Raw genomic sequence first — 115,343 nt, 5'->3', positions numbered from 1 at the left:
TTTCGAAACGGCGCAGGCGGAACACACCGTTCTCGCGTTCGACCCAGATGGCCGGGACGCCGAGATGGCGCGATGTTTCATAGGCCGGGATGATGCCGCCGATGGCTGGTCCGACCACGTAGTCGATCGGGCCAAGACCGGCATTCCTGATCTTGTCGGCCAGCGCACGGCACACGCGCTCGGTCTTGTCCGCATGCATGAACACGCGGGCCTTTTGCAGGAATGTCGGGCTGCGCAAGCCCGATGTCAGGATAAAATGCCCTTCGAGGACTGCCCCTGCTTCGCGAAATACCTGCAGAACTTCATCCGTATTCATGTGTGCCCCTCTATCCGTTCACGCGCTGTGCGTCGCTGACGCACTTGCTTTCCTTGAGTTTCGACAGGATCCGGTTGAGATGTTTCAGATCCCAGACCTCCAGGTCGACGATCATCTGCGTAAAGTCAGGCGCCGTGCGGACCATGGAGAGATTGTGAATATTGGTTTCGTTGGCCGCGATGATCTGGGCGATCTCCGCCAGGGAACCCGGCGCATTGATCGCCGAAATGTTGATGCGGGCCGGGAACCGGTCGCGCCTACTCTCGTCGATATCCCAGCGCACGTCGATCCAGCGCTCCGGCTGATCGTCATAGGCCATCAGCGCCGATGACTGGATCGGGTAGATGGTCATGCCCGAACCGGGCTGGAGAATGCCGACGATGCGGTCGCCCGGCACCGCGCCCTCCGGCGAGAAGTGTACGGGCATGTCGGGGCTTGCCCCGCGGATCGGCAGGGCATGCGGGCCGCCCGGCTCCCATCCCGTCGCGCCGTCGCTGCCTTCCGGCATCTTGAAGATCATGCCCGACGTGTTGCGGAAATTGACCCAGCCTTCCTCGCGTTCGCTCTGCGTCGGCTTGGGCTTGGAGTCCTGATATTCCGGATAGACCGCCTTCATGACATCGGAGGACGGCAACTCCCCGCGGCCGACGGCGGCCAGAACATCGTCGATCTCCTTGCGCGCCAGGCGCGGCAGGCCCTTCTTCAGTTCATCGCGCGAATAGACTTTCCCGGCCCGCTCGAAAGCCCGCTCGAGAATCTGCGTGCCGAGGCCGGAATACTGCTTGCGCACCGCAATGCGCGTGGCACGGCGGATGGCAGCGCGCGCCTTGCCGGTGACGACCACCGATTCCCAGGCGGCCGGCGGTGTCTGCGCCTTGGAGCGGATGATCTCGACCTCATCGCCATTATGCAATTCGGTCATCAGCGGCATGATGCGGCCATTGACCTTGGCGCCGACGCAGCTGTCGCCAATATTGGTATGCACCGCATAGGCGAAATCGATCGGCGTTGCCCCGCGCGGCAGGGCGATGAGCCGGCCCTTCGGCGTGAAGCAGAAAACCTGGTCCTGAAACAGCTCCAGCTTGGTGTGTTCGAGAAACTCTTCCGGATTGTCGCCTTCCGCCAGGGCTTCGATGGTCTGGCGCAACCAGGCATAGGCGTTGGTTTCCGTCGAAATGACATGCGGGTTCTGCGCGCTGCCGCGATCCTTGTAGATCGAGTGGGCGGCCACGCCGTATTCGGCAATGTCGTTCATTTCGCGGGTGCGGATCTGCAGTTCGACACGCTGGCGCGACGGACCGACGATGGTGGTGTGGATCGACCGGTAGTCGTTCTGCTTGGGGGTCGAGATATAATCCTTGAAGCGGCCGGGCACCATCGACCACGTGGTATGGATGATGCCAAGCGCGTTGTAGCAATCGGCGACGGTATCGACGACGACGCGGAAGCCGAAGATGTCGGAGAGCTGTTCGAAGGAGAGTCCCTTGCTTTCCATCTTGCGGAACACCGACCAGGCCTTCTTCTGCCGGCTTTTGACACTGGCCTTGATGCCGCGCTTTTCGAACAGGCTGGAAAGATCGGTTTCGATCTGCGTCAGCGTGCTGCGGTTCTTTTCCATCAGCTCGGCGAGCCGGTTGGTCACGGCATTGAAAGCTTCGGGATTGATGTAGCGGAAGGCCAGCCCTTCCAGTTCCTCGCGCATATCCTGCATGCCCATGCGCCCGGCGAGCGGCGCATAGATATCCATGGTTTCCTCGGAAATGCGCAAACGCTTGTCCGGCGGCACGTGATGCAGCGTGCGCATATTGTGCAGGCGGTCGGCGAGCTTGACCAGCAGTACCCGCACATCGTCGGAAATGGCGAGAAGCAACTTGCGCAGGTTTTCCGCCTGCACGGCCTTTTTCGAGACGAGGTCCAGCTTTTTCAGCTTGGTCAGGCCCTCGACAAGCTTGCCGATGTCGGGCCCGAACAGCGTGTCGATTTCCTGCCGGGTCGCCGAGGTGTCCTCGATGGTGTCATGCAGCAGGGCAATGGCGATCGTCGCCTCGTCCAGATGCATGTCGGTGAGGATCGCGGCCACTTCGAGCGGATGGGAAAAATACGGATCGCCCGATGCACGTTTCTGGTGACCATGCTTCTGCATGGCATAGACATAGGCTTTGTTGAGAAGCGCCTCATTGACGTCAGGCTTGTAACGCTGAACACGCTCGACAAGCTCATACTGACGCATCATGGACGGAAGCCTCCAAACCCAAAACTCTAAATTATCGAGCGATATATGGTAATTGCGTTACCAAGACGCAAAAATAATGCGCCGCAGAAAGACTGCGACGCATCACGATAGCCTGAACCGGCAATCAGTCGCGCTGAAAGCGCGACATTTGATTAATAGTCGTCGCTTTTTTCCGGAGCTACCAGACCTTCGATACCGGCCAGCAATTCCTCTTCCGACATGCTGTCGAAGGAAACATTGTCGTCTGCCTCGATCTCGGCAATCTCGTTGCCTTCGCTGTCGCCGGAGGTGACCTGCGGTACCACAGCAACGGCTTCCGGCTCATCGACTTCCACATGCTTCTGCAGCGAATGGATCAGATCTTCCTTGAGGTCGCCCGGCGAAAGCGTTTCCTCTGCGATTTCGCGCAGGGCAACAACCGGATTCTTATCATTGTCGCGATCGATGGTGATCGCTGCACCCTGTGAAATCAGGCGCGCGCGGTGACTGGCGAGCAAAACCAGTTCAAACCGGTTTTCGACCTTGTCAACGCAATCTTCAACAGTGACGCGGGCCATGAACTGCCCCTTTCATTTTTAACTGAATTAGCGGATTAAGCGGGACATAACGCGGTTACACGGAAAAAACAAGCAAAAGCCGTCAACAGGTTCGACGCGGGCTGTTTAACAGTAAAAAACAATCACCATAGATTGAGCGGCTCCATCCAAAATTCGGACAAATTTTCCGCCCAGCTATTGGCTTTTCACCGAACCCGACGTAGTAAATATGCTACTTTCGTATAAGATCAGATCGAGCTTTATTACCTTCTAGCTGATTTGAAATTGAAGCTCACCTTTTTGAAATGGAACCTTATTATGTTTGATCCACGTGAAAAGATCGTTTTGTTTATCGATGGTGCAAATCTCTACGCAGCCTCAAAGGTACTGGGATTTGATATTGACTATCGCAAACTTCTTACAGCTTTCCAGAAAAGAGGCTATTTGCTTCGCGCGTATTACTATACAGCGCTTGTAGAAGATCAGGAATACTCATCGATACGCCCACTGATCGATTGGCTGGACTACAACGGATATAAGGTTGTTACGAAACCTGCAAAAGAATTTACCGATTCTGCCGGCCGCCGTAAGATCAAGGGCAATATGGACATTGAACTTGCTGTCGACGCCATGCAGTTGACGGACACGGTGGACCATTTTGTTATCTTCTCCGGCGATGGCGATTTCCGCTCCCTGGTGGAAGCCTTGCAGCGCAAGGGCCGCAAGGTCAGCGTCGTCTCGACACTTTCGACCCAGCCGCCAATGATATCGGACGAATTGCGCCGTCAGGCGGATCATTTCATCGACCTGACATCGCTGCGCACCGAAATCGGCCGCGAGGCATCCGAGCGCGCACCGCGCCGTGTCGAAGAAGAACAGGTCGACTACTGATTTGCCGACAAATTCGGAAATGCCGCATGGAAAACCATGCGGCATTGTGCTTTTTAGCGCCCTATGAGTGTCGAACCTTCCCCCGATTGCCCGATCTGCCCGCGACTGCATGACTTCATCGCCGGATGGCGCGTGAAAGAACCGGCGTGGCACAACGCGCCGGTGCCCGCCTTCCTGCCTGCGGGTGGGATTGAGTCGGTTCAGCTGCTCATTATCGGGCTCGCACCCGGCCTGCGCGGCGCCAACAGGACGGGCCGCCCGTTCACCGGCGACTATGCGGGGGATTTGCTTTACGGCACGCTGGCAGAATTCGGCTTTTCCCGCGGCACATTCGCCGCCCGGCCGGATGACGGCCTGGAACTGCTCGATGCGGCGATCGTCAACGCCGTTCGCTGTGTTCCGCCGGAAAACAAGCCAGTCGGCGGCGAGATCAACAATTGCCGGCGGTTTCTGACGCCGACCATCCAGCAGTTCCGCAACCTGCGCGCCATCGTGACCCTTGGCACCATCGCGCACCAGTCAACGATACGGTCGCTGAAGCAGCCGGTGGCGAAATTTCCGTTCAGCCATGGCGGACAGTCCGATATCGGCGATATCCGCATTTTTTCCAGCTATCATTGTTCGCGCTACAACACGAACACCGGACGCCTGACCGAACCCATGTTCAAGAGCGTCTTCGCCGCCGTGCGCGGCCATCTGGATGCTTCGCCTTAAGGGTACAAAGTACCCAAAGCAATCAGCCGCGGTCGCGCAGCAGCCGTGACTTCTCACGGTTCCAGTCGCGCTGCTTTTCCGTCTCGCGCTTGTCGTGCAGTTTCTTGCCGCGGGCAACGGCAAGTTCGAGCTTCGCCCTGCCCTGATCGTTGAAATAGAGTTTCAGCGGCACGACGGTCATGCCTTCGCGGTCCACCGATTGCGCCAGCCGTGCCATTTCACGCTTGCTGACCAGCAGCTTGCGGTGGCGGCGTGGCGCGTGGTTGAAGCGGTTGGCCTGCAGATATTCCGGAATATAGGAATTGATCAGCCAGAACTCACCGTTCTCGAGGCTCGCATAGCTTTCGGCAATGTTGGACTGGTTGTTGCGCAGGGATTTGACTTCCGTGCCCTGCAACACAATGCCAGCCTCCATCGTGTCGAGAATCTCGAAATTGAAACGCGCTCTGCGGTTCTCGGCAATGACCTTGCGAACCGTAATGGGTTTTTTGGCAGCTTTGGGCTTGTTCATGAGGCCTATATAATGCTTTGCAACTGAATTGTCAGTTGATCAAACCCGCATGTTTCATCGCCTGATCGATACGTTCGGCGGTAGCCGCTTCAATCGGGACGAGCGGGGAACGCACCGAATTGTTCATCTTGCCGAGCTTGGCCAGGGCATATTTCGGGCCCGTCGGGTTTGGTTCGATAAACAGCGCCTTGTGCAGCGGCATCAGGCGGTCCTGAATGGCGAGCGCCGCGGTGAAGTCGCCCCGCAGGGTCGCAGCCTGGAATTCGGCACACAGGCGCGGCGCGATATTCGAGGTGACGGAAATGCAGCCGACACCGCCATGGGCGTTGAAGCCGAGCGCCGTCGCGTCCTCGCCGGACAGCTGGATGAAATCCAGACCGCAGGTGATGCGCTGTTCCGAAACGCGCTCGATCTTGCCTGTCGCATCCTTCACGCCGGCAATGTTCTTGAAGTCATGCGCCAGCTGACCCATCGTCTCCGGGGTCATGTCGATGATCGACCGGCCGGGAATGTTGTAGATGATGATCGGCAGCGAGACGGATTCGGCCACGGCCTTGTAATGGGCATAGAGGCCGCGCTGGTTCGGCTTGTTGTAATAGGGCGTGACGACGAGAATCGCGTCCGCCCCGGCCTTTTCGGCATGCTGCGCCAGCTCGATGGCTTCGCGTGTGTTGTTGGAGCCCGCACCGGCAATCACCGGCACCTTGCCCTTGGCTTCCTCAATGCAGACTTCGACCACGCGCTTGTGCTCGGCATGGGACAGCGTCGGCGATTCGCCCGTCGTGCCGACAGGCACGAAACCATTGGTGCCCTCGGCGAGCTGCCAGGCCAGGAATGCGCGAAAGGCTTTCTCGTCAAACGACCCGTTTTGGTCGAATGGCGTGACGAGAGCGGTGATTGAGCCTTTCAGCATGGTGAACTCCAAGAAAACAACGTTAGATCAAGGCCGGGCCAGCATGGCGCCAACCAGGAGGTGGCGCACCATAGTCGTGCAACCTTCGCCGGGCAAGATGATTTCCTTGATGAAAAACAGCAATACAATTGATGTTTTGCGTAGAACCAACGGACCATGCTAACCTTTCGTTAAGATTGCCTTCACACGTCCGCCACTATTATCTGATCCAACAGTTCTGGATCCGGGGCTGCGCGTGATCCTTTCGATTAAATTGGTTGCCTGAATGCTGAGAACTTCTGTTTTGCGTCATGTTCTTCTCGCGTCATCGCTGCTGGTGACGACGGCTTCGTTTGCGCAAAATTCAACGCCGCCCATTCCAACTCTCAAACCGTTTGCCCCCACCCAGACACGGACCAGCCCCGCAGCACAGATCATGGCCAAGCCCGATCCGGTGACCACGGCGGGAATCGCCCAGCCGTCGAAACCGTCGGCCATTGCAGGCAGCCTCAAAAGCGGCCTCGATGCCCTGTCGGGCGGCGACGTGCAGCAGGCTCTCGGCATCCGCAACGGACTGCCGGCCGACGCGCTGGACCGTCATATCCTGACCTGGGCCATCGGCCTGTCGAATGCGCCGGGTGTTCCCAGCTCGGAAATCGCCCATGCGGCAGCGGAACTGCCGGGCTGGCCTGGCATGGCGACCTTCCGCAACAATTCGGAACGGGCGCTGTTCAAGGAGAACCCGCCGGCGGCAACGGTGATCAATGCCTTTGGCGGCACCCCGCCACAGACGGCCGAAGGCACCATCATCCTGGCCCGCGCGTTTGTGGCCACCGGCAACACCGCCCGTGCCCGTCAGGTTCTCGGCCCCTTCTGGCGCACCAAGAAGCTGGACGATGCGCAGGAAACGGCGATCCTGAAGGAATTTGCGCAGGTCATTCCGCGCGAAGACCATCTGGTGCGCATGCTGACCATGCTTTACGAAGGCAAGGCAAAATCCGCCGGCCGCGTCGCCAAGCTTGCCAATGCCGACGTGCTCTATGAGGCCTTTGCCGCGGTTCTGCAGAAATCGCCGGATGCGGCGCAGAAACTGGCGGCCGTCACCGGCTCCTGGCAATCGAACCCGGCCTATATCTTTGCCAAGGCGCAGTATCTGCGCCGCCAGGAACGCTTCAAGGAAGCGGCCGATGTGCTGGCCACCGCGCCGCGCGATGCGGCATCGCTGATTGACCCGGACGCCTGGTGGGTGGAACGGCGCGTGCTGTCACGTGAACTGCTGGATATCGGCGATGCCACGCGCGCCTACAAGATCGCGGCCATGCACAGCGCCGAAACCCCGTCCGTCGCCGCCGAGGCGGAATTCCATGCGGGCTGGTATGCCCTGCGGGCGCTCAAGGACCCGCAGACGGCGCAGCGCCATTTCGCCCGTATCGCCGAGATTTCATCGCGGCCCATGTCCGCCTCGCGCGCCTATTACTGGCTGGGCCGTTCCGCCGAAGCGGGCGCGGGCGGCAATGCGCGTGACTATTACAGCCGTGCGGCGCGGTTCGGCACGACATTCTACGGCCAGCTGGCCGCCGCCAAGCTCGGACAGGCGAGCCTGCAACTGCCCTATCCGCGCCCGAGCGATGCGGATCGCGCCCGTTTTGCCCAGCGCGAAGCCGTGCGCGCCATCCAGCGCCTGGAAGACACCGGCTATGCGCAGCGCGCCGCCATTCTGTACGCCAGCCTGAGCCAGGAACTCGACAGTCCCGGCGAACTGGCATTGCTGGCGGTCATGGCGGAACGCACGAGCAATCACTTCGTCGCCCTGCGTGTGGGCAAGATTGCGGCGCAGCGCGGCATCGATGTCGGCGCCCTGTCGCATCCCATCGGCGCCATCCCCGGCAATGCCAATATTTCCGGTTCCGGGGCTGCCCTTGCCTATGCCATCGCCCGGCAGGAGAGCGAGTTCAACGCCAGCGCCGTTTCGAACGCGGGCGCGCGCGGCCTGCTGCAGTTGCTGCCCGGCACAGCCAAGGACGTCGCCAAGCGCGCCGGAATTTCCTATTCCAAGGACCGGCTTACCGGCGATGCCGCCTATAACGCCACCCTGGGTGCACGCTTCCTCGGCGAACAGATCGCCAAATTCGACGGTTCCTACGTCCTGACCTTTGCCGGATACAATGCCGGGCCCAACCGTGCCAATGAGTGGGTTTCGCGCTACGGCGATCCGCGCGGCAAATCCGTCGACGAGGTCGTCGACTGGATCGAGCGCATTCCCTACACGGAAACCCGCAATTACGTACAGCGCGTCATGGAGAACTACGAGGTCTACAAATCGCGGCTCTATGGCAAGGCCCAGATCGAGAGCGATCTGACCGCAGGACGGCTGCAGCGTTAGCCGGGCTCTACACTCAACAACAGGATTGCGGATTGGCCGATTTATTTCGCGACATTCATTTCGACGCCCCCGATGGCCTGCATCTCCATATGAGGCTTTACCAGCCCGAGCACAAAAGCGACAACCTGCCGGTCGTCTGCCTGCCCGGGCTGACCCGCAACAGCCGCGACTTTCACGATCTCGCATTGTCATTGTCGCAGCACCCGCAGACGCCGCGCCCGGTGGTCAGCGTCGATTACCGCGGACGCGGATTGTCGGCCTATGATCCGGACTGGTCGCACTACAATATCGGGATGGAAGCGGGCGATGTCATCGCCGGCCTTGCCCATCTGCAGATCGACCGGGCGATTTTCCTTGGCACATCCCGCGGCGGGCTGATCACGCATATTCTGGCAGCCATCGCGCCACAGCTTCTCGCCGGCGTCATTCTCAATGATATCGGGCCGGAGATAACGGTCGAAGGCCTGCAGCAGATCAGCGCGTACCTCAATGGTGCGCGCCAGCCCGGCGACTGGAATGACGCGGCAGAGTTGCAGCAGTCAGTGCACGGAGCAGCCTTCCCTGCCCTGACCCAGGACGACTGGCAGCGTTTTGCCCGGATGATCTACCGCGAAGACAACGGCGCGATCCGCCCGGATTACGACCCCAATCTCCGCAAGACGATGGAGAACATCGACTACTCGCAAAAACTGCCGGATTTGTGGGCCCAGTTCGAGCTGATGAAAGACCTGCCGCTGCTGCTGATCCGGGGCGAAAACACCACTTTGCTGGCGCAGGAAACCGTTGACGAGATGGCGCGGCGGCATAGCGCGCTGCAGGTGTTCAACGTCGCGGGTCAGGGCCATGCGCCGCTGCTGGAGACAGGCCGCATGCCAGAGCTGATCGCCGCGTTTTGCGCAGGCGTTGATTTGCGCGCGGACTAGCCGCTCTTTGCAGGCTTCTTGGGTGCCGCCTTGGGCTTGGCCTTGGCCGCAGTCTTTGCCTTGGCGGGGACGTCCCCTGCCTGCCTGATCATATCGGCAGCCTGTTTCATCCAGTTTTCACGATGGGCACGGCCGGGGAAGCCAATCGCACGGCTCACCCACGCAGCCTGATCCACATCCCAACCCGCAATCTGGTCAAAGTGAAACACGCCGAGCGTATGCAGCTCCGACTGGATCACAGTGCCGATCCCCTCGATGTCCGACAGGCGATCCGGCTTGCCCCGCCGCGCGTTTTTCAACAACGCAGGGCGGTGCGTGTCGTCTTGAGATACCCTGACCGCCCGGCTGCCTGCAGTCTTTGCCACGGTCTTTTGGGCCGGAGCCTTCGTCTTTGATCGCTGGGCCACGGGGGATGCCATCGCCGGGACCGGCTCGGCCGGCGGCGCCATTGCCGGACCGGACAGCGGTTTGCTCACATCGTCATTGGCAGGCGTGACCGGCACATGCGTTGCGGCGGCGAGACGGGCATCAGCGGCGCGCGTCGACTCCTGAGAAACAGAATCGGTTTTCGGAGAGAACCTTTTGAAAAGATGCCCCAAAATGGCGCCGATAATGAACGCGGCTGAAATGAGCAAAAGCGCCTGAAGAAGAAAAATGACCACAGCTCGTTACCCCAGTTTCAACACAGATCAGTTGCGCTTGCCGCCCTGGGTCGACGAGCCGACATAGAAACCGACAAGAGCGGCCACCAACAGAAAGAGCCATAGCTTCGTGATGAGATACATGATTGTCCGCGCTCCCGTTGATTGCATTGGATCAGCATTCCCGCCGGGAAATCACCCGTTATTGCCGGCCGGCGGCGGCGCCAGCTTCACCTCGCCCACCCTACCATTACCCGGAAGTTGTGTCTTCAATGCGTTGGTGACGGACTCATAATCCGCAGCATTTGCGGCTATTCCGGTGATGCTGTAGGTCTCCCCGGCAAGCCGGACCTCACCGCTGATCAGCTGCGATGCCTGTTTCAGCGCGAAATTGGCAAGCTCGACAAATCCCTGCGGCGCGCCGCGCGCGACGGCCATTTCATCCAGGATTTCAATGCCCGGCATGGCATTTTCAGCCGCAGCCAGAAGCTTGGCACGCGTATCGCCATAGGGGACATTGCCCGACAAGAGGATGCCCTGATCCGACTTGGTCACCACGAAACTGAAGGGATCGACCAGGGGTAAAAGCGTTGCTGCGTTCTCGACCACGCGAATGCCATCGGTGGTTTCAGCGATTTTCAGCGCCGATGCGAGGGCTTCGGCCGACGGCGCCACCCCCTTGAGGGTCAGATCGCGCCCGTCCACCTCGATGCTGGCCCAGCTGTTATCCGTTTCCAATGCGGCAGTGACGGTCTCCGTCAGTTGGCGGTCCATCGGCTCGGCAAGGAACCAGCCGGCAAGCGTTGTCAAACACGCAACGGTAATCAGACCAGGCCAGAACCAGCTTTTCACAATGTGCATGGATGGCATTTTCCCCTTACGGCAATCGAACAGAATGCTGTCTTGCCCGATGTCGGTGGGAATATCAACACGGCGCCCCGCGGCAAACGGCGAACGCCGGAAAACTGGCCGCGCGCGCCACAAAGAAAAACCCGGCAGCTTGCGCTGCCGGGTCTTATGAACTCAATCCTGTTAAGGATTAGAAGTTGCGCTGGAAGCGGATCATGCCACCGAATGCATCGTCGTTGCCGCCGTTGGCAATCGATGCATCCTTACGATGACCATCGAACTTGGTGTAGCTGATTTCTGGCGTGATCGTGAAGCCAGGAACGAGCTCGTAAGCAACGTTCAAAGTACCAGCAACGGTGCCTTCGGATTCGTATGCAACCTGTGCATTGACAGTTGCCTTATCCGAAACCTTGGCGGACAGACCACCCCAAACAGCCCAGTCGCCTTCCCAGCGGCCGAACCAGTTCAGGCTGCGCGTGTGACCGGTCGTGTAGTTGTCGTCGAAGTTGGACTGATAGCCACCCATGACGAATGCCTTGACAGCATCGGTGATCTTGACGTCCAAACGAACCTTACCGGCCCATTCTTCGATAACCGAGTCATAACCAGCAACAGCCGAGATACCGCCCCAACCCTGCTCGTACTTCACACCACCAATTACGTGTGGCATGTAGTCATTGATGCGGTAGTCGTGCGACAAGCCATCGTTGTCGGATTCGGATTCGCCCTGTTCAGCAGCGATGATCGCCGAGAAACCGTTACCAGCTGTGAATGTGTAGCTGATCTGGTTGGACGTGCCGGACTGATAGTTGATCACGTCGTCGTTGATGACGTCGCCGGCATAACCGGTCCACGAACCGAACAGTTCGTCAGCAACACCAACGCGGAAACCACCGAGTTCGATGAATGCCTGAGGAATGGAGCTGGCGTTGGAACCGTTCCTATAGTTGAAACGTGTTTCAATGTACGAACGCAGTGTGCCGAGTTCGGTTTCCGAACGGGCGTCAAAGCGGATCGTTGCACGTGTCAGCTTGTCGTATGTGCCGTCGCCGTTAGGATCGCTGCCCTGGTTGACGTGGCCGCCGGTGTATACGTTGTCGCCGCCCTTGGCGTCGTAACGCAGATAGCCGCCGATCTTCAGGCAGGTCTCGGTTCCGGGAATGTAGAAGAAGCCCTTGCCGTATGCATCGCAAACGCGAACATATTCGACAGCTTCTGGCTCAGCGACGACAACTGCATCGGCAGCGCGTGCGCCAGTTACTGCAACGAGGGCTGCAGCGGAGCCGAGTAGAAGGCTCTTGATGTTCATTTCTGACCTCCAGTCAAAGTTAAAAATGGGTCTGGGCATTCCAATTTGGCTGAAGGACAACCTTGTCCCCATCCCCTAAGTCCTAGAAGAAATGCGATCAACGCCGTTCCTCTGCGACCGAACATACTCGCCCTCTCGGGGGTTTCAACCATGAATGTCGGCATCCACACCTCGCGGCCCCTCTATGCCTTATCCCTGTTGCACAAATGACACGAAAACGTCGCGACCCCGGCGAAATCTTTACCACTCATTAATATAGGTAACCGGATTTTCATCAATTTCTCTGCATCGATGGCGGAAACGGAACGGTGTTTTGACTCGAAATCGGGCATGCATCACCGGCATATTTGCAGTGTATGCATCGAATCAAATGCGGCACGTACTGATTCTGACGGGTGGTTTGCCATGACTTATTTCTATCTCTTTGTAGCCATAATTTTCGAGGTGGCGGCCACGTCGGCGCTCAAGCAAGCGGATGGTTTTACAAAGCTTTGGCCGTCGCTGATCTGTTTGGCCGGTTATGCGGCGGCTTTCTATTTCCTGTCCATACTGGTCAAGACGATGCCCGTCGGGATCGTTTATGCCATCTGGTCCGGCGCCGGGATCGTGCTCATCGCGGCCATCGGCTGGTTCTGGTTCAAGCAGCCGCTCGACATGCCGGCAATCATCGGCCTTTCGCTGATTATCGCCGGTGTTCTCATCGTCAACCTGTTCTCGGGAACCGTGGGACACTAGAGCCTTTCCCGCCGGCAAAAACCCGTTGAATCGCCTGGCCTTCCGTCAAACTTTGACTGGAGGTCAGAAATGAACATCAAGAGCCTTCTACTCGGCTCCGCTGCAGCCCTCGTTGCAGTCACTGGCGCACGCGCTGCCGATGCAGTTGTCGTCGCCGAACCGGAAGCTGTCGAATATGTTCGCGTTTGCGACGCATACGGCAAGGGCTTCTTCTACATCCCCGGCACCGAGACATGCCTGAAAGTCAGCGGCTATGTCCGCAACACGCTGCAGGGCGGTGATGATGCCTACAAAGGCGTGAAGCGCGGCGAATGGGACGACGGCAGCCGTGCGGATTTGCGTTTCGATGCCCGTTCGGACACGGAACTCGGAACCCTGAAGTCCTATGCGGAACTTCGTTTCAACTACAGGAACGGTGCAAATGCTGAGACAGTTGATCTGAATGAAGCCACGATATCGCTCGGCGGCTTTCTCGCCGGGATAGCGGATTCCCAGTTCACATCCTGGACTGATTATCTTGGCGACATCATCAGCGACGACGTGGTGGCTAACGGTTCGTACAGCACCAACCAGATCAGCTACACCTTCGCCGGGGGCAACGGCTTCTCGGCCACTCTTGGCCTTGAGCAGGGAGCCGGCGACTTCGCAATCGGTGATTACACACCACACATCGTTGCGGGCGCGAAGATCGCCCAAGGATGGGGCAGTGTTTCTGTGGTCGGCGGATATGATTCGGTCATCGAAGAATGGGCTGGTAAGGTTCGTTTGGACGTCAAATTCACCGACACCCTCTCTGCATGGGTGATGGGTGGCTACAAATCTGACGGCACGAAACCGGGTTATTTCGGCACGTGGAAAGGTGACTATGCCGTTTGGGGTGGCGCCGCTTACCAAGCTTCAGACAAAGCAAAGCTCAACGTCCAAATCGCCTACGAAGACGGCGGCAAATATGCGGCGGCTCTGAATGTCGGCTATGAGCTGGTGCCGGGCTTCAAGATTACACCTGAAGTCAACTACACGCATTTCACGGAAGATTATAAGGACGCCAAGAAGAGCGATGCGTTCCAGGGTATCCTGCGTTTCCAGCGTAATTTCTAAGCAATCGTCAAGTTGAGATCACGACCCAGCGCCGGAATTTACCGGCGCTGGATTTTCCCAAATTCATTTTCACCAATCCATTTTCAGCGCCCGTCAGCACGGCGCACAGACATTTAGCAGGAAAGGAAAGCAAAGCGGTCGCGGACCGAGGAGATTTGGAAATGTCGAGGCAATATCGCTGGGAACGGACTGTTGAGGGTGCTGTGCAAGGCTTCCTCGAACGGGATAGTATTATCCTAAAGTGCTATTCCCCACCCGATTGTGCTTTTCAGAAAGACGATTACAACTCGTTGCATATTTCATTTATGCATATTTTTCTGATTTAGAGCGTGATCCCTATGACAATTTCATCGATGGGTGCCAAACAGGCAGACACGGACTTCCCGGTTCGATTTCAGTACAACGTCACCTACGCGGCGGCGGACCGTACCGGCAATCGCGTTGTCAGGGACCATTCACTGGATGAGCTGACAGCGCGCTATATCGGGATTCTCTGGGACGACGGTTCGCACAAGGGCAATGTCAAATCCTTCCTGGGCGAGACCAGCGAGATTCTGGCCGGCAACCGGTTCAGTGTCTTCACCCAGGACATGCTCGATTCGGTGATCGGCACGCTCCGCGAGCGCGGCAACAGCAATGCAACCATCAACCGCAAAATGGCTGCTTTGAGCAAATTGCTTCGGAAAGCTTACAAGATGGGCGATATTTACAGCCTGCCCGAGTTTCGGCGGCAAAAGGAAAGACAGGGCCGGATTCGCTTTCTCGAACTGGAGGAAGAGGCCCGCCTGTTCTCGGCCATTCGCGCCAAATGCGAAGACAGCTATCGTTTGAGCATCTTTCTCGTCGATACGGGGTGCCGGCTCGGCGAGGCGATCGGGTTGAACTGGAACGATCTGCAGGGAAGCCGCGCGACATTCTGGCTGACAAAATCCGGGCGCAGCCGGACGGTGCCTTTGACCCGGCGCGCTCATGACGTCACCCAGATTCCACGCGGGCGCTTGAAGGGTCCGTTTGCCATGCACGATCAGCCGCGCTTCCGTGCCATCTGGAATGAAGCCAAGGCCGAGGTCGGATTGGGGACAGACGATCAGGTCGTGCCGCATATTTTGCGCCATACCTGCGCATCGCGGCTGGTGCGCGGCGGCATCGATATCAGGCGCGTGCAGATCTGGCTCGGCCACCAGACGTTGCAGATGACCATGCGGTACGCGCATCTGGCAACGCATGATCTCGATCCCTGCGTTGTCGTGCTGGAGCAGAATTGACGACCGGCGCGGAAAAGCCGGATATCACTGCCGGTCCCAAGCGCTGGAAAGCTAGAGTGCTTGCACCCTGCACCGCGCCCGATCGGCGAACGGCCTCAGAAGCGATAACGGATACCGATCGTATTGGCGTTTGAACCTTCCCCCATATTGCCGAAGGTTTCGCCGGCACCGGAACGGTGATGCAATTGCCACGTCACTTCAAGGTTGGGCGCCCCGCCCCAGCGAAATGAAAGTTCCGGCCCGAGAAAGCCAAGGAAGGAAGCATCGCCATTATAGCGCAGTTCGCGTTCCTTCTCGATCTGGGTCTCGCCGGTCACCGCGCTGAAGCCGGCCGTGAATGCCGGGGAGATCACGACATTGCCGATAACGAGACCCTGGTGGCGCAGCCGGACGCCGGTCCAGATCTCGCCCGATGTGTCGTCGTCCTCACCGAACCGCAACGCGACGCCGACAACGCCGCCAAGTTGAAATCCTGATCCGAGATTGTAGACATCGCGCCCATAGGTGACGCCGACCAGATAATTCTTGGTGTAGTCCACATTGAAGAGATGGATGGCGCTGCCCGCGGTATCGCGTGCGAACGGTCCGCCCAGCAGCGTGACATCATTGCGCGTCGGCGCCTCTCCGGGCTGCAGGAAAGGATCCGTGGTGGCAAAATATATGAAGGGATGGGCCCTGCTGGCGGCCATTGCCTGACCGGAAGAAAACCCGAGAACTGCCGCGCTGACCAGCGCTCCAACACCAACCGAACGCCAAGATTTCATCTCTGCCCTCATGGTTCCTGAATAAGACGAGTCTGGCGCACACGATACAAAAAACGCGGGAAGAAGAAACACAAAATTAAACATAGGCATTTTGTTCTTGAAAATGCGTGGGGCTTGAATGGTTTGGCCGTGTCTGCCGCCCCGGAAACAGCCTCAACCCGGCGCATGGCGCCGGGTTGAGGCCTTTTGACTCATCGCTGTGATTCCCTCAGTTTCGCCTCAGGTTGGGATAATCTCCCCCTCAGCTTCTGATGGTATCAAGCGCACGTTGTCACCTTCGGGCAACGTGAGGCTCGGCAATTCATCCCCCGATGATCCCCCCCTGCCGGGCCTCATTTCCGGCTTTGTAACAGCGTCGGTCAAGTATACCCAACCTCGACATGTTCAAAATCACCGTGAATCAGCGTATATATTACGTCTCTCAAAAAAAATCACAAGACAAGAGGGCAAAACAAGATACAGGCAAGAATTGCGTGCCTGTGTCCGTAAAACTGCCAAGAAAAAATTATTCCACACGTCCGATAATACATGGGCTGTGCTGCGCCGCACTGTACCCATCAGGCATCGAAAAGACGCGCAGGCACTGACGCAGCCAGTGGCTGGCCGTCAACGGACAAAGCGGTTTCCGCCGGTGCATCGGCAGAGCGACGGTGCCGACCGCCGGCAGCAAAACTCCAGGTCTTGATTTCTCCATATCACGTAACATATAAAGTATCATGAAATTTGCAAACCGGTTGTCGGGCACAGTCCCTGCCCGGCGGATGTTCAAACCGATGCCATACCCGCTGGAGGCGCAAGCGCGATGACCCCATTTTCCGATCCGCAGGCCGTGGCGCGCTATGCCGAAGGCCCGACCCGTTTCGTGCCCGGCTTTGATGCCATGCAGCGCATGACCACGCTTCTGCTGGCCGAACGTGCCCCTGACGATGCCCGGGTGCTGGTTCTTGGCGCTGGCGGCGGGCTGGAATTGAAGATGTTCGCGCAGGCCCATCCGGGCTGGATCTTTGACGGCATCGATCCGTCCGCCGAGATGCTCCATCTGGCCGAACGGACACTGGGGCCGCTGGCAGCGCGGGCGCGGCTGCAGCAGGGCTATATCGGCGATGCGCCTGACGGCCCCTACGATGCGGCGACGTGCCTGCTGACCCAGCATTTCATGGATATGGATGAGCGGCGGCGTGCGGCAGCCGAAGTCAGGCGCCGCCTCAAGCCCGGCGCGCCTTTTGTCACCGCCCATCTCAGCATCCCGCAAGGCGATGGCGCGCGTGCAACCTGGCTGTCGCGCTACGCCGCCTTTGCGGTCGCGGCCGGGCTTGATCCTGAAAAGGCTGCGAACATGCAGCGGGCTGTCGACACGAAAACCCACATTCTTGCGCCCGAGCAGGACGAAGCGATCCTGATCGAGGCCGGTTTTGCGCGCGTCGAGCTGTTTTATGCGGCTTTCAGCTTTCGGGGCTGGGTCGCCCATGCCTGATGCCCGATCCGTATCGCGCATGGCGCGCCATTCCCGGATCGGATAGGCTGCACCGGGATGCGGGAGAACAAAGGGCGAGGGATGAAGTACCTGACTATTGCTGCTTGTACCCTGCTTGTCGCCGAAGGCGCTTTTTATGCGGCGACGTACAACGCCGTATACACGCAGCAGAAAGAACAAACGCAGCCAATGCGGGATGCCGAGAACGCATTTTATGACGCCGCCGGAGCAAAAGAGGGAGAAACCGAGAAGGTTCGCACCGTCTGCGAGAATTTTGCACGTGACCCGGCAATGAACGCCGAGCCGGTGAAAAGTTTTCTCAGCAAGTGCCGGCAGTTTGGCTTTCTGTAAAAACCTTCCAGACCCTCTTGTTGCCCCCTGCTCCGGCGAAAGCTCGCGGCGTGTCTGGCGTCAGTTTCGCGGCGTGTCTTCCAAGGTCCCATCCGCATGGAAGAAATGCTTTAGAGGATGAGAAAAACTTTGACGGCTCCCCGGACCCAGAACATAAATGAACGACGGTTAAATTCTCAATGAAGATCAACAGGAACTGGAAACGCTATATTGAGAATTCTACTATTCCTAGCTCTTCTCTTGCTGGCTGGTTGTGATGATCGCCCTGCCGGGTGGTCTGCCATTGTTTACCCGGATCGAACCGACCGAACAAAATTTGTCGTAACGCCGCATTTCACGTCTGTGTCGTACTGCCTGGATTCTGCGAAAGAGAAGATGAACGAAATCCAAGTCAATGGCCGTGGCGATTATCAGTGCGGCTATAATTGTGAGGAATACGGAGATCCTCATAGGAAGAATATCTGCGAGAAATACAGCAAGTAGGTCGCGGTCCTGTCTGGTTACGAGATCACTGAGCCGCATTCGATGGCCGATCTTGCCAGCATCAGTGATCGACATCCGCGTCTCGTGTTTGGGTATGCCAGCAGGCATTCGATTGCGAAGCCGCATAACAAAGCCATCAAGGATTCGGGCCGCCAAAACTGACCAGCCACGAATTTGGGCGGCTCCAAAAGCCGGAGGCTGCTTCTCGACACCTATGTCCAAGGAGATGCCGACCGGGAGGTGGTAAACCGGGTATTTTCCGGCAATACCCGCAAGAACAAACGGTGATTTGCTTGTGCCAATTTTGTGCCGTTTGTGTCGAACCATTACCGCTTCGTTCCGTTTTCCACGGCTCGGAACTGCAAAATAGAAAAATCAGAAAACTTACACAAAGGCCTTGCCAACAAAGGGTTTCCTCTTTAGTCAGCGTCCTTGGAGAGGTGGCCGAGTGGTCGAAGGCGCTCCCCTGCTAAGGGAGTAGGCCCGTTAAACGGTCTCGAGGGTTCGAATCCCTTCCTCTCCGCCATTTACAAAAAAATCATATAATTTTCAAATAGTTATGACGGTACCCACCCCAGAACCACCAATACGGGTGAGCATTGTTTGCATGTGGTCTATCGTCGTTTACCACCCTCGTCGACCACGAAGGTGGCCCTCGATTCGTTATCATCTGAGAAGTAACATGATCGGCCCCTCGAAATTGGTCATTTTTGAATCATCGATTTGAAGCGACAAAGGGTGCTAAGATGCCAAACAAGAGACACTAACCCAAAGAGATTGCCCTGAAGCTAAGATGGCCGTTCTGAGTTCACGGTTAAAATCGAAGACCAAAACCACTCCATCGAGAGGCGTAAAGATGTGATGCTCGGTTTGGAAAGATCACATTCCTTCTCATTTAGACAATGAGTATCGGTGACGGGAGAAAAAGCCGATATATATTGAGATTAAGGTGATCAAATATCAATACTCAGGAAACGGGAACTTTGAGGAGGTGTTGGTATGCCAACCAAGACTAATTCTAAGCTTGAAAGCTTGCAGCCAAACAGCCACGGTAGTCAGCCAGTATCGGAGATGTTGACGCCCGCTGAACTCGCGTCATTGCGCCGCACGACGAAGGAACAACTCGATTACGGGCTTCGTGCATTTGCACATCTTAGACCGTTGAAGGACAAGCCCAAGTCTTAAAAATCGGAGGTGACCTGCTTTAATGCACCCTCGCGAACAGTATGTGGGGCGCTATCACATTGTTTTTGGTTTAATGAACCGTCGATATTGCTCATGGCATGAGCCAGCCCATCGCCAAATACAAGAACCATCGTTTCCCGCCAGAGATCATCGCCCGTGCGGTGTGGCTGTACTACCGGTTTCCGCTCAGCCTGCGGCACGTTGAGGAAATGCTGCTTGAGCGCGGGATCGCTGTCTCCTATGAGACCATCCGCCGATGGAGCAGAAAACATGGCCCCGACTATACCCGGCGCATTTGCCGAAAGCCACCTTCCGGCAGCGATGTCTGGTACCTCGACGAGTTTGCAGTTCGGGTCAATGGCAGGCGATGCTGGTTGTGGCGAGCAGTTGACCAAGATGGCTATGTCCTTGACGAAATCGTGCAGAACCGCAGGAATACCAAGGCGGCCAGACGTTTGCTGATGCGCCTGCTAAAGAAGCAGGGCATGGTGCCGAGGCGTATGATCACTGACAAGCTCCGTTCCTATGGAGCGGCAAAGCGTCAGGTCATGCCGGATGTCGAGCATCGCTCACACAAGGGCTTAAACAACCGGGCGGAGAACTCGCATGTACCGTTTCGAAAACGGGAACGAATGCGCCGAGGCTTTCGTTCAATCGGAAGCTTGCAGCATTTCGTTTCGCTGTTTTCCGCCGTTCGCAATCTCTTCGTTCCAGATCACACAAAACCTTCTGCCAACCAAATTCGCAATCACAGTCTGCAAGCCATGGCTCGGTGGAGAACCGTCAGCGGCCAGATCATCTGAAACTGTCAGCACGGACCTAAACGCGCCTGTCCTTCAAACAAGGTGACAGCGCCTGGAGGTTCTTAAAAAGCGAAGCACTGGGGCTACTAGAAATTGGCAACCGAAGGTTTTCGCAAGTAGGCCCGGTCGGCCCGAAGCAAACCATCAACCGAGCAGCAATAGGAACCAAAACACCTAGCTGTGGGCTTTCAGCAGGTTGTTGATTCGAGGCAGATCGAGGAGACTGGAGTTACCACACTTCAAGTCACGTGGATCGCCCCGAATGAACACTCACAAGAATGCCCGTTTGACGCGGAGGGAACGTAACGTTTGCCACTAGTCCGGCGCGTCGAGATAGGCGTTGGCAATCATGTGCATACGTTCGCGCGACATTGGCGCGCCGTGGCCGCCATAGGCGAGGCAAACATCGAGTTCCCGCAGCCGGCGCATAGTCGTCCAATAGGCAGATTTGTCGCAGCCTGGCAGATCGTCAACCAATGTACCGTCATAGATCGCGTCGCCAGTGAACAAGATGCCCGATGCCTCGTCGAGCAATCCGACCGATCCGGGCGAATGCCCCGGCAGGTGCAAGACTCGGTAAGATGGACCTCCGATATCTATCGTGTCGTTTTCGGCAAGAATCCTGCCGAGCGGCGCAGGCAGGATCGTGTAACCATCCTGTTCGAAAGACGGTTCCGGCCTTTCTTCCACACCCTGCGGCAGATTGCGAAACAGATGTGCCAGCGTGACAGCATCCTCCATCCCCGCGAAGCCGTCAGCTTCGGCGACATGTCCCAACCGATGTTCGAATTCGTGGAACGAGCCAATATGGTCAGCGTGGGCGTGCGTCGCCAGTGCAATGACCGGCTTCCCGATCTCGATATTCAGGAAGGGACGCAGCGGAGCGAGACCCATGCCGAAGTCGATGACCAGATCAGCATCCTTGCCGATGACATGGAAGATGTTGGCCCTGAAAAACCGATGCACATGAGGCTCCCAGATCCGCCGGATCGTGTCAGTGAGTTGTTCTGCACAAAACCATTTCGTTTGTTCAGTCATATTGTCCCGATCAATGAAGAAGATTGCTGAGAAAGCGTTTTGTTCGTTCATGCGAAGGCGAACCGAACAATGTGTCGGGCGCTCCCTTTTCAATGATCCTGCCGTCGTCCATGAAGACGACTTTGTTAGCGACTTGCCGCGCAAATCCCATCTCATGGGTGACGCAGATCATCGTCATCCCGTCTTCGGCAAGCCGAACCATCGTATCCAGCACTTCCTTGACCATTTCCGGGTCGAGTGCGGATGTGGGTTCATCGAATAACATGATGCCTGGCGTCATACAAAGCGCGCGAGCAATGGCAACGCGTTGCTGCTGGCCACCCGAAAGCTCGCCCGGATAACGATGGGCCTTTTCGGGAATGCGCACGCGCTCTAGAAAAGCCATAGCAATGTCCACTGCTTCCGATTTCGGGCGCTTGCGAACCCAACGCTGTGCCAGGGTACAATTTTGAAGAACGGTCAGATGGGGGAAGAGATTGAAGTGCTGAAACACCATGCCGACATCCCTCCGCACATGGTCTATCCTCGAAATGTCGTCTGTCAGTTCGACGCCGTTGACGATGATCCGTCCGCTCTGGTGGGTCTCCAGACGGTTGATACACCGGATCAGCGTCGATTTTCCCGACCCGGAGGGGCCACATATCACCACGCGTTCCCCCTGCCCGACCGCCAGTGAGACATCGTGCAGGACATGATAGGTGCCATAGGATTTGTTGACGTCCGACAGTTCGACGGCAGATGGCCGTTGCACATCGGGCGACGGAAGTGTCGCAATCATGAGTTTTCCTCGTTAGGCGTAAAGGGAATGACGAAGGGGTTCTAGCGATGCCCTTTCGAGAGCGCGCGCTCGATACGGGACTGGAGAATAGTCAGAACAGAGACCATTGCCATATAGTAGACGAGTGCCGCGCCATACCATTCGAGGAAGCGGAAGCTCGTTGCGATGGCGAACTGCGTGATCGTCATCAGCTCCTTTAAAGAGATCACGGTCGCAAGGGACGTTGCCTTCAAAAGCGATATGAATTCGTTGACCAATGCAGGCATGGCAATCCGCAGAGCCTGGGGCAACGTAACCAGCATGAAGATTTGCCATCTATGCAAGCCGAGTGCAGCAGCACCTTCCTTTTGGCCTTTCCCCACTGCGTCAAAAGCGCTCCGCAGGATTTCAGAAAGATACGCGATCTGGATCAGTGTCAGGGCAAGAAAGGCCGCGAAGAAAGGCGTGAACCAGCTCGCGCGGAAAACCGACGAGATCTGCGGCAACCCGTTCCAGATGAAAAGCAGGATTAGAAGGGCCGGAGCGCCGCGGAACAACCAGACGTAGACGCCAACAAAAAAGCGCAACGGCTTGTTCTTGGAACCGGCGGCGGAACCGAACGCCATCGCCAGCACCAGCGAAACGCCCATGACTAGAACGGATAGCACGAGGGTCAGCATAGCCCCTTTTGCAAGGGGCCAGCCGAAGAGTGCGGAAAGGAAGAGGTTAAAGTCGAACATCGCTCCTCGCCCCACTCAGTCGTGAGCAACGTCGGTCGATGTTTCCGGCAAGCCCCATTTGGCAAGCAAGGTCTTCATTTCCCCGCTTGCCTGCAACGCCTCGATTGCTTCCTTGACGAGCTTGCGGTTGCCGATGCTCTTGCGCATGTAGATGCCGTATGTCTCGCTCTCGTCATATGTATAGGCGATCTTCAGCTTGTCGGGCACCTGCAGCATGCGAAATGCGGCCGTGGTGTCCTGTGTGATGGTGCCCGCAGACCGTCCGACGAGGATCTGTTCGATTACGCCCGATGCGGACGGATAGGTCTGGATGACCGCCTCCGCCTTGCCGTCCTTGACGAACTTGGCATTGAGATCGGCCATTGTTTGTTCATAGGTCGTGCCGGCCTCAATCGCCATGACCTTGCCGTTCATATCTTCCGGCGTCTTCGAGCTTTCGTCGTTCTTTGGCACGAGCAGAACGACATGCGACCCGAAATATGGCACGCCGTCGTACTTCTCCAGCCGGGCCGGCGTGATCATGATACCGCTTGCGACCAGATCGCAACGGCTGCTATCGAGAGAGGGAAGCAGTCCCTTGAAATCGCCGACAACAAATTCGGCCTTCGCGCCCCAGTGCTTGGCGATTGCATCGACGACATCGATCTCAAAGCCGACGAGATTGGTGTCACCGGGATTTTTGTAATATTGCATCGGCGGGAAGTCGCCGGCTGTGCAGACCTTGAGGGTTCCGCTCGAAGCAAAGTCCGGCTTAGCGCCATCCGCCTGGGCGTGTCCTGCCGCTCCCCAAGCGACAAGGCCGCAGGAAAACAATCTTCCTGCCCATTTCAATCGTTCGTTCATACGCAAGTTCCCTATTTTTTTGGAGTCTCTTTTGAGGCCCTGTGTTTATTGCACCACGGAACATTTCGACAGACAAACTAAATTTTCTGCCATAATACCAACAGAATAACTAAACGAATGTTTGCGCAGGAGCACACTCAATGCCGCCGAAGGAAACAGGCTCATGTCGTTACCACCATTGAACGCATTGCGCGTTTTTGAAAGCGTCGCACGGCTCGGACACCTTGGCGCAGCGGCGGCTGAATTGCATGTGACACCAGGCGCAATCAGCCAGCAGCTTCGCACCCTTCAGGATGTCCTTGATGTGCCCCTCTTCGAAAAACGCGGCCGCCAACTCGTGCTCACTGAGTATGGCGCTATCCTCCAGCGCTCTGCCCGACAGGCGATGAATGCCCTGACGACCGGCGTACAGGAGGTCGCCACGCAAAAATCGAATGACGCTGGCAGGAGCACACTGACGATCTCCATTCCGCAAGTGCACGGTGTAGCCTGGCTGGCCACCCGGTTGTTTGGGTTCATGGCGGAGAACAGAAACATCACCTTGAACGTGATAACCGCCAGTCGCGCCAGCGACGTGAACTGGCGCAAGGCTGATATTGCGGTTGTCTACGGGGCACCGCCATGGTCGGGTTTCTGGTGGCACCTGCTTCACGGCATCCACATGACGCCAGTGTGCAGCCCGCAATTACTGCGCGGCCCGCACGCAATCCGGCAAATTGGGGATCTTGCCCATCATCGCCTTCTTCACGAGGACGACGGCTCGCAATGGAAGAGATATCAGTCAACAGCAGGCGTTACCCAGATTGGTCATTCCGAGGTGTATTTCGACGACTTCGGGATCGTGCTGCAGGCGGCACGCGACGGATACGGCGTTGCCCTGAGCGACGAGATCATATCCGCGCGCGATCTCGACGAAGGGCGGCTGGTCCAACCTTTGGCCCTCACAGTGCCCGCGCTTCAAAATTATTACTGCCTGTGCACGGAGTCGAAACGTGAGCGTCAGAACGTGAGCCACTTTATCGACTGGCTCATCGCAGAATCCGGGAAAGCCACTGACTTGAACAAGCGGCGAGGTTTCTTGCCCTAGATGACCCCTTCGAGAAGTGGCGCCGGTAGCGTAACCCGACTGAGGTTATAGGCCTTGTCAATGGCTCGATGCTGAAACTGGACAGAGGATACTTTCAACATGACTGCAACAGTTTTCAACTCAGCGAGAAAACGGATAACTGTACAAACACGAAAGTCATGAGAAAATGATCGGTTGTACGCGCCACATACGCCTTGGAAATCTTCATTTTTAAATGCCGATAATAAGCAATTTCCCGGCATTTCGATTGTAGCCTAGATGTCTACAATTCCGATAAAAAGCCCGTTCTGTCTTGCCTATGTACGTGCAAGCGCCAAACGGACGAACTACGCGACTTTATCTTCGTGGTCGGGCAGACGTTCCAAATTCATCATCTGCAAGGTATCATTCGGAGGCGCATTGGGCGCGATGCTCAGACTTGTAAACGTCTGAGCGAGAACACAGGAAGTCGGTCGATGACGAGCACACGAAACTCACAAGGCTTCTGATATGGGCGCGACCGCTCGACCTGGACCTACCGGCCTGCGGCAATTCCTTGATCTTGAGCAGCAGCGCGATTGGATAGAGGGCGAGATCGACTTGCCGGACACGAGCGACCGCTTGGAGTCCCTGGAACAGCGCTTCAAATATGTGGCTCGTTTTGAGAAGCTGCTTGGTCGCCCGCAAGCAGGGGAAGTCCTGGAGATTCTCGGGCTGTATGGTCCAAGCTGTATTCCGATCCCGCGCAAGACCGAGCGCTACTACTGGTCTGTTTCCTGCCTGCCGTCGACCTCGGACAAGCCGCTCGTCCGCGTCAATGCGAGCTGGATGGAACTTTTTACGCTCTATGCCCAGGACGAAGACATCCGTGCCAGATTCATCGTGCATCTTTCGGATTTCACGACAGATCGTTCGGCCACGCCGAGCCGGGTCGACGAACCCTTGCTCGAGCAAAGTGTCGCGATGCCAGAGCACGTCAGTTATTTCTTCCCGCGTGGTGCCGACAATTTCGGCATCAATGTGCGTGGCTCCGTCTCGATCCGCAAATTCCTCACGAGCCGCCCCGTGGTGCGCGCCATTCGGACGTTCAACCTGACACACATGAACCGGGGGCGGAACGCCTATCAGGCGAGCCATTGCTACAGCTTAGCCGATTACATGCAGGCAGGTGGGGGGCTTTAATGCGCGCCATCCCGGCCCCTTTGCGCCCCATACCTGTCGTATAGGTAACTGTGCCATCGCCCGGAAGCCGACATTGCGGTGACTGCCTAGAGCTCATAGTCGCACCACAACCGGCCATTGCCGCAAGTTCTGTGTGGGTCACGCTCGGCTCGCCCGAACGCTCAGCCACCGATCATGGGGCTTTCCAACGCACCGACGTACCTCGCTGACGATCCAGCCGGCGTCTGTGAGTGCAGACCGCAGGGCAGACTCGCGCCAGTACGTCTCGACGTAGCGCCGAGGCGCTGCAGCACTGCCGTGTGTGGACACATCCTCGCCTTCGCCCTCTCTAACGGAGGCGTGCAATCGGCCTCCGGTCCGGGTCGCCTCGGCAAGCCGCCCAAGCACCGTGCCGAGATCCTCGCGCGCAACATGAATCAGGCAGGCACAGGCCCAGATTCCGTCGTAAGGCGTGCCGGGACGCTGCGGGTCAGCCAAGTCTTCGGTCAGCGGGTCCAACAGGTCGGCCTCGAAGCCACGTTCGCAAAGCAGTTCGACGAAACCCTTTGAAATGTCGGTGCGCCGGACGCTAATTCCCCGCTTCTCAAGCTCAAATGCATCGCGCCCGCCACCGCTTCCAATCTCCAGCACCCTGCCCGAGCCACCCAGCGCGGTCACGAACACATCGATCTCTGTCGCTACCCATTCGGGCATCGCCGCGGCCTCTGAAGCGTACTCCGCCGCGACCGCATCGTAGGACCGCACGGTATCCAGGTCGGTGCTCATCTTAGCGCTCCTCCTTCAAGACAAAAGGTTCGATGAGCGACAGGCCCATCAGCCCATTGCGCCTTTCACACTTCGGCAGTTGGTGACTTCGCTGGCGATTTGCTTCCCAGCTTTAGCAGAAATGAGGTCAGAGACAACACCGACCGATTGCCAATGCTGCCGGGCGACAATGCGCCGTCATTACGGACCTTTATCAACGCGGTTCAAAGACCATTAAGCTGCCGTTAACATCAAGCTGCGCGGAGTGCTATTAGCGCGGCACCAATGGAATTTTTGTAACTGAGCCTAACAACGTGACATCTCCTTATCAGAAGCTGTTTCATTACCCTTGACCTCGGTTCGCCAAGAAGCAAATATCCAGATTTAGCTGACCCAGGCGGTAGCCAGACCGTCATATTAATCACGCCAGAGCGCCGTGCTCGAGGCGGGGAACTCAGCTAGACAAGGTCTTGATCGAAATGCGTATTCGATGGTTCCGAACGGCGATGATCGCCGCCGTCGTCGCTACAGGCTGCGTTGATTTGTCTGCAAATGCTCAAACTCTCACGTTGCCTCCGGCCCACGGTAAATTCGACTACCAGATTGGAGGCGATTACAACCCGCAAAGCAGTGTTAAGATTGTTGTCCGGGACAGAACGGTTGCCCCTGCAAAAGGTAAATACAATATCTGTTACGTGAATGCCTTCCAGACGCAACCGAAGCAGAAGGAGTGGTGGACAAAAAACCATCCGAATCTGCTGATCAAGAAAGATGGTGAGTATGTTACCGATCCAAAATGGCCAGGAGAGTATATATTAGACACATCCTTAGACACAAAACGAAAGGATCTGATGAAAATAATCGGTCCCTGGATCGACAAATGTGCGGCTGACGGCTTCAAGGCCCTCGAACCCGACAATCTCGATTCATGGAACAGATCCAAAGGCGTTTTGTCACCAGAAACCAATACAGAGTTTGCCAAGCTGCTGGTCAAACGGGCTCATGATGCCAATCTCGCTGTCGCCCAGAAAAACGCCTCGGAACTTGCACCCAAGGGCCCAAAGATAATCCGCTTTAATTTTGCGATTGTCGAAGAATGCGAATACGAGAAGGAATGCAGCGAGTACACCAAAGTGTATGGCAATCAGGTTTACGAGATCGAATACAATGACAACAACAAGGATACCAATGGCAATCCCGTTGATCCCGTAAGTTTTTTCAATGCCGCGTGCGACGCACGCGGTGACAAGATTTCTATCATCTACCGTGACCGCAAAGTCGTTCGGGACACTTCGCCCGATTACGAATACGAAGTGTGCGACTAATCAGATTGACATACGGTCTTGCTTATTTTGCCAACAAAATTTCTAGAAGTAGAGGCTGCATCGCTGCAATCGACTGGATGATGGATGGGCCAATTTCCGTAACTCTTTCGATACGATGTTCTCCCATACGCATCGATTACGCCAGCGCCTGGAAGACAATCGATTGGCGCGATTTGCAGCGGATCATCGTCGGGACCATGAGGAATTGTGGTGTTGATTTCCACGCGGAACTGAGCCTGTTGGAAAGACCAACAGCGAGGTCATCGCCTATCAAAAACGCGCACGCAAACCGTCGCGGCGCAACAGCTGGGTCGAGGAACGAAGGGAGCGCAGACTACGGGAGCAGGCTGCCACAGATCTATTCACTGTCGCGGGGCAGAGCTGCGAGATTGAGGTCTCCGCCCTGCTCGTCGATGAGCCTCGGCATCTGTCAGGATGACATTTTAACTTTGCACAACAAGCGACATTTCTAATGGGCGGCCACACTTGGCAAGCGGATGATGACTTCAAGTCCACCATGACTGGAACGTTCAAACGCAATCGTTCCGTTATTGAGGGAGACAATCTCGGAAGCAATCGCCAGGCCAAGGCCAGTGCCTGTGACTGTCTCGTCCAACCGCCTGTCACGTAGACCAATCGTACTGTGATCTGAGAACTGTATGCCCGGACCATCGTCGGATATTCGCCATTCGACGAACGCGCCATCCTGCTTAGCCATGATGTGGATTTCCTTGTTCGCCCATTGCGCTGCGTTCTCCAATATCACACCGACAAGCTCGACAAGGTCGTTTACGTCGATGTCGACGTTCAGACCATCCTTGACATTAACGACCCAGACCAGTTGTTCGCCTTTGGGTGTTCTTTTCAACACCGCAATCGTGCGGGGAACAACGCTGCTTAATGACGCGCTGAGGGCGTGCATCCGAACACGTTGACGCAGTCGGACCAGCCTTAACTGATAATCTATCCGGTCACGCATCTCGTTCGTCAGATCGACGATTGATACTGCGCTGCGAGTGTTGCCGCCTTTTTCCAGCTCATAGGCGATCGTGCCCAACACTGTCAGCGGGGTTTTAAGCCCGTGAGCAAGATCGGATGCACGGGATCGCGCAAAATCCATCGATTTCTGTTGCATAGCAAGGAGGGCATTTACTTCGCCGACCACAGCAACAACTTCCAGCGGGTAGATGGCATCGATTGAAGACGCAACGCCGTTGCGGATACTTTCAATATCCTTACGCAATTTCTTAAACGGAGAAAGACCGAACTGTACCTGCAGGATGACGGCAACGACAAGGACAAAGCCGAGGACCAGGAGTGCTAAGGCCAGTTCCCTCCCAAAGCGGGTGATCGCCTCATCGAGGATAGACCTGTCTTGAGCGACGATGATCTGAAAACGCCGTTCACCTTTGGTTTCTGCAAAGCGTGCCGTCAGAGACAATGCAAGCAATGATTGGCCCACCGGCCCTTGAACGGTCGACAGCTGTCCGCCTTCATTTGAGGGGCTAACCTTGAGAACATAATCCCAGAGCGATCGCGAGCGGATGTTTTCCTGGGTACCAAGATCTGTGATCTGCCAATAGAGGCCGCTGACCGGTGTCTGATAGCGTGGATCAGGCAAAGCGCCAGTAAGCAAAGGTGCGGCACTGAGGGCGTCCGGATTGATCAAGGCGACAAGGCGCGACATTGTCGCCGATAAATCTGCGGACGCGCCGCGTTCCACGTTGTTGGTGAATAGATATCCGATGGTTACACCCGCCAAGACGAGGGCAATGGCAATCCAAATACCAGCTCCCAGTATAAGACGAACCCGTAAGGACTGGATTCTCAAGGGGCATCCCCACCGAGGATATACCCAAAACCTCGACGTGTTGCGATGATATCGGCACCCAATCTCTTGCGCAGGCGACCGACCAAGACTTCAACGGCGTTCGAACCGCCCTCGAAGTCCTGCGTATAGAGATGTTCGGTAATCTCGACCTGTGAAACGACACGTCCGCCCTGATGCGCCATGAAAGCGAGCAGCCGGTATTCTTGTGGTGTCAATACGATTGGAACGCCCGCGCGCGAGACCTGTCTCATCCGTGTGTCGAGAACCAGTTCGCCAATTTCAATCTGAGATGATGCAAAGCCACCTGCCCGACGCACGATCGCACGTATGCGTGCCACGACCTCCTCCATCCGGAAAGGCTTTACAACGTAATCGTCGGCGCCGGACTCGATTCCTTCCACTCTTTCGTCCCATTGTCCGCGCGCAGTAAGAATCAATACGGGAACGTTACGTCCTGCGCGGCGCCAGCGCTTCAGGATCGTCAAGCCATCCAGCGTTGGAAGGCCCAGGTCAAGGATCACGGCATCGAATGTCTCGGTGTCACCACGGAACCAAGCGTCTTCTCCATCTCTGGCATATTCCGCAAGGAAACCGGCGGCCGATAGCGCTATGCCAAGCGACTCGGCTATACGGCGGTCATCTTCGGCAACAAGTATCCGCATGTTTATCTCACTCTTATGAGTTTGCCTGTGCGGGCATTGAAAGAATAACGGCTGACTTCGCTGTTGGTCTCGAGCACCTTCAACTCATATTGGAGAATACCCCTCACGGGGCGCAACCGCGCGTCAATGATCTGGCCGTTGGTAAGGTGGCGGGCAATGGTTACAATTTCGTCTAGTGGGAGGGCTCTGTTGGCTTGGACCGCTCTTAAAGCGCCATTTGGTCCTTCAAATTTCTCGTCGGGTCGGTTGCCCCCAGGACCGTCGGGGTAAGATTGCTGATCGCTTTCGGAATCATCCGAATCGGAGACGCCATCGCCCGAGTCCGATCCACTCGTAGAGCCACCGTCGCTCGAAGAGCCATCCGAACCGCCGTCGTCGGAGATTTGGATGTAATGAACACCCTCTACGTCACTTGTCCATTCGTGTGCCTGCACAGCCTTGGGAAGGTGTAGTGCCAGGACAACGACCGCAAACCGCAGCAAGGCTCTCAAGGGCCGAAAACGCACTCGGATCCTCCTAAAACCATCTAAGCCCTTCAAGGGGATAGCTTAGATCAACGAAGCTGACAATTCGCTGACAACGCACTCACGCGTTTTTCAGGCATCATAAAGTATACCCACCACCGTAGAAGCAAAACAAGTGAATTGGCAACGAGGTCAAAACCATGCAACCGAGCAGACATTAGACGATCGCACACGATGGTATGTCTCTTCGAGATTCGAGCAAAAACCTGGAGCTGCAACATGAGAGTGCTGTTTCGCTTTGTACCGGTCGTCATTTATGTGACTGCGCTATCCGGAATGTTTTTTACGATATTAGTTGCCTGGCCCGACATGCCTGCAGGACATTTCAGATTTTCATACAGTATCGGGCAAACCGGCGGCCCTTATGTCAAAACAATAGACTGGTGACGAGTCTTCACCAGTCTTCGATATGCCCGACCGTCACGAATTCCCAATATCCTAAATCGCAGCGTCCCAACCTTCAGAATCGCACTGAATAAAGTCTCCAAGGTCACATATCTTCGACGTTTGATAGCACCAAAAGGAATACAAAATGCAGACGCTATTTCGCTTTATGCCAGCCGCAATCTATATGGTCGCTCTATTTGCAATCATTTCGTCGATATTGATCGTTCGGCCATCGCATGTCAGCAGACCGTTCAACTTACATTGCCAGTATGAAAAATACTCCGATTGCAAAATGGTGCGTTGAGATTGAATGCACGGTGTAGAAGGCCCCTTCTTTATGGTGCATCCACCCCTACTGGGTAACGGGGCTGTCACCTCCACAGGTTTGTTCGAATCATTGTTTGAACGATGCTTAACACCCGACATGACCAGACGCTTTGCCGCTCCAGAGGAGGAGCATACAGGGGCCTGTTCGGATGAACTTTTCAGCACAAAAGCAAACGCGCAGACCAAGCCCAACGGTGATCTGGACAAACCGAAGCAGCTCTGAAGCCGCATCCGAACCTGACAACGCTGCGCGTGCAACTTGCCCGCGCCTGCCCAATACGCAAGAGGACAAGAATGAGCTCGATCAGAAAAACACGCCGCATAACAATGATGTTGAGCAGCGCCCTTCTTTTGGCCATGACCGGATCAATCACCGTTCCTTTGTTTGAGAGCAGCCGGGCTATGGCTGCGTCATCTGCAAAGATTGACGCAGCCCAACTGCAACTCAATATGCGCCGCTCTCTTTCAACTATTCTTGTTGCTTACAAAAACGAACCCAAAAAAGGCTCGCGGGCGGATGCCATGCTTATGAAAGCGACAAACGAAGCACTGCAGGCACTTGGGAGCCTTGAAAAAGGTATTGATGCCCGCGACCCCAAGAAAATGACGACTGCTACAAGCAGTCTCTCTGTTGCTGTTGGCCGCATTGAAGCAATTTCGGATTCTGCCAGGATTGCCAATCCGACGGTGCGCGAAGGCGTCAGGGCTCTTTCCACGAACTGGGCCGCCTATGGGACGCGCTATGCGCTTATTGAACCAGTCAAATCAAAACCCGTGAAGGCAAGTTTCGAGCAGGTAAAAGAACTTAAGGCGCAGGTAGCTAAGCTTCGCTCACAGGTGAACAGGCTGCAAACCGAAACAAGGTCAAATACTCAGCTCGCAGCCAATATCAGAAGACTGTCGACCCAATTGGGCCGGATCGAACAGGACCGTATTGATGAGGCAAATTATCAGCGAACCGTCTTTCTCCTCGGTTCGTTTATGGGCTGGATGGACGGCTATCGGATCGTCACGACGACTTACTACCCGGCTTATACCCACTATTTCGTAGTGGAACGGGTTACCTATGAATATTGGGAGACCTGCTGGATCGACTATTACGAGCCCTATTACACCTATACAGACTGGAGCTACTACGATGATCCGTTTACGCCCACTGTCAACATTAACATCAATATCGACGCATCGACACAAGTGGTGGTCAACAACTACGCTGAACAGAACATCAGCGTCATGATTGACGAGAGTCATCAAACTGAAAATTATTTCGAGAACCTGCCAATTGCCGAAACTGATGTTGACATGAAGCAGGTGGACTACACTCCTTCCACACCGGCTTATGAATTGGAGAAAGAGATCACCAGATCCTCATTGGACTCTCCAAAAATGATACCTGCTCCGATTGAGACAGGCAGCCAGGTCGAGCCCAACGACAATACTGCCGATGAAACTCCAACGGGTGATTCAAATGCACGAGTGCCATCGGTCGCAGAAGAACCAGTAGCTGAGCCTATCGTCCCGGCTAGCGAACCGGGGGAACAAAAGAGCAGCGCGCGGCCTGAACCATCCGTCCGCACCTCAGAAGAAGCTATAATCGTTGATCAGGATGAACAATCCCAATCCACGAAAAGAGAGCAGGTCATCGAGCCTTCCGACAATGATGATGCGAACGTGCAACCGCCTGATCGCGAGCCGGCGGCAATCGAAGAAGCATCGCATGAAAGTGAAGATGACCAGCCTGCTCAATGAGAGCAGGAATATGTAAGTTTTGCCACCTGATGAGCCGTTTTCCAGTGGTTGACCGGATCTGATTGAGATTAAGTTGTGATCAAATAAAAGGTCACGAAGTCTATCCATGCTAGGAACCACGACCGATAGCAAACACTAACTCTACGTGCCGCTCTTTACATACCAGTGCCTGACAGGCTCCGGTCCCGTATGGTCTCCAGGTCATCTTCCTTCTTCAGGTCAAGGACCACGGACTTCTTGCCCCGGTTCAGCGTCATGTGGCACGCGCCCATGCCCTCCGTCTGCACCGGCGCACCGGAATTGCGCATCATGTCGCCACCGGGTGCTTCCACCTTGATGACCTCCGCGCCGAGGTCCGCCAGGATTTCTGTGGCGCAAGGGCCGAACACGATGGGCGTCATATCAACAATCCGAATGCCGGTCAGCATACCTCCGGTATGCACAGAACTACTCTGCATCATGTTCTCCTGAATGAACGCAAGATAATCATTTGCTGAATGGCTTTAACCAGCTGGGCTGGCGCGCACACAATGGGCAGTGGTCAATGCGCTCGGCACTTCCGCGAGTTCGGGCTATCTCCATCAAGCTGTAAGACACCTAATCTTCTCCTGACACCTGCTTCGCCGACCGTAACTAGCATTTCGACCACGTATGAACTATGAGTTGCGGGTAGAAATGACTATTCCATTTATTGAGAGGATCGATGGATCGCCTTGAGGCCATGTCGATGCTGCTGGAAGTTGTCGATCATGGTAGTTTCTCCGCTGCCGGGCGGGCGATGCGGGTATCCCTGCCAACGTTGAGCCGTCGGATTTCCGAACTGGAGGCCCTGCTTGGCGCCCGCCTGCTCACGCGCACGACCCGCAAAATCACGCTGACCGATGCCGGCGCTGTCTACGTCGCCGCCGCACGAGAGATTCTCAATAAGGTAAAACAGGCGGAGCGCGAAGTAGCCGGCGAGTTCATCGAGCCGATCGGCGAATTGGTCGTAACAGCTCCCACGATGTTCGGACGCCTTCATGTCTTACCGATCATTACTGAGTTTCTGGAACTTTACTCCGGAATTCATGTGCGGTTGGTGCTGATCGACACCAATCTGGCACTAGTCGAGGAGAATGTAGATGTGGCGATCCGGATTGGCCAGCTTCCAGATAGCGCCATGACCAGTAGCCGCGTGGGATCGATCCGGACCGTCCTGTGCGGCAGTCCCCGTTTGTTTGTAGACAAGGGTGAACCGCGCACACTCGATGATCTCGCCCACTTTCCCTCAATTACGGTAAACATGCCCATTCCAGTTGCACAGTGGCGCTTTGATGTTCCCGGCTCGCTGGACGCACGCATTCCGCCATTGTTGTCTCGCCTGACGGTAACAACGCCAGAGGCGGCAGCGGCGGCGGCGATCCAAGGGGCTGGGCTCACTCAACTCCTGCATTATCAAGTGGCCGATGCTGTAAGAGCCGGAACGCTGCGGATCGTTCTTGAGGAGATGGAACCGGCCCCGTCTCCGGTTCATCTGCTCCATACGTCAAAGGCTCCGCTGCCGCTCAAACTTCGCCGTTTCCTCGACTTTGCCGCGCCGCGGCTTCGCAGCGACCTCGCTGCTCTGTCATAGCTCCAAGCCCATCGTGAACCGTCGAGTGGGCGCGATACTTCCATTTAATGAAATAATATCTTGTCGATTTGCGTAATTCTCCAGGCATGGCGTAGCGGTTAGATAGGCTTTCGGCAGGTGGCGGCGTTGTGAGTTCCTTGTAACCTCGCATACCCCCGCCCGGATTACGAAGGAGGTAGAATAGTGGCTACGGCTGAGTTTTCACATAACCACATGACTTCCATGCAAGCACATATCAAAGAGGCCACGCCCGGCACAACTATTGTGCTGGTGCATGGGGCGTTTGTGGATGGTTCGGGTTGGCGAGTGGTGCACGATAGACTGAACCGCGACGGTTATCGCGTCGTGGTCGTGCAGAACGCCATCCGATCACTAGAGGATGATGTTGCCAATACGCGGCGTGCGATCGCTGCAGCGCCTGGTAGCGTGATCCTTGTTGGCCACTCCTACGGGGGCGTCGTCATCTCAGAAGCGGGCAATGACCCGAAGGTCGTTGCCCTGGTGTATGTCGCTGCATTCGTCGCTGATGCGGGAGATTCGGTCCAGACGTTGACGGCCAATCATGCACCGGGCGGATCGAAACCACCCTTCCTGCCGACCGGGGACGGCTACCTCCTGTTTGACACCTCCAAATTCCCTCAAGTCTTCGGCCAGGATCTTTCTCCCGAAACGAGCAGCTTCATGGCAGCGGCGCTTAAGCCTTGGGCCATCGCATCGATGGCGGGCAAGGTCACTGTTGCCGCGTGGCGCGTGAAACCCAGCTGGTATGTGGTCGCCACAGACGACAGACTTGTCCACCCCAGTCTTCAACGCAGGATGGCAGAGTCGGCCGGCGCGCGCGTCGTTGAAGTAGCCGGCAGCCATGCGATCTACATGACCCAACCCGAAGCCATCGCCATGACGATTGTGCAGGCGGCAAGAGCCACGGCGGAATGTGGAGCGAGCCAAGTTCTAGCTTAGAGGCTTACCCGCCGCGCAGATAGAACGATGCTGTGATTGCCACATCCGGTTAAAATAAGGATTACTCCACATGTTGACACTTTATTACTTTCCACATGCCTGCTCGATGGCTTCCCACGTCGCACTGGAAGAGGCCGGAGCTGCCTTTGAATTGAAAAAGGTAAACATCCTGACGGGCGAGCAGTTCAAACCTGAGTACCGGGAGATTAACCCGCGGGCAAAGGTGCCGGCACTTCGCTTCGACGATGGTCAGGTTCTGTTGGAATCCACTGCCATTCTCGGCTGGATCGGGAGTGCATTTCCCGATCAAGCGCTCCTCGGCAGAGATCCGTTTGAACGGGCGCAGACAATTGCGACCTGTGCCTGGCTCTCCGGTAGCGTCCATCCCACATTCACGAAGTTCTATCATCCCGAACAGGTGGTTTCGGACCGGGGCCTGTTTGCAGCTGTAAAGGCGAAAAGCAAGGAGAACTATTGGGACCACCTCCAGGAAATGGACCGCATCATGGAAGGTCGTACGTGGATGATGGGTAGTCATTTCACTGTCGCTGATCCATACGCTCTGGTGTTCTACTCGTGGGGACGCGATCTTGGGCTGCCGATCAGCGACCTAACCAATCTCATGGCCCTGAAAGACCGTCTGATTGAGCGGCCGGCAGCCCGTCGGGTGCTTGAGAAGGAGAAGAGCGTCCTACTCTCATTGTGAGCGGTTGGCTTATGCCAAGTTGATCACCACGGCCGACTACGCAGATCTCTTAGGTGATTGCCAAAAAAGATGGCATCTATGGCAAATCGAAAAAAGCTGGTGATACCGCTCCAGCTTGTTCATTGACAGGCTAGCCCGAGTACGCATGAAACGTAGCGGAATGCGGAAGTACCGAGCACATTATTGAGGAATCGCTACATGCAGCCCTTCCAGATCAGTATTGCCGACGAACAGATCCAGGATCTAAAAACACGCGTGCGCCAAACGCGCTGGCCGGGTTCGATATTTCAGGACGGGGACGAGGATGGGGTGAGCCTCGCACTCGTTCAAAAGCTTGCAGCACATTGGTCGGACGAGTTTGATTGGCGCACGAGGGAGGCGCAATTGAACAAGCTGCCTCAATTCATCGCCGATATCGATGGACAAGACATTCATTTTATTCACAAAAAGGGCGTGGGACCGAATGCGCGACCCCTTATATTGACGCACGGCTGGCCGGGCTCCTTCGTAGAGTTCGAAAGAGTAATACCACTGTTGACGGACCCGGGCTCACACGGAGGTGACCGGTGCGATGCATTTGACGTTGTGGTGCCTTCGCTCCCCGGCTTCGGCTTCTCAGCACCGCCAAGGCAACCTGGATTGAATGCCCGGCGGGTTGCCGGACTTTGGCAGAAGCTGATGCTTCAACTTGGTTATGAGCGATACTTTGCGCAGGGTGGCGATATCGGGGCGGGCGTATCGGCCTGGCTTGGTGCTCTCTATCCGGGCTCCGTCGAAGGGATTCACTTAAATTACATTCCCGGAAGTTTTCGACCGCCATTGGGGGCGGATTATCCCGCCATTACAAGTGAGGAACAGCAATTCCTGGAGCGGGCCACAAAGTTCGCGAGCATGGAGGGCGCCTATTCACTGCTGCAGGCGACCAAGCCGCAGACGCTCTCGTTCTCTTTGTCAGATAGCCCGGTCGGTTTGCTGGGCTGGATAGCCGAAAAGTTTGCGAGTTGGTCCGACTGTGACGGCAATCTGGAGACGGTGATATCTGCAGATGTGTTGCTCACGAATGTATCGATTTACTGGTTTGGAAACACCATCGACTCGTCCCTTCGCATGTACAAGGAAAATCGGCTGCAGCCTTTTTCGTTTCCGGATGTCTCAAACGTACGCGTGCCGATGTCGTTCGCACATTTCCCGAAGGAATTACCGACCCCGCCGCGTTCATGGGTCGAGCGCGTATTCGATGTGCGCCGATGGACAGATATGGCGAAGGGCGGCCATTTCGCCGCGCTTGAACAACCCGAGCTCTTAGTCCGCGATATTCAGGATTCATTCCGCGTGTCTGGCGCGCCAATAACCGCCGCGGCGATTTGAATAGACTAGTAGCGTAACGGACGAAGCTTTGCGAAGGGAGCATAAGCGTTTGTGGGGCAGTCAGGCGGCGAGTGCTGCTTCATCCTATTCTTGATTGTCGTTTGCTATGAGAAACTGACGTGGGCACCCATACGCCAAGCGACGGCGGCACGAGCCAGCGACCCGAGGCTGCATGGATCTTGATTACGTCCGATGCGGTATAGATGAGTTGGGTTTCCTCGCGCGTGTGAATCTGTTTGTGCTGTATGAGCCTTATCAACAGCCCGAGAGGCTTCCTGCACCATTCGATAGTGCGTCACACGTTAAAGCAAAGATATTTTACCTCGACATAATCCTCGATGCCGTATTTTGACCCTTCGCGGCCCTGGCCGGACTGCTTGATGCCGCCAAACGGGGCGACTTCAGTTGAGATCAGGCCAGTATTGATACCGACCATGCCGTATTCCAGCGCTTCCGCCACGCGGAAGATCTTCGACATATCCTTGGAGTAGAAGTAGGACGCCAGGCCAAATTCTGTGTTGTTGGCCATTTCAATGACGTCTTCTTCTGTCTCGAACCTGAACAGCGGTGCCACCGGACCGAAGGTCTCCTCGCGCGCGACCTTCATCTCCATGGTCACACCGGTCAGGATGGTCGGCTGGAAGAACAGACCGCCCTTGGCGTCCGGCTTGCCGCCAACCGCAACTTCGGCGCCTTTTTCGAGCGCATCAGTAATATGCTCGGCGACCTTCGCCATGGCCGAATCCGTGATCAGCGGGCCCGCGTCCACACCAGGCTCGAAGCCATCGCCGACCTTCATAAGACCGACCTTAACGGAGAGTTTTTCGGCAAAGGCGTCATAGACGCCAGAATGGACATAGAGGCGGTTGGCGCAAATGCAGGTCTGGCCGTTGTTCCGATATTTCGAGATCATCGCGCCTTCGACCGCCGCATCGAGATCGGCGTCGTCGAAAACAATGAAGGGCGCATTCCCACCAAGCTCGAGACCGAGCTTCATGATCTGCTTGGCGCCTTGGCGCATCAGTATCTTCCCGACCTCGGTCGAGCCGGTGAACGTAAGCTTGCGGACCTTCTCGTTCTCGGTGAACTCCTTGCCAACCGACGACGAATCCGTCGAAAGGATGATGCTGAAAATACCAGCCGGAACGCCTGCGCGCTCGGCAAGAAGCGCGAGCGATAGCGCCGAGAGAGGCGTTTCGGCCGCAGGTTTGGAGACAATGGCGCAGCCCGCAGCCACGGCCGGTGCAAATTTGCGAGCCAGCATGGCATTGGGGAAATTCCACGGCGTTATTGCCGCAACAACTCCCACCGGCTGCTTGATGACGATGATGCGCTTGTCCTGCTGGTGACCGGGAATGGTGTCGCCGTAAACTCGCTTGGCCTCCTCGCCGAACCACTCGACATAAGATGCCCCGTAGAGCACTTCGCCCTTTGCTTCCGCTAGCGGTTTGCCCATTTCGATCGTCAGGATCGCTGCGAGATCGTCTGCATTTGCGACAATCAGGTCGTAGAGCTTGCGCAGCACGACGGCGCGTTCCTTACCTGTCTTTTTGGCCCACTCCTTTTGGGCCTTGTAGGCCGCGTCGATGGCGCGGGCCGTCTCCGCACGGTTCATATCTGGCAGCGTGGCAATCACCTCGCCATTGGAGGGGTTGGTGACCTCGAAGGTCTGGCCGCTATCGCTCTTAGAAATCCACTCACCGGCGATGAGCGCCTGGTCGATGACGAGGGACGGATCCTTGAGCTTGGAGATCAGGGTCGGGGAAATGGTCATGGATGAAACTGCCTCTCTGGCACATTCGCGAAGCATTTCTTCGAGGATGTCGAATGCTTCAGCAAATAAATCGTTTTGGATGATGATCGGGCGAGGAAACGAATGACATTGCCGTAAACGCCGCAAGTCATCGCCGGCTTCTGGGGGTCGCGCACCCTCTCATGTTCCTTCGGCTTGCACAGCCGACTTGAAGCTGGTGGGTTTGGTGCCGGTGGCCGGGGCTGGTCGTTCCTGAGTAGTATGATCGTTACTGTGCAGGGACTTTTGCTCTTTATCTCGTGTTTGGTGCGTATTCGAGCAAGATCTGGTTGGGTGCTCTGGCGGGCATTTGGCATGGCCAGCTCACTTCGCCTGCTGCCTACCGTACAGTCCGATAAGCTGCTTGAGCTCGTCGTGCGGCAGGCCGAACAAGGTGTAGCCGTCCGCGCCCGTCATTGTGTCGGCGGCCACCAGGGCGTTGACGATCGCCTCCTCCGTGGCTTCTACCGTTGCTTGGAATACAGGATCGAGCTTTCCCGTGGCCAACATCGGGCCTTCGTTCAGCTGCTCGTCGGGCACATCGTTCGCGGCGGAGGTCGTCGAGAAGGATACGATCAGGTCACCAGACCCATTGCCAGAAAAAGACCCGAGGCGCCCGAGGCCAAGCGAAGCGCGACGCGCGACGCGGTTCAACTCTATTGAACTCAACGGAACATCAGTTGCCACAACGACGATGATCGACCCGTCGTCCGGAACTGACTTCCCACCGCTGCCGTCGGCTTGGCACTCCGGCTTCTTTTTCTCGTCTGATTGGCCCGGCGCGTAGCAGGGTAGCCACTTTGCGTTCAGCTCATGACCGACCGGAACCCCCGAAATACGTAGAACCTCGCGCGCGCCCGTGTTGCATTGGACGAGCACCCCCACAATGTAGGGCTTTTTGCCGATAGAAATCGTCCGCGACGCTGTCCCGATACCGCCCTTGAAGCCGAAGCAGCGCATGCCGGTGCCCCCGCCGACATTGCCCTCGGCGACGGGGCCTCCATAGGCGCGGTCGATCGCCTCCATCGCGTGCTCCGGCTTGACGTGGAAGCCCTGGATGTCATTTATCCCGCCGTCCCACGTCTCCCCCACGACCGGCGTCACAGCCTCGCCGAATTTCTGGGCGGACCACCGCTGTATGCCGGCATAGACCTGCCCGATGGCGTTGGTGTTGGAAATGCCAATGGGGCCATAAACGAGGCCGAGGTCCTGCAGGTAGGACTGGCCGGTCATTTCCCCATAGCCATTCAGGTTGAAGAAGCCGCCATTCACCGGCTTCGAACTGGCGTGGCCTCTCGGCAGAACGACAGTCACGCCTGTCCGGACCGGACCTTGCCCTACACTGGTCCGCCCCTCCCCTTCGATCAAGGTGACGTGGCCGACCTCAACGCCAGCAACGTCGGTAATCGCGTTGAGCTTGCCCGCCGTCCCGTCGAATTCGACGCCCAAGTCGCGGGCGCGCTCCTTGGAAGCCGCCACCCCGCTCGCCAGCGATGCCGCAAGCAGAACCGAAATGAATGTTTTGTGCACTGCAAACCTCCCAAAGCCGTGGTTTGGAAGACCTTATAGCTGCTGAAGAACAGACAAATAGCGGCCCGGAGGATATTGCATCGGATTGGTCGATGTAACACGGTATGGTTCTCCTGCAGTAACGCCCTTCTCTACCCCGGCGCCTCGCCACTTCTACCCACTCCGCCTCGACATTGATTATCGGCATATAACTGAGTCTCAAATGCGAAAAGTAGGGGCGCGTTCCGGTTGACCCATTGCACGGCTCTCCAGAAAAGGGTGATTCCCTGACCGTCGAGGTATCTGTCACCGATCGTCCTGTTCCCCCCACGATTTTTGGCTCAAGACGGGGACTGACTTTGGACTTCCCGCCCAGCCGCTTGGCGCTAGTCGATTGTCGATTTAGCGACAGTTTCTGGTGGTCGCGACCTTCTCACCGCATAGGCTTTGTAAAGGTCTATGGGCACTGCTCGCCCACACGGGCCGCCGCGAGTTGATGGATACATCTATATTCGCGATGTATGCGCACCATATTGCGGGTTTATCTTCCTGAAGACTGTCCCACTAATCCAACTCATGTGGTTAGGTGTCAGGAGGTATGCTGCATGGAGTTATTAGGTTTCGGTGCTGGTGGGTGGGGCTGGTCGTTCCTGAGTGGTCTGGTCGTCACTCTAGAAGTGGCAATCCTTGCCTTACCGCTGGGTCTGTTTTTGGGCCTCATGATCGCGTTGGGTAGGCGGAGCAAATCACGCCTCCTCAGGATTGCATCGATCGGCTACGCGAGTGCATTCCAAGCGATCCCGGAATTGCTGACTATCTTTGCAATATACCATGGTTGCTCTCAACTCATTCAGCTTTTGATGTCGCAACTCGATGTTCAGACGGCGTGGACCGTTCCGGGTGTTGGGGCAGGCTCGTTCGCTCTCAGTCTTGTGTTCGCCGCCTACTCAAGCGAAATATGGTTGGGTGCTCTGGCGGGCATTGGGCGAGGCCAGTACGAAGCAGCATTGTCCCTCGGGCTTCCGGGCATCGCATCCCTCCGGAATGTCATATTGCCCCAAGCATTTCGGCTCGCTCTTCCTGGACTCGGTAATCTTTGGATTATCCTCCTGAAAGATACCGCTCTTGTCTCGCTGATATCCGTCTCCGATTTCATGAGACAAGTGAACTTGGCTGTTGCCGCAACGCACAGATACTTTGTTCTCTATCTATTCGCCTGCCTGGGTTACATCGTCCTGACAAAGATATCGGAGTTTGGTCTCGAACGGTTGAATCTGAGAACAAGCCGTCATCTTGTGAGGACGGCATAACAATGGATACTTCCCTTGTCATAGAAAACGCAGGTCGTCTCTACGATGGATTCAAGCTAACGCTTGCACTGGTAGGGTTGTCTGCCACTTGTGCCGCAATCATAACCGTTCCGCTGGTTTTGGGATTGCGCTCCAAGGCGTGGGCACCGCGGGCCTTTTCCAACACCTATGTCACCTTCTTTCGCGGTTCACCGCTCGTGGCTCAACTTTTCCTACTCTACTATGGGAGTGGCCAGTTTCGATCCGTATTGGAGGGTCTCGGCGTCTGGTGGCTTTTCCGCGACGCCTTCTTCTGCAGCGTTCTCGCATTTGCCCTCAATTCAGCAGCCTATACCGCCGCGTTGGTAAAGGGAGCGATCGACGCACTGCCCGAGGGGCAATGGGAAGCCGCCACTGCCCTTGGGCTTGGTTGGGTCGCCACGCTCCGAAAGGTAATCATGCCACAAGCCATAAGGCGAGCCCTACCGGGTTATGGAAACGAGATCGTTCTTCTGATCAAGGCTAGTTCCATTACGATGGCAGTGACGCTTTATGAATTACTTGGAGTTGTCAAGGTTATATACTCACGTACTTTCGATATTAGTATCTATATTTGGGCAGCATTAATCTACATTTGTATCGTCTCCGCCATCAGGCTCGCCTTCAGGTTTTTGGAGCAATCATTTTTTCGATGGTGACCACTTCGGTGCTGAATCCGAGGCCGATGGCAATGGGATCGGCACCTGAACTGAATGAACACTAGAGGGCGGCAATTAGGGTGTGGCCTAAGCCGGCTCAGAAAACAAGCAGTAGTTAAAATGGGAGAATCAAATGAAACCGGTAAATGATTACAAAGTGCTGCTCGCAACGGCACTGCTATCGTTCAGTATCACATCCGCAATGGCTGAGCAGCGTATACTCAAGATTGGTACCGATGGCCTTTATCCGCCCTTCAGTGTTGTCGACAACGCAGGCAAGGTGACCGGTCTCGACATCGAAATCGGCAACGCAATCTGCGCCAAGCTCGGCGCAAAGTGCCAATGGACAGCACAGGACTTCGAAGGTCTCATCCCTGCTGTCCAGAATGGTCGTTACGATATGGTTATTGCATCGCACTCGATCACAGACGAGCGCAAGAAGGCGGTGGACATGATCAAGTACTACAACAACAGCGCGAGCTTCCTGGTGCCGAAGAATGGCGATGGGTCTGACCTGTCACCGGCTGCGTTCGCAGGAAAATCAGTGGGGGCCCAAACAGCAACCGTCCATGCTTCCTATCTCGAGAAAAATTTTTCAGGGTCGACGTTGAAATTTTATCCTTCGCAGATTGAAGCCTACGCCGATCTTAGCGCAGGTCGCATTGATGCCGTGATGGGCGACACACCGACTCTCTATACATGGGTACAAGGCGAGGGAAAGGATTGCTGCAAGATTTCAGAGGCAAAAATTTCGGACCCATCCATTGGAGATGGGGCTGGGATAGTCGTCAAGAAGGACAATGAGCCTTTGCATTCGGAGATTCAGAAGGCCGTCGACTTGATGTGGTCAAACGGTGAGTTTGACGCGCTTTGGGCCCAATACTTTCCTTTCCGAATCGGAAACGACAAGTGACCAAGGGTTCTCGCGCCATGAGCAGCTCGTCTCATGCCCAATCCTCTGGTACCGAATGGCGCCGCGAGGCTGTGCAGGGAAATTACGCAGAAAGGGCCCCCACCGATCCAGGGGGTCCGATTCGGATATGGCTATACGCAGATCGCATTTCATACCGGCCAGGCGAGCCTATTCGAATTTCGGTCAACACTAACGCACAACGCTATTCGCTCGAAATATACCGGGACGGCGCGCATCGTCAGCAAGTTTTTCGCCGTGAGGGCATTTCAGGCATCTGGTCTGCCACAAACGCCAATTGTTCAGAGATCGGCTGCGACTGGCCGGTTTCCGTGATCGTACACGATACAGAAAAATGGCGTTCCGGCGGATTTGTTATCAAGGCTTTCGTTGAATCCAGCGGTGATGGTGTTGTCGCCGAGAGTGAGCATGTCGTCATCATCGGCCCGGATCGTCAAACGCTAACGCGCGGGATCAACGACAGGTTGCTTCTGGTAGCGGCAACGGCCACATGGACGGCCTATAATGATTGGGGCGGTTCCAATCATTATCAGGGCTTGTTCGGGCCTCAAGGAAATGATTTCTCGCCGCGTCTTAGCGTCCAGCGACCTTACGCCCGTGGTTTCGTCAGCATTCCCGATGAGGCTCCACGCGCAGTTCTGCTGGATCAGCCCGGGATCCTGGAAGAACCGGAATATCCACACATGGAGTGGGCCTATTGCAATGGATACAGCAAAAAATATGTCTCAGCAGGATGGGCAAGTTTCGAACGACGATTTGTGATTTGGGCTGAGGAAGCGGGCTATCAGGTTGACGTAATATCTCAGACAGATCTGCACGACGATCCAACTATTCTGTCCGGTTACCGATGTGTGGCAACTATTGGCCATGATGAATATTGGTCTTGGGAAATGCGCGACGCGATCGATGCTTATGTCGAACACGGCGGACGTATCGCGCGGTTTGCTGGAAATTTCATGTGGCAGATCCGCTTAGAAAACGATGGGAATACGCAAGTCTGCTACAAATATACAGCTCGTGAGCGAGACCCATTAATGAAGACGGGGCCAAGGCATCTTGTAACGGAGTCCTGGGAAGCTGGCGAGATAGGGCGGCCCGGCGCCTCAACATTCGGCCTTAACGCTACCCAAGGCATGTACGCGAGTTGGTCTGGGTGCTCACCCCGTGGTGCCAAAGGGTTTCCCCTGTATCGTCCAGATCACTGGGCTTTCGCGCAAACCGGCTTGTATTATGGCGACGTCATCGGCGGCCAAAGCGGCATATTTGGCTATGAGGTCGATGGAATCGGCTATGAAATCCGCGGCGGCCTGCCATTCGTTGCTCCAGGTGAAGTAGCGCCGGCCGGTATGGAAATACTGGCGTTGGGCCTATCATCGACCATCGAGGAGGGAGAATCGATCAGGCCTGGTCACACATTTCTAGGGCGGGAAGACGCAGAATATGTGGCTATGGTTCTGACCGGGTCGGCAGACCCTGTAAGCATTGAGAAAACAAAACGGGGATGTGGAGCGATCGTTCACTTCCAGAGCGGAAAGGGGCAGGTCTTCCATGCCGGAAGTTCGGATTGGATAATGGGACTAGTCCGTGATGACCAGATCGTGATGCAGATCACCAGGAACGTGCTCGATCGGTTTCTGGCGCCGTAACAGTTCAGCTGCGTGAGAACGCCGCTGAGAGAACCTGTCGTCGTGTGCATAACGATCGGGCAGTCAGTTGTGGAGAAATGGTGCTTTGCCAGCGCATGCAGGTTCGGTCAAGGCTGGCGCGCCAGGCGCGCCAGCTCCAGTTCTATCGCCTGATTACTCCGGGTAGCACACAAAGCAGTTCAAACAGGAGGTTGGCAGCGGTAATCGCTGTTGTTCCCGTCGTGTCGAAAGGGGGCGACACTTCAACGAGATCAGCACCGATTATGTTCAACCCGTGGCATCCCCGAATGATTTCAAGGGCCTGGATGGTGGTGAGTCCACCGATCTCCGGCGTTCCTGTACCGGGGGCAATACCAGGATCAAGACTGTCGATGTCATAACTTACATAGACAGGACCTTCGCCCATCTGTTGACGGACTTCAGCCATGAGAGGGACAAGCGACCTATGCCAGCAATCTTCCGCTGGAACGACGCGGAATCCCTGCCCCCGCGGCCAGTCAAAATCTTCAGCGGCATAACCGGAGCCTCTTAGCCCTATCTGAACGACGCGCTTGCAGTCCAGCAGACCTTCCTCGACGGCGCGCCGGAATGGTGTTCCATGCGCGATGGCTTCGCCAAACTGATGGTCATTGATGTCGGCGTGTGCATCGATATGGATGAGCCCCACTGGGCCGTACTTGCGCGCCATCGCTTGCAGGATCGGATATGTAAGGGTGTGGTCTCCGCCAATTGCCAGCGGCTTGCAGTCGAACTTCAAGATACCGTCGAAGAATTCTGAGATAATGCGTACAGACTTTTTCAAGTCATACGGGTTCGTCGGGACGTCTCCGATGTCGGCGACCTGAAGGCTGTCGAATGGGGCGGCTCCAGTTCCCATGTTGTAGGGGCGGATCATCACCGATTCAGCACGAACCTGACGAGGACCAAAGCGGGCGCCGCTACGGTTCGACGTGCCAATATCCATGGGAACGCCGACAAAACAGGCGTCCAATCCCTTCGCGTCCGGCGCGTGAGGTAACCTCATCATCGTCGTGATACCCGCGAAGCGCGGCATTTCATTGCCACCAAGCGGTTGGTTGAAAGTTGTCATGAGAGCTTCTCCAAATCCTCGTTTTCAGTCGGCATGGGCGCGCCAAGCGAGAGTAAAAAGCCAGATCGCCCATCAACGTAGGATCCATGGAGAATTTCTTGCGTTAGAAAAATAGCGATTGAGGCATGTTGCATCGGATCAGTCGATGTAACATTCTTCGATGTTTACGGAGGAGGATATGGAATGCGTGTTCACGACTTTGATCTCAAGTTACTTCGTACATTTCGCGCGATTGTCGAGGCAGATGGCATCGTAGGGGCGCAACTCACTTTGAACGTGTCTCAATCGACGCTTTCTACGCAACTGGCCGATCTTGAAAAAAGGCTGGGATTTCGCGTCTGTTACCGAGGTCGATCAGGATTTGCGCTCACAACGGCCGGGCAGCAGATCTATAACGCCTGTGAGGACCTGTTCTCAGCGGCTGACAGATTTCAGAACGCCGCCGCCTCGATCTCGGGTGAACTCAAGGGAGTATTGCGGTTAGGCATTGTGGACGCAATGATTACGAACCGGACATGGGACTTGTCAGCAATCATCGGTGAGTTCAACGACCGAGCTAAGAAGACCGTGATCGAAATCTTCAGGGACTCACCTGGGGATATGGAGCGGTTACTTATCGAGGGGTCACGTGACGTAACTATTGGCGGTGCCTTTACCAGAAAAACGGCAGGTATCGCCTACATCCCTCTCTTCAACGAGCAGCACGCGATCTTTTGTTCGAACGATCATCCGCTAGCGGGCCATGAGGCCGTCGAGATCGCCGAGTTGAAACACTATGTTTTTGTCGCGCGCCGCTATCTGCACCGATACGATCTCGAGCGAGTTGGGCATATCAGTCCCGGTGCAATCGTGGAGGAGATGGAATCCCAAGCGCTTCTGATTCAGTCGGGTCGTTTCATTGGCTACCTCCCAGTGCACTACGGGGAAACGCTGCGGTCACTGACGAGGGTCAGAACTACGGAAAGCATCGATTATTATTCGCCTTTTTACCTGCTTCATAAAAACAATGCAGAAGAGAATCTTCTTGTACGAAATTTCCTGAACAGGGTGCGAGAAGCTAAGATGCTGAAATCAGAGCAGTACTCGCAACCGATACAGCCCCTCGAAAGCGCCATCAAGAAGAAACGACGCTAGTGAGATACATCTCTTTTTACGATGTAAAAGCCTAAAAGATCGGATAGACAAGGACGTCTCGCGATCGTTAGCTGTTCCCGTCCACGCACTGTCAGTTGGGATAAGGGAAGTTCAATGTTCACCGATGCCATCAACATCGATTACGAGCCGGCCGGTGATGGGTCAGCGGTTATCACTGCGCCATTATCAGTTAAGAGCATATCCGCATCCTTTCTGAGGTTTTTGACAGGGCGGTTCATTGCGCCATTCAGGCCCAAATGTCGTCGATGGGCCGAAGAATTCGTTCGCAGCACGCAACAAGAACTATCTCATCGGGGGAAAAAATGACCTCAAGCCCAACAATGATCAGCCTTGATAATATCCATAAATCCTACGGGTCGGTGGAAGTGCTCAAGGGCGTAAGCATCGCCGTCAATGCCGGCGAGCGGGTGGTGCTCTGCGGCCCCTCTGGATCGGGAAAAAGCACTCTGATCAGGTGTATCAACGGCTTGGAAACGAGGACCAGCGGGCAGATTCTGGTGAATGGTCACGAGTTGCATCCCAACTGTGAAAACATCGCCGATCTCAAAGGAGAGGTTGGAATGGTCTTCCAACAGTTCAATCTGTTTCCGCATCTAACGGTGCTGCAGAATCTAATGCTGGCGCCGCGGATCGTTCGCGGCATCACTCACGAGGTGGTGCGGGCTCAGGCCATGAGCCTCTTGGAACGTGTTAAGATTGCGAACAAGGCTCATGCCTATCCGGGACAGTTGTCAGGCGGACAGCAGCAGCGTGTCGCAATCGCGCGTGCGCTTTGCATGCAGCCGAAGGTGATGCTGTTCGATGAGCCTACGTCCGCCCTGGATCCCGAGATGGTCAAGGAAGTCCTCGATGTCATGATCGATCTGGCCCGAGAAGGCATGACGATGATCGTCGTTACTCACGAAATGGGGTTTGCAAGGACGGTGGCAGATCGAGTGATCTTTATGGATGGTGGGGTGATCTTGGAAGAAGACGCCCCGGTTTCATTCTTTGCCAGGCCGAAGCATCCGCGCACGAAAGAATTTCTTCGGCAAGTGTACGGACACAGCCACTAGTCGCATCGCGCCAGCATTCCCCGAAAAGCCCAATCAAACGCTCAAATCCAAGGAGGCTCGTATGAGCAGACTTCTGCAAACTGGACTCAATGCGGGCAAGGACCCGCTCATCAAAGTGATCGATGGAGAAGGTGTCTATTTCGTTCTGGCGGACGGTCGCCGACTGATCGACGGAAGCAATACCGGCGGCCCGCTCGGCCACAAGCATCCCGTTATGGTGGAGGCAATGAAGAAGGCAGCTTCGAACCCGGTCATCAACGAAGGTTGGTTCTGGGCTGAACGTGAGGCCGCTGCCGAGGATCTGATCGATATCGCCTTCGGCGAAGAGAAAAGCTGGGTTGGGGCCGTCCGTTTTTTCCTCAGTGGCAGTGAGGCCAACGATTTGGCACTGACCTTCTCCCAGGCTCTTACGGGTCGCACGGAACTCGCGACGCGCGAGCGGGCGTATCACGGTATGGCTGGTCTGGCACGCCAGATGACGGTGCAGCCGCACTGGCATGGGGGCCTCGCCATTCAAGGCGGTGGCAGCAAGCCAGTTCCACCACAGGTCCCGGTCCGGATCCTTCCGGCTCCTGCCAATGCCAAATATGGCGGCCTCCCCGACAATCGGCCTCTGGTTGAACGAATGGCAGGTACACAGGAGACACTGTCTTCTGTCGCGGCAACGATCATAGATTACACGCAGGGCGGCATCTATTACGATTCCGAATACCAGGATTATGTTGCCAACGCCGCCCGAAAAGCTGGGTCTCTGTGGATCGCCGATGAAGTTGTAACGGGCCTGGGTCGCAGTGGTCGCTGGTTCGCGTTTCAAGGTGGTGAAACCCGTCCTGACATCGTGACGCTCGGCAAATGTCTGGCTGGCGGATCAGCCCCAGCTGGCGCCGTTGTGATGTCGAAAGACATTGTAGAGCAGATGAAGGGCAAGAGCTGGCAGACCTACAGCACCTTTCGCGCGCATCCAAGCGCGGTAGCCGCCGTACGCGCCTACTTATCTGTAATGGCGGACGGGCAAATCATTCGCCGCGTCAAGACGTTGGAGACCCGGATGCAACAACGGCTCATCGAGATCGCTCGCAAGCACCCGAGCGTTGCCCGTGTGGATGGCTTCGGTCTGCACTGGACCATTGAGTTGCATGGCCCTGATTGGCGCCAGTGGTACGCCGATACGACCGACGCGCCGATTGCGTCGCGTGTTGCCGCCCGCGCAATGGTGGCCGGCGCAGTTATTGGCACCAGCGGCGAACAGACTTCGCTGTTCCTCGCCCCTTCGTTCATCATTTCGGACGACGAACTGGAGACACTAATCTCTGCACTGGATCATGGCCTCGATCTTGCCGACGCCGAGTTCGAGCGTGGTGCTGCCTAAAGGAGGACGGAACATGGACACGACGAATGCAGTAACAAAAGCCGTCCGGGAAGCGGCTCAGATATACTTGGACGCACTATTTCTGGGAGACATCCAAGGGTTTCGCTCCGTCTTCCATCCTCAGGCACACCTATATTCGGCGACTGAAGGAAACCTAATTCAACTGACGGTCGATGCATACATGGATATCGTCGCGAACCGCCCATCTCCTAAAGAAAAGGGCGATCATCGCCAAGATGAGATCATATCCGTGTCTGTTGGTAGTCCAACAACCGCGCATGTTCGGGTCAAGGACGTCTACCTGCCCAAAAAATTTGTCGACGATCTCACGCTGGTACAGATCGACGGCAAATGGCAAATCGTTTCGAAGGTCTGGCACTTTGATCTGTGATTTAGGATAATCAAGCTCAGGCAAAAGATTACTGCAGCGTAGCGTTTTTCCAGTCGCTTGATGAAACTCTTTTGCACTCTACAGTGCGGCGATGAGACATCACCGCAGAGGGTCAAATGCAACGCTGGCTGGACAAACTTACTGATCTTGCCGCTGTCCCTGGCATGAGTATCTCGTAAAACAAGGACTGGAGGCGGTTATCGCGAAAACCGGCTTCAGCGGATACGCCTATCTTAACCCGTTTGAATTGCTGCCCGAGGCGCAGCATCGGTTCGAGGAAAATGGTGAGTGGCAATGTAGCTCCGTTCACGAGGCCTCGATTTTGTGGTCAAATATTTCATTTGTCAAAAACAGGAATGAAAGCGGCCAATCGAATGACGGCTTTGCGCCCGCATTACGGCCGTTAGACATGACGGAACTGCTTCCCGAAAGCAGACACATATTTCCGATGCGAACGGGATACCCCGAGCCGCAAAAAATCTATCACGGGGAGCTACGATCTCTGACGGACCATGACGTGGAAAACCGCTTGCAACCCTGAAAGCGACACGAAGGTTGTCCATCTTATAACCGAGGTGAAGACAACTAGTTTACCGACTTCACGGCCTGGAGAATGACGTCCGCGGTTTCTTTCGGGTGAGACATGTAGACCATGTGGCTCGACTTGATGTCCGTAGCTTTGGTTCCTGCCCGCTTGTACATCCAACGGAGCAACTCTGGAGGAATGACCCGGTCCTCGGTCGTTACGATGCCGAATGTCGGTTTCTCATGCCATGCCGCCTGGTGGAACCTTACCTGATACGTCGCCACGGTCATCGGCTTCGAGGATGCTGACATGAAGTCAGTTACATCTTCGGGAAGATCCGCAGCGATCGTGTCGCGATAGGTAGTCGGGCTGGGAACGAAGGTGTGAGCGTCCAGCATCTCCATGTTGATCTTCATCGGGTACAGCTGGGAAAGCTCGGTCAGGTTCTCGCCCTCATCGGGCTCCAGGGCGGCCACGTATACCAGCGCTTTTACCACCTCTTCGGTTCCTGCCTCCGTGATCACCGCTCCGCCGTAGCTGTGACCAACGAGCACTGTAGGACCCTTCTGCTGCTTGAGGATGAGCCGGGTGGCAGCGATGTCATCCGCCAGACTGGTGTGCGGCAGCTGGACGACGCTCACTTTCAAGCCCTTCGCCCGCAGGATGTCGTAAACCGGTCGCCACCCAGATGCGTCCATTGTCGCACCGTGGACCAGCACAACATTTGTGGCATCTGCAAAGGCGGGGACAGCCATCGATGTCCCAATAAGGGCGGCCAGCATCAGTTTCTTCATTGTCTCACACCTCTTAATTCAATTTGGTGACTCGAATATAGCGAACTGGCAGCTTATCTATTAGATAGTGTATTTCGCACACCTCTATCGATGAGTTAGATAAATGGATCGCCTAGTGCTTCGTGACCTTGCTGTCTTCGAGACCGTAGCAAGACACCAGAGTTTTACGGCTGCCGCAGCCGAGCTTGGAATTTCTCAGTCGTCTCTCAGCTATGCGGTGAGCCAGCTTGAGCAACGTGTCGGCGTAACGCTGCTTGCCAGGACGACACGCACCGTCGCGCCGACGGAGGCGGGAAGGCAACTTCTCGGCACGCTCGTGCCAGCTCTTCGGGACATCGGCGATGAATTGGCCAACCTGCAGGAGATGCGTTCGATTGTTTCAGGAGCTGTTCGGTTGACGATGGTTCCTGTCGCCTACGAGACCATTTTGCGTCCGTCGCTTACGTCATTTCGCGAGAAATATCCGAACGTGTCGATTGAGGTGTCGATCGACGAGGGGTTCAGCGACGTCGTAGCCAAAGGATTCGATGGAGGTATCAGGTTTGGCAACCTGGTCGATAAGGATATGATCGCAGTGCCTCTCACGCGATCCGCACCTGTTGTGATCGTGGGCTCCCCGGAATATCTCCAAAATCACGGCCCGGTTCCCACACATCCCGATGACCTCTCGGCGCATGTCTGCATCGGATATCGCTTCGTTAGTTCGACGCGGCTCTATCGCTGGCCGTTGTCGAAAAAGGGCAAGACCGTCGAGTTCAAAACAAACGGCCATCTGGTGTTCAACGATGGGGAGGCGATACGCTCCGCGGCTCTCGACGGCTTGGGGCTCGCCTACCTATTCGAGGTTCAGGTTCGCGAGGATATCAAGTCTGGGCGACTCGTCTCTGTCTTGTCCGACTGGCTTCCGGATTTACCGGGTTTTAGCCTTTACTATCCGGACCGGACCAGGACGTCTCCAGCGTTCAGGGCATTGATCAATCACTTACAGCTGTTGCGCGCCGATAATAGAACCAATGAGCCATCTTGACGACCGAGCGTTCGGAGATGTGGCTCATTCCGATGAACAACTACTGCCCAAAAATCAGCGTCAACAGGCTTTGCGGATGCAGATCGTTCTGGCCATCGCGCCCCACTTCTCGCGGACTAGTCCTACAAATCAAGGTAGGTAACCCGCTTTCTCGATCGCGGGGCGCGCAGCCCAGGTTGATTGGGCGCATTTGCACTCTCATACTGACCACTGCATGCACGGCGGCTTTTCTCCGCCCTCTTCACTGGCATGAGCAACCGCTCATAATAAGAATCGGGCCAGCCAATATCCCGTAAAATATGATCGGGAAGGTCATTTACATGCTTCTTTGTGCCCGTCGTTTTCCGCAACACAACGACAGTTCTGAACCATTGCTGAACTCTAGCTGCAACTGCAAAACTCATCTTAGTCATAGCTTCTACCATTTTACGTGCGGATACATCTCGTTACGTATCCGCACACCTTTTTTGTTACTCAATTGTTGACGTTGAACGACCTTCGATCAGGCCCGGCCTACTTCGCGAGCGACCGTAGCCGGCCAATGATTAGGTGCCGGCCTTATTGAGGCCCGCTGCGTTTAAGCGCAGCGATAACTCCACATCTGCCGCGAAAGGCACTGAGAGATAGCCGTGTTTAACAGATCGGACCCGTGCGACATATTCCGGGCTTGCGTCCGCATTGTCGGCAATTATCAGCGCGCCGAGCCGCAACCGTCCCTCTAAAAGGGACAGCACGGAAGGATAGAGATTTTTAGCGCCGTCCAAAAGCACGAGGTCGATCTGTTCTGGCAGATCACGCGCGAAAGTCTCCAGCGCGTCACCTTCCCGAATCTCGACCAAGTCGGACAGGCCGGCGGCCTCAATATTTTGACGAGCATGATCGACCTTCGAAGGCTCAAACTCGCTACCGATCAGGCGGCCGCCCCCGTTATCTCGCAGTGCCGAAGCAAGATGGATGGTCGATATCCCGAAAGATGTCCCGAACTCGATGATAGTATGGGCGCCGGTAGCGCGCGCAAGCATATAGAGAAGGACACCGGTTTCACGAGAGACCGCAAGTGGCTGCTCCTTGAGACGCTCATAGAAACGCCGATAGTCGGCTCGATCCGCGTTGCGGACTTCGGGCGGGACATCTGCCATCTGCCGATCATAGGCCTCCTCGATAGCATCGGCGTCCGCAAAGAGCCGGTTGATCAGGGAAGATATTGCGGGTGAGGTAAAGTTTATCATTGCACGCTCCGTAAGGTGGATGAACCCGGGCCAATCGGCGGTTCTATGCAATGCGTTGAGATATGACGATGTGTGGCGGCGAGAGGATGAGCCATCCCTGCCCCTGAGTCCCTCGGACCTACTTATTACCAGCACCGTTTGAACGGTAGTTGCTGGATTGAACGTCAAACCATCACCTAAGCGCAATTGCAGAGAGCCGACAGAGTCGGTCTCGGGCTTGCGCGTTGAGTGACGTTAACGCTTACGATCGCCAGTGGTGCGACAGCTAGCTTCTAGCATTGCAGACACCTCGACAGCAAGAGAAATTGGAGACGCTGCCCCATCTCGTCAGTCTGGGGGCTCTGCACCTGCCTTTAACAGCTATTGGCCACACGTCGGCTAACCGATAGCGTGTGACTGATATAAAGTTGGCCTCCGTCCCTTAACCAATGGACGAGGCTCTCAAAACTTAGAGTCCTGTAAAAAGCTATGGTCAATCTCAAGCTCAGCCTCCAGCTCCAGCAAAGCTTGCTTTACAGCGCCATCCTGATGATGGATGTCCGCAACCATATCCAGCGGTGCGCCCTCAATGGTTGATCGAGGAAGTGTGATACCAGGCATCGTCGCGATAATGCGCATCTTCAAGCCCTCGGCAATCTGTTTGAGCTGGGCCGCGCATTTTCCGCCACCGTGACCACCATAGGTGATGATTACCAGAGGCTTGTTGCGCCACTCGGAATATAGATGATCGATCGCATTCTTGAGTACGCCAGGATAACCCCAATTATATTGAGGCGCTACAAACGCGACTGCGTCGGCGCTGGCAATCTTCTTACTCCAAGCCCTCGTGGACACTTGTTGATAGGCATCGGCTGCCGGAATGTCCGGTTCGTCATTCATTGGCAATGGCCAGTCAATCAAATCGACTAGTTCGAAATCGAGGTTGGTTTCGGCACGTGCAATTTCGATCACCCAAGCTGCAATCTGAGGACAAAGCCGGTTGGCTCGAACGCTACCCATGATTACCAAGATGTTTGGTCTGCGCTTCTGTTCGGATGTATATGTGTGTATCATGCACAGAACATAACAACAGTATGGAGGCTTGTAAAGCGTGCACGATACACATAATTCCGATGCGCTGGCTGCAGCCCTGATCGATCTGGTAGGCATCCTGAATAGTCCACGTCAAGATGATGTGCTGTTAAAAGAAGCCGGCGTATCGCTCGACCGGGCGTTGTTTCCATTGCTGGTTCGTATTGGAACAGCTGGCTCTATCGGCGTCGTTGAGCTTGCCGAACAGGTGGGTCGCGATCATTCGACGATCAGTAGGCAACTTGCAAAATTGGAAATGTTGGGACTAGTCGATCGCCAGACAGCAAGGGGAGATCAGCGTATCAATCAAGCCATCATCACAGAGAACGGCAGTCAGAAGGTGCTCGCTATTGTGCAGGCGCGACGAAAGCTGCTTGACGCATTGCTGTCGGACTGGAGTTCAGACGAACGCGAAGCCATTGCACGGCTTAACCGGAAGCTTGCCGATGTGATGAAGGCCGCGAGGAGCGCTAAAGCCTAGAGAGAAAATGATCCTGCCTGCGGCCCGCAAAATCACCTCTTCGGTAACGTCTATGCGTGTTGATCTCCACGCGGAACTGAGCCGCCACCGCCCTCAGCCAACATCAACAGCATACCTCCTTGTTAAGACGTTCCAAATGGGCTCGTGATGTGCAATTTAGCGCGATGTTGTGATGGGAACGTCATGTAGGCAAGCAAATCCTGTTCCGACTCATCCATGAAATCTCCAACCGTAGCATCTGGCACGGGTGAAGCCCACGGCGTTCAAAGAAAGAAATGCTCGGGAGCAATGCTGTGGGCATCAGCCGTCGTGAGGGGAGACTATTTCCGGCTTGCCAACGAGCAAAACATCGATTGCCAGACGCTTGCTCGCTCATTATCAGCACATTGCAATTACGGGGAACGATCTTATGATTGAATCCACACAAAATGGCTTGATTAAGCCGTCGGTAGAATGCAACGGCGTGTCAGATATTATCGAGCAACACCACTTCGGTACTCACTCAATGGCTTTCTGGCTGATTATGTAAAACCAACTTCTGCACCCAACCTGCCAGCCCAAAACCTCGGTTGTCTTCCTATCCAAGGCAAAGCACGCTCCAGCTGACCTGCGAGACTAAAAAGCAGAGGTTCTTGACCAAAGCCTGCGGTAAATTGCGATCCTACCGGCATGCCGGTTGCGGCATCAACAGATAGGGGCACTGACATCGCAGGTATACCGGCAACATTCGCCGCAGCGGTGAAGGGTGAATAACTGAATACCCGCTCCACCCACTCCAGTCCATCCAGATGGTCTTGGCCGCTATTGTATTCGCCAATCAGAGGCGGCAGGTTCGGCAAGGTTGGAGTTAACAGCACGTCATATTGCTCAAAAAAAGCCCCGAGGACGCGTGTCACAGTGTTTCTCGTATCGAGTGCCTGGAGCATGTTAAGGCCTGTTATCTCTCGTCCGTAAGCATAAATGGCAGATGTTGCCGGCTCAAGCACGTCTCGGTCAGGCTTTCTGCCGGTCAATCTCGCCACCAAATCGATCCAGGCAGCTGTATTTACCCCCCAGAACTGAGCGTTGGCATGAACGAAAGCTTCCCACGAAACTCCGAGATCCAGCTGAACCTCCTCCACGTCGTGACCGAGATTCTCACAAAGCTTCGCGATTAGGCAAAGCTGATCTGCCACCGCCCGCGACGTTTGTTGGCCGTTAAGCGGATGAAGCATAAATCCAATCCTGAGCGGGTGCGGATCGGCGTCCAACGTTGAAAGGAAGGTGTTTTCTGGTGATGGAATATAATATGGCTCACCTATACCACCCCCATGGACAGCATCCAGAAGCGCTGCGCTGTCTCTGACTGTCCTGCTGACACCGAACTGTACTGCGAGCCCGCTCCAAACCTCGTCAACAAAAGGACCGTTGGAAACCCTTCCCCGGGTCGGCTTCAAGCCGAATAAACCATTTACCGCAGCAGGCACACGAATACTGCCACCGCCATCAGTCGCATGGGCAAGAGGAACAATCCCAGACGCTACCGCTGCCCCTGAACCTCCACTTGAACCGCCCGCACTACGGCTGATGTTCCACGGATTTCGCGTCGGACCAGTGGTAACACTTTCAGTGGTCGTGCTGATGGCAAATTCAGGTGTTGATGTTCTTCCAATAGGTATCAGTCCACTTTGCCGAAACCGCTTCATCAGGTTCGAATCCGCCAGTGCAACCATGCCGGCGGCGATACGGCTGCCAAGCTCACTTGCACGCCCGGCTCGTGTTGCACCTAGATCCTTGATCAAAAACGGTACGCTTGGAAAAGCAGCGTTTTTTGCCCGCTCAGATTGCGGCATGATCACCTCGTCCGGCCAAATCCCTACAACAGCATTTAAGTCTGGGTTGACTAAGTTATACGCCTCCAAAGCCGCAGCCATAACTTCATGCGCTGCCACATCCCGATTTTCAATCAGCTTCGCAAGCCCCAGAGCGTCCTGGGCTGTATAGTCGTGAAGATTCATGCTTGCTTCCTCTCTTCAATGAACTACATTCGTAGGAATGATACTGCGCAGTATCAATGATACCATTGAGTATCATTGTCAAGATTGATTGTTTGAGGGATCAGATGTCTTCGCTAAAAGAACGCGTTACAGCAGCCGCTTACAAACTGTTTGATGAGAATGGCATCCAGCATGTGACAATGGACGCCATCGCAGTTGAGGCGAAGACGACAAAAATGGGCATCTACAGGCATTATGATTCACGCGATGCCCTCATCCAGGATTGGTTGACGGTAACCATTAATCGCTATTGCCATGCGCTGAACGAAATTGAACGAGTACACCACGATGACCCACGCGCGCAGCTTATGGCATTGGCCGAGTTTATTTCGCGGGGTCTGGAGGCAATATCGCACCGGGGCTGCCCGTTTGTGAATACAATTGCCGAGATCGAAGACAGAGAAAGCCCTCTGCGCCAACAAATAGAGGCTCACAAGACGGCACAGGCCGGGCGCGTCTTACAGATGTGCCGCAAAGCCCACATTCCAAATCCGCAGCTCACGGCTGCGGAGATCACATTTCTGTTCGAAGGCGCTCAGGTTTCTGCTCAAAACGGGAGTATTCAACACATCGAACGCCACATCATGACGATTATGCGCAAAATCCTGGAACGATAAAATGTACGCGCGCAGGCCACCCCACGTATCATTCGGACTGCTGATAGGCGATTTTCCGCATGAGTGATGCGGAGATGCACGATAGTGTGTATCACCCGCGGACCTTTCAGGTTTTTACTGCATAACTCATCCGGCCTTGCCGCAAGCCGCGGGATTGGCAAACACCTTCATTAGATCCTAGCGCGACCGACGCAGGGTAGTGCAGTAGACTCTGCCATGTGCCTCCAAAATATCCGCTTCTGCAACACCTGTCTCTGACGCCTCTAGCGGCGGTGAACTAAGCAACATGTATATCACTGTAGAAGCGTGAGGCATCAGGAACTGGAGGTCGAAACATAGCCTCAATGCGAACCTCGCCAGATTGCCGCAGCCCTCAGATCAAGACGAGGCGATACGGCCTGGCCGTGCTGCCCAAAGAGTTAGATACCGTGCATCCAAGAGACTCAGCGAGGAAAGGGATGGTCAGGCGTGATGTCACGGTCGAGCAGGATCAACCGCCCCCAATCTCCGTTAGCATTTGGGCCGCCTTGCCAAATATTCCTTTTTTAGCAGATGTTCAGTAACCAGCCGGGTGTGGCGCCCAACCAGACTTAACGCCCCGGAATAGCGACTTTTGTCTCGATAAAGCGGAAGATCCTTCCAAAGACTGCGCCCATAACGAGGTAGATAGTGCCGGCGATGAGGAAGGTTTCAAAAGGTGCGTAGGAGCGGGCGACGAAGACACGAGCTGCACCAGTCATTTCGAGCACCGTTACCGCACTTGCGAGCGTCGAGCCCTTCATCACCAGAACGAGTTCGTTTCCGATCGCAGGAAGAACCGAGCGATAGGCTTGGGGAAGGATGATTTTCGACAACAAGGCGGTCCTATGCAGGCCCAGCGCCCGTCCAGCTTCCCATTGCCCGGTCGGAAGCTGCCTGATCCCGCCAGCCAGAAGTTCCGCAGCGTAGGCGGCCGAGTTCAGACCGATAGCCAGAATTGCGCAGTAGACCGGACTGCGAAGGACAGGCCAAAGATAACTGTTCCTTACAAGTTCGATTTGCCCGAGACCGTAATAGATTATAAACAGTTGTACCAGCAGCGGACTTCCGCGAATGAGAAAGGTAAAGGTTGAAACGGGCACTCGGATTGCCTGCCGGGCCGACGTCAGGCCGAGTGCCAACGGCAACGCGAGAATCTGTCCCAGCGCAAAGCTGGCGATCGTGATCGCCACGGTCAGCAAGAGTCCGTTCTTGACTGCGAGAAAGGCTGGAAGAAAAAGGTCTAGTGACATGCGTCACCTCATATGCGGTGTGAGGCGCGCTTCGTAAGCCTTCAGAAGAAGGGTCGAGACGCCGGTGATCATTACGTAAAGCGCTGCTGCCGCGAGGTAGAACGCTAAAGGCTGATGAGTTGCTCCGGCTCCCACGACAGACTTGCGCATGAGTTCTTCAAGGCCGACGACAGAAACAAGCGCACTCTCCTTCAGCACGACGAGCCACTGGTTCCCAAGCCCCGGCAAAGCACGCAACATCATTTGCGGCAGAATGATCATCAAAAACGCACGCGGGCGGCGAAAGCCCAGAGACAGCGCGCCTTCCCATTGCCCTTGCGCGACGCTCAAAAGCGCACCGCGCAGAATTTCGGTCAGGTAAGCTGCGGCAACGATCGAGAGCGAGGCGATGCCCGCAGTCAATGCATTGACCTCGATGTAGCGGCCTGCAATTTTGGTCATGAAAACCGTGCCGCCGTAGAAGATCAGGAATATCACCAGAAGCTCCGGCAAACCGCGTATAAGGGCGACATATCCCATGATTGCGCGGCGTAAGAACGGCCCACCGTAGACCGCCAGAGGTGCAAGGACAGCCGCGATCAAAAATCCGATTACAAAGCTTGCTATGGCGACTGCCAATGTCATCCCAAGTCCATGAAGGAGCTGGTCCCGGTATTGATAAACCGCCTCAAACATCGCGTGATCCCTCCTTTGATGGGCGAAGGCGATCGCTCAGGCTCGCGAAAAACTGCTCCGAAAACCAGATCATGTTTTCAAGATGAGAGACGAGAATGTTTTCGTCCGGGGAGTGAAGCATTGCGCCGTGATGTGTCAGGCCTGCCCCAAATAGTGTGCAACCGAACTTGTTAACGAACGGATGGGCGAGACCCGATGCTGCAGAGCTTGGTTGGATGATGGCCGGGCGTCCGAACGCTTGCTGCAAAAGGTCCATCCCTAAGTCGATTGCGAAATGCAAGGAGGAGCTTCGGACGCCAAGGACTTCCGCATCGAGGATTTTGAGCGAAATATCGTCGAACCCGTTCAAGTCGAGATGCTGTCTCAACAATTCGGCGACCAGTAAAGGGTGCTGGCCTGGCGCAAGTCGGAAGTCCAGCTTGGCAACGCCCTCACACGGGAGCACTGTTTTTGAACCCTCCCCGCCGTAGCCACCGTGGAAGCTGTTGACGTTTACGCATGGCTCGAAATTGATGTGCTCGTAGAATGTATCCGCATCGACACCTGCGAGTAGACGTTCGCCGCCCGTTTCCTGCTGAAGGTCGACAAGCGGGAATGGCGGAACCGCCGCCAATTGCTTACTGCGGTCATCTGGTTCGACGACGTCGTCGTAAAAGCCCTTGATCAGAACACGTCCCTTGTCGTCTCGAAGTGAGGATACGGCTGTTGCCAGACGCCAAAGAGGGTTGTCAAAGATTGCCCCGAGGCTCGAATGAAGGTCAGCCTTTGCGGTTCGACAACCGAGCTCGATCGCTAGAATGCCCTTGAATCCCATCAGAATAATCGGGCGTCCAGTCTTGTCGACCTCGCCGAACTCCCACCAGCAGAGATCGGCCGTGGTTTCGGGAAACCTGCGTTCGAGGAAACGCGCGAGCGACGGGCTGCCAATTTCTTCTTCTCCGTCGACGATCCAGATGATTTTAAATGGAAGAGGTTCGACACATGACTTCCTAAAGGCACGCCAGCCTGCAAGACGGCTGACGAACTCGCCTTTGTCGTCGGCAGATCCGCGCCCATAAAGACGACCATCCCGCTCAGATAGAACGAACGGCGGTTCGGTCCAAAGATCGACGGGGTCCTCGGGCTGCACATCATAGTGGTTGTAGATAACCAGGGTGAACGGCCCCTCTCCCGTTTCGCCGACAACGAAAGGTCCCACGTCGCCGGGGTATTGGCCGGTATCGAAGCCCGCCTCCGAGAGAAGGGCTTCAACCTTGTCCGCGCAGGCTTCCAGGTCTTCAGCTCGAGCGCTGACGGATCGGATCGAAACGAGGTCTGCGAGATCTTGCTTAGCCGCGGCGAGGATTTCTGCTGCAATTTGCATGTGCACTCCTGAAGAAGGGAGGCGGCGTGCCGCCCCCCTGAAGACGTCACTTCTTGGACACATCGTAGCCGAAATATTTCTCGGCAATCGTTTTGATGGTTCCGTCCTTGAGCATGGCTTCTACCGCAGCGTCGATCTTTCCCTTGAGTTCGGCCTTGCCCTTGGCCATTGCGACCCCCTGGCCTTTTCCGAACTCAGCAAAGTCGGCGCCCGTCAGCAACGGTCCAGCGTAGACGAGCTTGTCAGCGCCACGATCCTTTACGAGAGGCGCCCAAGCGGAGCGCTCCATAAGACCCGCTTCGATGCGACCGGCAATGAGGTCGTCGGCGATCTGGTCAGGGCGCTCGTATGTGCGAACGTCCGCCTCCGGAAAATGCGCACGGATAACCTGCTCGTGTGTGGTTCCGCTCTGCACACCGATGGCGGCTGTCGCGAGCGCCTTGGGCAGATCAGCAGGCGTTTTGGCGGACGCAGCTTCGCTGCCGGGAGCGACGACGATCGAGTTCGGGGCATCGGCATAGGCCACTGAAAAGTCGACCTTCTGAGATCGCTCGTCGTTGATCGAGACACCTGAAATGACGACGTCGAACTTGCCGACCTGCAATCCCGGAAGAAGACCGTCATAGGCTTGGTTCTGCCATGCGCATGTCGCAGCGATGCGCTTGCAAATCTCGTCGCCGACGTCCTTGTCAAAGCCGACAATATTTCCAGCACCGTCCACGGATTCCCAGGGTGGGTAATCAGCGCTTGTGCCAATGCGGAGGTCGTCCGCCGATGCGGCGCTAGCCAGAAGAGCGGCACCAAGAGAGAGAATGACTGTCAATCGTTTCATGGATATTCCCCTTTTGTTAGAAACGTACTTCTCCTGCCGCCCTGGGAGAGGACGGTTGGAATTCTTGAATGGTTGAGGATCAAGCGGCCAACGAAGCGGCCTCCCTGAGGAACGCCGACACGCGTTTCAGGCCTTCGCGCAAAACAGCTTCGCCGTTCGTGTAGCCGATACGAAGGTACCCCTCCATATCCATCGCACTGCCTGGCGTAAACATGACCCCGGTCTTTTCCAGAAGGCGGATACAAAACTCTTCCGAGGAAATTGGCAGGTCGTATTTCAGGAGCGCGGTCGTGCCGGACTTCGGCTTGATCCACGAGATCAGCGGCTCGGCATCCACCCAGTCCGACAGGATCGCAAGGTTGGTACGGGTAATCTCGTGGCTGCGCTTAAGGATCTTGTCCTTATTCTCCAATGCGATCGCGGCGAAATGATCATCGAGCATGCCGACCGAGATCGTGTTGTAATCGCGGTGAACAGAGACCGCATGGATCAGTTCCACGGGCCCGGCGATCCAGCCGAGACGAAGGCCGGCCAGCGAGTAAGTCTTCGACATAGAGCCCGTGCTAATTCCCTTTTCGTAGAGGTCTGCGATGGACACCGTCATGCCGAGTTCGCCCTCCTGGTCCGTGCCGCGATAGACTTCATCGCAGAGTACCCATGCGCCGCATGCCCGAGCAATCTCGACTAGCTTCTCAAGATAGGCGCGGTCCATCAAGGAGCCGGTCGGGTTGTTCGGATTGTTGATGGCGATCAGCTTGGTGCCGGGCGTCGCAAGCGCCTTCAGTTCCTCGAGATCAGGCAGGAAGCCGGTCTTCTCGGTGAGCTTCAGGATCTGCGTGTCAGCGCCGATGCTCTCCGGGATCGAGTAGTGCTGCTGGTAGGTTGGCAGGACGGATATCACGCGGTCGCCTCGCTCTACCAGCGTCTGGTGAACAAGGGCGTTCGCGCCGATCGCACCATGGGTGGTGACGACATTCTCCATCTTCTGCGTTTCGTAGAGGCCAGCCACGAGGTTACGAAGGCGGACGCTGCCTTCGATCTCGCCATAGGTCTTTTTGAAGGGAAGGCGCTGCTGCGGGTTGTCGTTGCCACCCGCCATATCAAGCAGTTCGGCGACGGTCAGCGATTCGACACAGGTCTCTGCGAGGTTCAGCTCGCACTGCGTCTCATATTTATTCATCCAGATTTCGACGCCGAAATTGCGGATCTTCATGTCATTGTCCTCGTGTGTTCTGGTTTTTGTTCAGGCGCGAGCGGCTTCGAGCAGCGCGACGGCAGCGGCGATATCTTCAAGGCCGAGACCGATCGAGCGGAAAAAGGCGGGGCGCTCCCGGCTTGGCGCAGTCGCACGGCCGGAAAGCAGTTCGGGAAGGTCTCCCCGGATCGATTCCGCACTCCAGCTCCCTGCAGCCGCAGCAAGCTTCATCTCACCGGCCGATGCAGGCGTCATTGCCCGATAGTCGCAATAGACATCGAAACCCTGGAGAGCGGCTGGGTCGACTTCATGCGCGTTGGCGACGTTTGTGCTGATCGAGGTGACGACGGCGGCCTTCGACAATGACGCGACGTCGATCACTGGCTTGCCGGAAGACGTGCACAAAAGCACGACGTCAGCACCGCGCACCGCCTCGTTGACGTTTGCGTATTTCGTGATGGCGACGCCGTTCGTGGTCTTCTCAGGAATGACGGTACGGCCGGCGATGTTAGGCGACGCTATCCTAACCTGCTTCCATTCACGGATGCCTTCGGCATAACGGAGATGCGCGAGCGCGACCGGGCCGGTCCCTACGATCGTCAGGACGGAAGCATGCTTGGGTGCGAGAGCATCGGCAGCAACGATGGAAGTGGCGGCCGTCCGTTCTGTGGTGAGCTTCTTGGAATCGCAGAGCAGGACCGGGGTGCCCGTTTCCATCGAGATCAGCAGCGTCCAGGCGGTAACCAACGCCTTTCCGTCGCCCGCAATGTATGGGGAAAGCTTGGCACCGAAGACCTTTTCCTCAGCGAAGACGCCCAAGTACGTGATGAAGTCGCCAGCATCGCCCGGAAAGAGGCTGAGCGTCTGCGGCGGCTGTACGGCCTGACCTTCGGCGAGCGCACGAAACATGCGCTCGAGCGCGCCACGGATGTCGACCTTGGGAAGGAGTGCTGTAATCTGCGTTTCATCGAGTATGATCTGTCGCGTCATAAGAAGTCTCACCTTTCGATATGCGGGAAGCAGTGGACATGCGTCCCCGTTCACGCAAAAGGTTGGATGCGCGGTCGAATTCGCTGTTGAAACGTCTGCCCGTTAAGAGTAGAGAGAACCTATGAGCAATATATTGCACAGTCAAGAGCGCAGCGACGTGCTTTCTCACGTTTCGGGAAACCTGCGCCGCCTGAGGCAGGCTTCGGGTATGAGCCAGGTCGCACTGGCCGAGGCATCCGGCATCAGCCGCCGTATGATCATCGGCGTCGAGGCGGGAGATGCGAACATCAGCCTGTCGAGTCTCGACAAGCTCGGTGCAGCGATGGGTGTCACCTTCGTCGACCTTGTCAGAGATCCGGACCGTTCGTCGACCGACATAGACGAGGTAACCTGGCGCGGACGCGGCGAAAACAGCGTTGGCGTCCTGCTCGGCACCGCGCCTGCCGGGCAAGAGACACAGATGTGGCGATGGTCGTTGGACGCAGGGGAACGGTACGACGCCGAACCTGATCCCAAGGGGTGGCATGAGATGATCTTCGTCATCGATGGCGTGCTCACGCTTATCCGAAGCGGTGTGGAGACCAATCATCCGGCCGGATCGTTCCAGATTTACGGTTCCGCGCAGGAGTATTCCTACCTTAACAAGACCAATGAAACGGTGCGTTTTATTCGTAACGTGGTCGCGTAACGTTATCGGATGAAGCAGTCAGTTCATAAAAAAGAGGCCCGCATCGCTGCGCGCCGAGATGTGACACGAACAAAATCGGCACTAGGGGGAACTAGCCCACGCGGATGTCGAGAGGGAAGCGGACGGCGAATGTGACGCCAAGCCGTATTTCAACGAAATGACCGACCGGTCCTTTGACCGCCTTGATGAGATTCGAACCGCAATTCTTCCCATCTCGCCGTTCAAACGCCATATAAAAAATTGAAATTACTTGTAAATTAATTCTGGCGGCGAGAAAACTCCGGCACCCGGCACGTCAAAATGCTACGATTTCGGAAAATCGCCGTGAAAAAAGGTTTCGTCAACTATCGGGACCAATTGGACGATTTTTACATCTCTCGACATTAGTGACGCGCACGAATTAGCCTCTAAAGTACCGTCATAAAATCATATCAATCACTCTTCGCGAACGCAAATAGCGTTTTCTGCCATGGTGGTGAGGAACCAACTTTTCGGGCAAATGCACGGGCAGCCCAACATCTGATCCCAGTTTGATCACGCCAGACCGGCCATTTGCATGATACAATCGCCACGTTGAACGATGACGAGGTACCACAAGCACACAATGATCCCATCATTGATCGGGTACTTCCTAGACCCCTCCGATTTTGCTGGAGCTCCGTTTCTCTTGCGCACACCGGCAGGCATGAGAAAACCACTTAAAAACCGGAGAGATCTTTTGCATACGAAGTACCCTACTCAGCAGCCAGTGCCGTCAGTTGCGCCAGTTCTTTCGCTTCTCCGTGGTGGTCATCTTTAGTTGGCTTGATCCGGAACCACACCGCGTACAGAGCTGGAAGGAAGAGCAGGATCATCACGGTACCCGCCGCCGTTCCGCCAATCAACGTATAGGCCATCGATCCCCAGAACACCGAATGAGTTAAGGGTATGAAGGCGAGAATGGCAGCCAGTGCAGTCAGGATGACAGGGCGCGTCCGCTGCACCGTCGCTTCAATAACGGCGTGATAGTCATCGAGACCGGCAGCTTGATTTTCCTTGATTTGTTCTGTCAAGATCAACGTGTTGCGCATGAGGATACCTGCCAATCCTATCAACCCGAGAATGGCGTTAAAGCCGAAAGGCTGATTGAAGAGAAGCAACGTCGGGACCACCCCGGCAAGTCCGAGTGGCGCAGTCAACATGACCATCGTCATCGTTGACAGGCTGCGAACCTGGAGGATGATGACGATCAACATCGCTGCAATCATGGCCGGGAATATCTTGACGAGTGCGACATTGGCCTTGAGGGATTCCTCGATGTTACCGCCCATTTCGATGCGGTACCCGACAGGAAGCGATGCGATCAGTGGCTGAAGGGCCTTCATGACCTGCTGTGAGACCTCCGGGGGTTGTGTCGCCTCGTTGATGTCAGAGCGTACCGTAATCACCGGCGTGCGGTCGCGGCGTTTCAGGATCGGCTCCTCAAACCGGATCTCGGAATGGCCGATCTGATCAAGGGGGACCTGATGGCCATTCCTGCTCATGAGCGAGAAATCGCCCAGCCTTGAAGGATCAAGCCGGTTGTCACCTGCGCTACGCGCGACAACAGGAACATTTCGGATGTTGTCGCGCACTTGGGTAACTGGGATGCCGCTGAGCAACAACTGCATCTGCTGGGCTGCCTCAGAGGGTGAGAGACCGATCAGATTGAGCCGATCCTGGTCGGGGACAAACCGCAGCACCGGAGTTCGGTTGCCCCAATCCCGGTTGGGCTGTCGGACATCTGGAACACTTTTCATGATAGCAAGAGCCTGCTCGGAGATTTTGTAAAGTTCATCCGGATCCGGTCCCATGATCCGAAACTCGACCGGAAACGGCGTGTAGGGGCCAAAGACAAGCTGTGTTACGCGCACAGATGCCTCAGGAACAAGCCCGTCCGAAACGGCGGCTCGCAGGCGGTGCTTCAAAGCCTCGCGTGCGTGCGCGTCGGGGGTGAGCACAACGACCTTGGCGAAGGCAGGGTCGGGCAATTCGGGTGCCATGGCAAAGAAGAAGCGGGGCGCACCCTGCCCTACATAGCTGGTGACGATTTTTGCTTCCGGCTGAGCTTGCAGCCAGTCCTCGACTTTCTCCACTGCGGCTGTCGTGGTTTCGATGCTTGTGCCTTCGGGCATGCGAACTTCGACCAGCACTTCAGGCCGATCCGATGTCGGAAAGAACTGCTGTTTTACGCCTCCCATCCCGACGACTGAGACAGCCATCGCGATGCCAACCACTGCACACGTCATGAATTTATGCCGAACCGCGAACTCGATGAGGGAGCGAAGGCGACGGTAGTTCGGCGTATCATAGATGGCGTGATGTCCACCCTCGACCGGTTTGATATCAGGTAACATCTTAACGCCGAGGTAAGGGGTAAAGATGACTGCAACAAACCACGAAACGATCAGCGCAAAGCCCACGACCCAGAAGATGTTTCCGGCGTATTCACCGGCAGTCGATCTTGCGAAGCCCACGGGCATCAGCCCGATGATTGTGACGAGGGTGCCGGACAGCATCGGCGCTGCCGTATGGCTCCAGGCAAAAGCGGCCGCCTTGATGCGGTCCATGCCCTCCTCCATCTTCACCACCATCACCTCAATGGCAATGATGGCGTCGTCCACGAGAAGGCCAAGCGCAAGGATTAACGCGCCGAGCGTGATACGATCGAAGAATCGGCCGGTTTCCAGCATGATGAGGAAGACGACGGCGAGCGTCAGCGGTACAGCAAGCGCAACAACGATGCCGACGCGCCAGCCGAGGGCAACCAGGCTCACGAATAGCACGACGCCAAGCGCCATTGCGAACTTGAGCATGAATTCGCCAACCGCCCCGTCGATGTTAACAGCCTGATCGCTGACTTTGGTGAGCGTCATGCCCAGCGGCAGTCTCTGCGTGATTGCGGCGGATCGCGCTTCAAGCGCCTTGCCGAGCTCAAGACCATTCCAGCCCTGTTGCATCACGGCACCCAGCATGATTGCGGGCTCGCCCTCATGGCGGATGATGTAGGTCGCCGGATCTTCATACCCGCGCCGAATATCCGCCAAGTCGGAAAGTTTTAGAGTGCGTCCAGCCGCGGCGATCGGCGTGTCGGCAATTGCCTGCACGTTGTTATAGGCTCCGTCGAAACGGATGAAGACCTGCGGCCCACGCGTGTCGATCGAGCCCGCGGGTGTAACCGTGTTCTGTCTTTGCAATGCTGCGGCGATATCCTGCGCCGATATTCCAAGCGTCGCCAGCTTGGCGTAGGAGAACTCGACGAAGATCTGTTCGGGGCGTTCCCCGAGGATGTTGATTTTCTTCACACCCGGAACATGCAGGAGATCCTGACGGATGACCTCCGCCTGTCGCACGAGGTCGCGCATCGGCATCCCCATTGCCTTCAGTGCATAAAGACCGAAGCTCACATCGGAATATTCATCGTTGACGAAGGGACCAATGACGCCTGGAGGGAGATTTCGGGCTTCATCGCTAAGCTTCTTGCGAGCCTGATAGAACTCGTCTTCGACGGCGGCGGGCGGCATGCTATCTTTCAAGGTCACGGTGAGGAAGGCGTAGCCAGGGCGCGTTGTCGTTTCGACACGATCATACCATGAGAGTTCCTGAATGCGCTTCTCAAGGGGCTCAGCGACAAGATCCTGCATTTCACGCGCAGTGGCACCTGGCCAGACTGAAGTGACCGTCAGGGTCTTGATGGTGAAGGAGGGATCCTCGGCGCGTCCCAGCTTGACGAAGGCGTATACGCCTGCAGCCGCCAACAAAACGATGAAGAATAAGGTAACGGCGCGTTCGCGAACCGCGATGGCGGAAAGATTGAAGTTCATCACTTTGTCACCTCTTGCTGCGAGGCGACCCTGACGGTAGCACCATTCTCAAGGAGATGAGCGCCGAGTGCGACGACTCGCTGGCCAACATCTATGCCAGTGACAAACGCGGTTTCTTCGCCGATCCGTTTCACTTCAATCGGTGTGAATTTCACGGCAGAGGACTGTCCATCGATCACCCATACGCCTGTGCGGCTGCCGTCATCCAGGATAGCGCCGACGGGTATAGCGACTTCCGACCTCCGATCCGTATCCATGATTCTAATTGTGACAGTCGAACCAAGCGGCGCCGAGGCCGCATCGCCGTCGAGGACATAACGGGCCTCGTAGGTTCGGGTTTGTGGGTCCGCTGAATCGGATATCTGTCTCAACCTGGCTTTTCCGTTGAGCCCGCTGTCACCATAGACACTGGCCTGCGCTTCGGATCCTATGTCGGGCCGCAAAGTCTCAGGCAGCCAGACAACGGCTTCACGAGGACCTGCCTTTGCAAGTTGTACAACCGTCTGGCCCGCTGCCACGACCTGTCCGGGGTCTCCAAGCGTTGCGACGACTGTTCCATCCGAATCTGCAAGAAGAACCGTATAGGTGGCTGCATTTTCTGCGACCTTCGTGTCAGCCTCAGCCGCGGCCAGCTGGGCCGAGGCCGTGTCGAGGGCCGCTTTCGCCTGTTCATAACGCTGTGGAGTGGCAGCCAATCCATTCTTCACCAGCGCCGCATAGCGTTTCTCATCTGCCTGTACCTGGATCAGGACAGCCTGTGCTGCAATGACCGTATTGCGCTTCGCTGTAAGCGCGAGTTGGAGGTCGGTTTCATCGATGCGCATCAGGACCTGGCCTTGTCTCACCTGCTGACCCACATCGACCATTCGCTGGACGATCTTACCCGGAACCCGGAACCCGAGATTGCTCTGTACACGGGAAGCGACATTTCCGGTAAACGACCGTTCGGCCGTTCCAGCCTTTTTCGCCTCGGCCACACTTACGAGCGGCGTAACCGTCCTCGGATCTGTGGCTTCGGCTTTCCATTCAGCGGTTTCGGAAACCAGGTAAAAGCCGGCGGCGGCCGCCACTCCCAGCAAACCCACAAAAGTCAGGACGTATTTGCGTTTCATTTAACATTCTCTACTTGACGAGCGATCTGCACAAATTAGATTGCGATCTAAATCTATTTATGTTATAGATGTCAAATGAAATCTAATCGGAGATTGACATGAGAGTGAGCCGCGCACAGGCCGAAGAAAATCGGGAAACTGTAATCAATGTTGCGAGCCGTCTCTTTCGAGAGCATGGCTTCGATGGTATCGGCCTGAAGGATCTGATGAAGGGTGCTGGCCTAACGCAAGGCGGGTTCTATAAGCAGTTCTCGTCCAAGGACGACCTCGCCGCACTTGCGTCAAGGCGCGCGATGGAAAGCGCCACACGGAGATGGTCGACTGCTGTAGCAACAAGCTCCAATCCCCTCGAAGCAGTGATGGAGTTCTACCTCTCCCCGGATCATCGTGGGGAAACGGCAGACGGCTGCCCATTGGTGGCGTTGGGAGCCGACGCGGCGCGGCAAAGCGAAGAGGTCAGGCGTCCATTTGAGGATGGTATCCGCGCTCACTTTGAGGTGCTGGATGAGCTGATGAACCATGCCAAGAGCTCCAATCCCAGCGGCAAGGCAATGGCGATACTGTCTCTGATGGTGGGCGCCGTCACGCTATCCCGCATCATGCAGGACGAGAATTTGTCGCAAGGCATCCTCGACGCAGCCACTGGCGAAGTCAGGCGCATTGCAAGCGATGCAGATGGGCGAACGAACTGACCGGCGCGAGCACCGGACGAACCGGTGATTGAAGACTGTCTTTAACCGTTCCTGTTTTTCCCAACACCTGACCACGGCCGGCAAGCCAACCGACATTTTGAAACGCAATCCAGCATAAAGAAAGAAGTAATTTCCATGAACAAGACCAATCTTGGCGTCGCCCTCGTGACGGGGGCATCCACCGGCATCGGGCAGGCAACTGCCGCGGCCCTACAGAACGCGGGCTTTCGTGTGTTCGGAACCAGCCGTCGTGCCGTCGCCCAGAGGAGCGACGGCGTTACCATGCTGACTTGCGACGTGGCCGACGATACATCCGTGGCGAAACTGGTGGATGACGTGCTGGCCGAGGCCGGGCGCATTGATCTGCTTGTCAATAATGCTGGCATGGGTCTGCTTGGTGGCGCGGAGGAATCCTCAATAGCCCAGGCCCAGGCCCTGTTCGACGTGAACGTCTTCGGCGTTTTCCGCGTGACCAACGCGGTGTTGCCGGCAATGCGACGCCAGAGAAAGGGCAGAATCGTTAATTTGAGTTCGGTACAGGGGTTCATCCCTGCTCCGTATTTCGCGCTTTACTCATCGACCAAACATGCCATCGAGGGTTATTCCGAATCGCTCGATCACGAATTACGCTCGTTCGGCATTCGCGTTTCGTTAGTGGAGCCTGCCTATACCCGTACGTCATTCGAGGCCAATCTCGCCGCCCCCGATCAGTTGCTTGATATCTATAACTCTGCGCGGGCTGATATGACTATAACCGTTCGGAAATCGATGGAAAAAGGCGACGCGTGCGAAGTAGTAGCCAAGACCATTTTGGCGGCTGCGACAGATCCCGCTCCGAAGAGGCGCTATGCGGCCGGAAAAATGGCACGCCAGGTCAGTTTTCTGCGCCGTTTCGTCCCCGCATTCGCATTTGACAAGAGCCTGCGAAAGCAGCTGGGGCTGCCGGTCTAATGTCGACATCGACAACATCCTGATAAGGTAGGCGTTGTGAGCGCATTTCAGGAGCAGATACGTTTGGCGAAACGACATCCCTGAAGATCGGGATCATCGGCGCCGGAAATATTGACGCCGGGTTGGTGCGAAAGCTTGGTGGCCGGCCATGAGGTCGCGCTTGCCAATTCGACGGGTCCAGACACTGTCCGCAATCTTGCCCGTGATGTCGGTGCTACAACTGCTTCGAAGTAGGAGGCCGTGCAGGGCGTCGTAGGGATCGTTTTTTCGATCACCGTACGCGCAACCGTACTCTGATCTCGCCAGCCTCTTCAACGACGCACGGGCGGCATTTGGCTGGATCAACAGCCATCTACGAGTTCCGAATCCGTAGCGTCGGCTTCGGCATTCCAGATCCGCCGAAATCAGCCGAAAGGATCGCCGCCTGAAAGAGGCGGACATTCTTAAAGGGGTAGCCCTCGACCATCTGAAGTTTGGCGGGGGCGCGCGGTTATACAATATCAAAAATTAACAGAAAAAGATCGATTGTACGCGCCGCAGACGCCTTGGAATTCTTCCTTTGTAAATGCCGATAACACGCGATTTTCAAACACTTTCGATTGTAGCGTGAATGTCTACAATCCACGTCGGCACTTCGTACCACACCAATAGGAATCCAAACAAACGACTGCTTCGCGCCCCAAATCAGTCGTTCAGACCGCCTCTCGGTTTTCCTGAATGCTGACGGTCTGGTTCCGGGGGATAATCGGTGATAGCTGCCGTTTGCAGAGCCATTGTTGTACCCGCTTCGCGCCATTATCGAACATTGATGCTCAAAAAAGATTTCGCAATTTAAACCCTATGGCCACTAGGTAGCGACCAGTTCGGCGATTTTTTTCGCGACTTCCTCCATCGACTCTTCCGCTGTGTTTAGCCCGGCTCGGGAGGCTAGCAAGAGGCTGACCTGCTCAAGCTCGTCATATGTCGTTCCGTGAACAACCGGGACGAGCCGCTCACGGCGGAGGAGAGCCGAAAGCTCTTTATCTGCGATGCCTTCCATCGGAAGACGGCGCAACATAGCCGGGGTTACCAAAACAATACCGACGCGCGAATTCACCAAGCCCTTATCGATTGCCCGCATCATCGGCACCCCAAGACCAAGATCCTTCTCACTGAACCACACCCGAACGCCTCTCGCTTCGAGCAGATCATGAAGTTCCTTGGCTGACCCTTGCCTGTCATCCCATGCATGACAGAGGAACACATCTCGGAGATCTGGCTGTGACGCCGCTAGGCTCTCAACATTTTCACGAACCGGCGTAAGCGCCTGTACTTGTTCCGGTGTGTACCACGCTGATGAACCGCCCCCCGACCAACGGGGCTTCAACGTACGGCGACCCGACCCGCCGCCACTGCTTCGACCGCTGCTAAGTCCAGAGGAAGACGAGGTGGTTGAGTATGAACGCGATGAGTATGATCCGGAGTCGTAGCGACTGTAGCCGCCGTATCGCGACCGGCTAGAGCACGCAGGACAGGACGCCGCGCCGCCGCCCGTATGCCCGCGAACCGGTGCAGTACATTTCGCCATTTACACTTTCCCTATCGCTTGTTCATACGGTGAACGTCAGAATTGGAATTCATAGTACTCGATTCGAGTAGTTGAGGTAGCTGAAATTCGAATCCAGAAAGCTTAACGTGTAAAAGGTCGCGACGAAGACTTTTGCATCGGTGAATGTTCACAATGGGGTCGTAAGCTGCCGATCATTGAGACTATTACCTATGGCTACTTCCCTCTACGATTCCGGATGAAGAGTTATTGGAGATGAAAAGTAGTTTTTTCCGGCTCCTCAGAGATATTTATCGTTTGGACTTGTGATAGATAGGTTACTTATGGGCGAACGTATTGCGACATTAACAAATTGGCTGGGTGGCTGGTTCACTCGTTTCGGCGCCTTCTTGGAAGGTATTGGTCGACCCGCCGTCACAAAAGCTAAATTTGTAAATCTTGCACCGACCGACCAAGCTGACAAGGACGGTGTATATTCCGAAGCGTTGCTCTTCGCCACGACAGACCCGAAAGTGAACAATATAGCGCTGACGGGGCCTTATGGTTCAGGAAAAAGCAGCATCATCCAATCGTTCCTGAAAAGATACCGAAGACCTCCACTTCACATATCTCTCGCGGCGTTCGTGAAAGAAGCCAGCCCGCCAAGCGACAAAGAAGCTAGCACCCCAAGTCTCAAAGTGAGCCGGCAGGAGATTGAAAGAAGCATACTGCAGCAAATGCTGTACGGTGCAGATGCCAACAAACTTCCACTGTCGCGATTTAAGCGAATTCAATCCCCTGGCGTCTTGTCGATCTTCAAATCGCTTTACATCATGTTCGGCTTACTCTCGCTCTGGTACGTATTCACAAAGCGGGAACCGATAATCAGCGGCACCTTTTTCGATCCACTCGCATTCAGCAATTGGCCTAATTTCGGAGTCTTCGGGTTTTCGTTGCTTTTTTTGTGGGTTTCGCTGCACAACTTTTATGTCGCCAGCTTTGGGCTGTCACTCAAAAGCGTCTCTCTAAAAGACATAGAAATAAGGCCCGCATCAGACAATCTAGATTCAATACTTAACCGTCACTTGGATGAAATTATCTACTTCTTCCAGTCAACAGATTATGATCTCGTAATCATTGAGGATCTGGACCGATTTGAAGATGCCGAAATATTCGTGACATTGCGTGAGATCAACAGTTTGGTGAATGCGAACGCGGGAGTCAGGCGAACTATTAGATTTCTTTACGCTCTCCGCGACGACGTATTTGTTAATACAGACCGGACCAAGTTCTTCGAATTCATCATTCCTGTTATTCCCATCATAAACGCTTCGAACTCGATTGATATGGTGCTGGAGCAGGGAAAGAGACTTGAACTCGACGGTCGTCTTGATCGACAGTATCTTCGAGAGGTCTCACGATATCTGAACGACCTAAGACTTATTCAGAATATCTTCAATGAATATGCCATCTACGTCGCCAATTTGGAGACTGACGACGAAAATACCCTCAACGCCAACAAGCTTCTTGCGATCCTGATATATAAGAATGTCTACCCCAGGGATTTCGAACAACTGCACCGAGGCGAAGGCAATCTCGCTGACATTCTGGGTCGCCACGATGAACTTGTTGGCCACGCAGAGGCCGGCTGTAAGGCAGAGATAGCGGAACTAGAACAAAAGATTGATATCGCCGAACGGCAGACGCCTTCTGACCTTAAGGAATTGCGCCAAGTCTACGCAATGGCGCTCATCGAGAAGCTTCCTGCGGACTCAAATAGCATCAGTGTTGAAGGGCAAGCTTGGATCACACTTCCCCAGCTTGTTGGACACGATGCGCTTGAACAGGTAATTGCAGCAAAGCATATTATCTACCGCAATGCCTACAATCACGGAACGCGGATCGATATCTCTACGTTGCAGCACGAAGTGGATAGCCAGAAGACCTACTTGCAGCGCAAGGTAGAGATCGAAAACAAAATTGAGGCCAACAAGAGCGAGAGCTTGCGACGGATTCGTGAGCTTAGAGCGAAGATCGCGACTCTTCGAACAACCAAATTCAATGAACTTGTGCGTTCAGGCGCCGAGCGTGTAACCGATCTTTTCGACGGCTTCGGCGAGAAGGGAGAGCTGGCTCGCTTCTTGATTCTAGAAGGTCATCTTGACGATACGTATTATCAATATACATCGCTGTTTCATTCTGGTCGGCTCTCACCCAATGACAACAAATTTCTGAGACAGGTACGGGCGTTCTATACTCCCGACCCCGGCTTTCAGATTGACAACCCGAATGAGGTCATCGCAGCGATGCGCGAAGCGGACTTCGGGCAAAGCTATGTCCTTAACGTCAAATTGGTTGACTGCTTTCTGAGCGAGGCGACCCGCTACAGCGAGCAGACTCGTAAGCTCTTAGAGTTCATCGCATCCCATTTTGAAGGCTGCGAAGATTTCTTCGAGGCCTATTACGCAACGGGACGCGCTGTCCCCGAATTGCTTTCGCGCCTCACTGACGGATGGAAGCAGTTCGTTCCGACTGCAATCGCCAGCAAGCGCAATCTCTCCCATATCACACAGTTGGTAACCAACCTGCCGGAAAGGGCGCTAGAAACACTAGCACGCGATGGCGACGAGTTCCCTGATTTCGTCGCGGCGAAACTTCCTGAAATTCTGGCGCTTGCACCTGATTTGGCACCCGAACGCCTCGAGCGCATTGGTTTCGAGGTTCGAGACCTCACGGCAATCGGGATGTGCACTGGCATCGTGCGCTTCATGGTAAGACGAGGCCTTTTCGAACTCTCGATTGCCAATCTGGAACATGTCTTTTCCGAAGTTCTGGACGAGACCAATCTCGTAGCGTTTCGCGAGCGTAATTACACTACGCTGCGTTCGCTCACAGATCCCGCCTTGACGGCGAGGGTTGAACGCGACCTTGATCTCTATCTTAGCGACGTGCTCCTCGAGCTTCGTGACAATGCCGAGGAAGATGCCTCAGCCATAACCGATCTCCTAAGCCGGGAGGAACTTGACGAAGACAATCTTCGTGAGTTTCTCGGTCGACAGACGGCTCTCCTGCCAAGGCTGGAGGGTGTTCTGGAGAAATTCCACGCCATGGTATTTGAGCTGCGACGTATCGTGCCGACATGGGAGAATTGTATCTCGTTCATGGCAGGCAGTGGCTTCGCGACGGAAATCCTGGTGGCCTATCTTGATCGGAAAGATGTGCGCGCGACAATTCTGAACCAACGTCTGCCTAACGATCCGGAGATGCTGCTGCTACCCCAATTCCTTGTTAACGCAAATGCGCTGAGCGATGACAGCTACCGGGAATATGTCCGAGCGTTGCCCAATACGTTCAAGAATTTTCCCAAAAGCCTCGACTCTTCGAAGCTCACTACTCTCATAGAGGAGCGCAAAATCACCTTTTCAAAGGAGACCCTTGAAAGCCTAGACGTCAATACAGACTTGCCGATCCTTTTCGTGGCAGAAAACATCGAAGCTTATCTCACCGATCCCGACATGTTCGGTCTCGACGACGTCTTCCGAGAAGGGCTCCTTCAAACCGACATAACAGATGACGATAAGCGCGCGATAATCGACCTAATCGATTTGAGTACGCTGACGGAACTGCCCAAACGAGCGGCACTCATCGGCCCGATTCTTGACCGCACAAACGTTCGTATATCCGGCCTTGATGCGGCTAAAGCGCGGTCACTGATCCTGACTTCAAGGCCCGTTGGGACGCAGATTTCGCTGTTCAACAAGTTTCACTCGACTATGACGATCGAGGAAGCACGCGAAGTGCTTGCGGCGCTTCCAGATCCGTTTTCTGAGATCACGACAGGATATCACACTCCAAGATTGCCAAGATCAGATGAAAATCGTGCATTGGTCCAATGGCTTGAGACTCGCGGAATCATCTCTTCGTGGAGCGAGGGAGGTGGTTGGTTCCTAGGTGATGAGATACGTGTAAATCTCAAAAGGCGATGACAACATGGTAATTATGCAGTCTCCTAATAGACGGCAGGTTTCAATGAGATGCCATAAGATTGGTGGTTTTGGAATTCTTACGGGCGGCTAACCAGGCCGTTGGTTCTCCCAAAAGTCAGTTCACCAGAACCCAATTCCCTAAACCTGACAGTCTGCTTCCGGCCCATCTCGGTCATTGATGGCATTAGTTCAGTTGCCGCAATGACGGGTAGATGATGCCATCCATGACTCATTGGAAATCTCACTTCAAATGTTTTCTCACGTTAAAAGGGATCGAACCAAGAACATGTTGCGAAATGAAAGTATGGTACTGATTAGCCATCAAAGTTTTCAATTTATCTTGCCGGAAAACCCGTCGCCGCGGCGATGATGGTTGTCGCCAACGTTTTCACGTCGACCACGTCTTGCGGATCGGCTGACACGATGGCGCCATGAGCTATCAGGTTTCTCGTCTGTCTCAACTGTTGGAACCTATCAACACATTGCTGGGACAATGACGTTAGAGCATGCTTTTGCAGCCAGGAGAATTGGTGCGCAAGCGCATTACGTTCCTTCTTCGGCAACATCGCGCCGGATATCGAATTGGCGATCAATGGGTACCGCTTCGCGAACTCAGTCTTTGTCAACAGTTCCAACGTAATGAAAAAGAGCAAAAATTGCTTGGTGGGGTCAGTTTCCTTTAGCCCCAGATCGTAAAATCCCGCGACATTCCTGTCCAGGTGGGAAGAGCGTCCCAAGGCGTTGAGTACGGTAGTTCTAACCTCGTCGGCGGCGATCATCATTGAAACGATGGCATAAGCACTCAGGGAAAAGCGCACATCGCGAATTCGCTTCCCATCCCTTGCGACGCCATAGTTGACTGCTTCAACAAAGCGAAAAACCGTTTCTGCAATAGAAAATGCGACCGTCAGGCTGGAAACCACCAAGGGCGCTATGCGCTCCTGTAATTCGTCCAGTTCGGCCCTCGCATCGTCGAAGCCGCCATTGGTCCAGATTTCGTTCCCCTCGTTGCGAAGATGCGTCGCAGTCGTCTTATATTCAGCAGTTGGCCCGATCTTCAAAACCAAATACGGACCGATCATGCTGTGTCTCTTGCGCCATTCCTCCTCATCATCGACGAGCTCGTCGGTAGCAAGAGTACGACAGGCTTCGTTGACGCTCCCACCAATGGCGAGGCTACAAAACTGGCCTTCGAAGATATGGTTCAGCGGACCGACGATTGGCTGATCTGTCTTGAAGCCTTCGATATGATAGATGAGTAACCGGTAAAAAGAGCCACGCAAACTCTCGCTCTCATCAAGCTTGCGATAACCCATGTTTTCCCAGACATGGCTGGACACACTGATCATTTTTCTATCTTTCTCGATGCTTGATGATGCCAGATTCCGTGGGTCGGTCTATGCCGAAGACAGCTCACGCCATTTCGCGATCATCTACCAAAACGAGGGAGCTGGTTTTGACACAGGTGTCGTACTGTATCTAATCAGATTCATCCTCAATTTCTGTGGTTAACAGAGTGCTAGCACCGCGATTGCCATCTTCGGGGATGCGAACGCAATTGAAATGGTCACCCGGCCCAAGGATCAAAGTTCTGAATATCACCCTTCAAGATGAAGAAAACTGGGTTGTTTCACTGATTCTTTCCAAACTATCAGACGATCACGCCAATGATTGCCGATGGTCGACGTCTTGAATGGTGTTGGCTTTTCCGCAGATCGATTAAACCCGACCATGTCTACGCTGGGGGCCCGTAATCTTGCATTGGCTTATATAAAGCGGCGAAAAAAGCATCGGCAAGCTCGGGCACGAGTCTAATCGGAAGCCCCTTTACAGATCCGACAATGCTTTTGCCCTCAAAGAGCGCCCGACTTGGCAACTTCCGAGCTACCGCTTGAAAGGAAGCAAACATCGTACGGACGAGGTGAGTGCCTCGATCACCCTGAACGTGTGCTTCGTGAGCAGGATCAACCGAGATGCAGTCCCACTGGAGCTCGGCGTATTTTCTCTTGCGCACAACATAAATGAAGGGAATATCCCGCCGTTGGCACTTGTGAAACCAGAAGTTCTGCTTCCCCCTGTCATTCGCCTCAATGTCGACCCACGTACGGTCGGGCAAATTTCTTAAGCCGTCGTCATCGAAAAGGACCGCATTTTCCGTCAGTGGATAGCCAAGCTGTAGAAGTCTGGTGACAAACCGGTCCTGATCAAAATCGGCGAGAAATGGTCTGAATTCTGGCACATTGCGGGTTTTCGAAGGCAAGGCAGCCTGCGTTGCGAAGCCGAGACCGTACGCGAGTGCCTCAGTAATATGCGCTGACCGGACCGCTTGTGCCAAGCATGTCCGCTTGGCAATGGCCTTCAGAGCGTCAAGATTGTCTACGGAAAGCAGTATGGGAGTCATGGTGGTTTCCTCACTGGACCGCCTGTCGCCAATTACAAGGCGATCCCAAGAACCGCTTCACCATGATTGATTTTTTCGCTCCAATTTGACCTAGCGACAAGTCAGGAAGGAATCACCTGTAAGGAGTTTACCTCGGCACGAAATGTCACTCAAGCAAGATTCCTATTCCTGTCCGCCCTGAAGTTGCTCGGAATAGGAAGCGCGCTAGAGCAGATTCAAAGGTCGGAAATCTCAATTGAAATGCGCCTTTCTCGGTTCAAAGGCTCAAACGGATGATTCAGCCTCGTCATTTTTGTTGCAGAATCGGCAAATCACGCATATGAATCTTATAAGAACAGATTTTTATGTCAGGCACCGTAGTATGGAACACTTCCCAGCGATACAAAGCGTCATTCGAGCGGCACTGACCGGCGATCGAGATGCGCTGGACAAACAGATCCTCCGGTTTCGGGACCGCCTCGAAAAAGCCGGTCAGGTGAAAGAGGCCGCTACGGTCGATCGGTTGCGCGCTTCGGCGCAGGAAGCCCATGAGCTAGCTCCCAGCCGGGTCGAGGTGTCTCGCGCCCAGATCGTCGGAGAAGTTCTAGAGCAAGGCATCAACCCACCGATCGACAAAGAAACCGGCGCAAAACTGTGCTCAATCGATTTTCCTGCCGGCTCAAACGAGTCGCCTGTCTATGGCGATGCGGTTAGAGAAACAATCGAAGAGCTTCTCAAGGAGTGGCGCAGCGTCGCGGCACTCAAATCCGTGGGCGTCGAGCCTACGCGATCGTTGTTGATCTACGGCCCTCCGGGTTCTGGAAAAACCCTGACCGCGCATCACATCGCCGCGCGGCTGGGGCTGCCGCTGATAACGGCGCGCATAGATGGGCTGATTTCCTCGTTTCTTGGAACAACTGCACGCAACATCGCCAACCTCTTCGATTTCGCGAACAGATATGCTTGCGTGCTTTTGCTTGACGAATTCGACGCGCTCGCAAAACTCCGCGATGACCCTCAAGAGATTGGGGAGATAAAGCGCGTGGTCAATACGCTGCTGCAAAACCTCGATTTGCGGCGTGGGCACGGCATCACCATTGCGATCACAAATCATGACAGGCTTCTGGACCCGGCGGTGTGGCGCCGGTTCGAGACCCAGATCCAAATAGGGGAGCCAGCAGGGCAAGCGCGGGAATTTTTGATCAGTCGTTTTCTTCGACCCATCGAGGCGCCCACTGGCACACTCCGCGTGTTCTCTTACTGCTTGGCTGGGAGATCGGGCTCGGACATCGAACGGGTTTGTACCGCAGTAAAGCGCACGATCGCGGTGAGTGGGGCCGCACATGACGGGCCTGCGCTTTTCCATGCGCTCAGCACCGTTTTGGGTCGGACACCACATCATGATCATCTACCCGCGCGGATTCTCGCCGCCGACCAGGAAGCGTTCGTAAGCCTGATCGCGAATGACAGCGAGTTCCCGATGAAGCAGACAGAAATCGGCGAAGCAACAGGCTACGGACAGTCTCGGGTGAGCGACCTTAAGAAAACAAAACGTCACCTTGGCTTGATGGAGGGTGCCCATGCCTAACAACCCCGTCCAGATTATCTTAAATGACCGTGATTTTCACCAGGTTCCAGACCCTGGGCAGCCGCCGCGTAACAAGGATTTTTTCGACGGGGCGGATCGGGAATTCGCCGTGCATAAAGCCACATTGCTGGCATCCGTAGAGCGGATCATAGCGCACCTTGAAAAAAGCCCAAACGGGCCGGCTGCGTATTTGAAAGTACAAATGCGCATTGAGGCGCTGGCCAAATCCTACCGTCCGGTTCACTGGCTATTCAAACACGATCAGTTTCCGTGCGTGGGAGCGGATGCGGTGGGAACGCTCTATTTTCGCGCGCCTTTGATTTATATGAAGAGTCTGCGGGATAGGATACAATCTGCGGAACTGACGGTGGAGATGAAATACCGGCAGTCAGACGGCGAAGCCTATAAGGCACCTTCAGCTGCTCGGGCCGAGGTCGGAGCAATCGAATCGCTGGAGATCGCTTCTCCAGAACAGAAACGGACTTTTTCCACCGCTGCGGCGATCGCAGCACTAGATGATCCGCGTGTCGTCTCCGGCTACCAGGTGGAGTTGTTCGAAACCCCAGTCACTCGAGTGATCGCGGATGACCCGACCGGCCGGATTGCGCTTCGGCGTTCGCTGGAACAGCTCCTCCTCTCATTGGGCCGTGGCGCTCGCAGCTATCTGGCATTCGAGCTCGGCCGCACGCCGATTCTCGAGGTTCAGTTGACGGTAGGCGGCGCAGAGGCATTGATCGATAACCGTGCCAGGCTGGCTCGACCCGAGATCCTGCAAACGCCAGCTCCTGTTGTCGACCGCAACCCCGCCCGTCACGAAGCGGTTTTGAATGCACTTCAACAGCACCCTCTTGTCAGAGCCATTTTGCCGCCCGTGCTGCTTGAGCTTACAGACGACCCAACCCTTATCGGCCTTTCCCAAGATGCCAATGTTCAGGCACTAATGATACCGCAACCGGAAGAGCGTTCGACATATCCGGTAGTGGGCGTGATTGATTCAGGGATCTCACGCGTGTTGGATGATTGGATTATCGGCCGTTTCGACTATCTTTCACACGGCGAATACGACTTCCTACACGGAACGAATGTTGCTGGCCTGATTTCTGTTGGTCAGCTCGTCAACGATTCGACGGTCGTGGCAGAAGCCAATGGCTGCCACCTCTATGACATACCCCTATATCCGAATGGGTCCTTCATGGCGAAGTACCCAAAGGGATTTTCCGACTTTCTGGAAGAGATCGAGCAAGCGGTTGCTGAAGCGAAGGAACAGCACGGAGTTCGGATTTTCAACTTGTCGATCAATGCTGTGGCCGCCGTCGAACGTCATCGTTACAGCATCTATGCCTCACGCCTCGATCAGATCGCCGATACCTACGGCGTGATTTTCGTAAATTCGGCAGGTAATTTGCCTAAGGCGCAATCCCGCTCGGCATGGCCGAAACGGCCGATTGATGTCGTGAACTATTTTGCAACCAGAACTTCCCCGGACACGATCAATAAACCTGCCGAAAGCGTCCGCTCGGTATCTGTTGGCGCTCTCAATCCACCGGGGACCGACCAGATCGTTGACGCACCAACAGTTTATACGACGCGTGGCCCAGGCTTGCAGGTTGGCGTGAAGCCTGATGTGGCGACATATGGCGGTGCTGGCGTGAGCCATCCGACAAAATCGACCGGTCTCTCTTCGATCGGGGCAGATGGCAAGCAACAAAGCGTTGTTGGCACAAGCTTCGCCGCACCCCTTGTGGCCCGAACACTGGCTGGACTGGACGTGGTAACCGAAGGCGGTCTTTCTACAGAAGCGCTGCGTGCGATGATGTTTCACCATACGGCGATGCCTGAACCTCTAACGAAACGAGGCCTCAAGGACCTCGGCCGACAGTTTGCCGGATTTGGCAAGCCTGGTCGAGTAAGCGAGATGCTCGAAACAGACGACCATCAGATCACGTTACTTTTTCAGAGCCGATTGAGTATCGGCGAACGCAAGCCGGTTATCCTTCGATTCCCGTTCGTCTGGCCGCAAAGCCTCGTTGACAATGGGCGCTGTTCGGGACGCGCGCGTATCACATTGGTTTACTCTCCGCCGCTCGATCCGGCGTTTGGAGCAGAATTTGTTCGAGTCAATCTGGAGGCATCACTTAAGCAGCGTCAGCTTGAGCCGGCAAAGGATGGTAGCATCCGCCACACGAACCAGATTTCGGCCCGCTACATGCCGAAATCAACCAATCTTGCCATTCCTGAGAAAGCGCTGATCGATCACGGTCTGAAATGGTGGCCCGCGAAACAGTATGAAACGACTTTCAACGAAAATGGCGCGTCATCTCAGTGGCGGTTGGAGGTAACCAGTCTCGTACGAGCCGAGGCGCAATTTCCAGCAGAGGGTGTGCCTTTCGCCGTCCTACTCACGTTGGAGGATCCGGACGGCAAGAAGCCTGTGTTTCAGGAAATGCGTCAAGCACTGCAAGCTAGCAATGCTCGCGCACATGACGTCCGGACGACAACACGACTACGCCCACGGTAATGGTGAGCATGGCGACGCTCAACGAACAGCTCCCTCGAGTATTTCAGGCGAATCTCGACCGGCTGTTCGTGCGCGTCATCCAGCCCACCATGGATGCGCTGGCGCTCCATCCCGTCCTCGAACATGGCCAGGCCGGCTCGATGGACGAGTTTCTGGACCGCACAGCGACCCAAGTCGACAACTACACGGCAAACGAGGCTGCCAAATCCTTCGTCTTGACGCTGGCCGCCGTTTTCGAGCGACAGCTCAGCATCTGGGCTAAGGCGAAGGGGCTGACCGACGCGGCAAAGCTCCGGGTGTTCCAGGAACAATTGCTTTTCTGCGCGGGCGTGGCGAGCATCGATCTGGCGATCGACGATCTCGGCGCAGAGCTAACCGAGATGTTCACGGTCGCCAATGTCATGCGTCATGGCGAAGGACCTTCCTGCGAGCGGCTTCGCGTCATGGCAGCAACGCTGTGGTCCGACACGGCTGGCGACTACGTCGACCTGGTGCCCGGCCCCCGCCTGGCGAGTGAGAATCTCAGGATCAGAAAAAACGACCTCATCCGCTATATCAGGGCGACGACGTGGTTCTGGGGCCGGGCGGATCCTTTGCCGATGGCAGTGACCGATCCGCCGTACTGGCTGGCTTGAATGAGCAGAGGGCGAATGCTTGAACGACGACCATATCGACGAAGACTACGATGACCAGCCACGCTATCGCTCGGTCGCAGAAATCGGTCCGGGCGAACTCGTCGAGGCGCTAAAGAGCCTCGCCGGCTTTTCCGAAAACCCATTCCTGATAATGCAGGCCGGTCAACTCTGCGTGGTGGACAATCTCTTGAACGCACTCGAAGATGAGGTCATGTGTCATCAGGCCGAAGACGATCGCCCGCGCGACAAGATGGCCTTGCTCGGCGCGCTGTCGCCGATGTGGATCTACGCCGCCTATGAGCTTCAACGGACCTGGCGTCAGCGCTGCGAAGAGGTGATCAAACTCGCCGACAGCGGCGGGCTGGATTTCAAGGCCGGTCATCTCGAGCGCGATCTCGGCTATCGGCACTATGACCGCGAGCTCAGGGCCGAGCAGCTTCGCGATGCGCAGCAGCGGCCGGAGCTGGTGGCGCAGATGCGCATTGATCTGAGGCGCACGGAAATTGGCTTCACCACACTGGAATTCATCCGGGTCGCCCTCGCCAAGCATGAGGTGAGCAAGAAGGGCAGCAAGAAGCCGCCGATCGCTTTCGCTCCCGGTATGGCGCGCCGGAACCAGTATTGTGGCTCCATGGAGTATGAGATGAGCAATGGCGGCACAATCATCGGGACTGTCACGCGCCGCGACATTGCCGAGACGATCAGGTTCATTCCGGAGACTGAGAATCCGAGCGATGAAGCGCTGGCCGGCTTCCGGGCTTACATGAATCCGCCCGACATCGATCCATTCGCGAGGGGTTAATCGTGAGCGAAGAGAAGAGGCCCGAACCGCCCAAGAGAGAGAAGGCCTTCGATCTGCTGGCCTCGGTCGCAGTTTTTGCGCGCAAGAACGGCATCGCGCTCAACGATTCGGCCCTTGTCGATCGCTTCATGGCCGATGCCGCGCCGCGGCTGCGCGAAGCGCTGGCCGATCCGGCGCTGATCCACGGGTCGCGGGTCGAGCGCCTGTTCGAGGCGACGGTGCTGAGCCTCGGGCGCTTCAAACTCCTGAAGACCGAGGACGTCGGCCGCGTCCATGCCGCGCAGACCTTGCGCGCACCGGACTTCCGCGTCGTTCTCGATGACGGCGAGCAATGGCTGGTGGAGGTTAAGAACGTCCACAGCACGGACCCCGCCAAGCAGGAGCTGCGCATGTCGCGCAAGTACCTCGGCTCGGTGCAGTCTTATGCAAACGCCGTCGGCACGCCGCTGAAGCTTGCGATCTACTGGTCGGCTTGGAGGCTTTGGTCGGTGATCTCGCCGGAGCGCTTCCACACCCGCAGCGGAGGTCTGCGCGTCTCGATGCAGGAGGCTATGCTCGCCAACGAGTTCGAGCGCCTCGGTGAAAAGCTGATCATGACGAAACCGTCGCTGCGCCTTGTCCTCAGCGCGGCGACCGATCTGCCACGGTCGATCGACGACAAGGGCCTCGCCAACTTCATGATTGGATCTGCGAAATTCTACAGCCGTGACGTCGAGCTAACAGATCCGAAGGACCGCAAGCTCGCCCAGGTGTTGCTCTTCTATGGCGAATGGGAGGTGAAGGGGCCGATCCCGTTCATGGACGGCGATCAGATCGGTGGTGTGGAACTCGTCGCAAGCCCGGTCGAGCCCACGTATCCCAACCAGGGCTGGGAAGGGATCGGCATGGCGAGCCGGATCTTCAGTAGCTTCTTCGCCGACCAGACAATTGATGGCGACCAGGTCATCCAACTCGACGGCGAACCGGCGCCGGATTGGTTTGCCCCTTTATCGACTTGGGACTTCGAGAATAGCAAGCTGCCGCTTTTTCTCGGCCGTATCCAGCCCTCCGGCCCCGCCTGAGTACCTTGACTCCTCCGTCGTAGACGAGGCGGGGGTCCATTTTTGAAGGGGTGCCAAATCGAATCCGGGTGCTCTACCAAAGACGTTACGCAGGAGAGCGCATTGGCTAGGAGCGGGAATGATGTCGAGGTGGTTGTGGCATAAACTCAACCCAAGCCGACTTCGGCTTGCAAGCACGTCCTTAAGGGATCGCCAAACAGAGTCATCGCGAGACATTTTGCCGGTTCTCCGCCCAAACCTCTCGCAACAGCTCGGTTGGCCTGAAAGTTCGCTTCCGCAAGCGAGTTTCCTTGCGTCCACGAATCTAGAAATGCTGGGAGCCAATGATACGTAACGCGCGAGTCCAGCGGCCACGGCGAGGCCAGGACTGCGGTGCAACCTTGGTCGAGCAATGCTTTCGCCAGACCGACAGTGGTCACAGTATCGGGCACCTTGTCGGTGCGTCCACCACTGCAAACAAATAGTACAACCACACCTACATTCCGCAGATGAGCGGCAAGATAGCCGCCGCTGGTCACAAGACTGCCCTCGTCGCTAACCCTCTGGAAATATTTCTGATCAGAGCCGAGACCGCCATGAGCTGTCACTATTACGAGTTCCGATCCTGCTAGCCCGTCGGGGATTTCGGGTCCGGTATCTAGCTCGATCCCATGCTGCTCAAATGTATCAGCAAGACGTGTTTTGATGGCTACAAATGTCTGCCCAAGCTTCTCCGCCTGTGAGATCCACGCAACCTTACGGCCGTCGGTCTGAGCGGGATTATCGCGCGCGGCCTTGAGCCACGATAGAGAGGGAGCTGAAGCCATGGGGTGACTTTCACCGGCGAACTCATCACCGACACGAAGGATATTGCAAGGTAACTGCTGCAGCTCAGTATCCGCAACGACGACAATCGGCCCCGCCGGCAGACTGGTGAGGCGCAGACTTTCGGTAGTTGTGTAAAAGAGGTTCGGCGTCTCGTCGTCTATACCGTATTCATAGGGAAAGTTTTCGCTCCAGGTACGGAAATCTATCACGGAAAAGGCATCCACGGGCTCTATGCTGCCACCGCCCTCACGCCATTGAACGTGCGTAAGATGTTTCTTGGCGTCAGAGCCGAGCAGAATTACCGAAACCCCTTCGAGCGATAGCGCCTTCGCAATGGCAGCAGGCTGGTCAACACTTGTAACCATGGAGAGCGGCTTGGATGTTACCTTCCAACCGGGACCGGGCACGGCCCTGTCGGAAATCATTTCAATGGCGAGTGTCGAGGTCACAGCGTCGGATCGCGCTCTTTCGGATGCAAGCAGACGCTGCGACAGCAAGGCTACGAAGCGTGCGTCGTGAGCTACATCATCGGCGTAGCGAGCCGCTTCTGTAGTCTGATGAAGGTTTAGAAGCGCTTCAGGTTCGAGTTCGGCCGATGACAATGATCTCGCTAACCGAGTTACCATACCGCTTGCTTGGTCAAGCAGCATCTCGAAGGTTTCAATTGTTTTGACTGGAACTTCTACTTCCGCCAGCTGTGCCCAGAGGATTATTTGAGCAAGTAGGATCGCTTGTGGTTCGACATTCCTGGCTGACTGAAGCTCTTCCTCAGCACATTCGGTGGTGCGGCGCAAAAAGTTAGGAAGACCAGACTTGAAGTCATCCCTGAGCCTTGCCTGTCCCAAATCGATCGTCAGCGACATGAATTTATGCCGGTGGGCGTTCGCTTCGGCGAGGCCAAGTCGGCCAAGAATATTCCACGCAGACTCATGAACCTCGCGCGCCACGTCAAACAGGCCGGTATCCCTCAGCAGCCGGACGAGGCCATTGGTTTCGTCCCAGATCTCATCGCCTTCAACTTCCGTATCACCGGCCGCAGCGCAAGCAAAGGCGATCAGGCTTTCCATTTTATTGCCCAGCCGCTGATAGATGTCCGCAACCGAGAACCAACCGGTACGTCTTCTTCGCGACGAATCGTCGCTGAGATTCAGAATCTGCTCAGCTATATCCCGTGCGAACTGAACCTGCCCGGTCATCGCGAATGCTGCGGCACCCAATCGAAGTATAAGGAGGTCGTAGTCTTGTGCAGTCGTATGAGAGTTTATAGACACCCCAAGCATCATCCAAAGCCTGAGCTGTTTGAGGTCATCGTCGTCCTGAACCCTACCGGTAAGGTACTTCATCATGGTAATGATGGCAGGTGCGAGATCGTCCGCGGGCACGGTCAGGAGGTGTTCGGGAAGAACGATTTTCCCAAGCATCACCGGCGACTGGCTATCAAGCCATCTCCACGCATTCCCAACAAGATCGAGCCTGTTCGAAAGCTGATCTACCGATAGTCCCTTGGGACGATCGATTACAATCGGTGTTAAAGGTCGGCGCATGAAATCAAGCGAGAGGACGGCAATCAAAGCCACCCCCATCGTCCCTGTTACTTCAAGAGATAGGACCATAGCGAGACGGCTGCGGGTATAGGTGTCAGTGGGATTCTCGGCGAGATAGGAAATGACCTTTTCTATCGCGTCTTTGAGCTGGTCGCCAGAGATCACGAGACACCCTTGCTCATCTCGGCTTAGCGTCAGATCTTCAACGATGTTCAAAATGGAATGGGCGTTAGCTGGACGCTCGACTTTACCAGTTGTGGCTATGTCGAGCGCATGCATGTGAAGCTTTTTCCGCCTGGCATGACGGACTAGCAAAGAGTCCACATGCAAGCTATTGAACCGCTGAACTAAGTTCTTTCTGATACCCACGTAATCCGCGATACCTTCGGCTGGCATAAGTTCCGCGAGAGCTGAGCAGAGGTCACGCGCTTCAGCGTTTCCAAGTCGCTCCCACAGGTTCGACAGCCCTGTATAGTCATCAGCGTCGTCAAATTTCTTAAGCAGCCGGTTTACTAGAGATGGATGCTCCGGAAACAGTTTCTCCAGCTGAAGCGCAGCTCTTTCCTCAAGATCACGTTCCGAAATTTCGGTGGCGATGTCGATCGCCATGGCCAGCCCTTCCACCGAAGACCGCCCCTCTAAGGCCGCTCTCAAGAATTGAGCAGCTAAAAATGTGGCGCCGGCATCTGTAGCTATTCTCGCTAATTTACACTGGACGAGAGGAGAGAGATCGGAATCGGCGGTGAATTGGTCGATCTCCTCCAGCGCCTGCCCGTATAGACCTGCTCGATGGAGCATCTGAATGCGAAAGAATGCTTTCTCTTCCGGTTTAAGTGGAAGAGCCTCGATTTCATTAAAGACAGGGCCAAGCGTGCCCGCGGCCAAATATTGATCCCAAGCCTGCAATCTTGCAGCCAGAAGTGCCTCTCCATTCTCCGCTCCTTCGGCGGATACAAATCCCACCTTGTCCAGCGACATTAGGAGTTCGAGGTTGCCCTCTCGACCTGGTTTGAATTCGCCTGTATCGACAATGAAATAGGATTGCGTATCTTCCGCGATCTTAACCAAGCCACAGCCTACCGCGTGAATATTGGGTACCCAAACGTCCTCTTTGAGGTTGAATTGGGGAACCTCCGGATAAGGGCCGCTTTTACGAAAACGAGCAGCGTCTAGGATCACGATGCCACACCGAGAGGCCATGTCGGTCAAAGCCGACCATATCGAGTCGATCCGTAAATCGTCGGTCTCTCTGACATGCAGCCATGGCCCTTTTTCTTTCTCGTCCTGGGACCGTATATAGCTCTCAGACACCTTATGATTTATTGCTGCTTCGTAGTCCGTAAGCGCGGAAGCGGATCCGGGCGGCGTCACGACAATAATTCGACTGAACGGTGTATGTCCGTCATCGTTGTAGAAGCGTCCCAATACTTGTACGTATTCTTTAAGCCTCGGAAGCAAATTACCGCCGCCGATACAAAACAGATCCCCCGCACCAAAATCGATGCCATTTTGCTTGTAAAACGCTTCCAAGCTATCCGAGGGAGTTTCACTGCCTCCGGCGTTCTCTCCTCCGTCTATCGTCACAAGCAAAACTCCTTTGACTTGCTTTACAACTCTCTCATCCAAAATTTCTTTGAGGATAGGGCTGCAGCCATAATATAATTTCGGACAAGCCTATAAAGGCCCAGCTACTGGCACAACTCAAAATAGTCGCAGCGGCGCAAGCTTTCCCTTGTGTCGAGTGAGTAATGTTCAAGACCGTTGCTAGAGCACTCCCCACGCCCGAAACCTCCCTCTCCCCGTCATCTCCCTCAGTCCCAGCTCCAAAACAATCCGCCGCGCCGCCTGCGGCGTCACCTCCAGCGTTTTCGCCACATACCGGCAGACACGAGCGGCCGCGCCATGACCAACTCGACCAGCTCCGGCAATTTCGAAGACGTTCGTCGCCCCTCCAGCTTTCGCTCCATCAGCGTTTTGGCCAGCGCCAACCGGTCATGTTCCTTCATGCCGCTCTCGGCGGCCGCAATCAGCCCGTGGGCGACAGCGAGCAATCGGATCTCCCGGCCGCGATGCCGGCGCCGATCGACGGGAATGGTTTTTAGGCCGATATTGATAGCGGCCAGATGGACGCCGGTCAGTTTCGGGTTGCCAATCATGCGCTGTGCTGGGTGCATGCGGAACGGCTTTTGCAAAAACTGATGCCGCCAATGCATTGCGCCGGCGCTTCGACAAGATATTCACTCTGCGCGCCGGATACATTGCCCTCGACCAATTGCTCCTGCGCCTGTACCGGCACAAGGATGAACTGCTGAAGGTTCTCGATCGGCCCGAGATTCCGCTCCACATCAATGCCTCCCAAAATGATCTACGTGTCTGTATGACCAAGCGCAAGATTTCTGCCGGCACCATGAGCATCAATAGCCGTCAGGCTCGTGATGTGATGCTCGGCCTGATGAAGACCTGTCGCAAGCTGGGCATTTCCTTCTTCACCTTTCTGGGCGATCGCATCGGACTGAAAATTAGCAACCAAAAGAACCCACCGCTTGCTCAGCTCATCGCGACAGAAAGTTAATTGGCTTGTGCCCGGAAATTTGCTCCGCTTACCGGATTTGAGTCCCGCTAGCCACGTCTAGTACCAAAAAAAGACATTGTTTTTATTATTTTTTTCCCTTTATCGCGTATTTATATGCCTACTAACTTCTGCATTGTCGACTAAAATTGACCTATCATTCTGCTGAATAGGTCTTGTATCACCCAGCCCGGCCTGAACTGGCTCTACGGCCGTCCATCGGCCCCGTATGTGCCCATTTACTAGCTTTGCTCGGCTGTACAGCATTGCTTTGATTGGGTTTTCCGGTCCTCCCCTGCCCTCTCGGCTCTGTCCCGCCGCTCATCCGCTCACCGGTGTTTTCGCCTTATCGGCATATACAACTGTTCGTTTATGAGTGAGTAAAAACTTACACGCTTGAAATGCTCGCACTCTCACAAATAACTGATAAGCATTGAATTGCAGTGTGGCACGAGTTGCGCTCGCTCGTCCAAATCGCGTTTTGCAGACCAAATAAGTCGTCCTACGCAAGCTGCACTTTATCTGCGGGCCGGATACTTTTGCCAACTATCGCTGCAGAGAGTTCAGCTATCAACTCCGTTTGCTTTGGACCCGCTCGTTGTTTGAAGGCCTGAATCGATACGTGGTTACCGATCATCTCCAATATCCGCATACGGTGGTTGAAAAACGAAATACTGTAGTTCTGGCCAACGCGAACACGATTTGCCCCCTCGCCTTCATAAATATCTTTGATCTTTACGCTGCGGACCCGACCTTGCCGCCAAATCAAGGGCCACTCTGTTGGCGGCAACAAATAATTGTTCTCATCAAATAGATCTCTCATATCTGCGTCTTTGTCTTCTAGCAGGCATTGCAGAAACCAATCGGAATCAATTTCCAGCTCTCGCTTGCGAATTTCAAGCCGCATTTCGATTTCAGCGGAAATGACAGGTTTTGTCAGGTTCTCGGCCCCGATCTGGCAAGCCGTTTTGGGACTGTAACCAGCGCGGATTGCAGCCTGGGTCGCATTCAGATCGACAAGATACTCGCTGACAAAACGCGACATCCGCGGAGTCAGAAACTGTGCGCATTTCTTTTTTATCTTTGGAGACAAAGCTACACCTTCTAGCGGTAACAATAAAACCGAAACGATCAATAATAGAATTTTCACTTACCGGACGATGCGTTATCATGTTGAATCATAACATGAAAAATGAACTTCTCCACACAAACCAACATTCTGTCGACAGCATCGTCAGCATTGAGCCCTCTTCCATCTTTTGGGGCTCAATCGTGCTGCAAATTCGTATTGACAACGAAGTCATAACGACTGTGTTTGATGATTTTCGCGACAAACTTTCCAACTTTGTGAAGTTTGCGAACGATTCCATATCAGGGAGATTTCCTAGTGCGGCAATCACACAGTACGGTACGACAACATGGACGATCGAAGCTGTAGCCGAGCCTGGCATGTGTCGGTTCACCGCAGCACTACGTGGCACGTCAGAATGGTCCAATCAGCCTGTTGCGTTATCGATAATTATTGATCGAAAATGCCTCAACGAGCAATTGATCGGTCTTTCAAGAACTATTGGCAATCACTATAACCTTGCACACGGCTTCCTGTTTTTCGGCGGTGGCTTTGGGCACAGCGTGATGAAAGACCTCCTAGAGCAGGCTAAAAATGACTGGAACGTTGGTATTGCTGACGGTACATTCACAGACAATTCTGATCAAAAAGACGAATACCTGGCCCGCCGCATGGTGTTAGAACTTCCACTTTCATCGGCTCAATAGGCAATCACTACGCAATGCCGCGAAATGATGCTTACCGGGGTTGTGCCAGAAAATATGCTAGCTTCGATATAAGAAGTTGAATCACCCCCATTCCAAGCAACAACAATTGCCATCGGATTACGCGCGGGTTTGGAATTGAAAGCGTTCGGCGCTCGCTTACAGAGACGAGCGCCAGAAGGCGGTTTGAACCTTTTCTTAAAGATATAGCAAACACACAAGTATCACCCTCGATACAACGATCATTCATTGCGACGCGTGCCGGGTTGTCTCTGCGTTAATCTTCCTTTTTGGCTTTTTCGCTAGATATTTCTTCTCCAGCATACCGCTGCCTAACCGTTTCAAAGTGCCTTGCGGCGGCGTTGCATCGGGAATCTTGTCGAGCAATGCCGGATCATATTTAGGGCGGACATCGCGGGTAAATGATGTTTGAGCCTTGATAGCATGGTGTTGCTTGACGAATTCTTCGTATATCAATTTGGCGCGCGCTCTATCTTCTTCCGTGACACTAACCGGTGCTATTTGCAATTGGTCCTTGCGAGCCAACATTTCCCTATATTCTGCAGCACGAATCGACGTCATAACTTCCTCGCACTGCGTTCGCAGAGCCACCGGACTTGGGAAATACTCGTGACCGAGTTTGCCTTGGAGAATATTCTTCACAGCGCGCATAAGACTAAAAACCGTTACACCATCAAGCGCGATGTAATAGGCAGCCTTGATCTGCTCACTATCCGCCTCGCGTGAAGGTAATGCAGCGAGCAGGCAGAGAGCTCCCACCATTTCCGATTGCGTTGCTTTCTGATGATAATTTTGATCCGCCGAAGTCATATCCAATAATTCCCATATCTCGAGCTTCCTGGGCCCATACATTTCCATGCGTGATTTTTTTGATGATGCTCTGCCTTGGGGCTCAATGGGTATTTTGTTGCGGAACCAGTTGCGCCAAGTGGCGTGCCAATCAAGTTTGGCTCCGTTTTTCGAGCTGAGCGACCAGTTCTTCATTCGCTCTGCTTCGACATTCACCAGAGCTGGATTTAATCCGTGCTCAACAGCTTCGTCATGCCAATCATCTGGAATAACCCAGTCGAACGGAAGGCGTGTTGCTCTTTTTTTGGAAGAACCGCTAGGTTCTTCTTTTATCCTTCTGGTATCTGGAAGATGCTGTGGCACAGCAGCGACAAATGCTTGATGTGCAATCTTATCTTTCAACGCCTTAGCAGTCGCGCCCTCTTTCCCGGCGGCAGACCTCGATTCACTTTTCCTTTCGCTCTTCTCAAGCTCTCTTGCCAGACGATTGTGGGTAATGCCTCCTTCCGATCGATGAAAAAATGCCATGACGTCAGGGCCTATGAAACGCCATTTCTTCACAGAAAGGCGTGCAATTCTAGCGAGTTTCACATCATCATCCGGTAAAGAACCCCGAGCATTCCACATGGCCATAAGCAGCAGCATGTAGGATCCCACCTGTTCAGGGCTAAGGTGGAGTGTGTCGCCAACAAAGTCGGATACGTAAAGCTGCATAAAGGGCCGTTCGCTCATCGGCTTGAGTCCTCCTTTTGAGAGGCTTCAAATTCCTCAATAGCCGAAAGCGACCAAGCGATGGTGTTGGGGCCAAGTCGCACAGGTTTGGGAAAAGTCGCACGGCTCTTCGACCAGCGCCAAACGGTGCTTGGACTGCAGCTATAGCGCTCAGTCAAATCACCAAGGCGCAACCAAACGTTATTTGAATTATGAAACAGAGGGGATTTTATAGACATGACTCAACGATCCTTGCTTGGACCGCACGTCATGCGCAGTATGTTAGGAGATATAATCTTATCTGGTAACTAGTACGAACGTTTGACTAACAGTTGAATCATCCCGTTGCAATACGTGTTTTCTCAGCCAAGCAAATTTCTACGATTTTCTTCGTTGGCAAAAAATTGCCCAGTCTTCCATCATCTGCACACGCTTTTCAAAAAGGTCGCCACGTCGATACGCAGCTTCAACCTTGTTTCCGATAGTGTGCGCCAACGCCATTTCCGCGACGTCGTTGGGGTAAGCAGTACGCTCGGAACACCAGTCGCGAAACGTCGAGCGAAACCCATGCGGAACGGCAGCAATCTTCATGCGCCGCAGCACCGCCGAAATTGTCATGTCAGAGATTTTGCCACCACGAACCGCAGCAAACGCGAAATTCGAGTTCTGGAAACGAGGGACTTTGCGGAGCAGTTGAATAGCGGCTTTCGAGAGGGGCACACGGTGCTCCTTGCCTGCTTTCATTCTTTCCGCCGGTATGGTCCAGACTTTCTTGTCAAAATCAATCTCATCCCACGTCGCTCCGCGTACCTCGCCAGAGCGCGTGGCCGTCAATATGCAGAACTCCAGCGCCAGCGATCCCATACCCTCGGTTTTTCGCAGCGCTGTCAGAAAGTCGGAAATCTGGTCGATGGGCAATGCCTTGTGGTGCACCGTCTTCTTCAATTTGCCAGGCTTGGCCATGAGAGCATCTAGATTGCCCTTCCAACGTGCCGGGTTCTCCCCTGTCCGGTAGCCTGAAACTGTAGCCCAAGCCAACACATTCTCGATGCGTCCGCGGAGCCGCGTTGCCGTCTCGGTTTTGGCCGTCCAAAGAGGGTCGAGAACATTGTAGATGTCATCCACGTTGATCTCGTTAACCCGCATAGTTCCAATCACTGGACCAGCGTATGTCACGAGCGTGTTTAGAACCTGATCCGCATGCTTGCCATTTTGATATTCGTGCTGTTTTGATTTGTGCCAGCGACTTGCAGCTTCTTCGAAGGTTAGCACGGTACTTTCGGCTTTAAGAGCAAGTCGTATAGTCCGACGCTCTTCGACAGGATCGATACCGAGGCGAATCTTGTCATGAGCCTCTCGCGCCCGATCTCTTGCCTGAGCAAGCGTAACGTCTGGATACCCCCCAAGACCAATGTGGCGCCTTTTGTTACCGATCTGAACGCGAAGCAGCCACGAGCGTGCGCCCGTATCCTTCACCTGCAGTTGCAACCCATTGACGCCTCCGACAAAATGGATGCCGGGCTCTACAAGTCGTTTTATATGAAGTGGACCAAGTTCTTGCGCTTTGCGAGGCATGTACGCTCCATATCGACCCACCAATAGACCTACCAAAGATTATGCAACACCATGATACAGCGTGCAATGCGAAAAAACAATTTAAGCCGTCAATATCAATAAAAACATATAGATAAGACATCAAATGCGACGTTGTGCTATTACTATATGGCGGCTTCCTCTCCGCCATTTTCCACCCTTGCCCTCCAAGACCGTTATCCCCCAGTGCAGGCACTCGGACACCGCCGGTTGCCGTGCATGTTCTGGTCTGTCTGGCACGCCCCTTTCCGTCAGAGCGTTACCGCCCCGATCTGCTGCAGGACACCCAGGCGGTCGACCTGCAGCCATGCCCGCGTCAGCTTGCCATCCTGCGCCTGATAGATGGCGATTCCCTGCTGAACCGCAGTCTTGCCGGTGGGCGCGATACCCGACAGTGGCCCCAGATGCGCCGCCTCGAAGCGCCAGCGCACGCATACCCTGTCTCCCGCCGCGAACAGGTCTTCCAGCTCAAACCGCAGGCCGGGAAACGCCGTGATCATCCGTTCGACGGTCTGCCGGAAGCCTTGCGGCCCCTGCTCGCCACCGGCGCCGACGAAACCCTCCGACAGATACTCCGGAAGCCGCTCGAGCAGGCGCGGATTGAGACAATCCTCATACAGGCCTTTGACAAGTTCAGACGGGGTCATGCTATACCTCAAGTTGACAATGTGTTGTCAATTTTGCATTTTGACAACATACTGTCAATATGTCGCTGGAAATTCGGGAGATCAGCATGCGTACCCCTCAGGGCGAAGAATTGAGCCGGCTCGTCTGGGACATCCTGCAAACCGCCGGCCGCCTGACCGAGGCCGGCAACCGGCTGAGCGCGCCGTTCGGATTGACCGCCGCGCGCTGGCAGGTCATGGGCGCGATCGTTCAGGAGGCCGCAACCGTGGCGGATGTCGCCCGCCACCTCGCCCAGACGCGCCAGAGCGTGCAGCGCCTGGCCGATGAGCTGGTGCATGACGGGCTTGCGGCCTACGGCCCGAACCCGCGGCACCGCCGCGCCAGCCTGCTCGGCCCGACGTCTCAGGGGACTGCGTCCTACGAGGCGCTGATGCGGCGCCAGGCCGAATGGGTGAATGCGCTGTCCGCCGGGATGCGGCTTGAGGACATCGCCGCGTCGAGGGATCTGCTGGCCACTCTCGGCGCGGCACTGGAGAGCAGCCGGCCATAGAAAAAGGCGGCTCTCGCGAGCCGCCCTTTCTGCATTCAAGCGTTCTGATGGGAATCAGAGACGGAAGACACCCAGCGGATACCAGTAGCCATCGCTGTGACGGCGATAGCCGCGGCGATGTTCACGGTAGCCGCGATGATTCTTCCAGTAGCCGGGACGGTAGCCGCGGTTGTTGTAGTGCGGGCGGCGGCGATTATCACGGCGATCCCAGCGACGGTCATCGCGGCGATCCCAACGGCGATTGTCGTGGCGGCGCCGCTCAACGTACTGCACCTGCTCGACATTGGATACGACCGGCGCCTTCTGGGCCGATACCGGTGCCGCATTCGAAGAAACGACCGAAGTCAGTCCAACAAGAACCGCCAGCAAGCCGGCGGTAAACAGCGAAACAAGATTTTTCATTCGTCACTCCTATCGATTCATACCGGGGATAGGTGCGCCTTCAAGGATGAACAGAGTATGAACGGTATTGCGTTCACCTCGCCCGCGGCCACCCGCAACGCCTTATCCGGGCGCCGCAGGCCGGGGACCCCGCAAACCGATGCAGTTGCCCCAGGAATCGCGAACCTGGCACATGGCAAGGCCATCCTGTATCGCCAGCGGCCCGCGATAGAGCGTGGCGCCCAGTTTTTCCACATGCGCCAGAGCCGCGTCAAAATCGTCCACCGCCCAATAGACGACGGAGCCGAAAGGCCCTGACCCCACCTGCGCGTCTGCAGGCACGATTTCAAGGCAGACGGAGCCGAGCTGCAGGAAGTCGAAATCAAATTCGTCGAGCCGCGTGCGGACAGCCTCAGGAAACGCGCTGATACCATGCGAGCCCCGCTTCAACATCGCCGACATGAACCAGAACCGCGGCAATGGGGTGGGATGTCGCGTGCATGGGGGCCGGTCTCTTCTGCGGGATAGGTTTTCATCGGGATATCCGAGGAGGAATGCTGTGGCAACGGTCCAGCTTCCACTTTAAGCAGCGTTCGTGTTCGCCCCGTCGAGCAAAGCTTTAATGACAACCAGACGCTCGTCGGCGATGTCGCAGACATATTGGATTGCCGATTGCTGCCGCTCATTGCCGATATCGGCGGCGTCGATGTTCCCTTATATTCCGGGCATAGCTTCGAAAATTTCCAGGCAGACTGATGCTGAAATTCATACTGTTTAAAACCATCTATTTTCGACAGTTCTGGTAAAAATAGTCGGGATTTACTATAGGAAAGCATGATCACATCTGCACAATGCCGCGCAGCACGCGCCCTTATCCAATGGTCTCAGCAGCAACTTGCCGATGCGGCGCATGTTGGCATTGTGACGGTGCGGCAATTTGAGAGCGGTGTATCCGAGCCGCGCCACGCAACACTCGATGTCATCAAGCGCGCGCTGGAAGCTCAAGGGGTCATCTTTCAGGCCGAGGGAGAAATGACGCCGGGCGGTCCGGGGGTGAGACTGCCTGCGGGATGATGTACACTGCCTTGTGCCGAACCGCCTCTCCTGATTAGTGATCATTACCAAAAATATTGCGACTGAAACCATACGCGCCGAGCTCATTTACGGTCAATTGAACTTAGGTATAATACCAAAAACGTTTACTCTGGAAACAACATGGCTATTATCGGAAATCAGATCAGAGCAGCCCGTTCGCTGATTGGCATGGAGCAGATCACCCTCGCCGAGAAGGCGGGCGTGAGCGCCAACACCATACGCAACATGGAGGCCTTCGGAAGCGAAAGAGTGAAAGTCCGCACCGATACCCTGGATGCGGTAACCGATGCGCTCAAGGCCGAGGGCGTGGTGTTCCAGCAGGATGGTGAGATGACCAGCGGTGGCGCTGGCGTGCGGTTGGTCAGGTAAGCGCTGGTAAATGCCGGACGGTTGATTCTCTTGCCCCGCGATTGTTTACTCCGGCGCCTCCGGAAAAATCGTAACCGTGCAGCGAAAATGATCGATTTACAGTGCAAAATGGCGCGTGCGGCTTTGGGACTTGGCGTGCGTGATCTCGCGGCTCTTGCCCGCGTGTCGACGGATACAATCGCCCGATTGGAACGCGGCGAGAAACTGAAACCAGCGACCATCATGGCTATCGCAGCGGCTCTGGAAACAGCGGGGTTATCTTTGAGGCGGATGGTGAATGGTGGTCCGGGGGTGAGACTGCGGATGAAAGAATGATCCGGCCTGCCGCGCTTCCAGCATGAAACAGACGCTAGCCCCCGGCTTCCCGCTTCAACTCCGCCGCTGTCGCCGCCAATCCCGCCAAAGCAAAACACTGGAAATGGGCGATAATGGCTTCCTGCGCACCGGGCGCCGGTGCGAACAGATCGGGCAGAACCTGTGACAGCAATTGGCGGTTGCCGAGCAGCAGCATGGCAAAGGGCGAGACCATATTGAGCAAACACCGCCCCACAGCCGGATGGTCGGCGGGCACCCCCAGAATATCGGCAACGAGCCCGGTTACCACCTGTTTCTTCGGCAGCACCTCCTGTTTCAACAGCACGGGAAAGGCCTGGGATGGCGCGAGAATCTCGCGGCTCAGCACCCGCAACACCCATGTGGATGACGCTGGGGCGGTGATTGCCCCGGCAATCAGTCCGATGAGGATTTTCAGCTTGTCGATGGAAGCCCCCGGTCCCTGCGCCAGCGCCACCAGCCGGTCGTAGGTCAGGAGCCGCCGGTGCGCCTCGACCAGCACCGCGGCATAGAGCCCTTCAATACCGCCATAATAATAATTCACCGCGGCCGAATTGCTCCCGGCCCGCTCGGCGATCTCCTTGCCCGTGGCGCGGTCAAAGCCTTTTTCGGCAAAGATTTCGCCCGCCGCTTCCAGAATCTGGGCCTTGGTCGAAGCGCCGTCCTCGCGCCGTCCGGGAAGTTTTCGAGGTGTTTTGCGTATCATGCCCGTACAGTAACCCAGATTTGAAAGGATTAAAAGTTCAAATTGAAATTCAAATTTGACATAATGCGCACACGGCCTGTATGATGGCGCATGAGCAAAATCATCCGTCTCCTGCTTCCGCTGATCCTCATCGCCGCCCTCGCCGGCGGAGCCTGGTGGTACTATCGCCCGTCATCGGCGAACGATGCGCTGACGCTGTACGGCAATGTCGACCTGCGGCAGGCATCGCTTGCCTTCAATGGGTCGGAGCGGATTGCCGAGGTGCTGGCGGAAGAAGGCGATGTGGTGGGCAAGGGCCAGGTGCTGGCGCGGCTCGATACCAGCCGCCTCGCCCCGCAGGTGCAGCAGGCGGAGGCAACGGTCGCCGCCCAGCAGGCCGCCCTGCTCCAGCTGAAAAACGGCAGCCGGCCTGAGGAAATCGCCCAGGCCCGCGCCAATCTGGTGTCGGCACAGGCCGATGCGCTGAACGCCAAGGCGCAATTCGAGCGCCAAAGCGTACTGACCGCCAATGCCACCGCCAGCAAGCAGGACCTCGATACGGCGCGCGCGGCGGCGGCGGTTGCCGACGCCAAGGTGGACGTGGCGCAAAGTGCGCTGGCGCTTGCCATCGCCGGTCCGCGTGTCGAGGAAATCAGCCAGAGCGAAGCGCAGTTGCGCGGCAGCGAGGCGCAACTGGCACTCATGCGCCAGCAGCTTGCCGATGCGCAGCTTTTTGCGCCGTTTGATGGCGTCGTGCGCTCGCGGCTGATGGAACCGGGCGAGATTGCAGCGCCCAGCAAACCGGTGTTTTCGCTGGCAACGCGCGGCACGAAATGGGTGCGCGCCTATGTCTCCGAAACCAATCTCGGCCATCTGCGCCCCGGCATGCGGGCCAGGATCACCACGGACAGTTTTCCCGATCAGCCGCTGGACGGCTGGGTCGGCTTCATCTCGCCGGTAGCGGAGTTCACCCCGAAAACCGTGGAGACGACCGACCTGCGCACCAGCCTCGTCTATGAGGTGCGCGTCTTTGTCGAGGACCAGAAGGATGTGCTGCGGCTCGGCATGCCGGCCACCGTCACGTTGCGGCCGGATGCCGCGCCGCACGCGATTGCGCCAATGGCGGACACAAAACCATGACCGCCGCCGCGCCAGCCTCCCCCGTCACGGCGCGGTCCATTCACAAGACGTTCCACCGCGATACCGGCGAAACGGTCAAGGCGCTCGACGATGTCTCGTTTGAGGCGCGCCACGGGACGGTGACCGCCCTTGTCGGGCCCGACGGCGCGGGCAAGACGACAATCCTGCGGCTGATGGCCGGGCTGATGGCGGCCGAGAGCGGCGAACTCAAGGTGCTCGGCATCGATGTCGCGGCCGATCCGCAGGCGGTGCAGAACCGCATCGGCTACATGCCGCAGAAATTCGGTCTTTATGAGGATCTGAGCGTTCAGCAAAATCTCGATCTTTATGCGGACCTGCATGGCATCACCCCGGACCAGCGCCGCGAGATCTATCCGCGGCTGATGGACATGACCAATCTTGGCCGTTTCACCGAACGGCTGGCGGGAAAACTGTCCGGCGGCATGAAGCAGAAGCTCGGTCTTGCCTGCACGCTGGTGCGCTCGCCGGAATTGCTGCTGCTCGATGAGCCGACCGTCGGCGTCGATCCGCTGTCGCGGCGGGAACTGTGGCAGATCGTGCTGAAACTGGTGCGCGAAGACGGCCTGACGGTCATTGTCAGCACCTCCTATCTCGACGAGGCCGAGTTCTGCGACCATGCGGTCGTCATGCATCTGGGCAAGGTGCTGGCGCAGGGCAAGCCCGACGAGATCACCGCCCGCGCGAAAGGCAATGTGTTCATCGCCGCGCCGCAGGACGGCATGAATGCCCGCTCGCTGCAGGCGCGGCTGTTCCGCCATGACGGCGTGGTGGATGCGGTGCCTGAAGCAGGCAAGGTGCGCATCGTCCGGCAACCGGGTTTCAACGGCAAACTCAGCGTCGACGGCCGGCCCGTGGCGCTGACCGCAACCCCGCCGCGTTTCGAGGATGGCTTCATGGTGCTGTTCAGCGCCGTGGCGGGCGAAGGCCATTCCAGCAGCCTGGAGCTGCAGCGCGCGGCAGACTCAGCACGCAAGGATGAGATTTCCGTGGAGGTGCATGATCTCGTGCGCATGTTCGGGGATTTCGCCGCGGTGAACCATGTCAGTTTCCGGGTGAAGCGCGGCGAGATCTATGGGCTGCTCGGGCCGAACGGCGCGGGCAAGAGCACCACATTCCGCATGCTGTGCGGGTTGATTCCCGCAACCAGCGGAACATTGCGGGTTGCCGGTGCGGATTTGCGCACGGCGCGGGCGGAGGCGCGGCAGAATCTGGGCTATGTCGCGCAGAAATTCTCGCTCTATGGTGATCTCTCGGTGGACGAGAACCTGGATTTCTTCGCCAGCGCCTATGGCCTGCGCGGCGCGAAAAAGCGCGAACGCATCGACTGGTCGAAGCAGCAGTTTGAACTCGGTGAACTGGCGACGCTGCCGAGCGGCCAGTTGCCCGGCGGGTTCAAGCAGCGTCTTGCCATGGCCGCCGCGCTGTTGCACGAACCGGATATCCTGTTCCTCGACGAGGCGACGAGCGGTGCCGATCCCCTCGCCCGACGCGAATTCTGGGGGCGCATCACCGCGCTGTCGGAACAGGGCGTAACGGTCATCGTTACCACGCATTTCATGGAAGAAGCGGAATATTGCGACCGGATCATGATCATGGATGCCGGGCGCAACCTTGCCGAGGGAACGCCCGCCGACATCCGTGGCCGCGCCAAGCCGCAGGACGGGCGCGAGCCGAACATGGAGGATGCATTCATCGCCATTGTCGAGGAATCGCGCAGCGCCGCTGAAACAAGGGGCAAGGCCGCATGACCGCCGCATCGCAGCATTCGGGCAGCCTGCGGCGCATCCTGGCGCTGGTGCGCAAGGAATCCTGGCAGGTGATCCGCGATCCCAGCAGCATCGCCGTCGGCATCGTCATGCCGATGATGCTGCTGATCCTGTTCGGCTACGGCCTGTCCTTCGATCTGAAGAACCTGCCGGTCGCCCTCGTGATGGAAGAGAATTCCGCCGAAGCGCGCGGCGCGGTGTCGGGTTTCGAGCTTTCGGACTATTTCCAGACCCATCCGGTCAAGACCATGGCGGAGGCCGAGCGGCTGCTCAAGGACAAGACCGTCAGCGGTATCGTGCGCATTCCGCCGCAATTTGCCCGAAACGTTGCGCTGGGCAATGGCGATATCCAGATCGTCGTCAACGGCACCGATGCCAATACGGCGCGCATTTCGCTGGCCTATGCGCAAGGCGCCGTTGCCACGTGGCTGGCGCGGCAGGCGGCCGAAGGCAGGATCACAAGTAATGGCGCTTCGGTGGATATACAGACGCGGCTCTGGTTCAACGAGGCCAATGAAAGCAGCTATTTCCTCGTGCCGGGGCTGATCGTGCTGGTCATGACGCTGATCGGCGCACTCCTGACCGCGCTCGTCATGGCGCGGGAATGGGAGCGCGGCACCTTCGAGGCCCTGTTCGTCACGCCGGTGCGGCCGGTTGAAATCCTGCTCGGCAAGATCATTCCCTATTTCGTTCTCGGCATGCTCGGGCTGGCATTGTCCGTTGTCGGCAGCCAGATTCTGTTCCATGTGCCGCTGCGCGGCTCGCTGTGGATACTCGTCATCGTCTCGATGCTCTATCTGATCGTGGCGCTCGGTATCGGCCTGCTGATTTCATCGGTCACCAAGAGCCAGTTCGTTGCCAGTCAGGTCACCCTCGTCGTCACCTTCCTGCCCGCAATGATGCTGTCCGGCTTTATGTTCGACATCCGCAGCATGCCGCTCGTCATCCAGTTCATCACCTATATTTTCCCCGGCCGCTATTTCGTCAGCGTGCTGCAGACCCTGTTTCTGGCCGGCGATATCTGGGGGGTGATCCTGCCCAACGCCGCGGTGCTTGCGGTGATGGCAACGGTGCTGATGGCCGCTTCCGTGCGGGCAACGCGCAAGAAACTCGGGTGAGGCAGCCATGATCCAGTCGCTCTTCCGCATCATCGCCCTCATCCGCAAGGAATTGCTGGCCATGCTGAAGGACCCCAAGAGCCGCATCGTGCTGGTGGTGCCGCCGATCATGCAATGCCTGGTCTTCGGCTATGCCGCGAGCTACGACCTCAACAACGTGCCCTACGCCCTCCTCGATCACGATCACAGCGCCGCCTCGATGGCGCTGGCCGCACGGTTCGATGGTTCCGCCACGTTTACCCGCATTGCCACTCTGCAGCGGACAGGCGATATCGCCGGTTACATCAACAACAGGCGCGTTCTGCTGGTTTTGGTCATCGATCAGGACTTTGAAAAGAACCTGATGGCCGGAAAGCCTGCCCAGTTGCAGGTTATCGCCGACGGGCGCAATTCCAATACGGCGGGCACGGCGCAGGGCTATGTCAGCGCCATCGTGACGGATTTCACCCATCGCTGGCGTGCCGAGAACGGCCAGGCCGCCAATACCGGAATCACGGTGACGACACGCGCCTGGTACAATCCGAGCCTGGAGACGCGCTGGAACATGATCCCGTCACTGATCGGCACCATCACCATGATGATGACGATGATGCTGACCGCCATGTCCGTGGCGCGCGAGCGGGAGGCGGGAACGCTGGACCAGTTGCTGGTCACGCCCTTCCGCCCCTCCGAAATCATGGTGGGCAAGGCCCTGCCGTCGATGATGGTGGGCACCACGCAGGCAACGCTCATCCTGCTCGTCGCGCAGCTGTGGTTCCAGATCCCCTTCGCCGGGTCCTACCTCATTCTTTATATGGGATTGATCCTGTTTCTGGCGGCAGCGGTCGGCATCGGGCTTTTCCTGTCGTCGCTGGCCGCGAACATGCAGCAGGCGATGATCTTTTCCTTCGTGCTCTTGATGCCGTTCATGCTGCTGTCGGGCCTGACGGCGCCCATCGGCAACATGCCGGATATCCTGCAATATTTCACGCTGATCAATCCGCTGCGCTATGCCATCAGCATCACGCACCAGGTCTATCTGGAAGGTGCAGGGATTCGCCAGCTCCTGCCGGAAATGCTGGCGCTCATCGGCATTTCGGTGGTGACACTGCCGGTTTCATCCTGGCTGTTCCGTCACCGGCTGGTGTGAAAATCCTGCACGAACTGCAGAAAATGCCAATCGTCCGTGATCAGCCCGGCCAGCAGCGCATGGCGATATCAATGAGCCTGTAGAGCTCTTCCCGCGCGGTTCCGCTCGATGCCTGTACCGCGGTACCCTGGGATATGGTCATGATAAACCGGGCGATATCTTCCGGATCGCACTCGGTTTTCAGGTCACCCTCGCGTTTCGCCCGGGCAAAACGCCGCGCCAGCGCCTTCTGGCCCATATTGCGCTTTTCGATGATGGTTTTCTGGATGGCGGCGGCGGCATCGCTGCAGCCCATGGCCGCATTGATTCCCATGCACCCCGAGGGATTGCAGTCGCAGGTCTGCGCATCGGCAAAGCCGTGCAGAATATCCATTGCGACGGTGCGTGCGTCCGGCTGCTCCAGCGCTTTCCAGAAAAACGCCATGTAATTCTGCTCATAGCGCTCGAGCGCCATGCGGAACAATTCTTCCTTGTTGCCGAAGGCGCCGTAAAGGCTTGGCTTGGTTATACCCATGCCGTCCGTCAGGTCAGTGATGGATGTGCCCTCGTAGCCCTTGCGCCAAAAAAGTTCGAGCGCAGTCTGCAGTGCCTCATCGGCATCAAATTCCCTCGGCCGTCCCATGGACAAGACTCCCTAGAAGAAATATACCGCTCGGTATAAAATCCAATTGACAGCCACCGTACCGCAGCCTTATATCTCGTTTTATACCGATCGGTATCGATCGTCAACGATCCAATTTCGTTTAGCCACTCCCAATGGCGATACAACTTTCAAAGCAGGATGACCACGATGTCAATCAGCACTTACAAAAGATCACTCTATGTCGGCGGCTTTATTGTGGCGCTGGCAGCCGTGGGTTCGACCCAACTGTTCGATCTTGGCAAGAGCCATGCCGAAACCAGCAAGCAGGCCGCGCCCGTGGCGACGCCCGTTTCCGTCGCTGTCGTCCAGCCGAAGCTCATCACCCGGTGGAGCGAGTTCTCCGGCCGCCTCGAAGCCATCGACCATGTCGACCTTCGTTCGCGCGTCGCCGGGGCCATCCAGTCCATCGCCTTCAAGGAAGGTGCACTGGTCAAGCAGGGCGACCTCCTCGTCAAGATCGATCCGGCTCCCTATGAAGCCGAGGTCGCGCGGGCAAAGGCCGCCGTCAGCGCCGCCGAATCGAAACTGTCCCTTGCCAAGAACGAATTGGAACGCGGCAAGCGCCTGATCGATTCGCGCACCGTGTCCCAGAGCGACTATGACCAACGCATCAATGTGCAGAGCGGCGCACAGGCCGATCTCGAAGCGGCACAGGCCGGACTCAAGACCGCCATGCTCAACCTCGATTACACGGAAATCCGTGCGCCCATCAGCGGCCGCGTCGGCCGCATCGAAATCACCGCCGGCAATCTGATCGCCTCCGGTCCCAGCTCGCCGCTGCTGACCACCATCGTCTCGATCAGCCCGATCTACGCCAGCTTCGAGGCCAATGAGAACACCGTGGCACAGGCCCTCGCCGACCTGCCGCAGGGTCTCAACAGCCGCGATTTCTCCGACCGCATCCCCGTCGTGATGGATGTTTACGGCCAGAGCGACGTGAAGGGCAAGCTGCAGCTGATCAACAACAGCGTCGATGTCGCCAGCGGCACGGTCAAGGTACGGGCAGTGTTTGACAATGCGGACGGCAAGTTCATGCCGGGCCAGTTTGCCAAGCTGCGCATGGGCACGGCCAACGAAAAGCAGGAACTGCTTGTCGATGAAAAGGCTGTCGGCACCGACCAGAGCAAGAAGTTCGTCATGGTGGTCAACGACAAGAACATCGTCGAATACCGCGAGATTTCGCTCGGGGCACCGGCGGAAGGCCTGCGTATCGTCACCAGCGGCCTGCAGCCGGACGAAAAGATCGTCGTCAACGGCCTGCAGCGCATTCGTCCCGGTTCGCTCGTCGCTCCTGAAATGGTCGCCATGGGCGCTGCAGCACACAATTTGCAGGCCTTGGCCACCGATCCAGCCAAGACACAACAGTAATCGCAGCAAAGCCCCGCAACGGGCAGGCGGATAGTGATATGAATATCTCCAATTTCTTCATCGACCGCCCGGTCTTCGCGGGCGTTCTGTCTTTCGTGATTTTCCTTGGCGGCCTGATCGCCCTGACGGCCATGCCGGTTTCGGAATATCCGGATGTCGTGCCGCCATCCATCGTGGTGCGCGCGCAATATCCGGGTGCCAACCCGAAGGTCATTGCCGAAACCGTGGCAACGCCGATCGAGGAACAGATCAACGGCGTCGAAGGCATGCTCTACATGGGCAGCCAGGCAACCACCGACGGCCAGATGACCCTGACCGTGACCTTCGCCATCGGCACCGACCCCGACAAGGCGCAGCAGCTGGTGCAGAACCGTGTTTCGCAGGCGGAACCCCGCCTGCCGGAAGAGGTGCGCAGCCTCGGCATCACCACGGTGAAGAGCTCGCCGGACCTGATGCTGGTGGTCAATCTTATTTCGCCCAACAACCGCTATGACATCACCTATCTGCGCAACTACGCGCTGATCAACATCAAGGACCGGCTCGCCCGCATCAACGGTGTCGGCGACGTGCAGCTGTTCGGCTCGGGCGATTATTCCATGCGCGTGTGGCTTGATCCGCAGAAGACGGCGGAGCTCGGCCTGTCGGCAACGGATGTTCTCAATGAAATCCGCGCGCAGAACGTCCAGGCCGCCGCCGGCGTCATCGGCGCCTCGCCCAGCCCCAACGGCGTTGACCTGCAATTGTCGGTGAACGCGCAGGGCCGCCTGCAGACCGAGGAAGAATTCGGCCAGATCATCGTCAAGACCGCCGCCAACGGCGCGATCACGCATTTGCGCGATATCGCCCGTATCGAGCTTGGCGCTGCCCAGTATTCGCTGCGCTCCCTGCTCGACAACAAGCCGGCCGTCGCCATCCCCGTTTTCCAGGCACCGGGCTCCAACGCCATCCAGATCGCCGATCAGGTGCGTGCCGTCATGGACGAGATGAAGCTGACCATGCCGGAAGGCGTCAGCTATGAGATCGTTTATGATACGACGCAGTTCGTCCGCGCCTCCATCGAGGCTGTCGTGCACACGCTGCTGGAAGCCGTGGTGCTCGTCGTTCTCGTGGTCATTCTGTTCCTGCAGACATGGCGCGCCTCGATCATCCCGTTGATTGCGGTTCCGATCTCGATCATCGGTACGTTCGCCGTCATGCACCTCTTCGGCTTCTCGGTGAATGCGCTGAGCCTGTTCGGCCTCGTGCTCGCCATCGGCATCGTGGTGGATGACGCGATCGTGGTGGTGGAAAACGTCGAACGCAACATCGAAAACGGTCTGGCGCCACGCGCGGCAACCGTTCAGGCGATGCGCGAAGTGTCGGGTCCGATCATCGCCATTGCGCTGGTGCTGGTGGCGGTTTTCGTGCCGCTTGCCTTCATCAGCGGCCTGACCGGGCAGTTCTACCGCCAGTTCGCGCTGACCATTGCCATCTCGACCGTCATCTCCGCTTTCAACTCGCTGACCCTGTCCCCGGCCCTCGCCGCCCTGCTTCTGAGGGGCCATGACGAGCCGAAGGATGCGCTGACGCGGTTCATGGACAAGACGCTGGGCTGGCTGTTCCGCGGCTTCAATACCGTGTTCACACGCGGCGCCAACGGCTACAGCCGGGGCGTCACCGCCGTCATTTCGCGCAAGACCGTGATGATGGGCATCTATATCCTGCTGATCGGTGCGACAGCCTTCATGTTCAAGAGTGTTCCCGGCGGGTTCGTGCCGCCGCAGGACAAGCAGTATCTCGTCGGCTTCACCCAGCTGCCGGATGGTGCAACGCTTGACCGCACGGAGGCCGTCGTTCGCCGCATCGGTGACATCGCCCTGAAGATTCCGGGCGTGCAGAGCACCATTGCGTTCCCCGGCCTGTCGATCAACGGTTTCACCAACAGCTCCAATGCCGGTATCGTCTTCGTCTCGCTCAAGCCATTCGAGGAGCGCAAGACGCCTGACTTAAGTGCCGGAGCGATTGCCAAGGCGCTGAATATGCAGTTGTTCGGCATCAAGGAATCGTTCAGCGCCGTCTTTCCGCCGCCGCCCGTGCAGGGCCTCGGCGCCATCGGCGGCTTCAAGTTCCAGATCGAGGACCGCAACGGCCTGGGCTATCAGGCACTGGACGATGCCACCAAGGCGTTCCTTGCCAAGGCTGCCGCCGCTCCGGAACTCATCGGCCTGTTCTCCAGCTATCAGATCAACGTTCCCCAGCTTTACGCCGATGTGGACCGTGCCAAGGCACGCCAGCTCAACGTCTCGCTGCCGGAAATCTTCAACACGCTGCAGATCTATCTCGGCTCCGTCTATGTCAACGACTTCAACAAGTTCGGGCGCACCTATTCGGTCCGCATGCAGGCCGATTCCGGCTTCCGGGCGAAGGCTGAAGACATTGGCGACCTGAAGGTCCGCTCGGGTTCGGGTGAAATGATCCCGCTGTCGGCCCTGCTCAAGGTGCAGTCGAGTGCCGGACCCGACCGCGCCATGCGTTACAACGGCTTCCTCGCGGCCGATGTGAACGGCAACGCGGCGCCGGGCTTCTCTTCCGGACAGGCGCGTGCCGCCGTCGAACGCATCGCCGCCGAGACCTTCCCGGCCGGCATCGGCTATGAATGGACGGAGCTTACCTATCAGGAGATCATCGCCGGCAATTCCGCCTACCTGATCTTCCCGCTGTCGATCCTGCTGGTGTTCCTGGTGCTGTCGGCCCAGTACGAAAGCCTGTCCCTGCCGCTGTCGATCATCATGATCGTTCCGCTCGGTTTGCTCGCCGCCCTCTTCGGCGTCTGGCTGACCGCCGGTGACAACAACGTCTTCACGCAGATCGGGCTGATCGTGCTGGTGGGTCTCTCCGCCAAGAATGCCATCCTGATCGTGGAGTTTGCGCGGGAACTGGAGTTCGCGGGATCAACGCCGTTCAAGGCGGTGATCGAAGCCAGCCGCCTGCGGCTGCGCCCGATCCTGATGACCTCGCTTGCCTTCATCATGGGCGTGGTTCCGCTCGTCACCTCGACGGGCGCCGGTTCGGAAATGCGCAGCGCCATGGGCGTGGCCGTGTTCTCCGGCATGATCGGCGTGACGCTGTTCGGCCTGTTCATGACACCGGTCTTCTACGTGCTCGTTCGCGCCATGACCGGCAACCGGCCGCTCAAGCATGCGAGTCAGGGAAGCCACTTCGACGGCGAATCAAGCCACAATTCGGCCACGGTTCATCCCGCCCCGGCTCCGGCCGAGTAAAAAAAGACGCGCGGTGCGCAGGTTTTTCCGCCTGTGCACCGCGCGAATCAAGTCACTGAAACCACATTGTTTTCTTCGGCATTGACAGGCAAAAGGCCCACCGGACGGGCCGTTCACAAAGACGTTTGGGGCCTGAACGTGCTTTTTGGGGTGACAAAAAGTTTCAAGCTGTTACAGTTGCGTGACCAAGCCGACTATCGGCACTGACGAGCATGACCGGGTTTCGCGTTCCGCGGAGGTCGTTTAAATCAGGAGCAGACTTTGACAAGCGTTGCACCAGCCAATGACAACAGAAAGATCAGCGACGGATTCTTCCCTCTGGTCTTGTTCCTTGTGGTCACAGAAATCGCGGCAACCGTGCTGCTGACTTTGCCAAATTGGTATTGAAACCCAAACCGGCGGAAGCCAGCATGTCGATCCTGCCCCTGCTGGCGGGAATGATCATTATCGTGATGCTTGCCGGCGTCCTCATCGTCTGACCGGACTTTACTTTCCAGAACATTTTTGCCTCTCCGGCAATTCCTCCATCCAATCGATCAATTGGGATAACACGAGCGGATGCTCTGTGATAATCTCGGCCTGTTGAACTGATTTGGTCGCCGTCTCGCGCAGGAGAACGGCGGCATGGAGAGCCCAATGAAACGTGCAACCTGTTCGGTGTTGCTTCTCATTCTGTTCGTTGCCGGATGCCAGACCATTACCCCGGAGGAACGGCGCGCCATCGATGGCCGCACCTGTTCGTCCTATGGTTTCAAGCGGGGCACCGACGCCTTTGCCCGCTGCCTGCTCGACCTTGAACTGGACCGCCGTGCCACAAGCCGGGCTCAATTCGATGACATGCGATTCAATTCTCCGCCCCTGATTATCTATGGGGGCCGCCATTACCGCTGGTAAGTTATAAACAGGGGACAGCACTGTCCCTTGACGGGTTTTGAAACTTCACGAAAAGGTCGTGAACTCTTTTGGCACCCGTCAAAACACAGACGAATCAAGAAGGATAATATTGATGCGAAGCCTGTTTTTTGCCGTAGCGGTGGCTGCGGGACTTTTTGCTGCTGAAAGCCAGGCGCAAGGTATGCCCAATGCCGCTGCCCCCAGTGTCAATGCTCCCGGTGCCAATGCGCAAGCCACACGCGTTCGCCCTGAACAGGATGCCATGTCCGCGCGCGTCCGGAAGAACAGGCCGGCCAAACGGACCTATGCGCGCGAAGAAAGCCGGCGGCAGCTGACCGCGGAATATAATCGCCGCGCCCGGGTTTTCGGCCGGGCCAGCGCCGACCGCTGGCTGGCGACCCAGCGCCCCTGACCTATCCCTGCCATTGCCTCCCGTACATCTGCCGGTGACCCGTCGGCGGATTTTTTGCTGTTGCGGGCCCGTCTTGACAAAGACCGCTGGTTCGCACGACTATTGCCGGGCTGCGTAGGGCGCATCGACGTGCGGTCGAAAGGGCAATGCCCGCCTGCGTCAAATGACAACAGATGCGCCAATGCCGAACCTCGAAAACCTCAGAAAGCAAGCCAAGCAGTATCTGCGCTGGCATCGTGAACGGTACCATCCCGTTGCCGCCGAAATCCGGGCCGCCCTGCCGCGGTTCCGGCATCTCGATGACAAGGACGTGTTGGATGCGCCGTTCAGGCTCAGCGATGCGCAGGAACTTGTGGCACGCCAGCGCGGTTTCGAGGGGTGGCAGGCGCTCCTATCAGGAGCCCCGACCATGAGCACCCCCAACCATCAATCTGCGCCGCGCGCCGTCCTCAGTTCCATTGCTGCCCAGCTTTTCGTCGCCGATATCCAGCGATCATGCGACTTCTACACCGGCAAACTCGGCTTTGCCGTTGATTTCCTCTATGGAGAGCCGCCCTTCTACGGACAACTCATCCGCGACCGGGCCAAGCTTGCCTTGCGGCTGGTCTGCGAGCCTGTCTTTGCCGGCGATATCCGCAGCCGGGAGCATCTGCTTTCCGCCGCGATCGCCGTCGACAGCGCGGCTGAGATCAAGCAGCTTTTCCTCGACTTCCAGGCGGCGGGTGTGTCCTTTCACCAGACGCTGAAGAAGGAGCCGTGGGGGGCGCGAAACTTCATCGTGCTCGATCCGGACGGCAATCTCATTCTGTTTGCCGGCCCGGCTGACTGAACGGCCGGATTGCGCGCCCCGGACATCCCCGGCATTTTCACGGCTTGTTGTCTTGTCACTGCCGGATTCCTGTGGATGTAAGGAGCCTTGTGATCAGGGAAAACAGCGGCGTGATCAAGTTTCCATGGAATGACCGGGCAGGAAAGCCGTCGGCCATCAAAATCGCAGCCCTCATTGCTGCCTTTCTCCCTCTGGTGTTCATCACCACGGGCTACAAGGTCAATATTCTCGGGCCGAGGCCGATCACGGAAGCCATTCACCAGACCGGCGACTGGGCGATCCGCTTCTTCCTGATCTCGCTTGCCATAACGCCGCTGCGCAACATCACCCGCTGGAACAGGCTTATCCTGATCCGGCGCATTCTCGGCCTCACCGCCCTCGCCTATGCCGCCCTGCACTTCTCGCTCTATATCGCCGACCAGAACGGCAATCTGCTGCGGGTGGCCAGCGAGATCTGGCTGCGCATCTATCTGCTGATCGGCTTCACCGCATTGCTTGGCCTGGTTGCGCTCGGCGTGACCTCCACCGATGGCATGATCCGGCGCATGGGCGGGAACTGGAACCGGCTGCACATGCTGGCCTATCCGCTGGCGGCGCTCGGCGTCCTGCACTTTTTCATGCAGTCCAAGGCGGATGTCACGCAGGCGACGCTGATGGCGGGTTTTCTCATCGCGCTGCTGCTCTACCGCTTTGCCCATGCGCGCGGCTTTGCCCTGTCTTCGCCGTGGACGCTGCTTGCCATTGCCGTGCTGGCAGCGCTCGGAACCGCGCTTGCCGAATATGCCTGGTTCGCGCTTGCCACCCGAATTCCGCCGATGCGGGTGCTGCTGGCCAACCTCTCCTTCGCCTATTCGATCCGCCCGATGTGGTGGGTCCTGGCGGCGGCGCTGCTTCCGGCCCTGTGGGTTGGCATAAAGCCGGCGGTCAACCGGCAAGGCCGCAAACTCAATCCTGTTACACCGAAATAAGAGACAGGTTTTGCTTTTCACCGCCGGAAAAAATGCTATCGCTGTGGCCATGGAACCGCAGCTTACCCCCCTGATTGAATCGCTCCCCTCCACCGTGCCCTTCGTCGGACCGGAAACACTGGAACGCCAACGCAACCGGCCGTTTCGCGCCCGGCTTGGCGCCAATGAGAACGGGTTTGGACCGGCACCATCGGTGATCGCAGCCATGCGCGACGCCGCGCCGGAGGTGTGGAAATATTGCGACCCGGAGAATTTCGACCTGAAGGCGGCGCTCGCTGCGCATCTCGCCGTCACGCCGCGCAATATCGTGGTCGGCGAAGGCGTCGACACCCTGCTGGGGCTGACCGTTCGCCAATATGTGCGCGAGGGAACGCCGGTTGTCACCTCGCTCGGCGCCTATCCCACCTTCAACTTTCATGTGGCCGGGTTCGGCGGGCGGCTTGTCACTGTCCCCTACCGAAACGACCGGGAAGACCTCGATGCCCTGTTGGACGCTGTCATTCGCGAAAAGGCGCCGCTGGTCTATTTTTCCAATCCCGACAACCCCATGGGGACATGGCGCGAGGCAGCGGCGATCGAAGCCTTCATCGCCGCCCTGCCCGAAACCACCCTGCTGATCCTCGACGAAGCCTATGGCGAGACCGCCCCGGCCTCCGCCCTGCCCGCCATCGACGTCTCGCGGCCCAACGTGCTGCGCATGCGCACTTTTTCCAAGGCCTATGGCCTGGCCGGCATGCGCTGCGGCTATGCCCTTGGCGCGGAAAGCCAGATCACCGCCTTCGATAAGATCCGCAACCATTTCGGCATGAACCGCATGGTGCAGATCGCCGCGTTGGCTGCCCTTGCCGACCAACCCTATCTCAATGCCGTGGTGGCGCGGATCATTGCCGGGCGCGACCGTATCGCGGCCATCGCCGCCAGGAACGGCCTTGCCGCCATCCCCTCCGCCACCAATTTCG

At 56.2% G+C, this 115,343-nt stretch carries 101 protein-coding genes, 1 tRNA gene and 2 pseudogenes (1 of these 104 running past the window's edge); 56 read left to right on the top strand and 48 right to left on the bottom strand.

What is annotated here, in order from left to right; all coding sequences use genetic code 11:
* The 3 genes from pyrE to rpoZ all read right to left on the bottom strand — a co-directional run.
* Nucleotides 1-316, bottom strand: partial view of an orotate phosphoribosyltransferase gene (gene pyrE / locus RDL77_RS10480; RefSeq protein ID WP_223611303.1) — the 5' portion only. It extends 263 nt beyond the left edge of the window; the window shows 316 of its 579 coding nt (coding positions 1-316); its start codon is at nt 314-316; its stop codon lies off the left edge, out of view.
* Between the two features lie 10 nt (nt 317-326).
* The gene (locus RDL77_RS10475) at nt 327-2,549 is read right to left on the bottom strand and encodes a bifunctional (p)ppGpp synthetase/guanosine-3',5'-bis(diphosphate) 3'-pyrophosphohydrolase (protein ID WP_223611304.1); all 2,223 of its coding nucleotides are present in this window, start codon (nt 2,547-2,549) and stop codon (nt 327-329) included.
* Nucleotides 2,550-2,701: 152 nt separating this feature from the next.
* Nucleotides 2,702-3,106, bottom strand: coding sequence for a DNA-directed RNA polymerase subunit omega (gene rpoZ, locus RDL77_RS10470; RefSeq protein ID WP_223611305.1), 405 nt, complete (start codon nt 3,104-3,106; stop codon nt 2,702-2,704).
* 297 nt (nt 3,107-3,403) lie between these two features.
* Here rpoZ and RDL77_RS10465 point away from each other — a divergent pair, with 297 nt between their 5' ends.
* Both RDL77_RS10465 and RDL77_RS10460 read left to right on the top strand, forming a co-directional pair.
* On the top strand, nt 3,404-3,976 hold the full coding sequence (locus RDL77_RS10465) for an NYN domain-containing protein (protein ID WP_223611306.1): 573 nt from the start codon (nt 3,404-3,406) through the stop codon (nt 3,974-3,976).
* Nucleotides 3,977-4,039: 63 nt separating this feature from the next.
* The gene (locus RDL77_RS10460; RefSeq protein WP_288192774.1) at nt 4,040-4,690 is read left to right on the top strand and encodes a uracil-DNA glycosylase; all 651 of its coding nucleotides are present in this window, start codon (nt 4,040-4,042) and stop codon (nt 4,688-4,690) included.
* A 22-nt stretch (nt 4,691-4,712) separates the two neighbouring features.
* Here the strand turns inward: RDL77_RS10460 and smpB are convergent, their stop codons facing one another.
* Together smpB and dapA are read right to left on the bottom strand one after the other, a co-directional pair.
* Nucleotides 4,713-5,201: an SsrA-binding protein SmpB gene (gene smpB, locus RDL77_RS10455; protein WP_105735936.1), complete on the bottom strand. Its 489-nt coding sequence runs from the start codon at nt 5,199-5,201 to the stop codon at nt 4,713-4,715.
* A 31-nt stretch (nt 5,202-5,232) separates the two neighbouring features.
* Nucleotides 5,233-6,114 (bottom strand): 4-hydroxy-tetrahydrodipicolinate synthase, encoded by an 882-nt coding sequence (gene dapA / locus RDL77_RS10450; protein WP_288192773.1) that lies wholly within the window; start codon nt 6,112-6,114, stop codon nt 5,233-5,235.
* Between the two features lie 265 nt (nt 6,115-6,379).
* Here dapA and RDL77_RS10445 point away from each other — a divergent pair, with 265 nt between their 5' ends.
* Nucleotides 6,380-8,476, top strand: coding sequence for a lytic transglycosylase domain-containing protein (locus RDL77_RS10445; RefSeq protein ID WP_288192772.1), 2,097 nt, complete (start codon nt 6,380-6,382; stop codon nt 8,474-8,476).
* Nucleotides 8,477-8,565: 89 nt separating this feature from the next.
* A complete protein-coding gene (locus RDL77_RS10440; RefSeq protein WP_374042701.1) occupies nt 8,566-9,399 on the top strand; it encodes an alpha/beta fold hydrolase in 834 nt (277 codons plus the stop codon).
* Here the strand turns inward: RDL77_RS10440 and RDL77_RS10435 are convergent.
* From RDL77_RS10435 to RDL77_RS10425, 3 genes are all read right to left on the bottom strand, one after another.
* Nucleotides 9,396-10,061, bottom strand: coding sequence for a hypothetical protein (locus RDL77_RS10435; protein ID WP_288192770.1), 666 nt, complete (start codon nt 10,059-10,061; stop codon nt 9,396-9,398). The genes RDL77_RS10440 and RDL77_RS10435 overlap by 4 nt on opposite strands.
* Nucleotides 10,062-10,235: 174 nt before the next feature.
* Nucleotides 10,236-10,901: a BON domain-containing protein gene (locus RDL77_RS10430; protein ID WP_288192769.1), complete on the bottom strand. Its 666-nt coding sequence runs from the start codon at nt 10,899-10,901 to the stop codon at nt 10,236-10,238.
* A 178-nt stretch (nt 10,902-11,079) separates the two neighbouring features.
* Nucleotides 11,080-12,198, bottom strand: a complete 1,119-nt coding sequence (locus RDL77_RS10425; protein ID WP_223611313.1) for a porin — start codon at nt 12,196-12,198, stop codon at nt 11,080-11,082.
* Between the two features lie 405 nt (nt 12,199-12,603).
* Between RDL77_RS10425 and RDL77_RS10420 the strand changes: the two genes are divergently transcribed.
* From RDL77_RS10420 to RDL77_RS10410, 3 genes are all read left to right on the top strand, one after another.
* Complete coding sequence (locus RDL77_RS10420) at nt 12,604-12,933, top strand: multidrug efflux SMR transporter (RefSeq protein ID WP_223611314.1); 330 nt, start codon at nt 12,604-12,606, stop codon at nt 12,931-12,933.
* 69 nt (nt 12,934-13,002) lie between these two features.
* The gene (locus RDL77_RS10415) at nt 13,003-14,031 is read left to right on the top strand and encodes a porin (RefSeq protein WP_288192768.1); all 1,029 of its coding nucleotides are present in this window, start codon (nt 13,003-13,005) and stop codon (nt 14,029-14,031) included.
* A 338-nt stretch (nt 14,032-14,369) separates the two neighbouring features.
* Complete coding sequence (locus RDL77_RS10410) at nt 14,370-15,296, top strand: site-specific integrase (protein ID WP_288192767.1); 927 nt, start codon at nt 14,370-14,372, stop codon at nt 15,294-15,296.
* A gap of 95 nt (nt 15,297-15,391) precedes the next feature.
* Here RDL77_RS10410 and RDL77_RS10405 read toward each other — a convergent pair whose 3' ends face one another.
* Nucleotides 15,392-16,060, bottom strand: a complete 669-nt coding sequence (locus RDL77_RS10405) for a hypothetical protein (protein ID WP_288192766.1) — start codon at nt 16,058-16,060, stop codon at nt 15,392-15,394.
* Nucleotides 16,061-16,862: 802 nt separating this feature from the next.
* Between RDL77_RS10405 and RDL77_RS10400 the strand changes: the two genes are divergently transcribed.
* Nucleotides 16,863-17,534 (top strand): class I SAM-dependent methyltransferase, encoded by a 672-nt coding sequence (locus RDL77_RS10400; protein WP_288192765.1) that lies wholly within the window; start codon nt 16,863-16,865, stop codon nt 17,532-17,534.
* Between the two features lie 57 nt (nt 17,535-17,591).
* On the top strand, nt 17,592-17,885 hold the full coding sequence (locus RDL77_RS10395) for a hypothetical protein (protein WP_288192764.1): 294 nt from the start codon (nt 17,592-17,594) through the stop codon (nt 17,883-17,885).
* Between the two features lie 228 nt (nt 17,886-18,113).
* Here the strand turns inward: RDL77_RS10395 and RDL77_RS10390 are convergent, their stop codons facing one another.
* Complete coding sequence (locus RDL77_RS10390) at nt 18,114-18,695, bottom strand: hypothetical protein (protein ID WP_223611319.1); 582 nt, start codon at nt 18,693-18,695, stop codon at nt 18,114-18,116.
* A gap of 107 nt (nt 18,696-18,802) precedes the next feature.
* Here RDL77_RS10390 and RDL77_RS10385 point away from each other — a divergent pair.
* Together RDL77_RS10385 and RDL77_RS10380 are read left to right on the top strand one after the other, a co-directional pair.
* Nucleotides 18,803-18,894: transfer RNA gene (locus RDL77_RS10385), tRNA-Ser, on the top strand.
* Between the two features lie 757 nt (nt 18,895-19,651).
* On the top strand, nt 19,652-20,356 hold the full coding sequence (locus tag RDL77_RS10380; RefSeq protein WP_288192763.1) for an IS6 family transposase: 705 nt from the start codon (nt 19,652-19,654) through the stop codon (nt 20,354-20,356).
* Between the two features lie 315 nt (nt 20,357-20,671).
* Here the strand turns inward: RDL77_RS10380 and RDL77_RS10375 are convergent, their stop codons facing one another.
* The 4 genes from RDL77_RS10375 to RDL77_RS10360 are packed head-to-tail and all read right to left on the bottom strand — an operon-like array spanning nt 20,672 to nt 23,734.
* On the bottom strand, nt 20,672-21,445 hold the full coding sequence (locus RDL77_RS10375; protein ID WP_288192762.1) for an MBL fold metallo-hydrolase: 774 nt from the start codon (nt 21,443-21,445) through the stop codon (nt 20,672-20,674).
* On the bottom strand, nt 21,405-22,172 hold the full coding sequence (locus RDL77_RS10370; protein WP_288192761.1) for an amino acid ABC transporter ATP-binding protein: 768 nt from the start codon (nt 22,170-22,172) through the stop codon (nt 21,405-21,407). Before RDL77_RS10370 ends, RDL77_RS10375 begins: the two co-directional genes overlap by 41 nt.
* Before the next feature lie 41 nt (nt 22,173-22,213).
* Nucleotides 22,214-22,891, bottom strand: coding sequence for an amino acid ABC transporter permease (locus RDL77_RS10365; protein WP_288192760.1), 678 nt, complete (start codon nt 22,889-22,891; stop codon nt 22,214-22,216).
* 15 nt (nt 22,892-22,906) lie between these two features.
* Nucleotides 22,907-23,734: a transporter substrate-binding domain-containing protein gene (locus RDL77_RS10360; protein WP_288192759.1), complete on the bottom strand. Its 828-nt coding sequence runs from the start codon at nt 23,732-23,734 to the stop codon at nt 22,907-22,909.
* Nucleotides 23,735-23,897: 163 nt separating this feature from the next.
* Between RDL77_RS10360 and RDL77_RS10355 the strand changes: the two genes are divergently transcribed.
* Both RDL77_RS10355 and RDL77_RS10350 read left to right on the top strand, forming a co-directional pair.
* Entirely contained in the window at nt 23,898-24,821 is a 924-nt protein-coding gene (locus RDL77_RS10355; RefSeq protein ID WP_288192758.1) for a LysR substrate-binding domain-containing protein, read from the top strand.
* Between the two features lie 489 nt (nt 24,822-25,310).
* A complete protein-coding gene (locus RDL77_RS10350; protein WP_288192757.1) occupies nt 25,311-25,982 on the top strand; it encodes a hypothetical protein in 672 nt (223 codons plus the stop codon).
* Between the two features lie 138 nt (nt 25,983-26,120).
* Here RDL77_RS10350 and RDL77_RS10345 read toward each other — a convergent pair whose 3' ends face one another.
* Nucleotides 26,121-26,747 (bottom strand): class I SAM-dependent methyltransferase, encoded by a 627-nt coding sequence (locus RDL77_RS10345; RefSeq protein ID WP_288192756.1) that lies wholly within the window; start codon nt 26,745-26,747, stop codon nt 26,121-26,123.
* Nucleotides 26,748-27,205: 458 nt separating this feature from the next.
* On the opposite strand from RDL77_RS10345, the gene RDL77_RS10340 reads away from it, so the two are divergent.
* Nucleotides 27,206-28,051, top strand: a complete 846-nt coding sequence (locus RDL77_RS10340; protein WP_288192779.1) for an endo alpha-1,4 polygalactosaminidase — start codon at nt 27,206-27,208, stop codon at nt 28,049-28,051.
* Nucleotides 28,052-28,520: 469 nt separating this feature from the next.
* On the opposite strand, the gene RDL77_RS10335 is transcribed toward RDL77_RS10340, so the two are convergent.
* On the bottom strand, nt 28,521-29,882 hold the full coding sequence (locus tag RDL77_RS10335; RefSeq protein ID WP_288192755.1) for a sensor histidine kinase: 1,362 nt from the start codon (nt 29,880-29,882) through the stop codon (nt 28,521-28,523).
* On the bottom strand, nt 29,879-30,544 hold the full coding sequence (locus RDL77_RS10330; protein WP_288192754.1) for a response regulator transcription factor: 666 nt from the start codon (nt 30,542-30,544) through the stop codon (nt 29,879-29,881). The genes RDL77_RS10335 and RDL77_RS10330 overlap by 4 nt, the downstream gene beginning before the upstream one ends.
* A 1,532-nt stretch (nt 30,545-32,076) precedes the next feature.
* Here RDL77_RS10330 and RDL77_RS10325 point away from each other — a divergent pair.
* Nucleotides 32,077-33,531: a hypothetical protein gene (locus tag RDL77_RS10325; protein ID WP_288192753.1), complete on the top strand. Its 1,455-nt coding sequence runs from the start codon at nt 32,077-32,079 to the stop codon at nt 33,529-33,531.
* Nucleotides 33,532-33,686: 155 nt separating this feature from the next.
* On the opposite strand, the gene RDL77_RS10320 is transcribed toward RDL77_RS10325, so the two are convergent.
* Complete coding sequence (locus RDL77_RS10320) at nt 33,687-33,989, bottom strand: CoA transferase (RefSeq protein WP_288192752.1); 303 nt, start codon at nt 33,987-33,989, stop codon at nt 33,687-33,689.
* A gap of 245 nt (nt 33,990-34,234) precedes the next feature.
* Between RDL77_RS10320 and RDL77_RS10315 the strand changes: the two genes are divergently transcribed.
* The 4 genes from RDL77_RS10315 to RDL77_RS10300 all read left to right on the top strand — a co-directional run bounded on the left by RDL77_RS10315 (nt 34,235) and on the right by RDL77_RS10300 (nt 38,177).
* Nucleotides 34,235-35,143, top strand: a complete 909-nt coding sequence (locus tag RDL77_RS10315; protein ID WP_288192751.1) for a LysR family transcriptional regulator — start codon at nt 34,235-34,237, stop codon at nt 35,141-35,143.
* Nucleotides 35,144-35,326: 183 nt separating this feature from the next.
* Complete coding sequence (locus RDL77_RS10310; protein ID WP_308526396.1) at nt 35,327-36,103, top strand: alpha/beta hydrolase; 777 nt, start codon at nt 35,327-35,329, stop codon at nt 36,101-36,103.
* Between the two features lie 70 nt (nt 36,104-36,173).
* Nucleotides 36,174-36,809 (top strand): glutathione S-transferase family protein, encoded by a 636-nt coding sequence (locus tag RDL77_RS10305; protein WP_288192750.1) that lies wholly within the window; start codon nt 36,174-36,176, stop codon nt 36,807-36,809.
* A 198-nt stretch (nt 36,810-37,007) separates the two neighbouring features.
* Entirely contained in the window at nt 37,008-38,177 is a 1,170-nt protein-coding gene (locus RDL77_RS10300) for an epoxide hydrolase family protein (protein WP_288192749.1), read from the top strand.
* 295 nt (nt 38,178-38,472) lie between these two features.
* On the opposite strand, the gene RDL77_RS10295 is transcribed toward RDL77_RS10300, so the two are convergent.
* Together RDL77_RS10295 and RDL77_RS10290 are read right to left on the bottom strand one after the other, a co-directional pair.
* Entirely contained in the window at nt 38,473-39,951 is a 1,479-nt protein-coding gene (locus tag RDL77_RS10295) for an NAD-dependent succinate-semialdehyde dehydrogenase (RefSeq protein ID WP_288192748.1), read from the bottom strand.
* Between the two features lie 342 nt (nt 39,952-40,293).
* On the bottom strand, nt 40,294-41,499 hold the full coding sequence (locus tag RDL77_RS10290) for a P1 family peptidase (protein WP_288192747.1): 1,206 nt from the start codon (nt 41,497-41,499) through the stop codon (nt 40,294-40,296).
* Between the two features lie 584 nt (nt 41,500-42,083).
* Between RDL77_RS10290 and RDL77_RS10285 the strand changes: the two genes are divergently transcribed.
* From RDL77_RS10285 to RDL77_RS10270, 4 genes are all read left to right on the top strand, one after another.
* On the top strand, nt 42,084-42,788 hold the full coding sequence (locus tag RDL77_RS10285) for an ABC transporter permease (RefSeq protein WP_223616021.1): 705 nt from the start codon (nt 42,084-42,086) through the stop codon (nt 42,786-42,788).
* A gap of 2 nt (nt 42,789-42,790) precedes the next feature.
* Nucleotides 42,791-43,465, top strand: coding sequence for an ABC transporter permease (locus RDL77_RS10280; protein WP_223616020.1), 675 nt, complete (start codon nt 42,791-42,793; stop codon nt 43,463-43,465).
* A gap of 133 nt (nt 43,466-43,598) precedes the next feature.
* Nucleotides 43,599-44,378, top strand: a complete 780-nt coding sequence (locus RDL77_RS10275) for a transporter substrate-binding domain-containing protein (RefSeq protein ID WP_288192746.1) — start codon at nt 43,599-43,601, stop codon at nt 44,376-44,378.
* Nucleotides 44,375-46,042 (top strand): N,N-dimethylformamidase beta subunit family domain-containing protein, encoded by a 1,668-nt coding sequence (locus RDL77_RS10270; RefSeq protein WP_308526395.1) that lies wholly within the window; start codon nt 44,375-44,377, stop codon nt 46,040-46,042. The genes RDL77_RS10275 and RDL77_RS10270 overlap by 4 nt, the downstream gene beginning before the upstream one ends.
* Before the next feature lie 142 nt (nt 46,043-46,184).
* Here the strand turns inward: RDL77_RS10270 and speB are convergent, their stop codons facing one another.
* Nucleotides 46,185-47,132, bottom strand: coding sequence for an agmatinase (speB, locus tag RDL77_RS10265; protein ID WP_288192745.1), 948 nt, complete (start codon nt 47,130-47,132; stop codon nt 46,185-46,187).
* Nucleotides 47,133-47,315: 183 nt separating this feature from the next.
* Between speB and RDL77_RS10260 the strand changes: the two genes are divergently transcribed.
* The 4 genes from RDL77_RS10260 (at nt 47,316) to RDL77_RS10245 (ending at nt 51,102) form a co-directional block, all read left to right on the top strand.
* Nucleotides 47,316-48,266, top strand: a complete 951-nt coding sequence (locus RDL77_RS10260; protein ID WP_288192744.1) for a LysR family transcriptional regulator — start codon at nt 47,316-47,318, stop codon at nt 48,264-48,266.
* 323 nt (nt 48,267-48,589) lie between these two features.
* A complete protein-coding gene (locus tag RDL77_RS10255) occupies nt 48,590-49,342 on the top strand; it encodes an amino acid ABC transporter ATP-binding protein (protein ID WP_288192743.1) in 753 nt (250 codons plus the stop codon).
* Between the two features lie 61 nt (nt 49,343-49,403).
* Nucleotides 49,404-50,711 carry an aminotransferase class III-fold pyridoxal phosphate-dependent enzyme gene (locus tag RDL77_RS10250; RefSeq protein ID WP_288192742.1) on the top strand — a complete coding sequence of 436 codons (1,308 nt, stop codon included), beginning with the start codon at nt 49,404-49,406 and terminating at the stop codon, nt 50,709-50,711.
* A 13-nt stretch (nt 50,712-50,724) separates the two neighbouring features.
* The gene (locus tag RDL77_RS10245) at nt 50,725-51,102 is read left to right on the top strand and encodes a nuclear transport factor 2 family protein (RefSeq protein ID WP_288192741.1); all 378 of its coding nucleotides are present in this window, start codon (nt 50,725-50,727) and stop codon (nt 51,100-51,102) included.
* 585 nt (nt 51,103-51,687) lie between these two features.
* Here the strand turns inward: RDL77_RS10245 and RDL77_RS10240 are convergent.
* Complete coding sequence (locus RDL77_RS10240) at nt 51,688-52,422, bottom strand: alpha/beta fold hydrolase (RefSeq protein ID WP_288192740.1); 735 nt, start codon at nt 52,420-52,422, stop codon at nt 51,688-51,690.
* Between the two features lie 103 nt (nt 52,423-52,525).
* Here RDL77_RS10240 and RDL77_RS10235 point away from each other — a divergent pair, with 103 nt between their 5' ends.
* Nucleotides 52,526-53,449 (top strand): LysR family transcriptional regulator, encoded by a 924-nt coding sequence (locus tag RDL77_RS10235; protein ID WP_288192739.1) that lies wholly within the window; start codon nt 52,526-52,528, stop codon nt 53,447-53,449.
* Nucleotides 53,450-53,994: 545 nt separating this feature from the next.
* Here RDL77_RS10235 and RDL77_RS10230 read toward each other — a convergent pair.
* Both RDL77_RS10230 and RDL77_RS10225 read right to left on the bottom strand, forming a co-directional pair.
* Entirely contained in the window at nt 53,995-54,678 is a 684-nt protein-coding gene (locus RDL77_RS10230) for an O-methyltransferase (RefSeq protein ID WP_288192738.1), read from the bottom strand.
* Nucleotides 54,679-55,119: 441 nt separating this feature from the next.
* The gene (locus RDL77_RS10225; RefSeq protein WP_288192737.1) at nt 55,120-55,686 is read right to left on the bottom strand and encodes an NADPH-dependent FMN reductase; all 567 of its coding nucleotides are present in this window, start codon (nt 55,684-55,686) and stop codon (nt 55,120-55,122) included.
* Nucleotides 55,687-55,768: 82 nt separating this feature from the next.
* Here RDL77_RS10225 and RDL77_RS10220 point away from each other — a divergent pair, with 82 nt between their 5' ends.
* The gene (locus RDL77_RS10220; protein ID WP_288192736.1) at nt 55,769-56,230 is read left to right on the top strand and encodes a MarR family winged helix-turn-helix transcriptional regulator; all 462 of its coding nucleotides are present in this window, start codon (nt 55,769-55,771) and stop codon (nt 56,228-56,230) included.
* 112 nt (nt 56,231-56,342) lie between these two features.
* Here the strand turns inward: RDL77_RS10220 and RDL77_RS10215 are convergent.
* Together RDL77_RS10215 and RDL77_RS10210 are read right to left on the bottom strand one after the other, a co-directional pair.
* Nucleotides 56,343-56,448 (bottom strand): annotated as a pseudogene (locus RDL77_RS10215) (transposase); the annotation flags it as partial.
* A 303-nt stretch (nt 56,449-56,751) separates the two neighbouring features.
* Nucleotides 56,752-58,227: an amidase gene (locus tag RDL77_RS10210; protein ID WP_288192735.1), complete on the bottom strand. Its 1,476-nt coding sequence runs from the start codon at nt 58,225-58,227 to the stop codon at nt 56,752-56,754.
* A gap of 104 nt (nt 58,228-58,331) precedes the next feature.
* Here RDL77_RS10210 and RDL77_RS10205 point away from each other — a divergent pair, with 104 nt between their 5' ends.
* Nucleotides 58,332-58,883: a TetR/AcrR family transcriptional regulator gene (locus tag RDL77_RS10205; RefSeq protein ID WP_288192734.1), complete on the top strand. Its 552-nt coding sequence runs from the start codon at nt 58,332-58,334 to the stop codon at nt 58,881-58,883.
* 590 nt (nt 58,884-59,473) lie between these two features.
* Here RDL77_RS10205 and RDL77_RS10200 read toward each other — a convergent pair.
* From RDL77_RS10200 to RDL77_RS10175, 6 genes are all read right to left on the bottom strand, one after another.
* Entirely contained in the window at nt 59,474-60,154 is a 681-nt protein-coding gene (locus tag RDL77_RS10200) for an ABC transporter permease (protein ID WP_288192733.1), read from the bottom strand.
* A gap of 3 nt (nt 60,155-60,157) precedes the next feature.
* Nucleotides 60,158-60,829 carry an ABC transporter permease subunit gene (locus RDL77_RS10195; RefSeq protein ID WP_288192732.1) on the bottom strand — a complete coding sequence of 224 codons (672 nt, stop codon included), beginning with the start codon at nt 60,827-60,829 and terminating at the stop codon, nt 60,158-60,160.
* The gene (locus tag RDL77_RS10190) at nt 60,822-62,192 is read right to left on the bottom strand and encodes a M20/M25/M40 family metallo-hydrolase (protein ID WP_288192731.1); all 1,371 of its coding nucleotides are present in this window, start codon (nt 62,190-62,192) and stop codon (nt 60,822-60,824) included. Before RDL77_RS10190 ends, RDL77_RS10195 begins: the two co-directional genes overlap by 8 nt.
* A gap of 46 nt (nt 62,193-62,238) precedes the next feature.
* On the bottom strand, nt 62,239-63,024 hold the full coding sequence (locus RDL77_RS10185; RefSeq protein WP_288192730.1) for a transporter substrate-binding domain-containing protein: 786 nt from the start codon (nt 63,022-63,024) through the stop codon (nt 62,239-62,241).
* Nucleotides 63,025-63,103: 79 nt separating this feature from the next.
* Nucleotides 63,104-64,237: an aminotransferase gene (locus RDL77_RS10180; RefSeq protein WP_288192729.1), complete on the bottom strand. Its 1,134-nt coding sequence runs from the start codon at nt 64,235-64,237 to the stop codon at nt 63,104-63,106.
* 30 nt (nt 64,238-64,267) lie between these two features.
* On the bottom strand, nt 64,268-65,209 hold the full coding sequence (locus RDL77_RS10175) for an ornithine cyclodeaminase family protein (protein WP_288192728.1): 942 nt from the start codon (nt 65,207-65,209) through the stop codon (nt 64,268-64,270).
* A gap of 121 nt (nt 65,210-65,330) precedes the next feature.
* On the opposite strand from RDL77_RS10175, the gene RDL77_RS10170 reads away from it, so the two are divergent.
* A complete protein-coding gene (locus RDL77_RS10170) occupies nt 65,331-65,897 on the top strand; it encodes an XRE family transcriptional regulator (protein WP_288192727.1) in 567 nt (188 codons plus the stop codon).
* A gap of 734 nt (nt 65,898-66,631) precedes the next feature.
* Here the strand turns inward: RDL77_RS10170 and RDL77_RS10165 are convergent.
* Entirely contained in the window at nt 66,632-69,739 is a 3,108-nt protein-coding gene (locus RDL77_RS10165; protein ID WP_288192726.1) for an efflux RND transporter permease subunit, read from the bottom strand.
* Entirely contained in the window at nt 69,739-70,851 is a 1,113-nt protein-coding gene (locus RDL77_RS10160) for an efflux RND transporter periplasmic adaptor subunit (protein ID WP_288192725.1), read from the bottom strand. The genes RDL77_RS10165 and RDL77_RS10160 overlap by 1 nt, the downstream gene beginning before the upstream one ends.
* A gap of 98 nt (nt 70,852-70,949) precedes the next feature.
* Between RDL77_RS10160 and RDL77_RS10155 the strand changes: the two genes are divergently transcribed.
* Together RDL77_RS10155 and RDL77_RS10150 are read left to right on the top strand one after the other, a co-directional pair.
* Nucleotides 70,950-71,543, top strand: coding sequence for a TetR/AcrR family transcriptional regulator (locus RDL77_RS10155; protein WP_288192724.1), 594 nt, complete (start codon nt 70,950-70,952; stop codon nt 71,541-71,543).
* Nucleotides 71,544-71,678: 135 nt separating this feature from the next.
* On the top strand, nt 71,679-72,494 hold the full coding sequence (locus RDL77_RS10150) for an oxidoreductase (protein ID WP_288192723.1): 816 nt from the start codon (nt 71,679-71,681) through the stop codon (nt 72,492-72,494).
* 847 nt (nt 72,495-73,341) lie between these two features.
* On the opposite strand, the gene RDL77_RS10145 is transcribed toward RDL77_RS10150, so the two are convergent.
* Nucleotides 73,342-74,061 (bottom strand): toll/interleukin-1 receptor domain-containing protein, encoded by a 720-nt coding sequence (locus tag RDL77_RS10145; protein WP_288192722.1) that lies wholly within the window; start codon nt 74,059-74,061, stop codon nt 73,342-73,344.
* A 302-nt stretch (nt 74,062-74,363) separates the two neighbouring features.
* Here RDL77_RS10145 and RDL77_RS10140 point away from each other — a divergent pair, with 302 nt between their 5' ends.
* A complete protein-coding gene (locus RDL77_RS10140; protein ID WP_288192721.1) occupies nt 74,364-78,005 on the top strand; it encodes an ATP-binding protein in 3,642 nt (1,213 codons plus the stop codon).
* A gap of 335 nt (nt 78,006-78,340) precedes the next feature.
* Here RDL77_RS10140 and RDL77_RS10135 read toward each other — a convergent pair whose 3' ends face one another.
* Together RDL77_RS10135 and RDL77_RS10130 are read right to left on the bottom strand one after the other, a co-directional pair.
* Nucleotides 78,341-79,354 carry a hypothetical protein gene (locus RDL77_RS10135; RefSeq protein WP_288192720.1) on the bottom strand — a complete coding sequence of 338 codons (1,014 nt, stop codon included), beginning with the start codon at nt 79,352-79,354 and terminating at the stop codon, nt 78,341-78,343.
* Nucleotides 79,355-79,740: 386 nt separating this feature from the next.
* Nucleotides 79,741-80,406 carry a hypothetical protein gene (locus RDL77_RS10130; RefSeq protein WP_288192719.1) on the bottom strand — a complete coding sequence of 222 codons (666 nt, stop codon included), beginning with the start codon at nt 80,404-80,406 and terminating at the stop codon, nt 79,741-79,743.
* Between the two features lie 361 nt (nt 80,407-80,767).
* Here RDL77_RS10130 and RDL77_RS10125 point away from each other — a divergent pair, with 361 nt between their 5' ends.
* The 5 genes from RDL77_RS10125 to RDL77_RS10105 are packed head-to-tail and all read left to right on the top strand — an operon-like array spanning nt 80,768 to nt 86,989.
* Nucleotides 80,768-81,973 (top strand): AAA family ATPase, encoded by a 1,206-nt coding sequence (locus tag RDL77_RS10125; RefSeq protein ID WP_288192718.1) that lies wholly within the window; start codon nt 80,768-80,770, stop codon nt 81,971-81,973.
* Nucleotides 81,966-84,491, top strand: a complete 2,526-nt coding sequence (locus tag RDL77_RS10120) for a S8 family peptidase (RefSeq protein WP_288192717.1) — start codon at nt 81,966-81,968, stop codon at nt 84,489-84,491. Before RDL77_RS10125 ends, RDL77_RS10120 begins: the two co-directional genes overlap by 8 nt.
* Before the next feature lie 8 nt (nt 84,492-84,499).
* Nucleotides 84,500-85,126 (top strand): hypothetical protein, encoded by a 627-nt coding sequence (locus RDL77_RS10115; protein ID WP_288192716.1) that lies wholly within the window; start codon nt 84,500-84,502, stop codon nt 85,124-85,126.
* Between the two features lie 19 nt (nt 85,127-85,145).
* Nucleotides 85,146-85,928, top strand: coding sequence for a hypothetical protein (locus RDL77_RS10110; protein ID WP_288192715.1), 783 nt, complete (start codon nt 85,146-85,148; stop codon nt 85,926-85,928).
* A gap of 2 nt (nt 85,929-85,930) precedes the next feature.
* The gene (locus RDL77_RS10105; protein ID WP_288192714.1) at nt 85,931-86,989 is read left to right on the top strand and encodes a hypothetical protein; all 1,059 of its coding nucleotides are present in this window, start codon (nt 85,931-85,933) and stop codon (nt 86,987-86,989) included.
* Nucleotides 86,990-87,135: 146 nt separating this feature from the next.
* Here the strand turns inward: RDL77_RS10105 and RDL77_RS10100 are convergent, their stop codons facing one another.
* Together RDL77_RS10100 and RDL77_RS10095 are read right to left on the bottom strand one after the other, a co-directional pair.
* Nucleotides 87,136-90,924, bottom strand: a complete 3,789-nt coding sequence (locus RDL77_RS10100) for a CHAT domain-containing protein (RefSeq protein ID WP_288192713.1) — start codon at nt 90,922-90,924, stop codon at nt 87,136-87,138.
* 180 nt (nt 90,925-91,104) lie between these two features.
* A pseudogene (locus tag RDL77_RS10095) lies at nt 91,105-91,475 on the bottom strand (helix-turn-helix domain-containing protein); the annotation flags it as partial.
* A 26-nt stretch (nt 91,476-91,501) separates the two neighbouring features.
* Between RDL77_RS10095 and RDL77_RS10090 the strand changes: the two are divergent.
* Nucleotides 91,502-91,912, top strand: coding sequence for a hypothetical protein (locus RDL77_RS10090; RefSeq protein ID WP_288192712.1), 411 nt, complete (start codon nt 91,502-91,504; stop codon nt 91,910-91,912).
* 499 nt (nt 91,913-92,411) lie between these two features.
* Here RDL77_RS10090 and RDL77_RS10085 read toward each other — a convergent pair whose 3' ends face one another.
* A complete protein-coding gene (locus RDL77_RS10085) occupies nt 92,412-93,044 on the bottom strand; it encodes a terminase small subunit (RefSeq protein WP_288192711.1) in 633 nt (210 codons plus the stop codon).
* Between the two features lie 50 nt (nt 93,045-93,094).
* Between RDL77_RS10085 and RDL77_RS10080 the strand changes: the two genes are divergently transcribed.
* Nucleotides 93,095-93,685 (top strand): hypothetical protein, encoded by a 591-nt coding sequence (locus RDL77_RS10080; protein ID WP_288192710.1) that lies wholly within the window; start codon nt 93,095-93,097, stop codon nt 93,683-93,685.
* Nucleotides 93,686-93,928: 243 nt separating this feature from the next.
* On the opposite strand, the gene RDL77_RS10075 is transcribed toward RDL77_RS10080, so the two are convergent.
* The 4 genes from RDL77_RS10075 to RDL77_RS10065 form a co-directional block, all read right to left on the bottom strand.
* The gene (locus RDL77_RS10075) at nt 93,929-95,224 is read right to left on the bottom strand and encodes a DUF1376 domain-containing protein (RefSeq protein WP_288192709.1); all 1,296 of its coding nucleotides are present in this window, start codon (nt 95,222-95,224) and stop codon (nt 93,929-93,931) included.
* Complete coding sequence (locus RDL77_RS24830) at nt 95,221-95,442, bottom strand: AlpA family phage regulatory protein (RefSeq protein ID WP_353884996.1); 222 nt, start codon at nt 95,440-95,442, stop codon at nt 95,221-95,223. The genes RDL77_RS10075 and RDL77_RS24830 overlap by 4 nt, the downstream gene beginning before the upstream one ends.
* A 139-nt stretch (nt 95,443-95,581) precedes the next feature.
* Nucleotides 95,582-96,778 carry a site-specific integrase gene (locus tag RDL77_RS10070; protein ID WP_288192708.1) on the bottom strand — a complete coding sequence of 399 codons (1,197 nt, stop codon included), beginning with the start codon at nt 96,776-96,778 and terminating at the stop codon, nt 95,582-95,584.
* A gap of 269 nt (nt 96,779-97,047) precedes the next feature.
* Nucleotides 97,048-97,443 (bottom strand): ester cyclase, encoded by a 396-nt coding sequence (locus RDL77_RS10065; RefSeq protein WP_223611320.1) that lies wholly within the window; start codon nt 97,441-97,443, stop codon nt 97,048-97,050.
* An 86-nt stretch (nt 97,444-97,529) separates the two neighbouring features.
* On the opposite strand from RDL77_RS10065, the gene RDL77_RS10060 reads away from it, so the two are divergent.
* Nucleotides 97,530-97,973, top strand: a complete 444-nt coding sequence (locus RDL77_RS10060; protein ID WP_223611321.1) for a MarR family winged helix-turn-helix transcriptional regulator — start codon at nt 97,530-97,532, stop codon at nt 97,971-97,973.
* Between the two features lie 54 nt (nt 97,974-98,027).
* On the opposite strand, the gene RDL77_RS10055 is transcribed toward RDL77_RS10060, so the two are convergent.
* Nucleotides 98,028-98,375, bottom strand: a complete 348-nt coding sequence (locus RDL77_RS10055) for a hypothetical protein (RefSeq protein WP_288192707.1) — start codon at nt 98,373-98,375, stop codon at nt 98,028-98,030.
* A gap of 102 nt (nt 98,376-98,477) precedes the next feature.
* The gene (locus tag RDL77_RS10050) at nt 98,478-98,816 is read right to left on the bottom strand and encodes a VOC family protein (protein WP_288192706.1); all 339 of its coding nucleotides are present in this window, start codon (nt 98,814-98,816) and stop codon (nt 98,478-98,480) included.
* Between the two features lie 372 nt (nt 98,817-99,188).
* Here RDL77_RS10050 and RDL77_RS10045 point away from each other — a divergent pair, with 372 nt between their 5' ends.
* The 3 genes from RDL77_RS10045 to RDL77_RS10035 all read left to right on the top strand — a co-directional run bounded on the left by RDL77_RS10045 (nt 99,189) and on the right by RDL77_RS10035 (nt 100,133).
* On the top strand, nt 99,189-99,428 hold the full coding sequence (locus tag RDL77_RS10045; protein WP_223611324.1) for a helix-turn-helix domain-containing protein: 240 nt from the start codon (nt 99,189-99,191) through the stop codon (nt 99,426-99,428).
* 141 nt (nt 99,429-99,569) lie between these two features.
* The gene (locus RDL77_RS10040; RefSeq protein WP_288192705.1) at nt 99,570-99,818 is read left to right on the top strand and encodes a helix-turn-helix domain-containing protein; all 249 of its coding nucleotides are present in this window, start codon (nt 99,570-99,572) and stop codon (nt 99,816-99,818) included.
* Nucleotides 99,819-99,905: 87 nt separating this feature from the next.
* The gene (locus tag RDL77_RS10035; RefSeq protein ID WP_353884995.1) at nt 99,906-100,133 is read left to right on the top strand and encodes a helix-turn-helix transcriptional regulator; all 228 of its coding nucleotides are present in this window, start codon (nt 99,906-99,908) and stop codon (nt 100,131-100,133) included.
* Between the two features lie 34 nt (nt 100,134-100,167).
* Here RDL77_RS10035 and RDL77_RS10030 read toward each other — a convergent pair whose 3' ends face one another.
* On the bottom strand, nt 100,168-100,857 hold the full coding sequence (locus RDL77_RS10030; protein ID WP_288192704.1) for a CerR family C-terminal domain-containing protein: 690 nt from the start codon (nt 100,855-100,857) through the stop codon (nt 100,168-100,170).
* 90 nt (nt 100,858-100,947) lie between these two features.
* Here RDL77_RS10030 and RDL77_RS10025 point away from each other — a divergent pair, with 90 nt between their 5' ends.
* The 4 genes from RDL77_RS10025 to RDL77_RS10010 are packed head-to-tail and all read left to right on the top strand — an operon-like array spanning nt 100,948 to nt 106,010.
* On the top strand, nt 100,948-101,976 hold the full coding sequence (locus RDL77_RS10025; RefSeq protein ID WP_288192703.1) for an HlyD family efflux transporter periplasmic adaptor subunit: 1,029 nt from the start codon (nt 100,948-100,950) through the stop codon (nt 101,974-101,976).
* Nucleotides 101,973-103,745, top strand: coding sequence for an ATP-binding cassette domain-containing protein (locus RDL77_RS10020; protein WP_288192702.1), 1,773 nt, complete (start codon nt 101,973-101,975; stop codon nt 103,743-103,745). The genes RDL77_RS10025 and RDL77_RS10020 overlap by 4 nt, the downstream gene beginning before the upstream one ends.
* The gene (locus RDL77_RS10015) at nt 103,742-104,881 is read left to right on the top strand and encodes an ABC transporter permease (RefSeq protein ID WP_288192701.1); all 1,140 of its coding nucleotides are present in this window, start codon (nt 103,742-103,744) and stop codon (nt 104,879-104,881) included. The genes RDL77_RS10020 and RDL77_RS10015 overlap by 4 nt, the downstream gene beginning before the upstream one ends.
* 7 nt (nt 104,882-104,888) lie before the next feature.
* Nucleotides 104,889-106,010: an ABC transporter permease gene (locus RDL77_RS10010; RefSeq protein ID WP_288192700.1), complete on the top strand. Its 1,122-nt coding sequence runs from the start codon at nt 104,889-104,891 to the stop codon at nt 106,008-106,010.
* 40 nt (nt 106,011-106,050) lie between these two features.
* Here RDL77_RS10010 and RDL77_RS10005 read toward each other — a convergent pair whose 3' ends face one another.
* Nucleotides 106,051-106,632, bottom strand: coding sequence for a TetR/AcrR family transcriptional regulator (locus RDL77_RS10005; RefSeq protein ID WP_223611332.1), 582 nt, complete (start codon nt 106,630-106,632; stop codon nt 106,051-106,053).
* Nucleotides 106,633-106,800: 168 nt separating this feature from the next.
* Between RDL77_RS10005 and RDL77_RS10000 the strand changes: the two genes are divergently transcribed.
* From RDL77_RS10000 to RDL77_RS09970, 7 genes are all read left to right on the top strand, one after another.
* Nucleotides 106,801-108,021, top strand: coding sequence for an efflux RND transporter periplasmic adaptor subunit (locus tag RDL77_RS10000; protein WP_223611333.1), 1,221 nt, complete (start codon nt 106,801-106,803; stop codon nt 108,019-108,021).
* 38 nt (nt 108,022-108,059) lie between these two features.
* The gene (locus RDL77_RS09995; RefSeq protein ID WP_288192699.1) at nt 108,060-111,281 is read left to right on the top strand and encodes an efflux RND transporter permease subunit; all 3,222 of its coding nucleotides are present in this window, start codon (nt 108,060-108,062) and stop codon (nt 111,279-111,281) included.
* Nucleotides 111,282-111,917: 636 nt separating this feature from the next.
* Entirely contained in the window at nt 111,918-112,175 is a 258-nt protein-coding gene (locus tag RDL77_RS09990) for a hypothetical protein (RefSeq protein ID WP_223611335.1), read from the top strand.
* 112 nt (nt 112,176-112,287) lie between these two features.
* Nucleotides 112,288-112,587 (top strand): hypothetical protein, encoded by a 300-nt coding sequence (locus RDL77_RS09985; RefSeq protein ID WP_223611336.1) that lies wholly within the window; start codon nt 112,288-112,290, stop codon nt 112,585-112,587.
* A gap of 181 nt (nt 112,588-112,768) precedes the next feature.
* A complete protein-coding gene (locus tag RDL77_RS09980; RefSeq protein ID WP_288192698.1) occupies nt 112,769-113,416 on the top strand; it encodes a VOC family protein in 648 nt (215 codons plus the stop codon).
* A 110-nt stretch (nt 113,417-113,526) separates the two neighbouring features.
* Nucleotides 113,527-114,384, top strand: coding sequence for a sulfite oxidase heme-binding subunit YedZ (locus tag RDL77_RS09975; RefSeq protein WP_288192697.1), 858 nt, complete (start codon nt 113,527-113,529; stop codon nt 114,382-114,384).
* Nucleotides 114,385-114,433: 49 nt separating this feature from the next.
* Nucleotides 114,434-115,343: pyridoxal phosphate-dependent aminotransferase (locus RDL77_RS09970; RefSeq protein WP_288192696.1), on the top strand; the 910-nt coding region annotated here is incomplete at its 3' end.

It is taken from the genome of uncultured Phyllobacterium sp. (assembly GCF_902479695.1).
Classification (GTDB): Bacteria; Pseudomonadota; Alphaproteobacteria; order Rhizobiales; family Rhizobiaceae; genus Phyllobacterium; species Phyllobacterium calauticae.
The sequence above is the reverse complement of the archived record's forward strand: the minus strand, read 5'-3'. Positions and strand labels throughout refer to the sequence as shown.

Coding starts and splice junctions, on each gene's coding strand:
- RDL77_RS10475 (WP_223611304.1), bottom strand. CDS start 2,549: ATGATGCGTCAGTATGAGCTTGTCGAGCGTGTTCAGCGTTACAAGCCT.
- rpoZ (WP_223611305.1), bottom strand. CDS start 3,106: ATGGCCCGCGTCACTGTTGAAGATTGCGTTGACAAGGTCGAAAACCGG.
- RDL77_RS10465 (WP_223611306.1), top strand. CDS start 3,404: ATGTTTGATCCACGTGAAAAGATCGTTTTGTTTATCGATGGTGCAAAT.
- RDL77_RS10460 (WP_288192774.1), top strand. CDS start 4,040: ATGAGTGTCGAACCTTCCCCCGATTGCCCGATCTGCCCGCGACTGCAT.
- smpB (WP_105735936.1), bottom strand. CDS start 5,201: ATGAACAAGCCCAAAGCTGCCAAAAAACCCATTACGGTTCGCAAGGTC.
- dapA (WP_288192773.1), bottom strand. CDS start 6,114: ATGCTGAAAGGCTCAATCACCGCTCTCGTCACGCCATTCGACCAAAAC.
- RDL77_RS10445 (WP_288192772.1), top strand. CDS start 6,380: ATGCTGAGAACTTCTGTTTTGCGTCATGTTCTTCTCGCGTCATCGCTG.
- RDL77_RS10440 (WP_374042701.1), top strand. CDS start 8,566: ATGAGGCTTTACCAGCCCGAGCACAAAAGCGACAACCTGCCGGTCGTC.
- RDL77_RS10430 (WP_288192769.1), bottom strand. CDS start 10,901: ATGCACATTGTGAAAAGCTGGTTCTGGCCTGGTCTGATTACCGTTGCG.
- RDL77_RS10425 (WP_223611313.1), bottom strand. CDS start 12,198: ATGAACATCAAGAGCCTTCTACTCGGCTCCGCTGCAGCCCTCGTTGCA.
- RDL77_RS10420 (WP_223611314.1), top strand. CDS start 12,604: ATGACTTATTTCTATCTCTTTGTAGCCATAATTTTCGAGGTGGCGGCC.
- RDL77_RS10415 (WP_288192768.1), top strand. CDS start 13,003: ATGAACATCAAGAGCCTTCTACTCGGCTCCGCTGCAGCCCTCGTTGCA.
- RDL77_RS10410 (WP_288192767.1), top strand. CDS start 14,370: ATGACAATTTCATCGATGGGTGCCAAACAGGCAGACACGGACTTCCCG.
- RDL77_RS10405 (WP_288192766.1), bottom strand. CDS start 16,060: ATGAAATCTTGGCGTTCGGTTGGTGTTGGAGCGCTGGTCAGCGCGGCA.
- RDL77_RS10400 (WP_288192765.1), top strand. CDS start 16,863: ATGACCCCATTTTCCGATCCGCAGGCCGTGGCGCGCTATGCCGAAGGC.
- RDL77_RS10395 (WP_288192764.1), top strand. CDS start 17,592: ATGCGGGAGAACAAAGGGCGAGGGATGAAGTACCTGACTATTGCTGCT.
- RDL77_RS10390 (WP_223611319.1), bottom strand. CDS start 18,695: ATGGTTCGACACAAACGGCACAAAATTGGCACAAGCAAATCACCGTTT.
- RDL77_RS10380 (WP_288192763.1), top strand. CDS start 19,652: ATGAGCCAGCCCATCGCCAAATACAAGAACCATCGTTTCCCGCCAGAG.
- RDL77_RS10375 (WP_288192762.1), bottom strand. CDS start 21,445: ATGAACGAACAAAACGCTTTCTCAGCAATCTTCTTCATTGATCGGGAC.
- RDL77_RS10370 (WP_288192761.1), bottom strand. CDS start 22,172: ATGATTGCGACACTTCCGTCGCCCGATGTGCAACGGCCATCTGCCGTC.
- RDL77_RS10365 (WP_288192760.1), bottom strand. CDS start 22,891: ATGTTCGACTTTAACCTCTTCCTTTCCGCACTCTTCGGCTGGCCCCTT.
- RDL77_RS10360 (WP_288192759.1), bottom strand. CDS start 23,734: ATGAACGAACGATTGAAATGGGCAGGAAGATTGTTTTCCTGCGGCCTT.
- RDL77_RS10355 (WP_288192758.1), top strand. CDS start 23,898: ATGTCGTTACCACCATTGAACGCATTGCGCGTTTTTGAAAGCGTCGCA.
- RDL77_RS10350 (WP_288192757.1), top strand. CDS start 25,311: ATGGGCGCGACCGCTCGACCTGGACCTACCGGCCTGCGGCAATTCCTT.
- RDL77_RS10345 (WP_288192756.1), bottom strand. CDS start 26,747: ATGAGCACCGACCTGGATACCGTGCGGTCCTACGATGCGGTCGCGGCG.
- RDL77_RS10340 (WP_288192779.1), top strand. CDS start 27,206: ATGCGTATTCGATGGTTCCGAACGGCGATGATCGCCGCCGTCGTCGCT.
- RDL77_RS10330 (WP_288192754.1), bottom strand. CDS start 30,544: ATGCGGATACTTGTTGCCGAAGATGACCGCCGTATAGCCGAGTCGCTT.
- RDL77_RS10325 (WP_288192753.1), top strand. CDS start 32,077: ATGAGCTCGATCAGAAAAACACGCCGCATAACAATGATGTTGAGCAGC.
- RDL77_RS10320 (WP_288192752.1), bottom strand. CDS start 33,989: ATGCAGAGTAGTTCTGTGCATACCGGAGGTATGCTGACCGGCATTCGG.
- RDL77_RS10315 (WP_288192751.1), top strand. CDS start 34,235: ATGGATCGCCTTGAGGCCATGTCGATGCTGCTGGAAGTTGTCGATCAT.
- RDL77_RS10305 (WP_288192750.1), top strand. CDS start 36,174: ATGTTGACACTTTATTACTTTCCACATGCCTGCTCGATGGCTTCCCAC.
- RDL77_RS10300 (WP_288192749.1), top strand. CDS start 37,008: ATGCAGCCCTTCCAGATCAGTATTGCCGACGAACAGATCCAGGATCTA.
- RDL77_RS10295 (WP_288192748.1), bottom strand. CDS start 39,951: ATGACCATTTCCCCGACCCTGATCTCCAAGCTCAAGGATCCGTCCCTC.
- RDL77_RS10285 (WP_223616021.1), top strand. CDS start 42,084: ATGGAGTTATTAGGTTTCGGTGCTGGTGGGTGGGGCTGGTCGTTCCTG.
- RDL77_RS10280 (WP_223616020.1), top strand. CDS start 42,791: ATGGATACTTCCCTTGTCATAGAAAACGCAGGTCGTCTCTACGATGGA.
- RDL77_RS10275 (WP_288192746.1), top strand. CDS start 43,599: ATGAAACCGGTAAATGATTACAAAGTGCTGCTCGCAACGGCACTGCTA.
- speB (WP_288192745.1), bottom strand. CDS start 47,132: ATGACAACTTTCAACCAACCGCTTGGTGGCAATGAAATGCCGCGCTTC.
- RDL77_RS10260 (WP_288192744.1), top strand. CDS start 47,316: ATGCGTGTTCACGACTTTGATCTCAAGTTACTTCGTACATTTCGCGCG.
- RDL77_RS10255 (WP_288192743.1), top strand. CDS start 48,590: ATGACCTCAAGCCCAACAATGATCAGCCTTGATAATATCCATAAATCC.
- RDL77_RS10250 (WP_288192742.1), top strand. CDS start 49,404: ATGAGCAGACTTCTGCAAACTGGACTCAATGCGGGCAAGGACCCGCTC.
- RDL77_RS10245 (WP_288192741.1), top strand. CDS start 50,725: ATGGACACGACGAATGCAGTAACAAAAGCCGTCCGGGAAGCGGCTCAG.
- RDL77_RS10240 (WP_288192740.1), bottom strand. CDS start 52,422: ATGAAGAAACTGATGCTGGCCGCCCTTATTGGGACATCGATGGCTGTC.
- RDL77_RS10235 (WP_288192739.1), top strand. CDS start 52,526: ATGGATCGCCTAGTGCTTCGTGACCTTGCTGTCTTCGAGACCGTAGCA.
- RDL77_RS10230 (WP_288192738.1), bottom strand. CDS start 54,678: ATGATAAACTTTACCTCACCCGCAATATCTTCCCTGATCAACCGGCTC.
- RDL77_RS10210 (WP_288192735.1), bottom strand. CDS start 58,227: ATGAATCTTCACGACTATACAGCCCAGGACGCTCTGGGGCTTGCGAAG.
- RDL77_RS10205 (WP_288192734.1), top strand. CDS start 58,332: ATGTCTTCGCTAAAAGAACGCGTTACAGCAGCCGCTTACAAACTGTTT.
- RDL77_RS10200 (WP_288192733.1), bottom strand. CDS start 60,154: ATGTCACTAGACCTTTTTCTTCCAGCCTTTCTCGCAGTCAAGAACGGA.
- RDL77_RS10195 (WP_288192732.1), bottom strand. CDS start 60,829: ATGTTTGAGGCGGTTTATCAATACCGGGACCAGCTCCTTCATGGACTT.
- RDL77_RS10190 (WP_288192731.1), bottom strand. CDS start 62,192: ATGCAAATTGCAGCAGAAATCCTCGCCGCGGCTAAGCAAGATCTCGCA.
- RDL77_RS10185 (WP_288192730.1), bottom strand. CDS start 63,024: ATGAAACGATTGACAGTCATTCTCTCTCTTGGTGCCGCTCTTCTGGCT.
- RDL77_RS10180 (WP_288192729.1), bottom strand. CDS start 64,237: ATGAAGATCCGCAATTTCGGCGTCGAAATCTGGATGAATAAATATGAG.
- RDL77_RS10175 (WP_288192728.1), bottom strand. CDS start 65,209: ATGACGCGACAGATCATACTCGATGAAACGCAGATTACAGCACTCCTT.
- RDL77_RS10170 (WP_288192727.1), top strand. CDS start 65,331: ATGAGCAATATATTGCACAGTCAAGAGCGCAGCGACGTGCTTTCTCAC.
- RDL77_RS10165 (WP_288192726.1), bottom strand. CDS start 69,739: ATGAACTTCAATCTTTCCGCCATCGCGGTTCGCGAACGCGCCGTTACC.
- RDL77_RS10160 (WP_288192725.1), bottom strand. CDS start 70,851: ATGAAACGCAAATACGTCCTGACTTTTGTGGGTTTGCTGGGAGTGGCG.
- RDL77_RS10155 (WP_288192724.1), top strand. CDS start 70,950: ATGAGAGTGAGCCGCGCACAGGCCGAAGAAAATCGGGAAACTGTAATC.
- RDL77_RS10150 (WP_288192723.1), top strand. CDS start 71,679: ATGAACAAGACCAATCTTGGCGTCGCCCTCGTGACGGGGGCATCCACC.
- RDL77_RS10145 (WP_288192722.1), bottom strand. CDS start 74,061: ATGGCGAAATGTACTGCACCGGTTCGCGGGCATACGGGCGGCGGCGCG.
- RDL77_RS10140 (WP_288192721.1), top strand. CDS start 74,364: ATGGGCGAACGTATTGCGACATTAACAAATTGGCTGGGTGGCTGGTTC.
- RDL77_RS10135 (WP_288192720.1), bottom strand. CDS start 79,354: ATGATCAGTGTGTCCAGCCATGTCTGGGAAAACATGGGTTATCGCAAG.
- RDL77_RS10130 (WP_288192719.1), bottom strand. CDS start 80,406: ATGACTCCCATACTGCTTTCCGTAGACAATCTTGACGCTCTGAAGGCC.
- RDL77_RS10125 (WP_288192718.1), top strand. CDS start 80,768: ATGGAACACTTCCCAGCGATACAAAGCGTCATTCGAGCGGCACTGACC.
- RDL77_RS10120 (WP_288192717.1), top strand. CDS start 81,966: ATGCCTAACAACCCCGTCCAGATTATCTTAAATGACCGTGATTTTCAC.
- RDL77_RS10115 (WP_288192716.1), top strand. CDS start 84,500: ATGGCGACGCTCAACGAACAGCTCCCTCGAGTATTTCAGGCGAATCTC.
- RDL77_RS10080 (WP_288192710.1), top strand. CDS start 93,095: ATGAAAAATGAACTTCTCCACACAAACCAACATTCTGTCGACAGCATC.
- RDL77_RS10075 (WP_288192709.1), bottom strand. CDS start 95,224: ATGAGCGAACGGCCCTTTATGCAGCTTTACGTATCCGACTTTGTTGGC.
- RDL77_RS24830 (WP_353884996.1), bottom strand. CDS start 95,442: ATGTCTATAAAATCCCCTCTGTTTCATAATTCAAATAACGTTTGGTTG.
- RDL77_RS10070 (WP_288192708.1), bottom strand. CDS start 96,778: ATGCCTCGCAAAGCGCAAGAACTTGGTCCACTTCATATAAAACGACTT.
- RDL77_RS10065 (WP_223611320.1), bottom strand. CDS start 97,443: ATGACCCCGTCTGAACTTGTCAAAGGCCTGTATGAGGATTGTCTCAAT.
- RDL77_RS10060 (WP_223611321.1), top strand. CDS start 97,530: ATGCGTACCCCTCAGGGCGAAGAATTGAGCCGGCTCGTCTGGGACATC.
- RDL77_RS10055 (WP_288192707.1), bottom strand. CDS start 98,375: ATGAAAAATCTTGTTTCGCTGTTTACCGCCGGCTTGCTGGCGGTTCTT.
- RDL77_RS10050 (WP_288192706.1), bottom strand. CDS start 98,816: ATGTCGGCGATGTTGAAGCGGGGCTCGCATGGTATCAGCGCGTTTCCT.
- RDL77_RS10045 (WP_223611324.1), top strand. CDS start 99,189: ATGATCACATCTGCACAATGCCGCGCAGCACGCGCCCTTATCCAATGG.
- RDL77_RS10040 (WP_288192705.1), top strand. CDS start 99,570: ATGGCTATTATCGGAAATCAGATCAGAGCAGCCCGTTCGCTGATTGGC.
- RDL77_RS10035 (WP_353884995.1), top strand. CDS start 99,906: ATGATCGATTTACAGTGCAAAATGGCGCGTGCGGCTTTGGGACTTGGC.
- RDL77_RS10030 (WP_288192704.1), bottom strand. CDS start 100,857: ATGATACGCAAAACACCTCGAAAACTTCCCGGACGGCGCGAGGACGGC.
- RDL77_RS10025 (WP_288192703.1), top strand. CDS start 100,948: ATGAGCAAAATCATCCGTCTCCTGCTTCCGCTGATCCTCATCGCCGCC.
- RDL77_RS10020 (WP_288192702.1), top strand. CDS start 101,973: ATGACCGCCGCCGCGCCAGCCTCCCCCGTCACGGCGCGGTCCATTCAC.
- RDL77_RS10015 (WP_288192701.1), top strand. CDS start 103,742: ATGACCGCCGCATCGCAGCATTCGGGCAGCCTGCGGCGCATCCTGGCG.
- RDL77_RS10010 (WP_288192700.1), top strand. CDS start 104,889: ATGATCCAGTCGCTCTTCCGCATCATCGCCCTCATCCGCAAGGAATTG.
- RDL77_RS10005 (WP_223611332.1), bottom strand. CDS start 106,632: ATGGGACGGCCGAGGGAATTTGATGCCGATGAGGCACTGCAGACTGCG.
- RDL77_RS10000 (WP_223611333.1), top strand. CDS start 106,801: ATGTCAATCAGCACTTACAAAAGATCACTCTATGTCGGCGGCTTTATT.
- RDL77_RS09995 (WP_288192699.1), top strand. CDS start 108,060: ATGAATATCTCCAATTTCTTCATCGACCGCCCGGTCTTCGCGGGCGTT.
- RDL77_RS09990 (WP_223611335.1), top strand. CDS start 111,918: ATGAAACGTGCAACCTGTTCGGTGTTGCTTCTCATTCTGTTCGTTGCC.
- RDL77_RS09985 (WP_223611336.1), top strand. CDS start 112,288: ATGCGAAGCCTGTTTTTTGCCGTAGCGGTGGCTGCGGGACTTTTTGCT.
- RDL77_RS09980 (WP_288192698.1), top strand. CDS start 112,769: ATGCCGAACCTCGAAAACCTCAGAAAGCAAGCCAAGCAGTATCTGCGC.